The organism is Actinokineospora cianjurensis, assembly GCF_003663795.1.
GTDB lineage: Bacteria > Actinomycetota > Actinomycetes > Mycobacteriales > Pseudonocardiaceae > Actinokineospora > Actinokineospora terrae.
Genome location: NZ_RCDD01000002.1, coordinates 805,152 through 920,494, shown reverse-complemented (window position 1 = coordinate 920,494; position 115,343 = coordinate 805,152). Strand labels below are relative to the sequence as shown.

Annotated in this window: 95 protein-coding genes and 2 riboswitches; of the genes, 52 read left to right on the top strand and 43 right to left on the bottom strand. The window is 72.0% G+C overall.

Going from position 1 to position 115,343, the window contains the following annotated elements; translation table 11 throughout:
* Nucleotides 1–242: 242 nt before the first annotated feature.
* The 3 genes from CLV68_RS18640 to CLV68_RS18630 all read right to left on the bottom strand — a co-directional run bounded on the left by CLV68_RS18640 (nt 243) and on the right by CLV68_RS18630 (nt 2,597).
* On the bottom strand, nt 243–908 hold the full coding sequence (locus tag CLV68_RS18640) for an HD domain-containing protein (RefSeq protein ID WP_121392093.1): 666 nt from the start codon (nt 906–908) through the stop codon (nt 243–245).
* A 76-nt stretch (nt 909–984) separates the two neighbouring features.
* Nucleotides 985–1,638, bottom strand: coding sequence for a hypothetical protein (locus CLV68_RS18635; protein WP_121392092.1), 654 nt, complete (start codon nt 1,636–1,638; stop codon nt 985–987).
* Nucleotides 1,638–2,597 carry a hypothetical protein gene (locus CLV68_RS18630; protein WP_121392395.1) on the bottom strand — a complete coding sequence of 320 codons (960 nt, stop codon included), beginning with the start codon at nt 2,595–2,597 and terminating at the stop codon, nt 1,638–1,640. Before CLV68_RS18630 ends, CLV68_RS18635 begins: the two co-directional genes overlap by 1 nt.
* Nucleotides 2,598–2,836: 239 nt before the next feature.
* On the opposite strand from CLV68_RS18630, the gene CLV68_RS18625 reads away from it, so the two are divergent.
* Nucleotides 2,837–3,433: an FKBP-type peptidyl-prolyl cis-trans isomerase gene (locus tag CLV68_RS18625; protein ID WP_121392091.1), complete on the top strand. Its 597-nt coding sequence runs from the start codon at nt 2,837–2,839 to the stop codon at nt 3,431–3,433.
* A 69-nt stretch (nt 3,434–3,502) separates the two neighbouring features.
* Here CLV68_RS18625 and CLV68_RS18620 read toward each other — a convergent pair whose 3' ends face one another.
* Nucleotides 3,503–5,560, bottom strand: a complete 2,058-nt coding sequence (locus CLV68_RS18620; RefSeq protein WP_121392090.1) for an MMPL family transporter — start codon at nt 5,558–5,560, stop codon at nt 3,503–3,505.
* Nucleotides 5,561–5,642: 82 nt separating this feature from the next.
* Here CLV68_RS18620 and CLV68_RS18615 point away from each other — a divergent pair, with 82 nt between their 5' ends.
* On the top strand, nt 5,643–6,104 hold the full coding sequence (locus CLV68_RS18615) for a MarR family winged helix-turn-helix transcriptional regulator (protein WP_246009958.1): 462 nt from the start codon (nt 5,643–5,645) through the stop codon (nt 6,102–6,104).
* Nucleotides 6,105–6,454: 350 nt separating this feature from the next.
* Here CLV68_RS18615 and CLV68_RS18610 read toward each other — a convergent pair whose 3' ends face one another.
* Nucleotides 6,455–7,432 carry a quinone oxidoreductase family protein gene (locus CLV68_RS18610; RefSeq protein WP_121392089.1) on the bottom strand — a complete coding sequence of 326 codons (978 nt, stop codon included), beginning with the start codon at nt 7,430–7,432 and terminating at the stop codon, nt 6,455–6,457.
* Between the two features lie 145 nt (nt 7,433–7,577).
* Between CLV68_RS18610 and CLV68_RS18605 the strand changes: the two genes are divergently transcribed.
* Nucleotides 7,578–7,895: a hypothetical protein gene (locus CLV68_RS18605; RefSeq protein WP_121392088.1), complete on the top strand. Its 318-nt coding sequence runs from the start codon at nt 7,578–7,580 to the stop codon at nt 7,893–7,895.
* Between the two features lie 74 nt (nt 7,896–7,969).
* Here the strand turns inward: CLV68_RS18605 and CLV68_RS18600 are convergent, their stop codons facing one another.
* The 4 genes from CLV68_RS18600 to mptB form a co-directional block, all read right to left on the bottom strand.
* Nucleotides 7,970–8,920 (bottom strand): COX15/CtaA family protein, encoded by a 951-nt coding sequence (locus tag CLV68_RS18600; protein ID WP_121392087.1) that lies wholly within the window; start codon nt 8,918–8,920, stop codon nt 7,970–7,972.
* 413 nt (nt 8,921–9,333) lie between these two features.
* Entirely contained in the window at nt 9,334–10,128 is a 795-nt protein-coding gene (locus CLV68_RS18595) for an ABC transporter permease (protein WP_211346623.1), read from the bottom strand.
* 58 nt (nt 10,129–10,186) lie between these two features.
* Nucleotides 10,187–11,113, bottom strand: coding sequence for an ABC transporter ATP-binding protein (locus CLV68_RS18590; RefSeq protein WP_121392391.1), 927 nt, complete (start codon nt 11,111–11,113; stop codon nt 10,187–10,189).
* An 11-nt stretch (nt 11,114–11,124) separates the two neighbouring features.
* Nucleotides 11,125–12,750, bottom strand: coding sequence for a polyprenol phosphomannose-dependent alpha 1,6 mannosyltransferase MptB (gene mptB, locus CLV68_RS18585; protein WP_246009957.1), 1,626 nt, complete (start codon nt 12,748–12,750; stop codon nt 11,125–11,127).
* A gap of 144 nt (nt 12,751–12,894) precedes the next feature.
* On the opposite strand from mptB, the gene CLV68_RS34030 reads away from it, so the two are divergent.
* The 13 genes from CLV68_RS34030 to CLV68_RS18520 all read left to right on the top strand — a co-directional run bounded on the left by CLV68_RS34030 (nt 12,895) and on the right by CLV68_RS18520 (nt 27,702).
* Nucleotides 12,895–14,589: a hypothetical protein gene (locus tag CLV68_RS34030; protein WP_170224437.1), complete on the top strand. Its 1,695-nt coding sequence runs from the start codon at nt 12,895–12,897 to the stop codon at nt 14,587–14,589.
* A 101-nt stretch (nt 14,590–14,690) separates the two neighbouring features.
* Nucleotides 14,691–15,398, top strand: coding sequence for a helix-turn-helix transcriptional regulator (locus tag CLV68_RS18575; RefSeq protein WP_121392086.1), 708 nt, complete (start codon nt 14,691–14,693; stop codon nt 15,396–15,398).
* A gap of 78 nt (nt 15,399–15,476) precedes the next feature.
* Nucleotides 15,477–16,925, top strand: coding sequence for a Fe-S cluster assembly protein SufB (gene sufB, locus CLV68_RS18570; RefSeq protein WP_121392085.1), 1,449 nt, complete (start codon nt 15,477–15,479; stop codon nt 16,923–16,925).
* Complete coding sequence (gene sufD, locus CLV68_RS18565; RefSeq protein ID WP_211346621.1) at nt 16,926–18,131, top strand: Fe-S cluster assembly protein SufD; 1,206 nt, start codon at nt 16,926–16,928, stop codon at nt 18,129–18,131.
* Nucleotides 18,128–18,454, top strand: coding sequence for a non-heme iron oxygenase ferredoxin subunit (locus CLV68_RS18560; RefSeq protein WP_121392084.1), 327 nt, complete (start codon nt 18,128–18,130; stop codon nt 18,452–18,454). Before sufD ends, CLV68_RS18560 begins: the two co-directional genes overlap by 4 nt.
* Nucleotides 18,455–18,488: 34 nt before the next feature.
* On the top strand, nt 18,489–19,259 hold the full coding sequence (gene sufC, locus CLV68_RS18555; RefSeq protein WP_092780273.1) for a Fe-S cluster assembly ATPase SufC: 771 nt from the start codon (nt 18,489–18,491) through the stop codon (nt 19,257–19,259).
* 48 nt (nt 19,260–19,307) lie between these two features.
* A complete protein-coding gene (locus CLV68_RS18550; RefSeq protein WP_121392083.1) occupies nt 19,308–20,585 on the top strand; it encodes a cysteine desulfurase in 1,278 nt (425 codons plus the stop codon).
* A complete protein-coding gene (gene sufU / locus CLV68_RS18545) occupies nt 20,585–21,034 on the top strand; it encodes a Fe-S cluster assembly sulfur transfer protein SufU (protein WP_121392082.1) in 450 nt (149 codons plus the stop codon). Before CLV68_RS18550 ends, sufU begins: the two co-directional genes overlap by 1 nt.
* Nucleotides 21,035–21,126: 92 nt before the next feature.
* Nucleotides 21,127–21,468, top strand: a complete 342-nt coding sequence (locus tag CLV68_RS18540; RefSeq protein WP_170224470.1) for a metal-sulfur cluster assembly factor — start codon at nt 21,127–21,129, stop codon at nt 21,466–21,468.
* A gap of 1,239 nt (nt 21,469–22,707) precedes the next feature.
* Nucleotides 22,708–23,250 (top strand): G/U mismatch-specific DNA glycosylase, encoded by a 543-nt coding sequence (gene mug / locus CLV68_RS18535; protein WP_246009956.1) that lies wholly within the window; start codon nt 22,708–22,710, stop codon nt 23,248–23,250.
* Nucleotides 23,251–23,305: 55 nt separating this feature from the next.
* The gene (locus CLV68_RS18530) at nt 23,306–23,572 is read left to right on the top strand and encodes a hypothetical protein (RefSeq protein ID WP_092780267.1); all 267 of its coding nucleotides are present in this window, start codon (nt 23,306–23,308) and stop codon (nt 23,570–23,572) included.
* A gap of 11 nt (nt 23,573–23,583) precedes the next feature.
* On the top strand, nt 23,584–25,398 hold the full coding sequence (gene glmS, locus CLV68_RS18525; RefSeq protein ID WP_121392080.1) for a glutamine--fructose-6-phosphate transaminase (isomerizing): 1,815 nt from the start codon (nt 23,584–23,586) through the stop codon (nt 25,396–25,398).
* Between the two features lie 168 nt (nt 25,399–25,566).
* Nucleotides 25,567–27,702 (top strand): M4 family metallopeptidase, encoded by a 2,136-nt coding sequence (locus tag CLV68_RS18520; protein ID WP_121392079.1) that lies wholly within the window; start codon nt 25,567–25,569, stop codon nt 27,700–27,702.
* A gap of 225 nt (nt 27,703–27,927) precedes the next feature.
* On the opposite strand, the gene CLV68_RS18515 is transcribed toward CLV68_RS18520, so the two are convergent.
* From CLV68_RS18515 to CLV68_RS18505, 4 genes are all read right to left on the bottom strand, one after another.
* The gene (locus CLV68_RS18515) at nt 27,928–30,603 is read right to left on the bottom strand and encodes a helix-turn-helix transcriptional regulator (RefSeq protein ID WP_121392078.1); all 2,676 of its coding nucleotides are present in this window, start codon (nt 30,601–30,603) and stop codon (nt 27,928–27,930) included.
* Nucleotides 30,604–30,779: 176 nt separating this feature from the next.
* On the bottom strand, nt 30,780–30,944 hold the full coding sequence (locus CLV68_RS34025) for a hypothetical protein (RefSeq protein ID WP_170224436.1): 165 nt from the start codon (nt 30,942–30,944) through the stop codon (nt 30,780–30,782).
* Nucleotides 30,945–30,987: 43 nt separating this feature from the next.
* Nucleotides 30,988–32,673, bottom strand: a complete 1,686-nt coding sequence (locus CLV68_RS18510; protein ID WP_121392388.1) for a bifunctional diguanylate cyclase/phosphodiesterase — start codon at nt 32,671–32,673, stop codon at nt 30,988–30,990.
* Between the two features lie 96 nt (nt 32,674–32,769).
* Complete coding sequence (locus CLV68_RS18505) at nt 32,770–33,903, bottom strand: lycopene cyclase family protein (RefSeq protein WP_342772785.1); 1,134 nt, start codon at nt 33,901–33,903, stop codon at nt 32,770–32,772.
* Between the two features lie 185 nt (nt 33,904–34,088).
* On the opposite strand from CLV68_RS18505, the gene CLV68_RS18500 reads away from it, so the two are divergent.
* The 4 genes from CLV68_RS18500 (at nt 34,089) to CLV68_RS33420 (ending at nt 40,048) form a co-directional block, all read left to right on the top strand.
* On the top strand, nt 34,089–35,639 hold the full coding sequence (locus tag CLV68_RS18500) for a deoxyguanosinetriphosphate triphosphohydrolase family protein (RefSeq protein ID WP_121392077.1): 1,551 nt from the start codon (nt 34,089–34,091) through the stop codon (nt 35,637–35,639).
* A 298-nt stretch (nt 35,640–35,937) separates the two neighbouring features.
* On the top strand, nt 35,938–38,706 hold the full coding sequence (locus tag CLV68_RS18495) for a S8 family serine peptidase (RefSeq protein WP_121392076.1): 2,769 nt from the start codon (nt 35,938–35,940) through the stop codon (nt 38,704–38,706).
* Nucleotides 38,707–38,862: 156 nt separating this feature from the next.
* The gene (locus CLV68_RS18490; RefSeq protein WP_121392075.1) at nt 38,863–39,534 is read left to right on the top strand and encodes an acVLRF1 family peptidyl-tRNA hydrolase; all 672 of its coding nucleotides are present in this window, start codon (nt 38,863–38,865) and stop codon (nt 39,532–39,534) included.
* Between the two features lie 91 nt (nt 39,535–39,625).
* Nucleotides 39,626–40,048: a hypothetical protein gene (locus CLV68_RS33420; protein WP_147460060.1), complete on the top strand. Its 423-nt coding sequence runs from the start codon at nt 39,626–39,628 to the stop codon at nt 40,046–40,048.
* On the opposite strand, the gene CLV68_RS18485 is transcribed toward CLV68_RS33420, so the two are convergent.
* Nucleotides 40,045–40,815: an SDR family oxidoreductase gene (locus tag CLV68_RS18485; RefSeq protein ID WP_121392074.1), complete on the bottom strand. Its 771-nt coding sequence runs from the start codon at nt 40,813–40,815 to the stop codon at nt 40,045–40,047. The two genes, CLV68_RS33420 and CLV68_RS18485, sit on opposite strands and share 4 nt — an antisense overlap.
* Nucleotides 40,816–40,999: 184 nt before the next feature.
* Between CLV68_RS18485 and CLV68_RS18480 the strand changes: the two genes are divergently transcribed.
* Both CLV68_RS18480 and CLV68_RS18475 read left to right on the top strand, forming a co-directional pair.
* The gene (locus CLV68_RS18480; protein ID WP_092780247.1) at nt 41,000–42,628 is read left to right on the top strand and encodes an ABC-F family ATP-binding cassette domain-containing protein; all 1,629 of its coding nucleotides are present in this window, start codon (nt 41,000–41,002) and stop codon (nt 42,626–42,628) included.
* 187 nt (nt 42,629–42,815) lie between these two features.
* Nucleotides 42,816–43,025, top strand: coding sequence for a helix-turn-helix domain-containing protein (locus CLV68_RS18475; RefSeq protein ID WP_092780245.1), 210 nt, complete (start codon nt 42,816–42,818; stop codon nt 43,023–43,025).
* A 27-nt stretch (nt 43,026–43,052) separates the two neighbouring features.
* On the opposite strand, the gene CLV68_RS18470 is transcribed toward CLV68_RS18475, so the two are convergent.
* Nucleotides 43,053–44,351: a glycosyltransferase 87 family protein gene (locus CLV68_RS18470; RefSeq protein WP_121392073.1), complete on the bottom strand. Its 1,299-nt coding sequence runs from the start codon at nt 44,349–44,351 to the stop codon at nt 43,053–43,055.
* Nucleotides 44,352–44,539: 188 nt separating this feature from the next.
* Between CLV68_RS18470 and CLV68_RS18465 the strand changes: the two genes are divergently transcribed.
* On the top strand, nt 44,540–46,390 hold the full coding sequence (locus CLV68_RS18465; RefSeq protein WP_425454867.1) for an ABC transporter ATP-binding protein: 1,851 nt from the start codon (nt 44,540–44,542) through the stop codon (nt 46,388–46,390).
* Nucleotides 46,391–46,394: 4 nt separating this feature from the next.
* Here the strand turns inward: CLV68_RS18465 and CLV68_RS18460 are convergent, their stop codons facing one another.
* On the bottom strand, nt 46,395–46,991 hold the full coding sequence (locus CLV68_RS18460; RefSeq protein WP_121392071.1) for a response regulator transcription factor: 597 nt from the start codon (nt 46,989–46,991) through the stop codon (nt 46,395–46,397).
* Complete coding sequence (locus tag CLV68_RS18455; RefSeq protein ID WP_246009955.1) at nt 46,988–48,145, bottom strand: sensor histidine kinase; 1,158 nt, start codon at nt 48,143–48,145, stop codon at nt 46,988–46,990. The genes CLV68_RS18460 and CLV68_RS18455 overlap by 4 nt, the downstream gene beginning before the upstream one ends.
* Before the next feature lie 148 nt (nt 48,146–48,293).
* On the opposite strand from CLV68_RS18455, the gene CLV68_RS18450 reads away from it, so the two are divergent.
* Both CLV68_RS18450 and CLV68_RS18445 read left to right on the top strand, forming a co-directional pair.
* Nucleotides 48,294–49,211, top strand: a complete 918-nt coding sequence (locus tag CLV68_RS18450) for an ABC transporter ATP-binding protein (protein ID WP_121392069.1) — start codon at nt 48,294–48,296, stop codon at nt 49,209–49,211.
* Complete coding sequence (locus CLV68_RS18445) at nt 49,208–49,891, top strand: ABC transporter permease (protein ID WP_121392068.1); 684 nt, start codon at nt 49,208–49,210, stop codon at nt 49,889–49,891. Before CLV68_RS18450 ends, CLV68_RS18445 begins: the two co-directional genes overlap by 4 nt.
* Nucleotides 49,892–49,918: 27 nt before the next feature.
* Here CLV68_RS18445 and CLV68_RS18440 read toward each other — a convergent pair whose 3' ends face one another.
* From CLV68_RS18440 to CLV68_RS35690, 4 genes are read right to left on the bottom strand one after another with little or no spacing between them, the layout of a single operon-like run.
* Entirely contained in the window at nt 49,919–50,644 is a 726-nt protein-coding gene (locus CLV68_RS18440; RefSeq protein ID WP_121392067.1) for a sugar isomerase domain-containing protein, read from the bottom strand.
* A gap of 20 nt (nt 50,645–50,664) precedes the next feature.
* Nucleotides 50,665–51,228, bottom strand: a complete 564-nt coding sequence (locus CLV68_RS18435; RefSeq protein WP_121392066.1) for a nucleotidyltransferase family protein — start codon at nt 51,226–51,228, stop codon at nt 50,665–50,667.
* 19 nt (nt 51,229–51,247) lie between these two features.
* Nucleotides 51,248–52,072: an alpha/beta fold hydrolase gene (locus tag CLV68_RS18430; RefSeq protein WP_121392065.1), complete on the bottom strand. Its 825-nt coding sequence runs from the start codon at nt 52,070–52,072 to the stop codon at nt 51,248–51,250.
* Between the two features lie 9 nt (nt 52,073–52,081).
* Complete coding sequence (locus CLV68_RS35690; RefSeq protein ID WP_281274673.1) at nt 52,082–52,213, bottom strand: hypothetical protein; 132 nt, start codon at nt 52,211–52,213, stop codon at nt 52,082–52,084.
* Between the two features lie 324 nt (nt 52,214–52,537).
* On the opposite strand from CLV68_RS35690, the gene CLV68_RS18425 reads away from it, so the two are divergent.
* From CLV68_RS18425 to CLV68_RS18395, 7 genes are all read left to right on the top strand, one after another.
* Nucleotides 52,538–53,266 carry an alpha/beta hydrolase gene (locus tag CLV68_RS18425; RefSeq protein WP_246009954.1) on the top strand — a complete coding sequence of 243 codons (729 nt, stop codon included), beginning with the start codon at nt 52,538–52,540 and terminating at the stop codon, nt 53,264–53,266.
* A 21-nt stretch (nt 53,267–53,287) separates the two neighbouring features.
* Complete coding sequence (locus tag CLV68_RS18420; protein WP_121392064.1) at nt 53,288–54,565, top strand: NAD(P)/FAD-dependent oxidoreductase; 1,278 nt, start codon at nt 53,288–53,290, stop codon at nt 54,563–54,565.
* On the top strand, nt 54,562–55,284 hold the full coding sequence (locus CLV68_RS18415; RefSeq protein WP_121392063.1) for a DUF1365 domain-containing protein: 723 nt from the start codon (nt 54,562–54,564) through the stop codon (nt 55,282–55,284). The genes CLV68_RS18420 and CLV68_RS18415 overlap by 4 nt, the downstream gene beginning before the upstream one ends.
* Nucleotides 55,281–56,510, top strand: a complete 1,230-nt coding sequence (locus CLV68_RS18410; protein ID WP_121392062.1) for an SAM-dependent methyltransferase — start codon at nt 55,281–55,283, stop codon at nt 56,508–56,510. The genes CLV68_RS18415 and CLV68_RS18410 overlap by 4 nt, the downstream gene beginning before the upstream one ends.
* Nucleotides 56,511–56,728: 218 nt before the next feature.
* Nucleotides 56,729–57,976: an LCP family protein gene (locus tag CLV68_RS18405; RefSeq protein ID WP_121392061.1), complete on the top strand. Its 1,248-nt coding sequence runs from the start codon at nt 56,729–56,731 to the stop codon at nt 57,974–57,976.
* 203 nt (nt 57,977–58,179) lie between these two features.
* The gene (locus CLV68_RS18400) at nt 58,180–58,896 is read left to right on the top strand and encodes a peptidylprolyl isomerase (RefSeq protein ID WP_121392385.1); all 717 of its coding nucleotides are present in this window, start codon (nt 58,180–58,182) and stop codon (nt 58,894–58,896) included.
* A 178-nt stretch (nt 58,897–59,074) separates the two neighbouring features.
* The gene (locus CLV68_RS18395; protein WP_121392060.1) at nt 59,075–60,385 is read left to right on the top strand and encodes a helix-turn-helix transcriptional regulator; all 1,311 of its coding nucleotides are present in this window, start codon (nt 59,075–59,077) and stop codon (nt 60,383–60,385) included.
* On the opposite strand, the gene CLV68_RS18390 is transcribed toward CLV68_RS18395, so the two are convergent.
* The 4 genes from CLV68_RS18390 to CLV68_RS33410 form a co-directional block, all read right to left on the bottom strand.
* Nucleotides 60,382–60,846 (bottom strand): peroxiredoxin, encoded by a 465-nt coding sequence (locus CLV68_RS18390; RefSeq protein WP_121392059.1) that lies wholly within the window; start codon nt 60,844–60,846, stop codon nt 60,382–60,384. The two genes, CLV68_RS18395 and CLV68_RS18390, sit on opposite strands and share 4 nt — an antisense overlap.
* Complete coding sequence (locus tag CLV68_RS18385; RefSeq protein ID WP_121392058.1) at nt 60,843–61,613, bottom strand: DUF1295 domain-containing protein; 771 nt, start codon at nt 61,611–61,613, stop codon at nt 60,843–60,845. Before CLV68_RS18385 ends, CLV68_RS18390 begins: the two co-directional genes overlap by 4 nt.
* Entirely contained in the window at nt 61,610–62,896 is a 1,287-nt protein-coding gene (locus CLV68_RS18380; RefSeq protein WP_246009953.1) for an SAM-dependent methyltransferase, read from the bottom strand. The genes CLV68_RS18385 and CLV68_RS18380 overlap by 4 nt, the downstream gene beginning before the upstream one ends.
* A gap of 482 nt (nt 62,897–63,378) precedes the next feature.
* On the bottom strand, nt 63,379–63,591 hold the full coding sequence (locus tag CLV68_RS33410; protein ID WP_147460058.1) for a hypothetical protein: 213 nt from the start codon (nt 63,589–63,591) through the stop codon (nt 63,379–63,381).
* A gap of 21 nt (nt 63,592–63,612) precedes the next feature.
* Between CLV68_RS33410 and CLV68_RS18375 the strand changes: the two genes are divergently transcribed.
* Both CLV68_RS18375 and CLV68_RS18370 read left to right on the top strand, forming a co-directional pair.
* Nucleotides 63,613–64,230: a hypothetical protein gene (locus tag CLV68_RS18375; RefSeq protein ID WP_246009952.1), complete on the top strand. Its 618-nt coding sequence runs from the start codon at nt 63,613–63,615 to the stop codon at nt 64,228–64,230.
* A 122-nt stretch (nt 64,231–64,352) separates the two neighbouring features.
* The gene (locus tag CLV68_RS18370; protein WP_211346618.1) at nt 64,353–66,419 is read left to right on the top strand and encodes an ATP-binding protein; all 2,067 of its coding nucleotides are present in this window, start codon (nt 64,353–64,355) and stop codon (nt 66,417–66,419) included.
* 679 nt (nt 66,420–67,098) lie between these two features.
* On the opposite strand, the gene CLV68_RS18365 is transcribed toward CLV68_RS18370, so the two are convergent.
* The gene (locus CLV68_RS18365; protein WP_121392055.1) at nt 67,099–67,566 is read right to left on the bottom strand and encodes a nucleoside deaminase; all 468 of its coding nucleotides are present in this window, start codon (nt 67,564–67,566) and stop codon (nt 67,099–67,101) included.
* Nucleotides 67,563–67,928: a hydroxyphenylacetyl-CoA thioesterase PaaI gene (gene paaI / locus CLV68_RS18360; RefSeq protein WP_121392383.1), complete on the bottom strand. Its 366-nt coding sequence runs from the start codon at nt 67,926–67,928 to the stop codon at nt 67,563–67,565. The genes CLV68_RS18365 and paaI overlap by 4 nt, the downstream gene beginning before the upstream one ends.
* Nucleotides 67,929–68,052: 124 nt before the next feature.
* On the opposite strand from paaI, the gene icmF reads away from it, so the two are divergent.
* Nucleotides 68,053–71,280, top strand: coding sequence for a fused isobutyryl-CoA mutase/GTPase IcmF (icmF, locus tag CLV68_RS18355; protein WP_121392054.1), 3,228 nt, complete (start codon nt 68,053–68,055; stop codon nt 71,278–71,280).
* A gap of 75 nt (nt 71,281–71,355) precedes the next feature.
* On the top strand, nt 71,356–72,213 hold the full coding sequence (locus CLV68_RS18350; protein WP_121392053.1) for a 3-hydroxybutyryl-CoA dehydrogenase: 858 nt from the start codon (nt 71,356–71,358) through the stop codon (nt 72,211–72,213).
* Nucleotides 72,214–72,216: 3 nt separating this feature from the next.
* On the opposite strand, the gene CLV68_RS18345 is transcribed toward CLV68_RS18350, so the two are convergent.
* On the bottom strand, nt 72,217–72,774 hold the full coding sequence (locus tag CLV68_RS18345; RefSeq protein ID WP_121392052.1) for a cadmium resistance transporter: 558 nt from the start codon (nt 72,772–72,774) through the stop codon (nt 72,217–72,219).
* A 175-nt stretch (nt 72,775–72,949) separates the two neighbouring features.
* Here CLV68_RS18345 and CLV68_RS18340 point away from each other — a divergent pair, with 175 nt between their 5' ends.
* Together CLV68_RS18340 and CLV68_RS18335 are read left to right on the top strand one after the other, a co-directional pair.
* Nucleotides 72,950–74,335, top strand: a complete 1,386-nt coding sequence (locus CLV68_RS18340) for a CoA transferase (RefSeq protein WP_121392051.1) — start codon at nt 72,950–72,952, stop codon at nt 74,333–74,335.
* Nucleotides 74,336–75,282: 947 nt separating this feature from the next.
* Nucleotides 75,283–76,275 carry a beta-ketoacyl-ACP synthase 3 gene (locus CLV68_RS18335; protein WP_425454862.1) on the top strand — a complete coding sequence of 331 codons (993 nt, stop codon included), beginning with the start codon at nt 75,283–75,285 and terminating at the stop codon, nt 76,273–76,275.
* A 393-nt stretch (nt 76,276–76,668) separates the two neighbouring features.
* On the opposite strand, the gene CLV68_RS18330 is transcribed toward CLV68_RS18335, so the two are convergent.
* The 6 genes from CLV68_RS18330 to CLV68_RS18300 form a co-directional block, all read right to left on the bottom strand.
* On the bottom strand, nt 76,669–78,012 hold the full coding sequence (locus CLV68_RS18330; RefSeq protein WP_121392049.1) for a GH1 family beta-glucosidase: 1,344 nt from the start codon (nt 78,010–78,012) through the stop codon (nt 76,669–76,671).
* Between the two features lie 9 nt (nt 78,013–78,021).
* On the bottom strand, nt 78,022–79,161 hold the full coding sequence (locus CLV68_RS18325) for an MFS transporter (protein WP_246009951.1): 1,140 nt from the start codon (nt 79,159–79,161) through the stop codon (nt 78,022–78,024).
* Between the two features lie 108 nt (nt 79,162–79,269).
* A complete protein-coding gene (locus CLV68_RS18320) occupies nt 79,270–80,475 on the bottom strand; it encodes a UDP-N-acetylglucosamine 2-epimerase (RefSeq protein ID WP_170224434.1) in 1,206 nt (401 codons plus the stop codon).
* A gap of 739 nt (nt 80,476–81,214) precedes the next feature.
* A complete protein-coding gene (locus tag CLV68_RS18310; RefSeq protein WP_092780187.1) occupies nt 81,215–81,874 on the bottom strand; it encodes a response regulator in 660 nt (219 codons plus the stop codon).
* On the bottom strand, nt 81,871–83,850 hold the full coding sequence (locus CLV68_RS18305) for a GAF domain-containing sensor histidine kinase (RefSeq protein ID WP_147460056.1): 1,980 nt from the start codon (nt 83,848–83,850) through the stop codon (nt 81,871–81,873). The genes CLV68_RS18310 and CLV68_RS18305 overlap by 4 nt, the downstream gene beginning before the upstream one ends.
* Nucleotides 83,851–84,283: 433 nt before the next feature.
* Entirely contained in the window at nt 84,284–84,847 is a 564-nt protein-coding gene (locus CLV68_RS18300; RefSeq protein ID WP_121392045.1) for a histidine phosphatase family protein, read from the bottom strand.
* Nucleotides 84,848–85,072: 225 nt separating this feature from the next.
* Between CLV68_RS18300 and CLV68_RS18295 the strand changes: the two genes are divergently transcribed.
* Nucleotides 85,073–85,285 carry a CbtB domain-containing protein gene (locus tag CLV68_RS18295; protein ID WP_121392044.1) on the top strand — a complete coding sequence of 71 codons (213 nt, stop codon included), beginning with the start codon at nt 85,073–85,075 and terminating at the stop codon, nt 85,283–85,285.
* Nucleotides 85,276–86,082, top strand: a complete 807-nt coding sequence (locus tag CLV68_RS18290; protein ID WP_246009950.1) for a CbtA family protein — start codon at nt 85,276–85,278, stop codon at nt 86,080–86,082. Before CLV68_RS18295 ends, CLV68_RS18290 begins: the two co-directional genes overlap by 10 nt.
* A gap of 54 nt (nt 86,083–86,136) precedes the next feature.
* On the opposite strand, the gene lepB is transcribed toward CLV68_RS18290, so the two are convergent.
* The gene (lepB, locus tag CLV68_RS18285; RefSeq protein WP_170224433.1) at nt 86,137–86,730 is read right to left on the bottom strand and encodes a signal peptidase I; all 594 of its coding nucleotides are present in this window, start codon (nt 86,728–86,730) and stop codon (nt 86,137–86,139) included.
* A 507-nt stretch (nt 86,731–87,237) separates the two neighbouring features.
* Between lepB and CLV68_RS18280 the strand changes: the two genes are divergently transcribed.
* The gene (locus CLV68_RS18280; RefSeq protein ID WP_121392042.1) at nt 87,238–87,852 is read left to right on the top strand and encodes a DUF6230 family protein; all 615 of its coding nucleotides are present in this window, start codon (nt 87,238–87,240) and stop codon (nt 87,850–87,852) included.
* 62 nt (nt 87,853–87,914) lie between these two features.
* Complete coding sequence (locus tag CLV68_RS18275; RefSeq protein WP_211346616.1) at nt 87,915–88,307, top strand: DUF6114 domain-containing protein; 393 nt, start codon at nt 87,915–87,917, stop codon at nt 88,305–88,307.
* Between the two features lie 50 nt (nt 88,308–88,357).
* Here the strand turns inward: CLV68_RS18275 and CLV68_RS18270 are convergent, their stop codons facing one another.
* Genes CLV68_RS18270 through CLV68_RS18260 form a run of 3 tightly spaced genes read right to left on the bottom strand, consistent with a single transcriptional unit; the run spans nt 88,358 to nt 92,338 of the window.
* Nucleotides 88,358–89,716 carry a cobyrinic acid a,c-diamide synthase CobB gene (locus CLV68_RS18270; RefSeq protein WP_121392041.1) on the bottom strand — a complete coding sequence of 453 codons (1,359 nt, stop codon included), beginning with the start codon at nt 89,714–89,716 and terminating at the stop codon, nt 88,358–88,360.
* Complete coding sequence (cobO, locus tag CLV68_RS18265) at nt 89,710–90,324, bottom strand: cob(I)yrinic acid a,c-diamide adenosyltransferase (RefSeq protein WP_121392380.1); 615 nt, start codon at nt 90,322–90,324, stop codon at nt 89,710–89,712. Before cobO ends, CLV68_RS18270 begins: the two co-directional genes overlap by 7 nt.
* A gap of 10 nt (nt 90,325–90,334) precedes the next feature.
* The gene (locus tag CLV68_RS18260; protein ID WP_121392040.1) at nt 90,335–92,338 is read right to left on the bottom strand and encodes a putative cobaltochelatase; all 2,004 of its coding nucleotides are present in this window, start codon (nt 92,336–92,338) and stop codon (nt 90,335–90,337) included.
* Between the two features lie 29 nt (nt 92,339–92,367).
* Nucleotides 92,368–92,560: riboswitch (cobalamin riboswitch) on the bottom strand.
* Between the two features lie 96 nt (nt 92,561–92,656).
* On the opposite strand from CLV68_RS18260, the gene cbiE reads away from it, so the two are divergent.
* From cbiE to CLV68_RS18240, 4 genes are read left to right on the top strand one after another with little or no spacing between them, the layout of a single operon-like run.
* Nucleotides 92,657–93,835, top strand: a complete 1,179-nt coding sequence (gene cbiE, locus CLV68_RS18255; RefSeq protein WP_246009949.1) for a precorrin-6y C5,15-methyltransferase (decarboxylating) subunit CbiE — start codon at nt 92,657–92,659, stop codon at nt 93,833–93,835.
* On the top strand, nt 93,832–94,575 hold the full coding sequence (gene cobM, locus CLV68_RS35240) for a precorrin-4 C(11)-methyltransferase (protein WP_121392038.1): 744 nt from the start codon (nt 93,832–93,834) through the stop codon (nt 94,573–94,575). Before cbiE ends, cobM begins: the two co-directional genes overlap by 4 nt.
* The gene (locus CLV68_RS18245) at nt 94,572–95,288 is read left to right on the top strand and encodes a cobalt-precorrin-6A reductase (protein ID WP_246009948.1); all 717 of its coding nucleotides are present in this window, start codon (nt 94,572–94,574) and stop codon (nt 95,286–95,288) included. Before cobM ends, CLV68_RS18245 begins: the two co-directional genes overlap by 4 nt.
* Nucleotides 95,285–97,714 carry a DEAD/DEAH box helicase gene (locus CLV68_RS18240; RefSeq protein ID WP_246009947.1) on the top strand — a complete coding sequence of 810 codons (2,430 nt, stop codon included), beginning with the start codon at nt 95,285–95,287 and terminating at the stop codon, nt 97,712–97,714. Before CLV68_RS18245 ends, CLV68_RS18240 begins: the two co-directional genes overlap by 4 nt.
* Before the next feature lie 383 nt (nt 97,715–98,097).
* Here CLV68_RS18240 and cobJ read toward each other — a convergent pair whose 3' ends face one another.
* Genes cobJ through CLV68_RS18225 form a run of 3 tightly spaced genes read right to left on the bottom strand, consistent with a single transcriptional unit; the run spans nt 98,098 to nt 101,524 of the window.
* A complete protein-coding gene (gene cobJ / locus CLV68_RS18235) occupies nt 98,098–99,615 on the bottom strand; it encodes a precorrin-3B C(17)-methyltransferase (RefSeq protein WP_121392036.1) in 1,518 nt (505 codons plus the stop codon).
* Nucleotides 99,612–100,238, bottom strand: coding sequence for a precorrin-8X methylmutase (locus CLV68_RS18230; RefSeq protein ID WP_121392035.1), 627 nt, complete (start codon nt 100,236–100,238; stop codon nt 99,612–99,614). The genes cobJ and CLV68_RS18230 overlap by 4 nt, the downstream gene beginning before the upstream one ends.
* Nucleotides 100,239–100,240: 2 nt before the next feature.
* On the bottom strand, nt 100,241–101,524 hold the full coding sequence (locus CLV68_RS18225) for a precorrin-3B synthase (protein ID WP_121392034.1): 1,284 nt from the start codon (nt 101,522–101,524) through the stop codon (nt 100,241–100,243).
* A 40-nt stretch (nt 101,525–101,564) separates the two neighbouring features.
* Nucleotides 101,565–101,706, top strand: a riboswitch (cobalamin riboswitch).
* A gap of 48 nt (nt 101,707–101,754) precedes the next feature.
* Here CLV68_RS18225 and cobN point away from each other — a divergent pair.
* The 5 genes from cobN to CLV68_RS18200 all read left to right on the top strand — a co-directional run bounded on the left by cobN (nt 101,755) and on the right by CLV68_RS18200 (nt 112,860).
* The gene (cobN, locus tag CLV68_RS18220; protein ID WP_121392033.1) at nt 101,755–105,342 is read left to right on the top strand and encodes a cobaltochelatase subunit CobN; all 3,588 of its coding nucleotides are present in this window, start codon (nt 101,755–101,757) and stop codon (nt 105,340–105,342) included.
* A gap of 738 nt (nt 105,343–106,080) precedes the next feature.
* The gene (locus tag CLV68_RS18215) at nt 106,081–106,584 is read left to right on the top strand and encodes a hemerythrin domain-containing protein (protein ID WP_121392032.1); all 504 of its coding nucleotides are present in this window, start codon (nt 106,081–106,083) and stop codon (nt 106,582–106,584) included.
* Nucleotides 106,585–106,615: 31 nt separating this feature from the next.
* Entirely contained in the window at nt 106,616–107,155 is a 540-nt protein-coding gene (locus CLV68_RS18210) for a DoxX family protein (RefSeq protein WP_121392031.1), read from the top strand.
* 74 nt (nt 107,156–107,229) lie between these two features.
* Nucleotides 107,230–109,803: a bifunctional FO biosynthesis protein CofGH gene (locus CLV68_RS18205; protein ID WP_425454861.1), complete on the top strand. Its 2,574-nt coding sequence runs from the start codon at nt 107,230–107,232 to the stop codon at nt 109,801–109,803.
* A gap of 120 nt (nt 109,804–109,923) precedes the next feature.
* On the top strand, nt 109,924–112,860 hold the full coding sequence (locus tag CLV68_RS18200; RefSeq protein ID WP_170224432.1) for an NACHT domain-containing protein: 2,937 nt from the start codon (nt 109,924–109,926) through the stop codon (nt 112,858–112,860).
* Between the two features lie 39 nt (nt 112,861–112,899).
* Here CLV68_RS18200 and CLV68_RS18195 read toward each other — a convergent pair whose 3' ends face one another.
* Complete coding sequence (locus tag CLV68_RS18195; RefSeq protein ID WP_121392029.1) at nt 112,900–113,799, bottom strand: ROK family protein; 900 nt, start codon at nt 113,797–113,799, stop codon at nt 112,900–112,902.
* A 184-nt stretch (nt 113,800–113,983) separates the two neighbouring features.
* On the opposite strand from CLV68_RS18195, the gene CLV68_RS18190 reads away from it, so the two are divergent.
* A complete protein-coding gene (locus CLV68_RS18190; protein WP_121392028.1) occupies nt 113,984–114,766 on the top strand; it encodes a DeoR/GlpR family DNA-binding transcription regulator in 783 nt (260 codons plus the stop codon).
* A 130-nt stretch (nt 114,767–114,896) separates the two neighbouring features.
* Here the strand turns inward: CLV68_RS18190 and CLV68_RS18185 are convergent, their stop codons facing one another.
* Nucleotides 114,897–115,337: a MarR family winged helix-turn-helix transcriptional regulator gene (locus tag CLV68_RS18185; protein ID WP_092780145.1), complete on the bottom strand. Its 441-nt coding sequence runs from the start codon at nt 115,335–115,337 to the stop codon at nt 114,897–114,899.
* Nucleotides 115,338–115,343: the final 6 nt, after the last annotated feature.

Here is a 115,343-nt window from a genome sequence, read left to right as displayed (position 1 = left end):
CACGTTGGGCCAACGCATGTGAGGGGCGCGTTTGGGCCAACGTCTGTGAGGGCCGGGTTGGGACCAACGATCGTGAGGGCCGGGCTGGGGCCAACGTCGCACAGTCTCGACCAGTTGGGACCGGTGACTCCGAGGAGCGCGTGGTCGGCCAACGTCTGCGAGGGGCGTGTTGGTGTTGTCGCCGTGCTGTGACCACGGGCAGCTCCCTCGCGGCCGGTCAGGGGGTCTCCTGTTGAGAGGGCTCAGGCCACGGCGGTGAGGAGGCGTTCGACGGTGGGGTCGTTGAGGGATTCTTGGATGCACTGCCAGAGGGTGAGGTTGGCGGTGGCCCAGCGGGAGTACGCGGCCGCTGCGGCGGGGGAGTAGAAGTAGAAGCCCTCGTCGTGGGGGTTTTGTTGTTCGCCGACGATTTTGTTGGCCAGTTCGCGCAGGCTTACGCCGTTTTCGGCCAGGTAGCGGTGGGCGAGGACCACTGGGGTTACCGGTAGGGCCTTGAACAGGGTGTCGGCGTCGCTGAGGGCTTGGGATTCGAGGGTGATGTCGCGGTGGCGGGTGCGCATCTCGGCTTCGTCGACGATGGCGTCGATCCAGTGGGCGACGTCGGGGTCCACGCCCGCGGCGGCGAGGATCGACAGGCGGAGGCCGCTGCCCGCCGCCGCGGTGGAGTTGCGGCGGACGAGGTAGTTGACGTCGTGCACCAGGGCGGCGGTCTCCACCACGGCGACGTCCGAGCCGTTGACCGCGGCGAACTCGGCGGCCTTGTCGCGCACGAAGCTCACGTGGTGCCAGCCGTGGAACTGCAGTCGGGCCGCGTGGCGCTCGCACAGGGCGCGGACCTGGCGCTCGACGGCGGTGATCGTGGGTCGCGCGATGGTGTCGGACACCGAGGTGGTGCTGGATGCGGACATGCCGACCTTCCCCTTCCGTTGGACAAACGGGTGGGGCGATGCTATAGGCCGTCGCCGGTGGGGACGGTCGGCTCCGTCACAGCAGGCCGGTCAGCTCCCCGAGCCGGGCCTCCACCGGGACGTGCCGGTGGCCGGTCCCGGTGGTCGGGTCCCAGGACAGGCTCCACCGCCGCACTGGGCGCGACTTGACCAGGAACGTCATGGTGCCGTCCTGCGCGCACGGGATGCGGTGGAAGTCCTGCGCCACCAGGAAACCGGAGTCCCCGGCCGCGCACTCGGTGCGCGCGGTCAACCGGACCCCGGTGATCAGGCCGGTGTCGGCGTCGGTGGTGGTCGTGTAGCGCTCGTGCCGGTAGCCGCCGCGCAGGATCACGGTGCAGAAGTGGTAGCGGTGGTTGTGCACCGAGTCCGCGTACCCCGGCCGCCACTCGTGCCGGGGTTTGTACTCGTGCAGCCAGAAGGTGAACGGTTCGTCGGCGTGGTCGCGCAGGCACCAGGCGAAGTGCGTCGTGGTCTCCCGGGAGCGCGCCGCCAGCGCCTCGGCGTGCCGGGGGTCGAGCTCGGCGAGGTGGCGGCGCAGCACCGCGCGCAGGACCGCACCGTCCACCCAGGACGACACGCCCCGGTAGACCTCGGACCAGCGCTGGGGTGGGTCGGCTCGGGTGGGTTCGATCTCGCGCATGCGCTGTGCCAGCTGGGACAGCGCGGGCACCGGGGAGGACACGGGCATCAGCTCTCAAGCTCGGCTTTGGTGGAGAACTCGTGGCGGAACTGGTGGAACTTCGCCTCCAGGTCGAGGAACTCGGCCTCGGACAGGGAGGAGCCGGTGATCGTCGCGAAGTGCGCGCAGAACTCCGCGCGGCTGGTGTCGGGGGTGAGCACGAACCGGTGCGCCTCGCGGGCGGCGTGCACCCTGGCGAACTCCGCGCGCTGCATGTCGTAGATGAACGAGCCCTCGGAGAAGCGCAGCGTGCGCGGGTACAGCGACGGCGCGCCCGCGACGGCGCTGTAGAGGGTGATCCACACGCAGTCGTCGAACAGCTCCACCCGGTCCAGCGGCGGGTCGGCGATGACGGTGACGTCGATGCCCGCGCAGCGCGCCCGCGCCAGGTACAGCCCGACCAGGCCGATCCGGATCTCCTCGTGCAGGGTCAGCTGGATCTTCTCGAAGTCCGCGCTGGCGCCCTGGTGCCTGGCCTGGTGCCGGGCCCTGCCGCTGATCGCGCCGCGCTCGCGCGGGTCGGCCAGCACCGCCCGCACCTCCCACTGGGCAGGCGAGAGCAGCATCCGCGCGGCGGCGTAGCGGCCGGAGAAGCCGCGGAACCACAGCTGCCTGGTCTGCCGCAGGTCGGACATGATGAGCGCGTTGAACGCGCGGTCCGGCTCGGTACTCGCCTCGAACACGTGGGTGGGGAAGAACTCCTGGTTGAGCGAGCGGTACTCCGCGGACAGCTCGCGCAGGGCCTTGCGGCTCTCCTCGATCACCGGGGTGAGCATGGCGCGCTGCGCGGCGCTCGCGGTGATCAGCGTCTGGCCGAAGCCCACCACCGCCGACACCAGGGTCCCGGTGCCCAGCGCGGTCAGCAGGTTGCGGCCGAGCCCGGGGGCGAGCTCATCGGACACCCACATCGACAGCCCCGACACGACGAGCAGCACGAACAGCAGCAGGCCGGTGCGGGTCCAGAACATCTCCTGGATCGGGTGGGTGCGGCGGACCGTGCCGTCCGCGGACAAGGTAGGTCACCTCCTTGGCGCACCCGCACGGCAGCGATGGGTGTACGAACGGGGGCTGTGAGTCACTTTACGCCGCCCGGCCGGGGAATTGGTTGCGAACATCGGGTGAGGGCGGTGGATCACCGCCGGTCCGCGGTCCGCTCGGCCGGGGCACCCCGCGCCCGCCGCGATCCGGGGACCTAAGCTCACCAGCCATGCGCAACGTCGGCAAGTTCATGATCGCGGTGGCCGTGGGGATCAGCCTCACCGCCTGCGCCAACTCCGAGCAGGCGTCCTCCCAGGCGCCCGGGGACCCCACGGTGAGCGTCAAGGCGAAGCCCACCGCGAGCAGCGCGGCACCGACCACGGTCGCACCGTCCACCGCCGCCCAGTCCGGTGGCCAGGAGTGCTCGGTCGACGACATCCTGGTCGAGGGTGCCGCGGGCGCCAAGCCCAAGATCACCATCCCGCCCGCGTGCGCCGCGCCCAAGGGGCTGCAGAGCAAGGACCTCGTCGAGGGCACCGGGCCGGTGGTCAAGGCCGGGGTCACCATGGACACCCACTACCTGCTGGTCACCTGGTCCAACCGGCAGGAGAAGGACTCGTCCTGGGACCGCGGCGAGCCCTACCCGCTGGAGAACGTGGGCCAGGCCCAGGTCATCGACGGCTGGAACGAGGGCCTGATCGGGATGAGGCAGGGCGGCCGCAGGCTGCTCGTGGTGCCGCCGGAGAAGGGCTACGGCCAGGGCGGCAACGGCATCGCGCCCAACGAGACGCTGGTGTTCGTCATCGACGCCGTCAAGGTCACCTGATCACCCATCCAACCGCTCACCCCTCCGATCGCCGAAGGGCGCGCCCGCACCGGGCGCGCCCTTCGCCTTTCACCCGACCTTGCCCGGCCACCACACCCTGCGTCCAATGTCGACGGTCAGCGCGGGCACCAGCAGCGAGCGCACCAGCAGGGTGTCGAGCAGCACGCCGAAGGCGACCAGGAACGCGATCTGGGCCAGGAACAGGATCGGCAGCACCGCCAGCGCGGCGAAGGTGGCCGCCAGCACCACCCCGGCCGAGGTGATCACACCGCCGGTGACGGTCAGCCCGCGCAGCACGCCGTCGCGGGTGCCGTGCGCGAGCGCCTCCTCGCGGACCCTGGTCATCAGGAAGATGTTGTAGTCGATGCCCAGCGCCACCAGGAAGACGAAGGCGAACAGCGGCACGCTCGGGTCGGCGCCGGGGAAGCCGAGCACGTGGTTGAACACCAGCGCGCTCACCCCGAGCGTCGCGGCGAACGAGAGCACCACGGTCGCGATCAGCAGCAGCGGCGCCAGCAGCGCGCGCAGCAGCAGTGCCAGGATCAGGAAGATCACCGCGAGCACCACCGGGATGATGATCTTCCGGTCGTGCAGCGAGCTGGTCCGCACGTCGAGCTGGCCCGCGGTCGCGCCGCCGACCAGGGTGCCGCCGACATCCTTTGTGCGTTCCCGTAGCCGTTGCACGGTGTCGAGCGCGTTCGGACTGTCGGCGGCGTCCTTGAGGACCGCGTTGATCTCGACCTTCCCGTCGACGATCTTCGCCCCGCGCACGGCCGCGTCGGCGACGCCCTCGGTCTCCTTGGCCAGCCGCACGACCTCCTGCGCCGAGGACGCCGCGGTCACCAGGATCGCGGGGGAGCCGGTGCCGCCGGGGAAGTGCCGGGTCAGCACCTGCTGGCCGGTGACCGAGTCGACCTCGGTGAGGAACAGCTCGCTCTGCGCCACCCCGTCCGCCCGCAGCTGCGGCAGGAACCCGACGCCGATGGCGAGCACGAGCGTGCTCAGCAGCCACACCGCGCGCGGCCGCCGCCCGACCAGCCCGGCCACCCTCGGCCACACGCCCCGGCGCGACTTCGTCTCCTCGACCGAGTCGACCGACTCGTAGCGGGGGCGGGCGGGCCAGAACGCGGCCCGGCCGAGCAGCACCAGCACCGCGGGCAGGAACGTCAGCGCGGCGGCCAGCGAGGCGGCGATCCCGATCGCGGCGACCGGGCCGAGGCTGGAGTTGGACCGCAGGTCGGAGATCAGCAGGCAGAGCAACCCGGCGATGACCGTGCCCGCCGACGCCGCGATCGGTCCGGCCGCCGCCCGCAGCGCGGCCCGCATCGCCGCGCCCTTGCTCTCGTGCTTGCGCAACTCCTCGCGCAGCCGCGCGATCAGCAGCAGCGCGTAGTCGGTCGCGGCGCCGAAGACGAGGATGAACAGGATGCCCTGGCTCTGCCCGTTGAGCAGCAGCACACCCGCCTTGGCCAGCGCGTAGACCACCGCGACGGCCAGGCAGAGCGCGAGCCCCGCGGTCAGCAGCACCACCAGCGGCAGCACAGGACTGCGGTAGACGACCACCAGGATCAACGCGACCACCGCCGCGGTGACACCCAGCAGCAGGCCGTCGATGCCGCCGAACGCGGCGGTGAAGTCGGCGATCAGGCCGCCCGGGCCGGTCACGTGCGCGGCCAGGCCGTCCGGCAGGCCGTCGAGCCGCTCCCGGATGTCGGCGACGACCGCGCGGGGCTTCGCGCCGCCGGTGGGCAGCAGCGCGACCGCCTGGGCCGCCTCGTCGTCCTGTGTGGACAGCTTGAGCGGGGTCACCGGGCCGACGCCGGGCACCTCGGCCACCTCGGCCAGTGCGGCGGTGATCGCCTGCTGGTCGGCGCCGGTGAGGCCGCCGGGGCGCTCGAACACCAGCACCGCGGGCAGGGCGGTGACCTCGGCGAAGCCCTTCTGCAGCTCGCCGACCCTGGTCGACTCGGCCGACTCGGGCAGGAACGCGGCGTTGTCGTTGGTCTGCACCGTGCTCAACTGGCCCTGCAGCGGTCCGCCGATGCCGCCGACCACGAGCCAGGCGACGATCAGCAGAGCGGGCAGGATCCAGCGCGCGGCGCGGGCGCGGGTACGGTTGTCTGTCATCGCGTCCCTGTGCTGCTCGGTCGGGTGGGGCCGTGGAACATGATTATTCAGCACGCTGAACAACGCAACTCCGGAGGTGCGGGTGGGCGCAGGGGACCCGGTGGCCTCGTGGCCGACCGGACGGCTGCTCTCGGTCGCCGCGCGGCTGGTCGAGCACTCCTGGCAGGAGTTCCTGGCCACCAGGGGGCTCACCCACGCCGGGCTGATCGCGCTGCACCTGCTGCGCGAGGGGCCGCGCACCCAGCGGGCGCTCGCGCACGGCGCCAAGGTGACCGACCAGACCATGAGCCGGACGGTGGAGCGGCTGCACCGCGCGGGGTTCGTCGAGCGCGGCACCGACCCGGTCGACCGGCGCAGGATGGTCGTCTCGCTGACCGACGAGGGCCGCGAGGTGCACGCCGAGGCGTTGCGCGCCGAGCGGGAGGAACCCGAGGTGCTGGGCGCGGTGCGCGACTACGAGGCGTTCCGGCGGCAACTGGTGGAGCTGGTCACCGTGCTCGGGGTGGACCGGACCACTCCGGCGCGGCAGGACCCTCGGGGGTAGCGCGGGTCCCTGGCCACCCGGGACCCCGGTGGACTGCCCGGAGGTGAAGACCGGTCGCGTCCCGCGCTTCCGCACCGGCTAAGCCGTTGCTCTTTTCGCGGGTACGCCGACTCGGATGATCGCTGCGGCCCAGGGTCCATTCACGGCCGATTTCCGGGGCCTGTGTAATGCAGATCACCATGCGTTTTTCGGCCATCGAGCGCGCCCTTGCTGCGAGTGGCGGAATGGCGGATGGGAATTCTGAGACCGCCCGCGGGTGAACCATTTCGCTCGGTCCACTGACGCGGGCGGTACTCGCCCCGACTTCACCGGAAATGCCTCCGCTCGGTGACTCCCTTACCTTTCCGGCGTCACGGGATCAGCAGCAGCTTCCCGGTGGTCCGCCTGCCCTCCAGGTCCTCGTGGGTCCTGCGCGCGTCGACCAGCGGGTAGCGCCCTGTCACGCTGACCCGGAGGTCGCCGCCGATGACGGCGCCGAACAGCTCGTCCACCCGCCACCGGGTCTCCTCGGGGGTGGCGAGGTGGTCGGACAGCGTCGGCCTGGCGAGGAACACCGAGCCCGCCGCGTTGAGCCGCTGCGGGTCCACCGGCGGCACCGGGCCGCTGGCCGCCCCGAACAGCGCCAGCACGCCGCGGCGGCGCAGCACCTGGAGGCTGCCGTCGAAGGTGGCGGCCCCGACCCCGTCGTACACCGCCGCGACGCCCTCGTCGCCGGTCAGCTCCTTGGTCCTGGCCACGAAGTCCTGCTCGTCGTAGCGGATGACCTCGTCGGCCCCGGCGTCCCTGGCCAGCCGCTCCTTGTCCGGTGTGGACACCGTGCCGATCACCCTGGCGCCGCGCGCCTTCGCCAGCTGCACGAGCAGGAGCCCGACCCCGCCCGCCGCGGCGTGCACCAGCACCGTGTCGCCCTCCTGGACCGGGTAGGTCGATGCCGCCAGGTAGTGCGCGGTCAGGCCCTGCAGGAGTATCGCCGCGGCGGTCTCGTCGTCCACCTCGTCCGGGACCCGGACCGCCCACGTCACCGGTATCACGACCTGCTCGGCGTAGCTGCCGATGGAGTGCGTCCACCCCACCCGGTCCCCGACGGCGAAATCGGTGACGCCGTCGCCGACCGCCTCGACCGTTCCCGCCCCTTCCAGGCCGGGGGTGAACGGCAGCGGCACGGGGTAGGCGCCGCTGCGCTGGTAGGTGTCGATGTAGTTCACCCCGGCGGCGGCGACCCGGACGAGCAACTCGCCCGCACCCGGCCCGGCGATGTCCACCTCCGCCGCCACGAGCACCTCGGGTCCGCCGTACTCCGAAACCACTATCGCCTTGGGCACAGTCATTCTCCTTGTGTGGGTGATCCCGCCGTCCCCGTTTGTGGTCGACCGGGGCCGCGCGTTCTGGGGTACCCCTACCACCCGGACCCACCGAGTGCGTCAGCTCACGGTGACCGGGTGTGGTGGCCGCCGACGACCTAGGCTCGAGGTCATGGCGAACTCAGCTGAGGAGAACACGGGAACGCGGGTCCCGGACGCGGCACTTCGCTCCGCCACCGCCTTCGTCGCGGCGCACGGTACGCCGTCCCGGGGTGTCGTCGAGGGTATCGGCCGGACCGGTGCCCGGGTGGTGCTCATCGGCAAGGACGGCGCCATGGGTGACGTGCTGGTACCCGGCGTCGAGGCGGGCGCGGCCCTGGTGGACCGGGTGGACGGCCTGGAGCGGTCCGATTGGGACCGCGACACCGTGGCGGCCACCCGCATTGGCCCGGCCCACCGCGCCAAGATGGCCTCCCGCACCCGCGGGTAGTCGATCTCGGGGCTGGCTCGAATCACCCGTCAGGGCACGAGATTCGCCCGATGATCGGGTGATCCAGCCTGCGGTTACGCGGCGACGGGTTCGGCGGGGGTGGTGGCCGGGGCGGGGGTTCGGGTGGCGCACCAGAGGGCCGAGGTGGCGGCCACGACGGCGGTGGCGCCGAGGACGTGCAGGGAGACGAGCAGCTCGGGGACCCCGGTCCAGAACTGGATGAAGCCGAGAGCGCCCTGGGCGAGGACCACGGCGACCAGGGTCCAGTAGCGGCGCCACAGGGTCTGACTGGCGGCGCCGGTGCGCAGCAGCAGCCCGGCGGCCAGCAGCATTCCCAGGTACACGAACAGGAACGCGGCGTGGACGTGGGCGAGGGTCTCCACCGGGAGGTCCAGGCGGGGGGTCTCCGGGTCGCCTGCGTGGGGGCCCGCGCCGGTGACCATCGTCCCGGCGATCAAGAGGCCCACCAGGACGACCACCGAACCGGTCAGCAGCCCCGGCAGCGCGGACGGCACCCGCACGGGCTCGCGCTCCGCCGGGTCGACCGCGTCGACGAGCAGCACCGACAGCCAGACCATCACCGCGGAGACCATCAGGTGCACCGCGACGGTCCACCACAACAGGTCGAAGCGGACCGTGAGCCCACCCAGGACCGCCTGCACCACGACACCCACCGGCATCGCCAGCGCCAGTCGCACGTAGCGCCCGCGCCGCGGCCTGGCCAGGTACGCCAACGCGAACGCGGCGAACGCGACGATCCCCACCACACCGGTCAGCAGCCGGTTGCCGAACTCGATCCACTGGTTGAGCGCCGCGAACTCCGGGTGCGACACCGGCACCAGGCTGCCGGGCTGGCACTGCGGCCACGTGGAACACCCCAGACCCGAACCCGTCACCCGGACCACCGACCCGGTCACCGCGATCAACGCCTGCGTCACCACCACCGCGACCGCGACCGCGCGCTGGACGCGCGTGCTCGGGGCGGGCAGGGCGTCGATCCGGGCCTTCAGCGTCTCCAGCGGCACCCGCCGATGGTAGGCCCGGGTCACTGGGAGTCGCGGTGCGGGCCTGCCTAGCGTGCCCTGGCTCTCACCACGTGCTGATCGGCGAAAGTGTGGTCATGCTCGCGAAAGGACCCCACGCGGTGATCACGGGGAACTACACTCCGTCGCGGAAGCGCGGATTCCCCCACCCGCCTTCCCGGCTGCCGTCGGTCCGGTTACTCCCCCACGACCCGCCCGGCGGCAGCCTCTGTATCCATTCTCTCCCGCCACCCGCCCCCACATCCCCGCCCGGCATCGTTCCCGGCTTGGCAGGTGGTCTCCCGAGGTGGGACTTGGGTTGGGAGGGCGGGTGTCGGCGTCGTTCCCGGCTTGGCAGGTGGTCTCCCGGTGGGCATGCCTGGGTGGCGCAGTTCTCGAAAGCCAACTGTCGGGGCTTAGGTAAGCCTCGTGGTCTTGGTGGCCAGTAGACCTGCGACGCCGCCCCAGGCGAGTAGGGGGACCACTGTGGACAGGGCGGGGGTTGTGCCGTGGACGAGGGCGTCGGTGAGGCCCTCGGTCAGGGCGGCGGAGGGGAGTAGGCGGACCACGTCGGCCATGCCCGCGGGGAGGGTGTCTGCGGTCAGGACCACGCCGCCTGCCAGCAAGAGCACCAGCCAGATCACGTTGGCGAGGGCCAGGACGACCTCCGCCTTCAGCGCGCCGCCCAGCAACACCCCGATGGCGCCGAAGGACAACGTGCCCAGCACGCCGAGCACCACTGTCCACACCAGACCGATGGCCGACGGCGACCAGCCGAGCAGTGCCGCCGCGATCCCGAGTACGACCAACTGCAGCGCCACCACCGCCAGACAGCCCAGGACCCGGCCCGCGACCAGCAGCCAGCGCGGCAGGGCCGTGGCCGCGAGGCGTTTGACCACCCCGTAGCGGCGGTCGAAGCCGAGGGCGATGGCCTGCCCGGTGAACGCCGTCGACATCACCGCGAGCGCGAACACCCGCGGCACCAGGGAGTCAACGCGAGGCTCCGGCAGGTCGATCACCGTGACGTTGGCCAGGCCCACCAGCAGCGCGAGCGGGATGAGCAGGGTCAGCAGCACCTGCTCGCCGTTGCGCATGGTCAGCACCGCCTCGGTGCGGGCGTGCGTGAACAGCATCCGCAGCGGGGCGCCCGCGCCGGGGGCCGGGGTGAAGGTGCCGGGGGCGAACCGCCCGGTCGAGGGCAGGTCGGTCACAGGCGCGGCTCTCGTCCGGTCGACGGCATCTGGGTGGGCACGGGTGGGCGGGTGGCGGTCACGAGCGCAGTTCCCGCCCGGTCAGGTCCAGGAACACGTCCTCGAGGCTGCGCCTGCCCACCCGCAACTCCTCGGCGAGCACCCCCTGCTGCGCGCACCACGCGGTCACCGTCGAGACGACCTGCGGGTCGACCGTGCCGGTCACCAGGTAGCCGCCGGGGGAGGGTTCCGACACCAGGCAGCCCTCGGGCAGCGCGGCCACCAGCAGCCCGGTGTCCATGCCGGAGCGGGCCCGGAACCGCAGCGCCTGGGCGGCCGGGTGTTCCTCGGTGAGCTGCGCGGGGCTGCCCTCGGCGACCACCCGGCCACCGTCGATGATCACGACGTGGTCGGCGAGCGCCTCGGCCTCCTCCATCAGGTGCGTGGTCAGCAGCACGCTCGCGCCGTCCACGCGCAGCGCCGCCACCAGTTCCCACACCAGCCGCCGCGCCTGCGGGTCCATGCCCGCGGTCGGCTCGTCGAGGAACAGCAGTTCGGGGCGGCCGACCAGGGCGCAGGCCAGCGACAGCCGCTGCTGCTGCCCGCCGGAGAGCCGCTTGTACGGGGTGCGCGCGCAGCCGGAGAGCCCGAGGACGTCGATCAGCCACGCCGGGTCGAGCGGGTTCGCCGCGCACGCCGCCACCAACCGCAGCATCTCGCCTGCGCGCACCCCCGGGTAGGCGCCGCCGCCCTGCGGCATCACACCGATGCGCGGCCGCAGCCGGGATCCGTCGGCGGCCGGGTCGAGCCCGAGCACCCGCACCGCGCCGGAGTCCGGCCGCAGGAAGCCCTCGCAGATCTCCACGGTGGTCGTCTTGCCCGCGCCGTTGGGGCCGAGCAGCGCCAGCACCGAGCCGTGCGCCATCCGGAAGCCGACGCCGTCGACGGCCGTGGTCGACCCGTACGACTTGACCAGGTCGGACACCTCGACGGCGGGCGTGTTCACAGTGGTCAAGCCTAGGACGTGGGCGCCGTCACGGCCCCGGCGGGCGTCCACTCGGCACGCGGGATGTGCTTGCGGACCGCGGTCACCGCCAGCAGGGTCACCGCGATGGCGCCGATGTAGGCGTAGGGCAGCACGAACACCCGTCCGTCGAAGGTCGCCCCGGTCGGGCCGAGCGCGACCGCGAGACCCGCGCTGACCACCATCGCCGCGGTGCGGAACCGGGTGTTGCCCGCGCCCGCGGCCAGCGGCACCGCCGCCCACAGCAGGTACCACGGCTGCACCGTCGCGCCGAAGACCAGGACCGCGCCGAGCCCGACCCCCAGGCCGGTCAGCGGGCGCAGCTTCCAGCGGAAGCTGTCGAGCAGCAGCTTCGCCGCGATCAGCGGGCCGATCACCGCGCCGACGGTGCGGCTGGCGGTGATCGCGGCGTCGATGTGGTTGCCGAGGCCGAGCACGATGCCCAGCCACCCGGCGCCGAAGCCCAGCGCGGTCATCGGCGCCATCCAGCTCTTGATGGTGGCCGCGGTGTTCAGCGTCGCGACCCAGCCGTAGCCGAGCCCGCTGCCCAACGAGGTCGCGGTCAGCACCACGGCGAACACCACGCCGAGCCCGCCCGCCACCGCGAACAGGTTCTTCCACGAGCCGCCCATCCGGCGGGCGATCATCACGCCGAGGAAGCCCAGTGCCAGCGCGGCCGGGATCTTCACCGCCGCGCCCAGGGTGATCACCGCGGCGCCGACGGCGTACCAGAGCAGTTCCCCGCGCTGCCACGGCGGGAACGGCCCGTCCGGGGTGACCCGCGGCATCCGGCGCAGCGCCAACTCGAACCCGACCAGCATCAGCCCGATCGCCAGCGCCTCGTTGTGCACGCCGACCACCAGGTGGAAGAGCACCAGCGGGTTCGCCGCGCCCAGCCACAGCGCGCTGACCGGGCTCACCCCGAACCGGCGGGCCAGCCGGGGCAGCGCCCAGATGACCATCGCCAGACCCAGCAGCGCCAGCGCCCGGTGCGCGGCCACCCCGAGCACCACGTGGTCGCCGGTGAGCCAGTTGACCGCCTTGCCCAGGGTGAGGAACAGCGGCCCGTACGGCGACGGCGTCTCCCGCCACATCGTCGGCACGCCCTGGGTGAGCGGGTGGTTGATGCCCAGCGCCTGCGCCGGGCCAACCGTGTATGGGTCCTGCCCCATCGCCACGATCTCGCTCTGCGCCAGGTAGCTGTAGACGTCGCGGCTGAAGCTGGGCACGGTGAACACCAGCGGCGCGATCCACATGACCAGCGTGCGGGCCATCTGCGGCACCGACACCGCGCGCGCCCGGCCCGGCCGCGACAGCCTGCCCAGCGCCAGCCAGGCCAGCACGATCATGAAGACGCCGGTGAACGCGAAGGCCAGCGACACCGTGGTCATCCGGCTGAACAGGCCGAGCACCGGGAGCCGGAACACCGGGTTGAACACCGGGGCGGCGCCCGCGCCGAGCGAGCCGATGGTCAGCAGCAGCGACCCGACCGTGCCGAACCGGCGCACCACGTCGAGTTGCCTGCGTTCGCGCTCGTCGAGCGGACCGGAGTCCGCCCGCCCCGGCTCGTCCTCCGCGCGCGTGCGCGTCGCGTCCCCCACAGTGTCACCGGCTACCACGTCCGGAAGGGTAGCGGCAGGGTGATCGCGCCGAACCGCACCTGGCGCGGCGGGCAGCGCGCTACCGTCATGATCAACCGTGCCGTCCCGGCCGGTGCAGGCGCTCGCGGCGCCGCGGTGTGGTGGTGGACGAGGGGCGGTCCGATGCCGGATCCGACACTGCTGTCGATCGTGCTCGCTGTCCTCGCAGGGGTGCTCGCCGCGGTCAAGCGGCTCGAACGCGCCGACTGGGTGCTCCCGCTTCCGTGGGTCGACCTGGCGCTCGCTGTCGCGTTCGCGGTCACCGCCGGTGCGTTCGACGACCCCGCGTGGTGGGTCGCCGCCGTCGCGGTCGCGCTCGGCCTGTTCGGGTTCGGGTTCCTGGCCGGTGCCGCCGCGCTGACCCTCGTCCGGCTCCCCGACCCCGAGTTGATGGCGATGACCGTCGTGCCGCTGCTCGTCGGGTTCGCCCTGCACCACTTCCTGCGCGCCGCCAACGGCAAGCAGTTGCCGTTCGAGGCGGCGGAGCGCGACAGCGCCAGGTCGGACCTGCGGTGGTCGCTGGCGGCCAAGATCGCGCCCGTCGTCCCGTTCGCCCTCGTCCTCGGCGTCCCGCTGCCCGGCGGTGATCTCGCCGACGCCGCGGTGCGCTTGCTCGGTGCCGCGGTGATCGCGCTGTACCTGGTCGCCGTGGACCGGATCCGGGTGGCGCTGCTGCGCCCGCGCCGCCGGATCCTGCGCGCGGCCGAGCTGAACAACGCCCTCGTCGCCACCGTGCTCGCCGCGAGCCCGATCGGCGCCGAGGCCGTCGCCTGGTGGGGGCGCACCCTGGAACCGCTGGGCTGGGAGTGGTACCGGCTCGTCGCCGTCGTCTTCTCGGTGTTCGTCGTGCTGGCGGTGCTCATCGGCAACAACATGGTCCGCGGTCCGCTGCTCTTCGTCGTCCTCGCCCTCGGGCACCTCGCCAGGCTCGCCGTCGCCGCCGGGCTGGTGCTCACCGGCGCCATCGCGCTGTTGCACCCGGACCGCGACCTGCTGGTGCCCGCCGTGATCGGGGGACTGCCCGCGCTGGTCATCGGCTGGCTGTCGATCGGGCGCGGCCGGGTCTTCCGGCAGTTGACCGACGCGGCCCTGCTGTCCACCCTGACCGAGTCCAAGAGGGGCGCGGTGATCGACACGTGGGTCACCGAGAAGGTCGTCGTGGCCGCGCCCGACCTCTCCCTGCCCGACGCCGTCGGCGCCCTGGCGCTGCGCTCGCTCGCCGACGAACGGGCGCAGCCGCCGTGGCTGGTGCGCACCGACGAGGCCATCGCCGTCGCCGACGCCCTGCTCGACGCCGTTGACCGGCGCGTGGCGCTGGAGCGGATCACCGACGACCGGATCGACCGCGCTCGATTCGCCGCGCGCGGTGACCTCGCGCTCTGGCAGGCCAAGATCCGGGGCGAGCGGGGTGACGCGGTGGGCGCGCTGGCCGCCGCCAAAGACGCGTTGACCGCGTTCGACGCCGCGGGCGCCCGGTTCGGCACCGCGCTGGCGTGGTCCGCGGTGGCCGACCACGCCGAGGCCGACCCGGACCTCGACGTCGTCGCCGAGATCGACGGTTGGCTGGCCGCGCACGACCTGCCCGCGGCGGCCAGGCGACACGCGACGGGCTCGGCGGCGCGGGCGGCGGCGGACCGGGGCGACCTCGCCACCGCCCGTGACCGCCTGCACGCCGCGCGCCGCACACCGGCCCCGGTGGCGGCCTTCGCCGCCGCGATGCGCGCCGACCGGGTCCACTTCGGGGCCACCCCGCGCGAGCTGTGCGGCATCATGCTGCTGGTCGAGCGGCAGGTCCTGGCCGTTGTCACACCGCGTTGACCAGGGGTCCCCGCGCGTCACCCGAACGGAGCTTGTGACCCGCGACACCCCCGCCGACCCCCACCTTTGCCACCGGTCGGGAAATAAGACACACTTGTGTTGTGAAAAAGACCGCTCCCGCTCCGCGGACCGCTGCGGAGGCCGACGCCCCCGCAGCGGCCGGGCAGCAGGCCGAGGGTCGCACCCGCGAGGGCGTGGCCAGGCTGCTGCTGGAGCAGGGGCCGGTCACGGCGGTCGCGATCGCCGAGGCGTTGGGACTGAGCCCGACCGCCGTCCGCAGGCATCTGGACGCACTGGTCGCCGACGGGGAGGCGTACACCCGTGACGCGCCCCGCCTGGGGACCAGGGGCCGTGGACGACCGGCGAGGCTGTTCCTGCTCACCGAGGCCGGTCGGTCGCGGTTCGGGCACGCCTACGACGACCTCGCGATCTCCGCGCTGCGCTTCCTCGCCGAGACCGGCGGGGAGCAGGCGGTCCGCGCGTTCGCCGCGCGCCGGGTGGCCACCCTGGTCGACCGGCACCGCGACGACGTGACCGCGCCGGAGGACCCGGCTGGTCGCGCCAAGGCCCTGGCCGCGGCGCTGACCAGGGAGGGCTACGCCGCCTCGACGCGCAGCGTCGGGGCCGGGGAGCAGTTGTGCCAGCACCACTGCCCGGTCGCGCACGTCGCGGCCGAGTTCCCCCAGCTGTGCGAGGTCGAGACGGCGGCGTTCGCCGACCTGCTCGGCACCCACGTGCAGCGGTTGGCCACCATCGCCAGGGGCGACGCGGCGTGCACCACGCACGTCCCGCACCAGACGGTCCCGTAGCGCTCCCGGCCGCGGGCACGACAGCACCACAGCACCACAGCACCACAGCTCGACAGATCCCGGATGGAGGGAAGTCCCATGACTGCCGCTGCGCAGCAGCGCACCACCACACCCCAGCCGCTCACCCAGGACGAGACCCTGGCGACGCTCGGGCGGTACGAGTACGGCTGGGCCGACTCCGACAGCGCGGGCGCGGTTGCCCAGCGCGGCTTGTCGGAGGCCGTGGTCCGGGACATCTCGGCCAAGAAGAGCGAGCCGGAGTGGATGCTCGAGTCCCGGCTCAAGGCGCTGCGCCTGTTCGACCGCAAGCCCATGCCCAGCTGGGGCGCCGACCTGTCCGGCATCGACTTCGACAACATCAAGTACTTCGTGCGCTCCACCGAGAAGCAGGCCCAGTCCTGGGAGGACCTGCCGGAGGACATCAAGAACACCTACGACAAGCTGGGCATCCCCGAGGCCGAGAAGGCCCGCCTGGTCTCCGGTGTCGCCGCGCAGTACGAGTCCGAAGTGGTCTACCACAAGATCAACGAGGAGCTCGAGAAGCAGGGTGTCATCTTCCTCGACACCGACACCGCGCTCAAGGAGCACCCGGAGCTGTTCGAGGAGTACTACGGCTCGGTGATCCCGCACGGGGACAACAAGTTCTCCGCGCTCAACGGCGCCGTGTGGTCGGGTGGCTCGTTCATCTACGTCCCCAAGGGCGTGCACGTCGAGATCCCGCTGCAAGCCTACTTCCGGATCAACACCGAGAACATGGGCCAGTTCGAGCGCACCCTGATCATCGTCGACGAAGACGCCTACGTGCACTACGTCGAGGGCTGCACCGCCCCGATCTACTCCTCGGACTCGCTGCACTCGGCGGTCGTGGAGATCGTGGTCAAGAAGGGCGCGCGCTGCCGCTACACCACCATCCAGAACTGGTCGAACAACGTCTACAACCTGGTCACCAAGCGGGCCAAGGCCGAGGCGGGCGCGACCATGGAGTGGGTCGACGGCAACATCGGCTCCAAGGTGACCATGAAGTACCCCGCGGTGTTCCTGATGGGCGAGCACGCCAAGGGCGAGGTGCTCTCCATCGCCTTCGCAGGCGAGGGCCAGCACCAGGACGCGGGCGCCAAGATGGTCCACATGGCACCGCACACCTCCTCGACGATCATCTCCAAGTCGGTGGCGCGCGGCGGCGGTCGCACGTCCTACCGCGGTCTCGTGCAGGTCAACAAGCGCGCGCACCACTCGAAGTCCACGGTGAAGTGCGACGCGCTGCTGGTCGACCAGATCAGCCGGTCCGACACCTACCCCTACGTCGACGTCCGCGAGGACGACGTGGCGATGGGGCACGAGGCGACGGTCTCCAAGGTCAGCGACGACCAGCTGTTCTACCTGATGTCGCGCGGCCTGACCGAGGACGAGGCGATGGCCATGATCGTGCGCGGGTTCGTCGAGCCCATCGCGCGCGAGCTGCCCATGGAGTACGCGCTCGAACTCAACCGTCTCATTGAACTCCAGATGGAAGGGGCGGTCGGCTAAATGTCGTCGGCACAGTCCGCGGCCGTCCTTGAAGACAAGCACGGTAAGAAGTCCCACTCGCACGGGGCTGTGGTGCCCGAGTCGTCCCGTGCGGAGTGGTTCACCTCGTTCGACGTGAACGCGTTCGAGGTGCCGTCGGGGCGCGAGGAGATCTGGCGCTTCACCCCGATGAAGCGGCTCGCCGGTCTGCACACCGGGGTCGAGGCGACCGGCTCGGCGACCGTCGAGGTCGACGCGCCCGCCGAGGTCACGGTGGAGACCGTGGAGCGCGGGGATTCCCGGCTCGGCGCGGCGGGCGTGCCCGCCGACCGGGTCGCGGCCCAGGCGTACAGCTCGTTCACCGCGGCCACGCTGCTCACGGTGGCCAAGGAGACCAAGGCGTCCGCGCCGGTCCTGGTCACCGTGACCGGGCCGGGCGCGGGGCAGGTCGCCTACGGGCACCTGCAGGTGCGCGCCGAGCAGTTCGCCGAGGCCGTCGTCGTGCTCGACCACCGCGGGTCCGGCGTGTACGCCGACAACGTGGAGTTCGTGCTGGCCGACGGCGCGAAGCTGACCGTGGTGTCCATCCAGGACTGGGCGGACGACGCGGTGCACGTCTCGGCGCAGCACGCCAGCATCGGCCGTGACGCGCTGTTGCGGCACACGGTGGTCACCCTCGGCGGCGACCTGGTCCGGGTGTCCCCGACCGCGGCGTTCGCCGACAAGGGCGGTGAGGTCGAGCTCAACGGGCTCTACTTCGCCGACGCGGGGCAGCACTTCGAGCACCGCACCTTCGTCGACCACTCGCAGGCCAACTGCACCTCGAACGTGGTCTACAAGGGCGCGCTGCAAGGCGTTGGGGAAGGCGACAGGGCCGCGCACACCGTGTGGATCGGTGATGTGCTGATCCGCGCGGCGGCCGAGGGCACGCAGACCTACGAGCTGAACCGGAACCTGCTGCTGACCGACGGTGCCCGCGCCGACTCGGTGCCGAACCTGGAGATCGAGACCGGCGAGATCGCCGGTGCCGGTCACGCCAGCGCCACGGGCCGCTTCGACGACGAGCAGCTGTTCTACTTGCAGGCCCGCGGGATCCCCGAGGACCAGGCCCGCCGTCTGGTGGTGCGCGGCTTCTTCCACGAGCTGCTGATGAAGATCCAGGTCCCCGAGGTGCGCGAGCGCCTCGAGGCGGCCATCGAGGCCGAACTGGAAGCCGTAGGCACGTGACACGGGCTTGTGCGCTGTCCGATCTGGACGACGACAAGCCGTTCGCCGTCGAGGTCGACGACGTCGCCGTGGTGCTGGTGCGCCGCGGCGACGAGGTCCACGCGCTGCGCGACGAGTGCTCGCACGCCTCGGTGGCGCTGTCGGAGGGCGAGCTGTCCCGCAAGGGCCTGGAGTGCTGGCTGCACGGGTCGTGCTTCGACCTGCGCACCGGCGCCCCCTCCGCGCCACCGGCCACCGAACCGGTCGACGTGTACGCGGTGACCATCACCGGTGACGACGTGCTCGTCGACGTCACCCGCGCCGTGAACCACCCCCCGAACTGACTGACCCTTTCCGCACAGGAGAAGAAGAACCACCATGGCCACCCTGGAGATCAAGGACCTGCACGTCTCGGTCGCGACCGACGACGGCGCCAAGGAGATCCTCAAGGGCGTCGACCTGACCGTCCGGGCAGGCGAGACGCACGCGATCATGGGCCCCAACGGGTCCGGCAAGTCCACCCTGTCCTACGCCGTGGCCGGGCACCCCAAGTACGAGGTGACCTCCGGTTCGGTGACCCTCGACGGCGACGACGTGCTCGCGATGAGCGTGGACGAGCGGGCCCGCGCCGGACTGTTCCTCGCCATGCAGTACCCGGTCGAGGTTCCCGGTGTGTCGATGTCGAACTTCCTGCGCACCGCGGCCACCGCCGTGCGCGGCGAGGCGCCGAAGCTGCGCACCTGGGTCAAGGAGGTGAAGGCGGCGATGTCCGAGCTGGAGATCGACCCGGCCTTCGCCGAGCGCAGCGTCAACGAGGGCTTCTCCGGCGGCGAGAAGAAGCGGCACGAGATCCTGCAGCTCGCCCTGCTCAGCCCGAAGATCGCCATCCTCGACGAGACCGACTCCGGCCTCGACGTCGACGCGCTGCGCGTGGTGTCCGACGGGGTGAACCGGTTCAAGGCGTCCGGCGAGACCGGCGTCCTGCTGATCACGCACTACACCCGCATCCTGCGCCACATCACCCCCGACTTCGTGCACGTCTTCGCGGGCGGCCGCATCGTCGAGTCCGGCGGGTCGGAGCTGGCGAACGTGCTGGAGGCCGAGGGTTACGTGAAGTACACCGGCAGCCAGGAAGCCGCGGGCGTCTGAGCGCGTTGCACCGGGTACGGGTCTGAGCAAGAAGGGGGTACCGGTCAGGTGACCGCAGTGACCGCACCACTGGACGTCGACGCCCTGCGCGCCGACTTCCCCATCCTCGGCCGCACCGTCCGCGACGGCAAACCGCTGGTGTACCTGGACTCCGGGGCCACCGCGCAGCGGCCGTCGCAGGTGATCGAGGCCGAACGCGCCTTCCTCACCGAGCACAACGCCGCCGTGCACCGCGGCGCGCACCAGCTCGCCGAGGAGGCCACCGACGCCTACGAGTCGGCGCGCGCCCGCATCGCGGCGTTCATCGGCGCGACGCCGGGCGAGGTGGTGTTCACCAAGAACGCCACCGAGGGCATCAACCTGGTCGCGTACGCCATGGGCAACGCGTCCACCGCCGGACCGGAGGCGGCCCGTTTCGCCCTCGGCCCCGGCGACGAGATCGTCACCACCGAGATGGAGCACCACGCGAACCTGGTGCCGTGGCAGCAGCTGGCCCAGCGCACCGGGGCGACCCTGCGCTGGCTGGGTGTGACCGACGACGGCAGGCTCGACCTGTCCACCCTGGACGAGGTGGTGAACGCGCGCACGAAGGTGCTGGCGTTCACCCACCAGTCCAACGTGCTGGGCACCGTCAACCCGGTCGAGCCGCTGGTGGCGCGGGCGCACGAGGTGGGCGCGCTCGTCGTGCTCGACGCGTGCCAGTCGGTGCCGCACTCGGTGGTCGACTTCCACGCGCTCGGCGTGGACTTCGCGGTGTTCTCCGCGCACAAGATGCTCGGCCCGTACGGGCTCGGCGTGCTCTACGGCCGCGGGGAGCTGCTCGCGGCCATGCCGCCGTTCCTCACCGGCGGGTCGATGATCGAGATGGTGGAGATGGCGCGGTCCACCTTCGCCCCGCCGCCGCAGCGGTTCGAGGCGGGCACGCCGATGACCTCGCAGGCGGTGGCGCTCGGCGCGGCCGTGGACTACCTGTCCGCGGTCGGCATGGACCGGGTCGCCGCGCACGAGCACCTGCTGACCGTCGCCGCGCTCGACGGCCTCGCCGAGATCCCGGGCATCCGGGTCATCGGCCCGGTCGACGGGCACGCGCGCGGTGCAGCGGTGTCCTTCGTCGTCGACGGCATCCACCCGCACGACGTCGGCCAGGTTCTCGACGACCAGGGCGTCGCCGTGCGCGTCGGGCACCACTGCGCGTGGCCGCTGCACCGGCGGCTGGGTGTCCCGGCCTCGGTGCGGGCCAGCTTCTACCTCTACAACGACCTGCGGGACGTGGACACGTTCCTGGCCGGGGTGCGGGAGACGCGCCGCTTCTTCGGGGTGGCCTGATGCAGCTGCAGCAGATGTACCAGGAGATCATCCTGGACCACTACAAGAACCCGCACGGCCGCGGCCTGCGCGACCCGTTCGACACCGAGTCCTTCCAGGTCAACCCGACCTGCGGGGACGAGGTGACGCTGCGGGTCAGGCTCGACGACGGGGTCGTGGCCGACGTGTCCTACGACGGGCAGGGCTGCTCCATCAGCCAGGCGTCGACGTCGGTGCTGACGGATCTGGTGGTGGGTCGACCGCTGGCCGAGGCCATGGTCAAGTTCGACGCGTTCCACGAGCTGATGCACGGCCGCGGCAAGGTCGAGCCGGACGAGGACGTGCTGGAGGACGGCATCGCGTTCGCCGGTGTCGCGAAGTACCCCGCCAGGGTGAAGTGCGCCCTGCTCGGCTGGATGGCGTTCAAGGACGCGGTCACCCGCGCCCGCGGTGAAGGAGGACCGGCATGACGGAACCCGGGATCGAACACGGCACCGCCGCCGTGTCGGAGGCGGTGGCTGTACCCGCCGCTGAGCCGGACGTCGAGCGCGGCGCCGCCGGGATGCCCACCCAGGCCCCCCGCGCCGACCTGGCCTCGCTCGACGACCTCGAAGAGGCCATGCGCGACGTCGTGGACCCGGAACTCGGCATCAACGTGGTCGACCTCGGCCTGGTCTACGACATCCGCGTCGAGCCGGACAACACCGCCACCATCGACATGACCCTCACCTCGGCCGCCTGCCCGCTGACCGACGTCATCGAGGACCAGACCCGCACCGCCCTCACCAGCGGCGGCCTGGTCGACGACTTCCGCATCAACTGGGTCTGGATGCCCCCCTGGGGCCCCGAGAAGATCACCGACGACGGCCGCGAACAACTCCGAGCCCTCGGCTTCACCGTCTGACCCGCTCGTCCCGAACGGCCCGCCTTCCGCGATGAAGGCGGGCCGTTTCGCGTGAACCCACGGTAGGTCCTCGTCCACAGGCCCGCGGGCGCGGATCGGAGGTGGCAGGCGAGCACGCCCTGCGCCGCGGAGCGGATCCCGCGGGTCTTGGAGCGGCGCGCGGAGACACGCGCGGATCGCATCGGCGACGGCTTGACGCCGATCCGGGTTCTCCCGCTCCAGGCACTCCGACTCGTGGAGCCCCACGACGCGGGCGTACGCGTGATCAGCGGCTCAGCCGCTCGATCGCCCAGTCGGTCCGTTCCGCCGCTCGGGACGCCCGCGCATGGTCGGGTAGGCACCCGCGCTGGTCAGCATCGGCCTCCCGCCAGGCGCCCCGGCCCACGCCAACCTCGCTGCCGCCACTCCGAGCCCTCGGCTTCACCGTCTGACCCGCTCGTCCCGAACGGCCCGCCTTCCGCGATGAAGGCGGGCCGTTTCGCGTGAACCCACGGCAGGTCCTCGTCCGGCACCGGCCCTCGGGCGCGCGGTCGGGGTGGCGGGCGAAGATGCCTTGCGCTGCGGAGCGGATCCCGCGGGTCCTGGAGCGGCACGCGGACACACGCGCGGATCGCGTCGGCGACGGCTTGACGCTGGTCCGGGTTCTCCCACCAGGCGCTCCAACTCGTGGAGCCCCACGACGCGGGCGTACGCGTGATCAGCGCTCAGCCGCTCGATCGCCCCTTCGTCCGGCAGGCCCGCTCGGCCGCCCGGGACGCCCGCGCATGATCGGGTAGAAGGCCACCGGCGCACCCGCGCCGGTCAGCATCGACCCCCGTCAGGCCCCGGCCCACGCCAACCTCGCTGCCGCCACTCCGAGCCCTCGGCTTCACCGTCTGACCCGCTCGTCCCGAACGGCCCGCCTTCCGCGATGAAGGCGGGCCGTTTCGCGTCGCTGTCCGGACCGACTCACGGGAACCAGGGCATTCTCCGTCAAGTCCGAGCAGCGCGTGGTCGCCACTGAACGAGTAACGGGCGGTTAGCGTCCACATCGGACACGATGGCCGGGTGGTGGGTTATCCACAGGACTGGGCGGGGTTCTTGTGGTGTTGTCACAACCCGTGGTGAGTCCGTGTGCTCGGGCCACAGCCGGGAATCGGCTGGTGGGCAACGGGTCCGGTCGGTGGGAGTGGGGGTGTCGGCGGGGCACATCGACGTTCGTCGGTGGCGGGGGTGATCGACTTCTGCTCCCATGGGTGCGTGCCTCGACCTACTCGTGCCGAGCTCGCGGCGGCCAGGGACCGGACCGTGCCCGATGTGATCGGTGCCGGTCTCGCGGTGCTGTTCTGCGGGATCAACCCCAGCCTGTACTCCGGCGCCACCGGCCGTCACTTCGCCCGGCCGGGCAACCGGTTCTGGCCTGCCCTGCACCTGTCCGGGTTCACCCCGCGGCTGCTCGACCCCGGTGAGCAGGAGCTGCTGACCGACTACGGCCTCGGTGTCACCAACCTCGTCGCCAGGGCCACCGCGCGCGCCGACGAGCTGTCCGACGACGAGCTGACCCGGGGTGGCGACCGGCTGCGCCGCCTCGTGGCCGAGCACGAGCCGCGGGTCGTCGCGGTGGTCGGCATCACCGCCTACCGGGTGGCGTTCGCGGCGCCCAAGGCGGTCATCGGGGCGCAGGCGGAGCTGTTCGAGTCGGTGCGGGTGTGGGTGCTGCCCAACCCGAGCGGCCTCAACGCGCACTACCAGCTGCCCGACCTCGCCGCCGAGTTCCGGCAGCTGCGCGAGTCCCTCGGCTGACCCGATATCGGGCACCGGAGTTGCCTCGGCGGTCGAAACAGTGCCAGGGTCGTGCGTGACCGAACCACCCGCCGACCTCGTCCGGTACGTCACGGGGACCACCGGTCTCCCGCCGGGGATCGCGGCCAGGGTCGTCGCCGACGTCATGGCCTACTTCGGCGAACCGGTCGAGCAGTACGTGCGGCGCAGGCACACCGAGCTGCGGCGCGCGCGGCTGCGCAACGCCGAGATCTGGGCGCGGGTGGCCGGGGAGCTGGCCGCGCGCCCGGTCGCGGCGCCCGCGCTGAGCGAACGGCAGCTGCGGCGGATCATCTACGGCTAGGGAGCGAAGCTATGTGTGGAATCGTCGGCTACCTGGGGGTGCGTCCGGCGACGCCCGTGCTGGTGGAGGGGTTGCACCGGCTGGAGTACCGGGGGTACGACTCGGCCGGGGTCGCGGTGGTGCGCGACGGTGACATCGTCGTCACCAAGACCGCGGGCCGGGTGCGGGACCTGCGGGACAAGCTCGCCGACAACCCCGCCACCGTGGGCATCGCGCACACCCGCTGGGCGACGCACGGTGAGCCGTCGGACCGCAACGCCCACCCGCACCTCGACGCCACCGGACGGGTGGCCGTGGTGCACAACGGGATCATCGAGAACGCCGAGCAGCTGCGCGCCCAGCTCACCGCCGACGGCGTGGTGTTCGTGTCCGAGACCGACACCGAGGTGCTGGCCCACCTGGTCGCCCGCGAGGACGCCGCGACCCTGGAGGACGCCGTCCGCGCCGCGCTGCGCGGCGTCGAGGGCACCTACGGGCTGGTCGTGCTCGACCGCTCCCGGCCGGGGGAGCTGGTGGTCGCCCGCAACGGCAGCCCCATCGTGCTGGGCATCGGCGACGGCGAGATGTTCATCGCCTCCGACGTGGCCGCGCTGGTGCACCACACCCAGCAGGTCGTCTTCCTCGACGACGGCGAGCTGGCCACGGTGACCGCCGAGGGGTTCCGCACGTCCACTGTGGAGGCGCGGCGGACCAGCAAGACGCCCACCACCGTCGAGCACGCCGCCGACGACTACGAGCTGGGCGGGCACACCGACTTCATGCGCAAGGAGATGGCCGAGCAGCCCGAGGCCATCGCCAGGGCGCTGCGCGGCAGGCTCGACGAGCGGTTCGCCACCGCGCACCTCGGCGGCCTCGGCCTGGACCCGATGGCGCTGCGCGCGGTCAAGCGGGTCAAGTTCCTCGGCTGCGGCTCGGCCTACTACGCGGGCCAGATGGGCGCCGCGCTGGTCGAGGAGCTGGCCAGGATCCCCGCCGACGCCGAGCCCGCGTCGGAGTTCCGCTACCGCAACCCGGTGGTCGACCCGGACGCGCTCTACGTCGCGGTGAGCCAGTCCGGCGAGACCATCGACACCCTGGCCGCGGTGCAGGAGCTGCGGCGCAAGGGCGGCCGGGTGATCGGCGCGGTCAACGTCGTGGGCAGCGCCATCGCCCGCGAGTGCGGCAGCGGCGTGTTCCTGCACGCCGGACCGGAGGTGTCGGTCGCCTCCACCAAGGCGCTGACGAACATGACCGTCTCCTTCGCCATGCTCGCCCTGCTGCTCGGCCGGGTCCGGGACCTGAGCGCGGCCGCGGGGGCACGGATCGTGACCGGCCTGCGCGCGCTGCCCGGTCAGGTCGAGCGCGTGCTCGCCGACGACGCCGAGATCGCCAGGATCGCCAAGCGGTACGCCCACGCGCGGCACATGTTCTTCCTCGGCCGGGTCAGCGGCTGGCCGGTGGCCCGCGAGGGCGCGCAGAAGCTCAAGGAGATCTCCTACATCCACGCCGAGGCGTACCAGGCCGCCGAGCTCAAGCACGGCCCGCTGGCGCTGGTCGACGCGGACATGCCCAGCGTGGTCATCGTCCCGGCCGACGACCTGGTGGCCAAGAACATCGGCACCATCGAGCAGGTCAAGGCGCGCGGCGGCCCGGTCATCGTGATCACCAACGCCGACCTGCCCGACGGGCTGGCCGACGAGGTCATCCGGGTGCCGCGCGGCGAGCCGGAGCTGGACCCGATCCTGCTCACCATCCCGCTGCAGCTGCTGGCCTACCACACCGCGTCGGCGCTGGGCCGCGACATCGACAAACCGCGCAACCTGGCCAAAAGCGTCACCGTGGAGTGATCGCGACGCCCCCTTGCGCACCCCTTGCCGACCCCTTGCGGGGCAATCCATGTATTCATTCACGCGGAACTGACACCTAGCTTTCGCCCACCGGTCCGCAAGCCCACCCGTCCACTCCACCGTGGACAGTGGGCTCCTCCGTCCTCACGGGCCGGTGGAGGAGACGACATGTCACGCAAGGGTCGCAAGGCGCTGGTCGCCGCGGCTGTGGCCGCGGCGACCGCGCTGGGTGCGACGGTCATCGCGGTGACCGCTTCCCAGGCCGGTGCCGCGCAGGACCAGTCCGCCCCCGGCGCCAGGGCGCTGAGCCCGCAGCAGCGCGCCACCGAACTCGACCGCGCCGGTGCCGAGGCCACCGCGGCCGCGAAGGACCTCGGGTTGGGCGCCAAGGAGAAGCTGGTCGTCAAGGACGTGGTCGTCGACAACAACGGCGCCCGCCACGTCCGCTACGACCGCACCTACGACAAGCTGCCGGTCGTCGGGGGCGACCTGGTGGTGCACCGCGCGTCCGACGGCCGGATCACCGCCGTCGACCGCGCGAGCAGCGAGACCATCACGGTCCCGTCGGTCACGCCCACCATCGCGTCCACGAAGGCCGCGGCGCTGGCGCCCGCGTTGACCGCCGAGAACAAGGATGGCGCGGCGAAGCCGGAGCTGGTCGTCTACGCCGTCAACCGCAAGCCGATCCTGGCCTACCGGACCACTGTGGAGGGTGGCGGCGCCGAGGTCGTCGTGACCGACGCCGCCAGTGGCGTGCTACTAGACCGCTACGAGAAGCGGCACAAGGCCACCGGCAACGGCTACCACGTCGGCACCGTGGACATCAGCACCAGCAGCGCGTCCGGCGGCTACACGCTCACCGACACGACCCGGGGCAACACCCGCGTCCTCGACGGCAACGGCGGCTCCGAGACCAACCCGGCGGCGCGGGCGACCACGTTCACCGACGCCGACAACGTGTGGGGCACCGGTCAGCTGAGCAACCGGCAGACCATCGCCGTGGACGCCTACTACGGCCTGGCCAAGACCTGGGACTTCTACAAGAACGCCTACGGCCGCAACGGCATCCGCAACAACGGCCAGGGCCACACGATGTACGTCCACATCGGATCGGGCCTGCTCAACGCCTTCTATGACGACAGCTGCTTCTGCATGGTCTTCGGCGACGGCAGCTCCACCAACCAGAACACGCCGCTGACCCAGATCGACGTCGTCGGCCACGAGATGACCCACGGCGTCACCGCGGCCACCGCGAACCTCAACTACTCCGGGGAGTCGGGCGGTCTCAACGAGTCCGCGAGCGACATCTTCGGCACCATGGTCGAGTTCTCGGCCGCCAACCCGAACGACCCGGCCGACTACTACATCGGCGAGAAGCTGCGCATGCCCAGCGGCTACTTCCGGCGCATGGACAACCCGGCCGCGGACGGGAACTCGTTGGGCTGCTGGCGTTCCACCGCCGGTCAGGTCGACGTGCACTACTCGTCCGGCATCGGCAACCGGTGGTTCTACCTGGCCTCCGAGGGCACCGGCAACAAGACCATCGGCGGCCTCGCGCACAGCGGCGGCACCTGCAACAGCACCACCTTCGCGGGCATCGGCCGGGACAAGGCCGCAGCGGTGTTCTACCGGGCGCTGAGCACGTACATGACGTCGACGACCAACTACGCCGGGGCGCGCACCGCGACCCTGCAGGCCGCCGCCGACCTGTACGGCACCAACAGCCAGGAGCGCTACCTGGTCAGCGTCGCCTGGGCCGCGGTCAGCGTCGGCACCGCTCTCCCCGCACCCGGGACGACCACCACCCGCCCCACCACGACCACCACGACCAGCCCCACCGGCCCGACCACGACCACCACGGTTCCCCCCACGGGCAACGCCATCACCAACGGCGGCTTCGAGTCCGGCCAGACGGGCTGGAGCGAGACCGCGGTCGTCACCAACAGCACCCAGCAAACCCCGCGCAGTGGTTCGTACTACGCCTGGCTCCTGGGCAACGGCCGCGCCGCCAGCGAGGCCATCAGCCAACAGGTCAGGGTCCCCAGCACCGGTGCGCCCGCGCTGCGCTTCTGGCTGAAGGTCACCACCCAGGAAACCGGCACCACGGCGTACGACGTTCTGCGGGTCCAGGTCAACGGCACCACTGCCGTCACCTACTCAAACGCCAACGCAGGCACCACCTATGTGCAGCGCGCGGTAGACCTCTCCGCCTACCGCGGCCAAACGGTGACCATCCGGTTCTCTGGAGTGGAGGATGCTTATCTGGCGACCAACTTCTTGCTGGATGACGTGACGCTTGGCTGACCGTTGACCCCCCTCCTCGGTGTGTGTCCCCCCACCGGGGAGGGGCCTTTCCGGCTCTTGTTCTCGCCTGCGGCATTGGCCTGGGCGCGGTTTTCGAGCAAGAGGCGGGTGGTTGGCCAACGTTGCTTGGGGGCGGGGTGGGGCCAACGTTGCCCGGTCTCGATCGGCTCGGCTCAGTTTGATCTTGAATGGGGGCGGCGGCGCGCGTGGGGGGCGGCCACTTCGTTATGTGGAGAGTTCGGCGCGGTTGCGGATGCCCAGTTTGCGGTAGATGCGGGTGAGGTTGGCCTCGACCGCTTTCACCGACAGGTGTAGGGCGGTGGCTATCTGGCGGTTGCTGTGGCCTAGGCGCAGGTGGGTGACGATCTGGGTCTCCAGGTCGGACAGCGGGGTGTCCTGGGTGTCCAGTTTGGACAGCTCGGACTCCACCCGGTCGACCCAGGGGGTGCAGCCAGCGGTGGCGTAGCGGCGGAGGGACTCGGCGAGGGCCTCGCGGGCGGCGGCTTTGCGGCGGGCGCGGCGTTCCAGGGTGCCGAGGGTGTACCAGGCCCTGGCCAGTTCCATCGGGTACGGGTGGGTCGGCGGCAGGGCGGCGCGGAGGGTGTCGGCGGCGCCTCGGGGGTCGCCCGCGGTGGCGGCGATGACGGCGGCGGCGCGGGTCAGGCCGAGGGTCACCACCGGCCTGCCTTGGGCGTCCACTCTGGACCTGGCGTCCCGCAGGGCGGCTTCGGCCTGGTCCGATTGCCCCGCCCACGCAAGGGATTCCACAAGATCGGCGTCCACCAGGAACATCGCCGGATCGGTGTAGCCGACCTCGCGCAGGGTCGCCAGGCAGGTGGCGAACAGCCGGGCGGCGGCGCGGTGTTCCCCGCGCAGCACCGCGACCCTGGCGCGCAACCCGCTGGCGTACGCCGCCCACTCGCCGTCCCTGGCCTGCTCGTCGGCCTCCGCCGCCTGCGCCAGCAGGGTGCCCGCCTCGTCGAGGCTGCCGGTGTTCAGCTCGGCGAGGGCGCGCAGGGTGAGCCCGATCCCGGGGTGCTGGTCGACGTCGACGCGCAAGCGGGCGCCCCACAGCGCGGCGCGGCGGGCGTCGGCGCAGCGGCCCGCGCGTTCGTAGGCCGAGGTCAGCGAGTACAGCACGGCGATGAGGTCGCGGATGCGGCCAGCCGCCTCGGTCTCGTGGCGCAGCCGCTCCAGCATCTCGACCGCCTTGGCCGTCTCGCCGCGGCGCAGGGTGATCACCGCGAGGTAGACGCGGGCGAAGACCACGGGCTCCGACAGCGGCAGACCCGCGGTGTGCCTTGCCAACCGGCGGAACAGGTCGGTCTCGGTGTCCGGACCGGACGCGGCGGCGAACGGGATGCGCATGATCAGCGACCGGATCACCAGCGTCGGGTCGTCGGCGCGGACGGCAAGCGCGTCGGCGTTGTCGAGGTGCGCTAGCGCCTCCGCCGTCCGTCCTATGTGGGCGGCGAGTTCCGCGCGGCGCAACACCAGGGCGCACCGCAGTGCCGGGTCGTCACCCCCGTCGGCGGCGACCTCGTCGAGCAGACCGGAGAACGCCACCATGTCCCGACCGGCCAGGTCGAACAGCAGCAGCCGCGCCCACGCCCTGGTCGGACCGGTCGCGATCCTGGCGACGGCCCGGCACAGCTCGGCGGCGGCAGCGGTCAACCCCGCCTCCGCGGCGGCGCGGGCGGCACCGAGCAGGCGTTCCGCGCGCTGCACCGGGGCGGGGGTGCGGTGCGCGGCGAGTCGCAGCAGGTCGGCCGCGGTCGCCGGGGCACCCCGGGCGGTCGCGAGCCGGGCCGCCTCGACCAGTTCCGCGGCGATCGAGCCGTCCGGTCGCGGGGTGGCCAGCGCGCGGTGGCGGGCGCGTTCGATCGGGTCGGTCACCAGCGCGGCCATCCTGGCGTGCGCGGCGGTCCACTGCGCGGCGGTCGCCTCGGCGGCCACCACCTCGGCCACCAGCGCGTGGCTGAACCGCAGCGCCCCGTCCTCGTCGGCGACCAGCACCCCGGCGGCCATGGCGGCGTCGAGCCCCGGGTCGCCCAGCGGCAGCAGGTCGAGCCCCGGCCGGACCGCGACGGTGACCAACCTGAGCACGTCCCACGCTCCCTCCGGCAGCGGTGCGAGCCGGTCGCCCACCAGTTCGCGCAGCTTGCCCGGCACCGGCAGCGGTTCGTCCGCGCCGACCGAGCCGCCGTGCCTGGCCAGCGCGCGGCCCAGTTCGAGCGCGTAGAACGGGTTCCCGCCGCTGGCCGCGACCACCCGGCTGACCGTCGCCGACGACAGCGGCCGCACCAACCGGGTCCGCAACAACTCGGCGACCGACCCCGCGTCGATCCCGGTCAGCTCCACCTCGACCACCGGCGCAGGCGCCAGGTCGGTCGTGGTCGGCGCCCCGTCGGTCCGCTCGGCGACCAGCACCCGCACCTGGTGCTCGGTGAGCCTGCGCGCCGCGAACGCCAGCACCTCGGCGCTGGCCGGGTCCAGCCACTGCGCGTCGTCGATGACCAGCAGCACCGCCTGCCGCTCGGCGAGGCCCCGCAGCAGGTCGACCACCGCCAACCGCAACGCGAGCGGGTCGACCGGGTGCAGCGGCGCGGCCCGCAGCAGGGCGGTGTCCAGGGCGGCCCGAAGGTGCGCGGGCAACTCGACCGACGCCAGCACCTTCGCGAACAGGTCGTACAGCGCGACGTGCGGCAACTCCCGGTCCACCGCGGCCGGACCGGTCCGCAGCACGACCTCCGCCCCGGCGCCCGCCACCAACACCTCGACCAACAGCGACTTGCCGATCCCCGCTGGCCCGTGCAGCAGCACCCCACCCCCGTCGGCCAACCCACCCCGACAGCGGGCGATCACCGAGGCCCGGCCCAGCACCGGGGGAACAGCCGCCATCCCCCGAACGTACCCAACCCACCCAAATCCGACGAGACCGAACTACGTCAACGGCCGAAAGGGGACACCACCCTGCCGATCCCCACCACGGCACACGCCGAACCAGGCCCCCGGTGATGGCTCCCCAACGCGTTCTTATACCCCGGCGCCTTCCCGTACCCCGGCGCGCGGGCCGGTCACAGCTCGCGCTGGCGCTGGTCCCACAGGTCCTCCAGCTCACGACGCCACGCGGGCAACCTGGCCCTCCTGGCCCGCTCCCGCAGTCCCGAGATGATCGACCACAGGATGACGAGCGCGATCACCGCCAAGACACAGGTGGTGAACACCCATTCGCCACTCATCAGCGGCCTCCCTCCGTGCTTGTCCGCTGTGCCAGGGCGAACGTCAGCTGACGCGGGCGTGGGCCGGGCGGGAGCCGCGCAGGACCTCGACGTGGTCGCTGCCGGGGCGGCCGAGGATCCAGCTGGAGCCGGGGACGGACTTGGCCCGCTTCTTGAGGGGTGCCAGCAGGCGGGATGCCTCGCGGTAGGAGCGGACCGAGCCGACGCCGCACACCAGGGTGGCCAGGGAGACGCTGACCGCCATGCCCTCGGTGACCCACTGGCGGTCGACCAGGCGGGCGGCGAGGGCGCTGATCTCCTCGAGGTCGGTGACCACCAGGAAGTCGTCGCCGCCGACGTGGGCGACTCGGGTGCCGGGCAGGTCGCGCTCGGCGTCGGCGAGGCAGCGGCCGATGTGGCGGATCAGGTCGTCGCCTGCCGCGAAGCCGACCGTGTCGTTGACCTGCTTGAACGAGTCCACGTCCAGCCAGGCCACCACGAACATCTCGGCGGCGTGGATGCGGCGGTCGATGTCGCGGTCGACGGTGTCGCTGCCGGGCAGGCGGGTCAACGGGTTCAGCGCGGCGGCCTGCTCGATCTTGGCCTCCGCCACCCCGCGCACGACCTCCGAGATGCGCGCCACCCCGACGCACACCCGCTCCGCGTCGACCACCACGACCTCGTCGCCGTGCCGGTCCCAGTCGGTGTCGCCGACCAGGTCGAGCAGTTGCAGGCTCCCGGCGTCCGCGCGGATGGTGCGGGGGATGTCGCCGTGGCGCACCGCGGGTTTCTTGGCGTTGAGCGCGTGCCCGTACGGGCCGGTGACGGCGAGCAGGAACCGGCTGCGCGGCAACGTGCTCACCGGCCTGCCCTCCGGGTCGACGAGCACCACGCCGCTGATGGTCGGGTTGGCGGCGAAGGTGTCGCGGACCTCCTCGGCGCTGGCGTCCTGCGCCATCGTGGTCGCGGGCCGCAGGTAGTCCGACACCAGCGGCACCGGGGCGGCGCCGGTGGTGGCGTTGAGCTCGATGATCTCGGCGACCGGCCGGGGCAGCGGCAGCGCGATCCCGCCCTCCTGGCTGGCGCCCGCGAGCAGGTTGCCCTGCGCGAGCCGCACGCCGAGCCGGTTGAGGCACAGCAGCTGTTCCTCGGACTCGACGCCGACCGCGGCCAGCCGGGTGCCGGTGCGGGTGCAGTACTGCGCCAGGCACTCGACCACGGCAAGGCACGCCGGGTCCTCCGGCAGGCCGGAGATCAGGTGCGCGTCCAGTTTGATCAGGTCGGGGCCGACGTCGGCGAGCAGCGACAGCGGGAGGTCGCCGTCGCCGATGGCGTCGAAGGCGATCCCGCACCCCGCCTCGCGCAACACGTCGAGGCCGCGGATCAGCTCGGCGCGGTGCACCCGGCTGAACGGCGGGGTGATCTCCAGCACGATGTCGCGGGGTTTGCGGCCGGTCTGGTTGAGCGCGGGGCGCAGGAACCGCAGCAGTTCCTCCGGCGCGGTCGCGGTGGCGGCCACGACGTTGACGTGCAGTGGCAGCGGTGGGTCCTGGCGCGACGAGGCGAGCACGGCGCGGCTGGCCAGCGAGATGTCGGTCTGCACCAGCCTGCCCGCCTTCCCGGCGGCGCGGAGCAGGTCGTAGATGTCGCCGGTGCGCGGTCGGGCCATGGCCTCCACGGCTATGGCCTCACCGGTACGGGTGCTGAGCAACGGCTGGAACGCGAAGCTGACGTCCGGTGCGACGGTCACCCTGGCATCGTGCCCGGTGCCCGCGCGGAGATGATGGTTAGTCACCATCTGTTCATCCAGCTGTGCCCGGAAGCACCACACCGCGCCGGGCCACGGTCATCCCGGTGGGTAATCGCGCGATAGCAGCAGCTTCCGGCGAATTCCCCACGGGGTCGCCCCGAACACCGCGGCCATCGCGGCGGCGGTCCCCGCCACGTCCTCGCGTCCGCTGAGGTAGGCGCGCTGCAGCCTGGGGGACAGGGCGAAGAAGGCGCCGAAGAACTCCGACAACATGCCCGGTGGGAGTCCCAGCAACGCTCTTAGACCGTGCGACCGCATCGCGTGCACGGCGCGAGCCTGGGGTGACCACACCGCGGCCCGTCCCGCCGCTGCTGCTGCCGCTGGACCCCGCGCCATCGCTGCCGTGATCGCGTCCGCCACCACTGGGGCCAACGCGAGCGCGTCGCCGACGCTGTAACCGGTGGCCGGGTGCACCATCCCCGCCGCCGCGCCAAAGGGCACCGAACCCCGATGCCAGGGCGGCGTCGGCGGTAGATCTACCGGGAACCGCACCCGCTCCACCGCAAGCGCTTCCGGTTCATACCCCAGCCGTTCGGACAATCGGCGCCGCAACACGTCCCAGCTCATGCCGGGCCGGGCGGCCAGGGAGGTCTCCTCAAGCAGTACCCGGTCGGTCGACACCCCGACGGCGTAGAGGAAGGTCGGCGGCCTGCCCCAGTCCATCAGCACCGCGTCACCCGATCGGACAATCTCCTCAGCGGCGGCCGAAGGAACCACGACCCCGTAGGCCGTTTGCTCCACGCGGACTCCCGTGGCGGGCCCGCCCGACACCACCCGCCGGGCGCCGCTCGCGTCGACGACCACCGCGCACGCCACCCGCCGCCCGGACCCGAGGACCACCGTCGCGCCCCGCCGCCCGAACTCCGCGCCGACCACCTCGTCGTCCACCGCGGCGGCGGGCCCGCGCCACAGCTCCGCGCACACCGCCGCGTTGTCCAGCACCAGGTACTCCCGCGCGATCTCGTGCCCGGCCGCCAACACCCGCGTGGCCGGCACACCCCGGTACCGGTCGAGCGGCACCTGGTCGGCCCACACCCCGAACGTCGCCGCCCACACCCGCCGCCCACCCGGCGCGACCACCACCGTCCTTAACCCAGCCCGCCCACAAGCGTCCGCGACCGCCCACCCCGCCGGACCGCCACCGACCACCACCACATCCACCCTGCTCACCCCCTCTCGCTACCACGCCCCACCCCACCACAACAGCGCAGGCCCCCAAGCCCACCCGACAACCACAGGCGCCGAGCGATCCGCGCTGACCGCCCAGTACGTCTCGTACGGGCGGCTACCGTCCGCGCACCCGGATCGCGGAATCCCGCGCGCCGCCCCCACCGGGCTGCACCTAGGCTCGCGGCATGTCGGATCTCCACGAGCGCCGGGTCGACCGCAGGGACGGCAAGGGGGGTGCGGACCTCACCGCCAACCCGTTCCGGGCCGATCGCGACCGGATCGTGTCCTCGCCGTTCTTCGCGCGGCTCGGTGGTGTCACGCAGGTGGTCAGCGCCAGTGGGTCGGGGTTGTTGCACAACCGGTTGACCCACAGCCTCAAGGTCGCCCAGATCGGTCGGGCCATCGCGGAGCGGTTGACCGCCGACCCCGATCACGCCCCGTTGCTGGAGCGGCTCGGTGGCTGTGACCCGGACGTGGTGGAGGCCGCGGCGTTGGCGCACGACCTGGGGCACCCGCCGTTCGGGCACCTCGGTGAGCAGGTGCTCGACCGGCTCGCCCGGCACCGCTTCGGGCTGCCCGACGGGTTCGAGGGCAACGCGCAGAGCTTCCGGATCATCACCACCACCGACACCAGGGGGCCGTCCGCGGCTGGCCTCGACCTCACCGCCGCCGTGCGGGCCGCGACGCTGAAGTACCCGTGGACCCGGCTCTCGCACCCCGACCCGCACCCCCGCGACCTGGCCGACCCGCCGCGCGGTGCCGCCGAGCCGCCGGACGCGCCCGGTACCGGGTCGAGCAAGTTCTCCGCCTACGTCACCGAACTCGAGGACCTGTTCCAGGCGCGCGCGGTGTTCGACGGGCTCGTGCCGCCGTGGCAGCAGACCGTCGAGGCGTCGGTGATGGACAACGCCGACGACATCGCCTACGCCATCCACGACCTGGAGGACTTCCACCGCATCGGGGTGCTGCAACACGCCCCGGTGTCGGCCGAGCTGGGCCAGTGGGAGGCCGACCGGGCCGAGTTCGCCCGGCTCGACGCGAGCGAGTTGGACTCCGGGCGGCGCCCCGGCCAGTCGTTGGAGCGCTTGCGCAGGCGGTTGCACGCCCGCGACTCCTGGGTGGTCGACGACGACGCGTTCGCCGCGGCGGTGTCGCGGGTTCGCGCGGAACTGGTCGACGACCTGCTGTCCATGCCCTTCGACGGTTCGGTCGACGCCGAGCAGGCGTTCGGCCGGTTCTCCTCGGGGTGGACCGCGCGGCTCGTGGCGGGCGTGCACGTGGTGGCCGACCCGCCGACCCGCTCCGGGCACGTGCTGCTCGGCGCCCGGCAGTGGCACGAGGTGCAGGTGCTCAAGTTCGTGCACCGCCGGTTCGTCTTGCTGCGCCCGGACCTCGCGCTGCACCAGCGCGGCCAGGCCAGGTTGCTGACCAGGCTGGTCGAGGCGCTGGAGCAGTGGCTCGGCGACCGCTACGAGGCCGACCGGCTGCCGCGCAGGCTGCACGACCTGGTCGAGCTGGCCCGCGTGGAGTACGACTGGCTGGCCCGCGAACACCCGCAGGCCCTGGTCGGCGCGACGGGGGAGTGGCCGGAGGGGCAGGGCACCGTGCAGGCGCTCGCCCGCGGCCGGGCCGTGATCGACTTCGCCGCCTCGCTCGCCGACGGGCAGGCCGCGACGCTGCTGGAGGCGCTGTCCGGCCGGACCGGACAGTTCTGGTCGGACGCTTTCGTGCTGTGAGGCCCTGTCCCGCCAAGCTGGGGACGATGGCGGGTGGGGAAGAGGGGGTGGGTGGCGGGAGTGAATCGGCACCGAGCGTGACATTTGGACGGTGACTTTCACTCGAACGGTAGATGTCACCTCGTTGGTGTGAACCATACGTTCACCTGGCCGGGAGTACTCCCGGCGTCGGTGGGCGTGGGTCGGGGCACGCACTAGCGGGGGAGGACCCGTGCGTTCGTCCGATCGCTCGAAGTTATCCACACGCGCCACAACCGGTCTGACGGCGGGGGTTTGCGCCCTCGCCCTCGTGGTCGGGATGACCACCCCGGCGTCCGGGCAGGCCCTGCCCGCGAACCAACTCACCGCGGCTCAGGACAACGCGGCCCGCCAGATCTCGGCGCTGCAGAAGGTCAAGCAGACGCAGTCCAAGGCGGAGTCCAAACTGGACAGCAAGCTCGCCGTGGAGAACCGGCTGCGCAAGGACCGCTCGCTCGTCTCGGCCGCGCCCCGGTTGCAGAGCGGGGTCAAGCTGTCGGCGTCCGACACCGTTCTCGTCGACATCAGCGTCGAGCGGGTCAGCGACGAGCTGGTGGCGGCGCTGACCAAGTCCGGCGCCGGGATCCGCGCCGTGTCGACCGGCCTCGGCGAGATCAGGGCCGAGGTCCCCTTCGCCGCGCTGACCGGCATCTCCGGCCGCGCCGACGTCCGCAAGGTCGAGACGGCCAGTGGCGCGATCACGGCGTCGGCCAGGCCGCGCGGGACCGCTCCGGCCAAGACCGAGACCAAGGAGCAGAAGGAATCCCGGCTCGCCGCACAGGTCCAGGCCGCGATCGAGCAGCGCGGCGCGGCGGCGCTGGTGACCAGTGAGGGCGATCGCGCGCACAACGCCGACACCGCCCGCGCCGAGTTCGGCGTGACCGGTGTCGGCGTGAAGATCTGCGCGCTGTCGGACGGCGTCGACTCGCTCGCCGTGTCGCAGGCCGCCGGTGAACTGCCCGCCGTCGACGTGCTGCCCACCCAGGAGGGCGAGGGCGACGAGGGCACCGCGATGCTGGAGATCCTGCACGACCTCGCCCCCGGTGCCGCGCTCGGCTTCGCCTCGGCGTTCAACAGCGAGGCCAGCTTCGCCGACAACATCCGCGCCCTGCGCCAACAACTGCGCTGCGACATCATCGTCGACGACGTCCTGTACTTCGTCGAGTCGCCGTTCCAGGACGGCCTGATCGCGCGGGCGGTCAACGACGTCACCGCCGACGGCGCGCTCTACTTCTCCTCCGCGGGCAACGAGGGCAACACCGCGGACGGCACCGCGGGGCACTGGGAGGGCGACTTCCGCGACTCCGGCCGCATCGTCGGCAAGTTCGCAGGCACCGCGCACGACTGGGACCCCTCGGCGACAACCCAGGTGTTCCAGCCGATCTCCAACGCGTCTTCCGCGCAGGTCCCCGTGACGCTGCACTGGTCCGACCCGCTCGGCGCCTCCGCCAACGACTACGACCTGTACCTGTTCGACCGCACCGGCAACGTCGTGACCTTCAGCCAGGACGTGCAGGACGGCGAGCAGGACCCGTTCGAGATCCTGCAGACGCCCACCTTCGGCGGCAACGGGTTGCGGCTCGCGGTCGTGAAGTTCTACGGCGAGAACAGGTACCTGTCGCTCTCGGCGCTGCGCGGCCGGTTCGCCGACTCCACCGATGGTCTCAAGGCGTTCAACACCCCCGGTGTCACCGTGGGCCACTCGGCGGCCAAGCAGGCGTTCAGCGTCGCCGCCGCGCCAGCGGCCGGTCCACTGCCGTTCGACCTGGAACCGGGTGACCCGGCCAACCCGCGCGGCCCGTTCCCCGGCTCGTTCAGCGCTTCCTCGGCGCTGGAACGGTTCTCCTCCGACGGCCCGCGCCGCGTGTTCTACAAGGCCGACGGCACACCGATCACCCCGGGCAACGTCGGCGCGACCGGCGGCGAGGTGCGCGCCAAGCCCGACATCACCGCCGCGGACGGCGTCCTGACCAGTGTGGACGGTTTCGACCCGTTCTTCGGCACCTCGGCCGCCGCCCCGCACGCGGCCGCGATCGCTGGGCTCGTGTTGTCCGGCAACCCGGGCATCGCCCCGGCGGAGGTGCGCGAGGCGCTGGTCAACACCGCCATCGACCTCGGCCCGGCTGGCTTCGACGGCCGCACCGGTGCCGGGATCATCCTCGCCGACCGCGTGCTCGCCTACACCGGCGCCAGCCCGCAACCCCGTGCCCTGGCGCAGAACCCGACCATCGCCCCGACCGACGGCGGCGACCTGGTCGACCCGGGCGACACCGTGTCGGTGACCCTCCCGGTCCGCAACACCGGTGACGCCGATGCCGTGTCTACGAGCGTAGTGCTGACCTCGCCGACCGCGGGCGTCACCATCGCGCCGCGTTCGCAGAACTACGGCACCGTCCCGAAGGGACAGACGGTGAGCAAGGTCTACACCGTCACCGTCCCGCTGAACCACCCGGTCGGCACGCCGGTCGTGCTCGACGCCAGGGTGACCTTCGCGGCGTCCTCGTCCCCGACCAGGGCGACGTTCAGCTTCCCGGTGGGACGGCCCTCGCCGGTCACCCGGGACTTCGCCTACGGCGGGGCGCCGGTCGCCGTGCCGGACAACAACCCGCTCGGCGCCAGCGTGACCATCCCGGTCGCAGGCGTGGGCCGCGCGTCCAAGGTGACCTTCTCGGTCGACGGTGCCACGTGCAGCACCGCGACCGGGGCGACCACCGTCGGCCTGGACCACACCTTCGTCGGCGACCTCGTCGGCACCCTCACCGCCCCGAACGGCGCCGTGGCCACCCTGCACTCCCGCAGCGGCGGCGGCGGCAACAACCTCTGCCAGGTCGTCTTCGCCGACTCGGCCACCGCGGCGTTCTCCTCGGTGACCTCCGCCAACGCGCCGTTCACCGGCACCTGGCGACCCACGTCCCCGTTGAGCGGCTTCGCGTCGCTCGTCGCGGACGGGGCGTGGACGTACAAGGTGGTCGACGTGGCCGGTGGCGACACCGGCTCGATCCGGGCGGTATCCCTGCACATCAACGGATACGCGACCCCGGGCGCCTGACCCCAGCGGCCGGTCGCCTCTCGCAGGTGGCCTGCCCGCGTGACTGATCGCGAGAGGCGGTCGCCCTGCTGGGGCGACCGCCTCTTGGCGCGCGGGTGACAACGGACTGGTGCTGTTCGGTGTCCTGGGGGCGGTTGGGCCGTAGCGTGGGGCGGTATGAGCAGGACGCGGGTGGTGGCTGGGGGTGGGCGGGCGGTCGAGGTGCCGGTGGAGCGGGTGGCGGGCTGGTTCACTCGGTTCGGCGACCGCCACCACGGTGTCACCCACACGTCCCTCGGGGCCACGACCGTGGTGTGCACGGCGGCCGACGGTGCCACCGCGAGTGCCGAGGTGCCGTTCCCGCCGTTGGTCGCGGTGGGGGAGTGGGCGGGCCTGGCGATCGGCGGCTTCCTCGACCACCTCGCCGTCCCGCGGCGGGTGGGACTGATCCTGGTGCGCCTCGGCGGGCACAGCCTCGGGGTGGCCGAGCCGGGGCGCGTCCTGGTCTCGCGGACCGACCGCCACCTCGTCCAGGGCCGCAGCGCCGCGGGCGGCTGGTCCCAGCAACGCTTCGCCAGACGCCGCGAGGGCCAAGCCAGGCACGCCATCGAGGCCGCCGCCCACGACATCGCCGAGGTCCTGCTCCCCCGCCTCCCCGACCTCACCGCCACAACACTCGGCGGCGACCGCCACGCCCTCGACACCCTCCGCGCCGACCGCACCCTCGCCCCGGTCTTCGCCCTCGCCACCCCCCGCGTCCTCGACATCCCAGAACCCCGCCGCACAGTCCTGGACGACGCCGCCGAGCGAGTCTTCGCAGTGGAGATCATCGTCCGCGATCCCGCCTGACCTCACGACCGCCCAGCGCCGGGCTGTCGGCGGACCGGCAGGACCGGGCGTTCACAGCGGGCACACAGGTTCGGGGAGGACAGTGTGCGGCATGAGCACGACCCCGTCCCCTGGTGAGTCCACTCCTGAGCCCGTTCGCGACCAAGCGCCGCCTGCTGCCGTGCCCGAGCCGGAACCCGCGCGGGTCGAGGGGCCACCGGCCGAGGTGGTCATCGATTCGCGGCGGACGGTAAGTGTGCTTGTCGCCGGGTTGGCCGGTGCGGTGTTGCTGCTCGTCGGTGGCATCGTGGGGTATGCGATCGGGAACTCCGGGGACCACCCGGGGCGGCACGGCGGGCCTGGTCACTCGTGGCAGGTCGGGCCCGGTCGCCACGGTGGGCCCGGTGTCGACCGGCCTGGGCAGCCCGGGTTCCCGCCCGAGCGCGGTAGGCGGCCGAACACCCCGCCCGCGCCGTCGCCGTCCAGTGTCCTCCCGACGCCGAACCCGACGCCCGTCCCCACGCCGAGCAGCTAGCCCAGGGTGCCGGTGGCCAGGAGGCCGCCGTCCACCCGCACCGTCTCCCCGGTGATCCACGACGCCGCCGGGGAGCACAGGAACGCGACCAGTTCGGCGACGTCCTGCGGTGTGCCCAGGCGCTTCATCGGGTAGGCCGCCGCGGCCTCTTCCTCCCGGTCCTCGTACAGCGCCGTCGCGAACCTGGTCTTCACCACGGCGGGCGCGACCGCGTTCACCCGGATCCCCGGGCCGAGTTGCCACGCCAGTTCCTCGGTGAGCCGCACCAGCGCCGCCTTGCTCGCCCCGTACGCCGCGATCACCCCCGACGACCGCAGCCCGGCCACCGAGGCGATGTTGATCACAGCGCCGCCGTGCTCCGCCATCCACGCGTGGTAGGCCAGCTGCACGAACCCCAGCGCCGCGACCACGTTCGTGTCGAAGATCTTGCGCACCCCGTCGAGGTCCGCGTCCACCAGCGGCCCGTGCACCGGGTTGATGCCGGTGTTGTTGACCAGCACGTCCAGCCCGCCCAGCTCGGCGACCACGCGCGCCACCACCGCCTCGCGGTCCTCGTCGCGCCCGGTGTTGCCCGCCACCGCCAGCACCCGCGCGTCCGGCACGGCGGCAACGACCGACGCGGCCGCGGCGTCCAGGTCGGCCTGCTTGCGGGAGCTGATGGCGACCGCGGCGCCCCGGCGGGCCAGCTCGGTGGCGATGGCCAGGCCGATGCCCCGGCTCGCCCCGGTGACCAGCGCCGCCCTGCCCGCGTACTCGGCTGTTCCCATGGTCGGACTCTAGCCGGCGGGAAACCCGTGGCGCGGCGCGGCTAGACTGGGTCCCGTGGTTATCACCGAAGGGGATCGAGCGGGCAGGGCTGTGCTCACCGACTGATGGGCCAGTGGGCTCGCGGGTCACGGCACGCGAGCGGATCACCCCTGCCCACGACCACCGCACCCACGGAGCTCCCCCTTGATCACCGCAACTGACCTCGAACTGCGCGCGGGCTCGCGCATCCTGCTCTCCGACGCCTCCCTGCGGGTGCAGGCCGGGGACCGCATCGGCCTCGTCGGCCGCAACGGCGCGGGCAAGACCACCACCCTGCGCGTGCTCGCGGGCGAGGGCGAGCCCTACGGCGGCGACCTGCGCCGCACCGGCGAACTCGGCTACCTGCCGCAGGACCCCCGCGAGGGCGACCTGTCGGTCACCGCGAAAGACCGGGTGCTCTCCGCGCGCGGCCTCGACGAACTGCTGCGCGAGATGGAGAAGGCGCAGACGGCCATGGCCGAGCACGCCGACGACTCCGTCCGCGACAACGCGGTCCGCAAGTACGGGCGGCTGGAAGAGCGCTTCTCCGCACTCGGTGGGTACGCCGCCGAGAGCGAGGCCGCGCGGATCTGCTCCAACCTCGGCCTGGCCGACCGGGTGCTCGCCCAGCCGCTGCGCACGCTCTCGGGTGGTCAGCGCCGCCGGGTCGAGCTGGCCAGGATCCTGTTCGCCGCGTCCGAGGCGGGCGCTGGCGGCGGTTCCGGCACGATCCTGCTGCTCGACGAGCCGACCAACCACCTCGACGCCGACTCGATCACCTGGCTGCGCGGGTTCCTCAAGGGCCACAGCGGCGGCCTGGTGGTCATCAGCCACGACGTGGAACTGCTCGGCGACGTGGTCAACAAGGTGTGGTTCCTCGACGCCATGCGCGGCGAGGTCGACATCTACAACATGGGCTGGAAGCGCTACCTCGACGCGCGCGCCGCCGACGAGAAGCGCCGCAGGCGCGAGCGGGCCAACGCCGAGAAGAAGGCGGGCGTGCTCATGGAGCAGGCCAACAAGATGCGCGCCAAGGCCACCAAGGCGGTCGCCGCGCAGAACATGATCAAGCGCGCCGAGAAGCTGGTCTCCGGCCTCGACGACGTCCGCCAGTCGGACAAGGTCGCCAAGATCCGCTTCCCCGAGCCTGCGCCCTGCGGCAAGACCCCGCTGCTGGCCGAGGGGCTGAGCAAGTCCTACGGCTCGCTGGAGATCTTCTCCGGCGTCGACCTGGCCATCGACAAGGGCTCCAGGGTCGTCATCCTCGGCCTCAACGGCGCGGGCAAGACCACCCTGCTGCGGCTGCTCGGCGCCATGGAGACCCCCGACTCGGGCGAGGTCATCGCCGGTCACGGCCTGCGGTTGGGCTATTACGCCCAGGAACACGAGACGCTCGACCACTCCGCCAGCGTGTGGGCCAACATCCGGCACGCCGCGCCCGACACCGGCGAGCAGCAACTGCGGTCGCTGCTGGGCACGTTCCTGTTCACCGGTGAGCAGCTCGACCAGCCTGCCGGAACCCTCTCCGGCGGCGAGAAGACCAGGCTCGCGCTGGCCGGGCTGGTCTCCAGCGCCGCCAACGTCCTGCTGCTCGACGAGCCGACCAACAACCTCGACCCGGCCAGCCGCGAGCAGGTGCTCGACGCGCTGCGCCGCTACTCCGGGGCGGTCGTGCTGGTCACCCACGACCCCGGCGCGGTCGAGGCACTGGAACCCGAGCGGGTGATCCTGCTCCCAGACGGCAGCGAGGACCACTGGTCGGCCGAGTACCTCGAACTCGTTCAGCTGGCCTGAAATTGGCCGTTTTGCTGGGATCTTGTATTCACAGATCACGCTGAGTCCCAGTGGTGCCGCCGCCGGTGATCAGCGGCGGCGGCAACCATTTGCGCGTCTCGTCTGGCATTTCGCGCGGCGGTGTTCGATCATTGCGGCGGTAGGGGCCACCCGTGGCCCCGGCCACACGTGACGGAAGGCGGACAACGTGGCTGACCTCAAGAAAGGCGCACGGATCACCGGCGCCCTGCGCGACAAGCTCGCCACCGACTTGAAGAAGAAGTACGAGAAGGGCGCCAGCATCAGGGCGCTCGCGGAAAGCACCGGCCGTTCCTATGGATTCGTGCACAGAGTGCTCTCGGAGTCCGGCGTGACGCTGCGCGGGCGAGGCGGAGCGACGCGGACGAAGAAGAAGTAAACCCCGCCTGGGTGCGGCGGCGTCGGCTCAGGCCGTGCGCGGTCCACCCGGCGGGCTGTCCACACCGGAGCGATCGGCCGGTGCGGGCACCCCGGTTCCCACCCGGGCCGGTCCACCCCGGTCCTGGGCCCGGCCTGCCGCGATGGCGGCGCCTGCCAGCACCACGGGGTACACCAGGTAGCCCCAGCGGGTCGCGGGCGCGAGCACGATCGCCAGGCCGAGGCCGACCGCGGTGCACGCCAGCGCGTCCCCCGCCGTCCTCGGTGGACGGACGAGCACCCAGGTCGCCGTGGCGGCGGCGGCCAGTCCCAACAGGACGAGTGCCACGGCGTGCCCGACCGGCCCGAGCCCGGCGACCAGGTGTCCCGGCAGCGGGCTGGACGCGGGCGAGGACGCCTGCCCGAGGCCGACCGGGAACTTCACCACGTGCTCGACGAACGACGTCGGGTCGGCCAGCAGCACCGGGAGCACCACGGCCGACCCGACCACGACGAGCGCGGCGGTGAACGCGCCCGCGGCCCGCCACCCCCGGGTGGCGGCGACCCCGATGGCGAGCACCGCGACCGCGGGCAACGCGGTCAACTTCATGGTCACCAGCACCGCGCCGAGAGCGCCCGCGCCCCACGCGCTGGCCGGGTCGGCGCGGTAGGCGAGCGCGGCCGCGGCCACGATCAGCGCCACCACGGCGACGTCGTCCCCGGCGGCGGCGAGGGTGAGCGCCGTCAGCGGGCTGGCCACGACCAGGTGCCCGGCGCGCACCGGCAGCAGCGGCTTGCCCAGCGCGTACCAGGCGAGCAGCAGCGCGCCCGCGGTCACCAGCAGGAACGCCACCCTGGCGTCGGTCAGCGGGTGGTCGCCGAACAGCGCGCGCGGGAACCCGAACACCGTCATCGACGGGCCGTACGGGGTGTAGTCGTCGGGGTGCGGTGCCCGGCCGAGGGTCGCCAGGTCGGTGTACGGGGTGCCGTGCGCGAACAGGTCCCGCGCGGACCGCTCGATGACCCAGACCTCCGGCTGCGCCGGGAACGACCACGGCCACGGACCCCAGGTGAACGTCGGCGACCGCCGCAACGCCAGGTACAGCAACGGTGCCACGGTCGCCACCACGGCTGTCACCCACACCGGTAGCCACCGGGACCCCCGTCCGGTGACGGCGATCCACGCGGTGACGAGCAGCGCGGCCAGGTACCCGGCGATCGCGAAGTTGCCCCACACGCGGTAGCCGTAGAACTCCGAGGCGAACGCGGTGATCACGGCGAAGACGAGGGCGCCGCCGTAGAGGGCGAGGTCCAGCCAGAGCGCTCGACGCGCGGGAGCACCCTGCATAGCCTCCGCTGTCCTCCTCGCGCCGTTGTTCCCAGATTACCGAGCACCGATCCGGCACCGGTGTCGGGGCCGAGGGGTGGGCCTGCTGGAGTTGGGGAACGTCCCGGTGTGGCCCGGCGTTGCACAACGGCGTCCGGTCGACACCGGACGGCGAGGAGAGGGGACGCGTGGACAGTCCGCGCAGGCTGATGGCGGGAGCGGTGCGGGCGGCCGACGCGCCGAAGGGGATCCGACCGGGCACGGTGCGGCGGGTGTGGGGGTTCAGCGCCCGGCACCGGCCGCGGCTGGCGCTGTTCCTGGTGCTGACCGTGGTGTCCTCGGCGCTCGGGGTGACCACGCCGCTGCTGGCGGGCCGGGTGGTCGACGAGATCGTGGGTCGGCACGCGGTGTCGGCGGTGGTGTGGCTGGCGGTGGCGATCGCGGGGCTCGCGGTGGTCGGCGCCGGTTTGGGGCTGGCCGAGCGCAAGCAGTCGTCCATGGTGGGGGAGGGGCTGATCCACGACCTGCGCCGCGCGGTGTTCGAGCACGTGCAGCGGATGCCGGTGGCGTTCTTCACCAGGACCAGGACGGGCGCGCTGGTCAGCAGGCTCAACAACGACGTGATCGGGGCGCAGCGCACCTTCACCTCGGTGCTGTCAGGTCTGGTCGGCAACAGCATCCAGTTGGTGCTGTCCCTCGGGGTGATGCTCACGCTGTCCTGGCAGGTGACCGTGCTCGCGCTGGTGATGTTGCCGGTGTTCGTGCTGCCCACCAGGCGCGTGGGGCGGCGGATGGCGGACCTGCAACGCGAGTCGGCCGGGTTGTCGGCGGCGATGACCACGCAGATGACCGAGCGGTTCTCGGCTCCCGGCGCGACTCTCGTCAAACTGTTCGGGCGACCCGCGGACGAGGCGGCGGAGTTCGGGGCGCGGGCCGCGCGGGTGCGCGACATCGGGGTGCGCACGGCGATGGCGAGCCGCTGGTTCCTCACCGGGTTGCAGCTGGTGTCGGCGTTGGCGCAGGCCCTGGTCTACGGGCTCGGCGGGTACCTGGCGCTGACCGGGAGCATCGCGCCGGGCACGGTGGTGGCGCTGGCGCTGCTGCTGACCCGGCTGTACTCGCCGCTCACCGCGCTGGCCAACGTGCGGGTGGACGTGATGACGGCGCTGGTGTCGTTCGAGCGGGTCTTCGAGGTCCTGGACCTGACGCCGATGGTGGCCGAGAAGGAGCGGCCGGTGCCGCTGCCCGCCGGTGGGGTGTCGGTGGAGTTCGACGACGTGCGGTTCGGGTACCCGGCGGCGGAGAAGGTGTCACTGGCGTCGCTGGAGGACGTCGCGGTGCTGGACCAGCGCGGCGGGCACGAGGTGCTGCACGGGGTGTCGTTCCGCGCCTCGCCCGGGCAGCTGGTCGCCCTGGTGGGGCCTTCCGGCGCGGGCAAGTCGACCATCGCCGGGCTGGTGCCGCGGCTCTACGACGTCGACTCCGGCGCGGTCCGGCTGTCCGGTGTGGACGTGCGCGACCTGTCGTTCGCCGACCTGCGCGCCGCGGTCGGGGTGGTCACCCAGGACGGGCACCTGTTCCACGACACGATCATGGCCAACCTGCGCTACGCCAACCCCTCGGCGACCGAGACCGAGGTCCGCGCCGCGGTGGCCGCCGCCCGGCTGTCCACAGTGGTCGACGCGCTGCCCGACGGCCTCGACACCGTCGTCGGTGAACGTGGCTACCGCCTCTCGGGCGGCGAGCGCCAACGGCTGACCATCGCCAGGCTCCTGCTGGCGCGGCCCTCGGTGGTGGTGCTCGACGAGGCCACCGCGCACCTGGACTCGGAATCGGAGGCAGCGGTCCAGGAAGCCCTGGCCGACGCCCTGCGCGACCGCACCGCCCTGGTCATCGCCCACCGGTTGTCGACGATCCGCGCCGCCGACCTGATCCTGGTCGTCGAGAACGGCTCGATCACCGAACGCGGCACCCACCACGACCTGCTCGCCGCCAACGGCCGCTACGCCACCCTCTACCGCACCCAGTTCACCGACGACCCGACCCCCACGGCGAGCTGAGCGGCTAGATCCAGCCTTCTTCCCAGGCGAGGCGGGCGGCGTCGTGGCGGGAGGTGACGTTGAGCTTGGTCATGGCGGAGGACAGGTAGTTGCGGACGGTGCCGTGAGCCAGGTGGACGGCGGCGGCGATGTCCAGGACGGAGCCGCCGGTCCTGGTGTGGCGGAGGACTTCCAGCTCGCGGGCGGTCAGCGGGCAGGCGTCCTCGGTCAGCGCGCTCGCGGCGATCTCGGAGTCGACGTACCTGGCGCCCGCGTGGACATCGCGCAGGATCGCGGCGAGCCGGGCGGCTGGGGTCGTCTTGGGCACGAACCCCCGCACCCCGGCGGCCAACGCCCTGCGCAACACCCCCGGCCGAGCGTGCCGCGTCACGATCACCACAGCCGTCCCCGCCCCGATCTCCGCCGCCGCGGCAATCCCGTCCAACCGCGGCATCTCCAGATCCAGCACAGCGATATCCGGCGAGTGCACCCCCACCGCGGCCACCGCCGCCGCCCCATCACTGGCCTGCGCGACAACGGAGATGTCCGGCTCCAACTCCAACAACGCCGCCAACGCCCCCCGGATGAGGTCCTCGTCATCGGCCAACACCACCCGGATCACGGAACCGCCGCCTCGCTGATCAGGCGGAAGGTGCCCGGTTCCTGTTCGCTCCGCACCGTCCCGCCCACGACGGCGAAGCGCTCCCGCAGACTCTGCAAGCCACTGCCCGGTGTCGATACCCGAGGCTCCACCCCGTCGTTCGACAGCACTACCCGCACCCGGCCACCGTCCACATCAATCGTCAGCGAGCACTCTCCAGCCGCACTGTGGCGCAGGATGTTCGTCGTCCCCTCCCGCACCAGGATCCCGAACAGTGGCTGTAGTGGCGGCGGCACGTCGGTAGCGCTACCTCGCACAGTCGCGTTGATTCCCGCGGCCCGCAGGATGTCCACCGCGTTCCCGATCTCCGTGGACAGGCTCGACCGCCGGTAGCCGTGCACCACCGCGCGGGTTTCCCGCAACGCGGTCCGGGCCAGTTCGCTCACCTCGGTCGCCTGCGCCCGGGCCGCCGCGTCGTCGTGACCCACCAAGCGGGCCGCCAGTTCGCCCTTGAGGGCGATGACCTGGAGGTGGTGGCCCTGGATGTCGTGCAGTTCGGCGGCGAAGCGGAGGCGTTCCTCGGCCACCGCGAGCTCGCCTGCCACCCGCCGGGCCTGGTCGAGTTGGCGGACCATGGACCACAGCCAGACCTGCAGGTAGTTGCAGAAGGTGAAGAACGGCACCGTCAGGGTCACGACCACCACCGACACCGCGGCGCCCTCGGGCGCGGGCTGCCCGGCCACCGCACCGGCGACCAGGCCGGACACCGCGACCGCCAGACCGGCGGCCACCGACAGCGGCCAGCGCCACCAGGTCTCGACCATCGGCAGCCACGCGGCGAGCACCAGCGCGCACGGCAGCGACCAGCCGAACCCCGTCGGCTCCTGCGCCACGGCGACCCACCAGGCAAGAAGGGTGACCGCGATCGTCACCGCCACCTCCCCGCGCCGCGCCGTCGCCGTGCGCAGGCCGGGCATGCTGAACCCGCTGATCCGCACGTACTGGACGAGGCCGAGCGCGGCGGCGGGGGCGAGCAGCGCGGCGGTCGGCGCGTTGTGGCGCAGCCCGACCAGGTCCAGCGCCAGGAGCAGCGCGACGAAGACCACCGCCACCATGAGCGAGACCAGGATGTAGCGCCGCACCCGGTCCATGAGGTTGCGCGACAGTCGGTCCACACGGTGAATGTAGGGGACACCGCGACCCGACCGCCGGGGCCCGGTGGTAGTCCTGACATTTGTCACGCCGGGGACGTGCCGAATCTCCCGGGTACACCTGATCGGTGGCGCTATCCGCCCGCTGCCCGGTTCGAGCAGACTCCGGGGCATGAGGAAACCGGTGATCGAGGTGCGGGGGCTGCACTGCCGCTACGGGCCGTTCGAGGCCGTGCGCGGGGTGGACCTCGACGTGGCGGAGGGGGAGTTGTTCGCGCTGCTCGGCACGAACGGCGCGGGCAAGACCACCACCCTGGAGGTGCTGGAGGGGCTGCGGGCGCCCAGCGAGGGCACGGTGCGGGTGTTCGGCCTGCGGCCCGACGCCGACCGGGCGCGGATCCGCCCGCGCACCGGGGTGCTGCTGCAGGACAGCGGCGCGGGCGGCACGCTGACCGTCGTCGAGACCCTGCGGCTGTGGCGGTCGCTGACCTCCCGACCCTCCGATGTGGACAAGGCGCTGGCCGCGGTCGGGCTCGACCACCGCGCCGACGTGCGGGTGAATGCCCTCTCCGGCGGAGAGCGCAGGCGGCTCGACCTCGCCGTCGCGACCCTCGGCGAACCCGAACTGCTCTTCCTCGACGAGCCGACCACCGGCCTCGACCCCGAGTCGCGCAGGCGGACCTGGGCGCTGGTGCGCGACATGGTCGCCCGCGGCACCAGCGTGCTGCTGACCACCCACTACCTCGAAGAGGCCGAGCACCTCGCGCACCGGCTGGCGATCATGCACGAGGGCCGGGTCGCGGTCAGCGGCACGCTGGTCGACGTGCTGGAGCGGGAGGCGTCCCGGATCGGGTTCGTCGTCCCGCCCGGGGTCACCGCCGCCGACCTGCCCACCGTCGCGGGCACCCTCGACCGCGACGCCTTCGCCGCGGGCCGGGTCGAGATCCGCACCCGCGCCCTGCAGGACGACCTGGCCGTGCTGCTGGCCTGGGCCGCCCACCGCGACCTGCAACTGGCCCGGTTGCGCGCCACGCACGCGTCGCTGACCGAGGTCTTCCACAACGTCCAGGACAAGGGGGCCACGGCATGAACCCGGTCATCGCGCTCGCCCGCGCCGAGGTGCTGCAACTGCTGCGCAACAAGACCACCGCGTCGATGGTGTTGGTGCTGCCGATCGTGTTCGCCGCGATGTTCCTGTTCGGCTCCGGAGAGCAGGACTGGGACCTGGCGATCACCATGCTGCTCGTCGGCGCGCAGGCGCTCAGCGTCTACATCAGCTCGACAGCCGCGATCGCCGCGCGCCGCCAAGATCTCTCGCTCAAGCGGTTCCGGGCGGGGGAGCTGCCGGACCTGGCGATCCTCGCGGGCGTGCTCTCGCCGTTCGCCGTCATCGGCCTGGCCCAGAGCGTGCTGCTGACCGGCGTGGTGTTCGCCGCCGGGGCGCCGGTGCCGGGCAACCCGCTGGGGCTGGTCATCGCGATCGTCGGGGGAGTCGCGGTGAACGCGGCGGTCGGACTGCTCACCGCCGCGTTCACCGCCTCCGCCGAGGCCGCGCAGATCACCACCGCGCCGTTCTTCTTCGCCGCGCTCGGCGGCGCGATCTGGGCCCTCACCACCGGCAGCCCGTGGGCGACCGCGCTACCGGGCGGGGCGATCGCCGCCCTGGTCGGCGGTGAGGACGTCCTGCGCCCACTGGCGTCCCTGGTGGTCTGGACCGTGGTGGCCGCCGCGCTCGGCCTGCGCCACACCAAGTGGGACCCCCGCGACTAGTCCCGGGCGGGTGGGTGGCGGGAGGGATCAGCCCAGTTGCGGGACGCGGTCGCCGTAGCGCTCCAGCAGGCTCGCGTTGGCCGCGTCGCCGCCCTCCACGTTCGAGCTGCGCCACAGCGGCAGGTCGACGCCCGCCGCGGCGGCCTTGTCGAACACCCTGGCCAGCACCTGGTTCCACAGGTAGGCGTTGCTCAACGTGGACAGTGACGCGGTCACCGGGGACTGCTCGGGGTAGCTCACGTCGCCGGGGCCGGTGAGGGTGTCGAGGATGATGGTGGCGTTGAGCGAGAGCTTCGTGCCCGCCCGCGGCGGGGTGTCGGCGGAGGCCACCGGCGAGGTCACCGCCACCACCGGGCACCCGGCCTCCAGCGCGGTCACCGCGAGCTCGACCGGGTAGTGGTTGATCCCGGAGTTGGAGAAGACGAACAGCACCTCGTGCCCGGTGCGGGTCACCAGCCCGAACACCGACCTGGCCAGCCCCGGTCGCCGCTCCGCCGCCGTCGCCCGCCGCGCCCCGCCGAAGACCTGCAGCTCCTCGGTGAACAGCGGCCGCACGCAGGCGAGGCCACCCGCGCGGAAGAACGTCTCGGCGACCGCGGCCAGCGAGTGCCCCGCGCCCGCGGTCAGCACGAGCCCGTCCGCGCGGACGCAGGCGAGCACGAGGTCGGACACGTCGTCGAGCGCGTCCGCGTTGTGCGCGCCGACCTTGGCCAGGTGCGTCAGAACCTGGTCGCCGTAGACGTCTTCCGGCATGGTGCCTCCTCGTATCGTGGTCAGTCGAGATCTTCGGGACGGTCCGCGTCGGCACCGTCGGCCACGTCCCCGCACGGGACGTCGACGACCGGGTGCCCGGCCAGGTAGGGCCGCGCGCCGGTGTCGCCGACGGCCAACTCGGCGACCCCCGCCCAGTGCGCGCGTCCGATGAGGACCGGGTGTCCGGGAACCCCGGCGTAGGTGGCCCGTGCCAGCGCGTCCGGCGCGGCGTGGGCGGCGAGCCTGGCGACCGCGGCGGCGGTCACACCGGGAGTGTCCACGGGGAGCACGACGACCGCGTCGGCCCCGGTGCCGTCGAGCGCGGCGAGACCCAGCCGCAGCGACGACCCCATCCCGGTGGTCCAGACCTCGTTGTGCACGACGGTCGCGGGCAGCGGCGGTACCCGCTCCGCGCCCGCCCCGAGCACGACGATTGTGGGCGCGCAGTCGGCCAACGCCAGGATCGCGTGCTGCACCAGCAGTCCACCGCGGTAGGGGGCCAGCGCCTTGGGCATGCCGAAGCGCCTGCCGCCACCCGCGGCGAGCACCAGCCCCGCCACGCGCGCACCGCCGGAAACCGCCATGGCGGCAGCCTAGAGGCAGCTACCGCAGATGATCGAGTAGCAGGCCCGCCATCAGGTCGGGAGCTTCCTGCGGCACCCAGTGCGACGCCTCGTCCACCAGTTCGAATCGGTATAGACCATTCACCCAAGCGCCGCAGCTCAGCGCCGCCGTGGACCCGACCGCGACGTCCTCGCCGCCCCACACGTACATCGTCGGCACCGCCACCGGGTCGGGGAGCACGTTCCACCGTTCGGCCCGGAACCAGTTCAGCGCCGCGGTCAGCGCGCCCGGCTCGGAAAGCCGCGAGACGTACTCGTCGACCTCGGACCGCGGGACCCGCCACTCGAACAGCTGCCGCAACGCCGCCGCGTTGTCCGCGAGCAACCGGCGCTCGGCCGACCGCTCCTTGAGGACCGGCACGTGCTGCGACCGCATCCGCTGGTCCTCGTCCTCGCGCAGCGCCGCCGCGAGCGCGGCCGGGTGCGGCGCCGACACCGCGGTGAGCGTGCGGACGCGCTCGGGGTGCGCCGCGGCCAGGTGCCAGGCCACCACCGCGCCCAGGTCGTGGCCGACCAGGTCGAACTCGGGCATGTCGACCGCGTCGGCCACCGCGAGCACGTCGCCGACGAGGGCATCCACCTGGTAGTCGGCGACGTCGTCGGGTCGCACCGAGGGGGAGTAGCCGCGCTGGTCGAAGGCGACCGCGCGCAACCCGGCGTGCCCGAGCACATCGACGTGGTGCTCCCACGCGATCGCCGCCTGCGGGAACCCGTGCAGCAACAACACCGGCCGACCAGAGGCAGGCCCCGCCCCCACCGCGTCGAAGGTCCCCACCCCGGTACTGATCTGCCGATGCTCACCCACCGCGGCAGGCTACTGACCGCCACCGACACCCTCGACCCCGCCCGCGCCCGGCACTCCGACCACGACCACCACCCTGGCCGCGACCACCACCCTGGCCGCGACCACCACCCTGGCCGCGACCACCACCCTGGCCGCGACCACCACCCTGGCCGCGACCGGTACTCGAATGCGACCGGCACCTCGGCCGCGCCCGCGCCCCTCGCCGACCGACGCCCTCGACCGACCGACACCCGACCGCGACTGGCGCCTCTGCCGCTACCGGCACCCCAACCGGCGCTGGCACCGTGACCGCGACTGGCGTCCCCTCCGCGCTCCACCGACCGGGCTCCCACCGACCGGCGTCCCCACCGCGATCCACCAATCGCGATCCCACCGACCGCGATTCGGTGGCCACGATCCGTTGACCTCGTTGTCGGTGGCTTTCTCCCACCAAGCCGAATCGCGTGTTTGCGCGAAGATGTTGCTGTGACCCCCGCGAGCCACCCGAGGACCCCAGCGACCGGCCCCGTGCCGAAGATCACCGTGTACGGGGCGGACCCCGGCGCTGTCCGTGCGGTCGTGCTCGTGTTGCACGGCGGCCGTGAGCACGGCCACGGCCGGGTTGCCCGTCACCAGCTCGCCTACCTGCGGATGGTGCCCTTCGCCAAGGCCATCGCCAGGGTCGGCGCCGAGTACGGCATCGCGGCCTGGCTGGTGCGCAACCGCTACCGCGGCTGGAACGCCCCCGACCTGCACCCCGTCCAGGACGCCAGGTGGGCCCTCGACGAGGTCCGCCGCGTGCACGGCGAGGTCCCGGTGCTGCTGGTCGGGCATTCGATGGGTGGCCGGGTCGCGCTGCGGGTCGCCGATGACCCGTCCGTGGTCGGGGTGTGCGCGCTCGCCCCGTGGACGCCCAAGGGTGAGCCGGTCGAGCAGTTGGCCAATCGCGAGGTGCTCATCGCGCACGGCGTCCTCGATCGGATGACCGATCCGCGGCTGTCCTACGACTACGCCCGCCGGGCCAAGACGATCACCGAGCGGGTCGCCCGGTTCGACGTGCGCGGGGAGCGGCACGCGATGCTGCGCCGCGCCGACCAGTGGACCGAGTTGGTCACCGGTTTTGTCCTCGGGGCCTTCGCCACCCAACCGGGGGACCCCCGGATTACGAACGCCATGCGACAGCCCTCACCCGGAGGGCTGCGGGTGCCGCTCTAGCGGCGACCGGGAGGAGGAGCAGTGGCCGGTGGCGACAGACGGCGGGTGGCGGTCATCGGGAGTGGGGTCGCGGGCCTCACCGCCGCCTACCTGCTCCAACGCCGCTACGACGTGACCCTGTTCGAGGCGGACGACCGCGTCGGCGGGCACGCGCACACCCACGACGTGCCCACCCCCGACGGCGGCACCACCCAGGTCGACACCGGGTTCATCGTGCACAACGAGCGCACGTACCCGAACCTGCTGCGACTGTTCGGCGAGCTCGGCGTGGCGACCAGGGACACCGAGATGTCGATGAGCGTCCGCTGCGACGGCTGCGGCCTGGAGTACGCGGGCGCTCGCGGGCTACCGGGCGTGTTCGCCCAACCACGCAACCTGCTGCACCCGCGCTACCTGGCCATGTTGGCCGAGGTGAAGCGGTTCCACCTGCACGCCAAGCGGGTCCTGCGCGCCGACGACCCGGGTGAGCTCACCCTGCGCGGGTTCGTCGTGGTCGGCGGGTACTCCCAGTACTTCGTGGACCACTTCCTCATCCCCGTCGTGTCCGCCGTGTGGTCGTCCGGGCCCGAGCTGAGCATGCGGTACCCGGCGCGGTACCTGTTCCGGTTCCTGGACAACCACGGCCTGCTGTCGGTCACCGGGTCCCCGCTGTGGCGGACCGTGGTCGGCGGCTCGCGCACCTATGTGGACCTCATCGCCAAGCAGGTGACCTCCGTCCTGGTGTCCACCCCGGTGCGCGCGCTGGCCCGGCGCGGCGACCACGTCGAGGTCCGCGACGACGCCGACCACGCGCACCGGTTCGACCGCGCCGTGGTCGCCACCCACCCCGACCAGGCCCTGCGGCTGCTGGCCGAGCCGACCGCCGACGAGCGCGAGGTGCTCGGCGCGATCGAGTACTCCACCAACGAGACGATCCTGCACACCGACCCGTCAGTCCTACCGCGCACGGAGAGGGCCAGGGCGTCCTGGAACTACCTCAAGCCCACGTGTGACTCGCATGGCGGCCCGGTGCAGGTCAGCTACCACATGAACCGGCTGATGGGTCTAGCCGAGCCCGAGGACTACGTGGTCACGCTCAACGCCACCGACCTGGTGGCCGAGAAGTCCGTCCTGCGGCGGATGACCTACCACCACCCGATCTACACCCCGGAGTCCGTGGCGGCGCAACGCAGGCTGCCCGAGCTCAACGACGGCGTCGTCGCCTACGCCGGTGCCTACCACGGGTGGGGCTTCCACGAGGACGGCTGCCTGTCCGGCGTCCGCGCGGCGGCGTCCCTCGGGTCTGGCTGGGACGGATGACCCCCGCGCTCTACGACGCGACCGTCCGGCACGTCCGGATGGAGCGGATCGACAACGCCTTCGAGCACCCGGTGTACCTCTGGTACGTCGACCTCGACGACCTGCCCCGGCTGCCCCGCTGGCTGCGGCCGTTCGCCCGGTTCGAGGCGCGCGACCACCTCGGCGACCCCGACCGGTCCATCAAGGACAACCTGGCAGGCTGGCTGGCCGGGCAGGGCATCACGGTCACCGGTCGGGTCCTGATGCTGGCCAACGCCCGCGTGCTCGGCCACGTGTTCAACCCGCTCACCGTCTACTGGGTGCACGACGCCGATGGCGCGCTGGAGTGCGTCGTCGCCGAGGTCCACAACACCTACGGCGAGCGGCACTGTTACCTGCTGCGCACCGACGAGGCCGGGCGCGCGGACACCGACAAGGAGTTCTACGTCTCACCCTTCCTCGAGATGGGTGGCCACTACCAGATGCGGTTACCCCAGCCGGGGCAGCGGCTTTCCCTCACGGTCACCCTGCGGCAGAACGGAACCGTCCCGTTCACCGCGACCCTCACCGGGAGCCACCGCCCCGCCACCACCAACCAGGTCGCGCGCATGGTGCTGCGCCGACCGCTGATGACGCTGCGGGTCACCACTCTGATCCGCGCGCACGGCATCGCGCTGTGGCTGCGCCGGATCCCCGTGGTCCGCCGCCCCCGGCACGCCAGGCAAGAAGGAGTCCAGTGACCGAGCTGACCACCCGCCCCGCCAACGACGCCCACGACTGGGGCGACCTGTTCACCCCGCCGTGCGACCCCACCAGGGCGCGCATCGCCAGGGCGCTGTTCCAGCACGCCGTGCGCACGCTGCCGGTGCGCGTCGTGTTCCCCGGCGGCCGCAGGCTCGGCGCGGGCGGCCCCGGGTCGCCCGTCATGCGGGTGCACCGGCCCTCGGCGTTCTTCCACCGCCTCGGCGTCGACTCGAAGATCGGTTTCGGCGAGTCGTACATGGTCGGCGACTGGACATCGACGATGCTGCCCGAACTGCTCACCGCCTTCTCGGCGCGGATGGCGCGGCTGATCCCGACGCCGCTGCAGGTGTTCCGCAGGCTGGTGGACCGCCGCCAGCCGGAGGCGGAGGAGAACACGCTCACCGGGTCCCGCAACAACATCCACCGGCACTACGACCTGTCCAACGAGCTGTTCGAGCAGTTCCTCGACGAGACGATGACCTACTCGTCGGCCCTGTTCGAGCCCGGTTCCACCGACCTGGTCGCCGGTCAGCACCGCAAGCTCGACAGCGTCCTGGACTACGCGGGCGTGCGGGCGGGCAGCCACGTGCTGGAGATCGGCACCGGCTGGGGGTCGTTGGCGATCCGCGCCGCCCAGCGCGGCGCCAGGGTGACCTCGCTGACCATCTCCGCCGAGCAGAAGGCCCTCGCCGAGCGGCGGGTCGCCGAGGAGGGTCTGTCCGACCGGGTGCAGGTGCTGTTGCGCGACTACCGCGAGGCGCACGGCAGCTACGACGCCGTGGTCAGCGTGGAGATGATCGAGGCGGTGGGGGAGCGGTACTGGCCCACCTACTTCCAGACCGTGGACCGGCTGCTGCGGCCGGGCGGGCGGTTCGGCCTGCAGTCGATCACCATCCCGGACGACCGGCTGCGCGCCACCCGCGGCGGCTACACCTGGATCCACAAGTACGTGTTCCCCGGCGGCATCCTCCCGTCACCGGAGGCGATCGACCGGTCGCTGGTGGGCACGGGCCTGCGGGTCGGGCAGTACCGGGACTTCGGGCTCGACTACGCCCAGACGCTGCGGCAGTGGCGGGAGCGGTTCCTGGCCAACTGGGCGGGCATCGCCGCGCTCGGCTTCGACGACACCTTCCGGCGGCTGTGGGAGTTCTACCTGGCCTACTGCGAGGCGGGGTTCGCGTCCGGGTACATCGGGGTGCGGCAGATGTCCATCGGGCGTTGAGGGCGGTAGGTGTCCCGTGGGTGGCTGAGCGCGGCAGATGTCGATCGGGCGTTGACCCTCGACCCTGGTGATCTTGGTGGGGGCCCGCCGGCTACGGTGTGCGCGCGGTGCGCCGCCGGTGGGCAACCCATCCCGGTCGTCCCGCGTCCTGACGGGTGAGGTGGGAGAATCCCACGGGTGAGGGGTCGGTCTGTGACGCGCCAGGTGGGTGGGCTCCGATGAGTTCAGGGATGGGTCCTGGGCAGCAGCCGAGGCCGCGCTACAACCCGACCAGGAAGATGGAGCAGCCCGGGTCCGACAACCGGCCGCCGCCCTACCGGCCGGAGCCGGTGCCGAAGTACCAGCCGACGTCCTACCAGCCGCAGCCGAACCAGAACCGGCCCCAGCCGCCGCCCCGGCAGCAGCCCCGCGCCTACCAGCCGGAGCAGCCGCGCACGCCGTCCGGTCCTCCTGGACCGCCTGCCCGCCCCGGCTCGCCCGGGTTCGCCGGTGGGGTGCCGCCGCGTCGGCGCAGGCGCAAGGGCCGGATCGCGCTGATCGCGTTGGCCGTGGTGGTGGCGTTGTTCGGCGGGGTGTGGGTGTACCTGGAGACCTCGATCAACCGCGTGGCCGCGCTGACCGACTACGAGGGCAGGCCCGCGGCGGGGTCGGGCACCAACTGGCTGATCGTCGGGTCCGACAGCCGCGAGGAGCTCTCCGCCGAGGACGAGGCGCGGCTGGCCACCGGTGACGCGAAGGGCAAGCGCACCGACACGATCATGCTGATGCACCTGCCGGACAACGGGACCAAGCCGACGCTGGTGTCGCTGCTGCGCGACTCGCTGGTCGACATCCCCGGCAAGGGGCAGAACAAGCTCAACGCCGCGTTCGCCTTCGGTGGCGCGCCGCTGCTGGCCAAGACCGTCGAGCTGGAGACCGGGCTGCGGCTGGACCACTACATCGAGATCGGCTTCGGTGGGTTCGCCGACGTCGTCGACGCGGTCGGTGGCGTGGAGATGTGCCTGGACGCTCCCATGGAGGACCCGCTCGCGGGCATCAACCTCCCCGCGGGCTGCCAGGAACTCGATGGTGCCAACGCCCTCGGTTATGTCCGCACTCGTAAGGGCCCGCGCGCCGACCTGGACCGCGTGATCCGGCAGCGCGCGTTCATCGGGGCGCTGACCGACAAGGCCACCAGTTTCGGCACGCTCATCAACCCGTTCCGCGTCATCCCGCTGCTCGCGAGCGCGCCGGACGCCATCACCCTCGACGAGGGCGACCACCTGCACAACCTCCCGAGCCTCGCCCTCGCCATGGGCGCGGGTGACGGGTTGTTGACCACGACCGTCCCGTTCAGCGGCTCCAAGAGCGTGAAGGGCGTCGGCTCCGCGATCGTCTGGGACGAGGCCAAGTCCAAGAAGCTCTTCGGCGCACTGCGCACCGACGCCGAGGTTCCCGCCGACGTGATCGTCGCGCCGCCGAAGTAGCGATCCGTGGACCCGGCCGCAGCGGTGCGTGGTCGGGTCGCGGAGGCTGCGGGAATCCGTGGGGGCGCGGGGTGTTTGGGCCATTCGGCCGTGCCGGGGTGCCGTCGCGCGCACCTGTTCTGGTGACGGCGCGACGGCCTACCCTCGCCGTCGGCACCCGATACCCGGGCGCCGACTAGGAGGAACTCGTGACGTCCGTGCTCATCCGCGGTGTTGTCATCGCGGCGTTGGCGTTGTCCGCCGCCGTGGTCGTTCCCGGTGCCGCCTCGGCTGCTGCGGACCAGCCGCCGAAGGTGACCAAGGGTCCGTGCCAGTACACCGAGACCCCGGACGACCCCGCCGCCCGCCCGGTGGGCCTGCCCCGCGACCCGCGGCACACCCCGAGCCGGGGGACGGTCAAGGTCGACCTGCCCACCAGCCAGGGCGCCATCGGCCTGACCCTGGACCGGGCGAAGGCGCCGTGCACGGTGCAGAGCTTCCTGCACCTGGCCGAGCACCGGTACTACGACTTCACCACCTGCCACCGCCTCACCGCCTACCCGACCCTCAAGGTCCTGCAGTGCGGCGACCCCACCGGCACCGGCGAGGGCGGCCCCGGCTACAAGTACAAGGACGAACTCCCCACCGACCTGCCCACCTGGCCGGGTGACACCACCGGCACCCGCAAGGTCTACGCCCGTGGCCTGCTCGCCATGGCCAACGCGGGCCCAGCCACCAACGGCAGCCAATTCTTCCTCGTCTACGGCGACTCCCGCCTCCTCGCCAACTACACCGTCTTCGGCTCAGTCGACGCCCGCGGCCTGGCCACCCTCGACAAGGTAGCCGCGGGCGGCATCCAGCCCACCACTGACAACCCCGCCCCGGTCGACGGCACCCCCATCAAGACCACCAAGATCCTCCGCGCCCACGTCCGCTGCTGATCGCCCTGATCCCATGAAAGCCAACGGGTCGTGCCCCCACAAGGGACACGACCCGTTGGCTTTCAAGCACTCCCGCCGATGCCCTGACCGCAACGGGTGGTACTCCCGGTCGAGACGCGACCTGTTGCCGCAGCCGCTGCTACGGTCGCCTCCCGTCCAGATCCGGAACGGAGTGCCCATGGCCAAGCGAACCCGGTTGGCGCGCCTGCGCAAGGCCACCGGCTACACCCAGGAACGCCTCGCCGAAGAACTCGGCGTCGACCGCACCACGGTCATCACCTGGGAGGCGGGTACCCACTCGCCGTCCCCGCACCTGCGCCCGAAACTGGGCCACCTTCTCGCCGTCTCGCGCCGCGAACTGGCCGACATCCTGGACGAGGCGGCCAATTCGAGCCAGCCGGATGACATTCGGCGTAGTCAACAGGAGTGGCTCACTGTTCGGCGGGCGCCGGGAGTGCGAGGGCGGGAGCTCAGCGAACTCGCCGCCTGGCTCTACCCCGAGTCGGTCCGAGCCCCCGGCGGGCACGTGCTCGCAGGCCCCGGTTGGCTTCTCGATCACCCCGTCGAACTCGACGACGTGCGCCTCACCTGGCGCGAGACACCGTTGCCGCCCGCTCGTCCCGTCGACCAAGTCCTCCCGTTGACCGACCGTGGAACGCTCTACGACGGCTACAGCCGCGCTGTGCGGGACATCGTGCGGCCCCGGCTCATGGAGAACCGTCCCAGCTACCGCCTGACCGGCGTCGACACCTCCGCCGGGCTCACCCTCGACTTCGGGCTCACCACCTTCTTCGCCGTGTTCGACGTCAAACAGGCCGTGGCGCACGAGTTCAAGGAGAAGTGGCTGCGCGGTGGGCGAGCGCTACCGACCTGGGATGATCTGCCGATCCGGACCGCCGTCGGTGATCCGTTCGACCCGGGCACCTGGCTGATGTCGCCGGGCATCTCGACCCTCACCCTGCGCCGGGACCGCGACGGGAACCACGGGTTCGTGCTGCACGAGCGCGATGGCGCCAAGGTCGCCGACGGTGGCGGTCTCGCCCACGTCATGCCCGCGGGTGAGTTCCAACCGGTGTCCGACCCGCGGGCCGACTTCTCGTTGTGGCGCAACATCATGCGGGAGTTCTCCGAGGAGTTCCTCGGCAATCCCGAGCACGACGGCATCGCCGCGGGCCCGGTGGACTACACGTCGGCGTCGCCATACCGCGAGCTCACCGCGTTGCGCGAGAGTGGTGATCTCACGCTCTGGCACTACGGGCTCATCATGGAGCCGCTGGAGTTGGGCGCCAGTCAGCTGACCGTCGCGGTGTTCGACGGCGAGGAGTTCGACGCGTTGGTGGGGCACGGCGGGTTCGTCAATGACGAGGGGACCGCCGTGCTGCACCCGTTCACTGTGGACGGTGTGGCCCGGTTGGAGCCGAGGTTGTCCGGTAGTGCGCTGACCCTGCTCCGGAAAGCGTTGCGGGATCAGGGAGAGCTGCTCGGCTAGGCCGTCTTGGCGAGGCGTTCGCGGAGGACTTCCAGGGCCTTGTCGGCGTGGACGGCCATGCGGAGTTCGCTCTTGATGGCGGCGAGCACCGTGCGGTCGGTGTCGATGACGAAGGTCATGCGCTTGGTGAGCAGCGGCCCGAAGCGGCGGCGGACGCCGAACTGGGTGGCGACGGTGCCGTCGGTGTCGGCGAGCAGGGGGTAGTCGAAGGAGTTGATCTCCGAGAAGCGGGCCTGCTTGGCCACGTCGTCCGGGCTGATGCCGACCCGGTGCGCGCCCACCTCGGCGAACTCCTCGGCCAGGTCGCGGAAGTGGCAGGACTCCGCGGTGCAGCCGCCGGTCATCGCGGCCGGGTAGAAGAACAGGACGACCGGGCCCGTCTCCAGCCACTCGCTCAGCGTGCGCGGGGTGCCGGTGTCGTCGGGGAGGGTGAAGTCCGGTGCGGTGTCGCCCGTCCTCATGCGCGGGTTCCTCTCTTCGGGGGGAGCGGGAAGAACCCGCTCGTGCGCGCCACGTAGTCGGCGTAGCCGGGGCGGCTGGTCGACAGGTGGCGTTCGGTCAGGGGTTTGCCGGTGCCCTTGGCCAGCAGGTACGTCATGAGCACCGGCGACGCCAGGGTGGCGGCGCCGAGCCACGAGTGGCACGCGGTGAGGTACACGCCCCACCACACGCACGCGTCGCCGAAGTAGTTGGGGTGGCGGGTGTAGCGCCAGAGCCCGGTGTCGAGCACGGTCCCCTTGGTCGACGGGTCGGCCTTGAAGCGGGCCAGTTGCCAGTCTCCCACGGTCTCGAACACCAGGCCCACCAGCCACACCGCGACGCCCGCGTAAGTCACCGCGGTGACCCTGCCGTGCTCGGCGGCCAGCACCGGCAGCGACACGAACCACATGATCGCCGCCTGCGGCAGGAACACCCGGCGCAGCATGTGCAGCCGGGGGTCGCCCTGGGCGTTGCCGAGGATCTCGACGTACCTGCGGTCCTCCGGCTGGCCCCGGTTGCGCCGGTGGATGTGCACGGCCAGCCGCACGCCCCACAGCACGACCATCGCCGTCACCGTCAACCGCAGCGCCAAGTCCCCTGTGGACACCAAGCACGCGACCACGGCGACGGCCGCGAAACCCAGCCCCCACACCGTATCGATCAGGTCCCAGCGCCCGCGCCGGACGCTGATGACGAACGTGGCCCCGATAACGGCGGCCACCACACCGAGCGCGACGAGCAGGATCACACCGACTCCGAGGCGAGCAGCTCCGCGCGGGTCCGGGGCAACCCAGCGACCCCCGCCGCGGTCGGACGAACGGCCAGCACCTGGTGCACCCCGATCCGGTTCTCCTCGAACGCCAACGCGCTCCCCGCCATGTAGAGCCGCCAGACCCGCGTGGTCGTCTCCCCGGCCAACGCGACCAGTTCGTCCCACCGCGACTCGATCGTCTCGCCCCACGCCCGGCACGTCCACACGTAGTGCTCCCGCAACGCCTCGACGTCGCGGACCTCCAGACCCGTGTCCTCCAGCATGTCCACGGTCTGCCCCACCGGCCGCATGTTCATGTCCGGCGCGATGTAGGTCTCGATGAACGACCCACCGCCCTGCGCCACGGCCCCGCGCGACATCTGCTGCAACAGCAACCGGCCCTCGGGCTTGAGCATCCGGAACAGCGTCTCGGCGTACCGCGGGTAGTTCTCGGCGCCGACGTGCTCGCCCATCTCCAGCGTGCCGATCGCGTCGAACGGCTCGTCGGTCAGCTCGCGGTAGTCCTGCAACCGCACGTCGACCCGGTCGCCGAGCCCCTCGGCCGCGATCCGCTCCAGCACGAAGTCCCGCTGCTGCTCCGAGAGCGTGATCCCGGTGACGTGCACCCGGTGGTGCTTGGCCGCGTGGATCGCCAGCGACCCCCACCCGCAGCCCACGTCGAGCATCCGCATGCCCGGCCGCAGGCCCAGCTTCACGCAGACCAGCTCCAGCTTGTCCCGCTGCGCGTCCTCGACGCCGTAGTCGGGCGCGTCCGAGGTCCAGTACGCGCAGGAGTACGCCATGTTGGGGTCCAGCACCCGCTCGTAGAAGGCGTTGGACATGTCGTAGTGGTGCGCGATCGCCGCCCGGTCGCGGTGCCGGGTGTGCTTGCGGCCGGAGAGCCGGGCCTCCTCGGCGGGCGGGCGCGGGCGGGGACCGACCAGACCGAGCCGCACACCGGTACCGACCAGCGACAGCTTGTCCTTGACCGTGACCTTCCGGATCCCGCCGCCGCGCGCCATCGCCCAGAACAGGGACAACGCCTCGCCGAGATCACCGTCGACGTCCAGCTCACCGGAGACGTACGCGCGCGCGAGCCCGAGCTCGTTCGGGTCCCACAGCAGCCGCCGCAGCGCCCGCCGGTCCCGCACGACCGCCACCGGCCCGCCCTCCGGCCCCGCCTCACTGCCGTCCCAGGCCCGCACCCGCAGGGGCAGCGGTCCACCGAGCACCCGCTCCGCGACCTCGACGAGCACCGGGGCGACTGGGGATGTGGCCACGCGCGACTCCCAACTTCCGACTTCGAGCTGATCCCGACCACGGGTCATTCGGTCCAGCCACCGCCGGGGATGGGTCGCGCGCGCGGGAACACGATTGGGCGACAACCCGCGGGCAGGGTGGTAACCGACACCGTGCGGGCGTGGTCGACACCGGACGAACGGATCGGGCGCGGTCGTCACCGTGCCTGCTGCGTCGTGACGAGCGAGAACGCCGCACCAACCCCCCACCCGCCGCACCAACCCCAGCCGCCGCACCAACCCCCGCCGCCGCACCAACCCCCAGCCGCCGCGCCCCGGCCAAGATCAACTCCGCTCCGGGGGCCCACCCTCCCGGGGCCCGGGGCCCCATCTCTGAACGTAGCGCTTCGTCGGGTTTGTCAATATCCCTGGCACCGGACCTGTGGACAGGTGGTCGCCTTGGGGATAACTCGGGTCTGGTCCGCGGCGGCGAGTGCCATCGCCGGTGACCACGTGCCCGACGCTCACGCGGAACTGGGCGCCGCGGTCGACGCTGCGGGGTGGTCGGCACTTGGCGGGTCGCGGGCCACGTGCAGGCCGGTCGGCCACGGCTCGGCGGCCAGCAGCGCGGCCACCGCTGGGCCGCGGCGTCCTCGGCGTCCTGCCAGCCAGCCCTGGTCGTGCCCGGCCGGTGGGGTGGTGGTCGGCGTTTGGCGGGTGGGTGGGGAGGTGGACAACTTTGGCGGGTGGGTGGGGAGGTGGACAAGACTGTGTGGGTGAACGAGGTCGTCGTCCGGGGCAGTCGGGTGGCCAGGGTGGTCAGCGAGGTGTGCTCGCCCGCGGTCGTGGTGTTGCTGCTCCCGCTGGTCGTCGCCTGGTCGGCCACCGGTGGCGACATAGCGCGCACGCTGCTGTGGGGCCTGGAGGTCGCGCTGTTCTCCAGCGTGCTGCCGATGGTCTTCATCGTCCGCGGTGCCAGGGCGGGCCGGTGGGACACCCACCACGTCCGCGACCGCGAGCACCGGTTCGTCCCCCTCGCGGTCGGCCTGGGGTCCACCGCGGTGGGCATCGCGATCCTGGTGGTCGCCGATGCTCCGCGCGAGGTGTTGGCGTTGTCGTTGTCGATGTTCGCGACGCTCACCGTGTGCGTCGCGATCACCCGGCGCTGGAAGATCTCGCTGCACGCCGCGGTCGCCGGGGGAGCGGTGGCGATGGTGGCGCTGCTGCACGGACCGTGGTCGTTGCTGCTGGTGCTGCCGGTCGTCCTGGTCTGCTGGTCGCGCGTGGTGCTGGGCGACCACACCGTGGCGCAGGTCGTGGTGGGCGCGCTGGTGGGTCCGCTGGTCGGTGGAGTGGTTTTCCTGGCCCTGGTCTGACGCTGGGTGAGCGGTGGTCACCCGAACGGCCGGTTGTCGGGTGAGGAAGCTTCAGGTCTGCCCGGTGTGGTCGATGGGATACGTGTGGGGGTCTCGGCGGGTCGGCTCGGGAGGCGCACGTGGTGGACGAGGCCGCGCGGCTCGCCGCGCTGCACGAGTACGGGGTGCTCGACGCGCCCGCCGACGACGAGTTGGCCGCGGTGGTCCGGGTCGCCGCGATGCTGGCCACGGTGCCGACCGCGACGCTGAACCTGTTCGACGAGAACCGGCAGTGCCAGCTCACCACGGTCGGGTTCGAGGGCGCCGACTCGCCGCGCTCGGCCGCGATGTGCGAGGTGGTGGTCACCACCGGCGTGCCCGTGCACGTCGCCGACGCCAGCACCGACGAGCGCTTCGCCGCGAACCCGTGGGTCACCGGGGAGCTGGCCAGGGTGCGCGGCTACGCCTCGGTCCCGCTGATCACCCCGGCCGGGCACGTGCTGGGCACGCTGTGCGCGTTCGACAGCGAGGCGCGGGCGTTCACCGACGAGCAGATCAGCGCGCTGGAGGACCTCGCCACCGTCGTGCTGTCGCTGTTCGAGCGGCGCAGGCAGGCCAGGGTCACCGCCGCGCTGGCGGAGGAGGCACAGCAGGCGCGGGCGCTGGCCGAGGACTACGCCAGGCAGCTGGAGGCGCGCGGGCAGCTCACCGACGCCGTGCACGAGTCGATCGACGTGGCCATCGTGGTGTGCGACGAGTTCGGTCGGCTGTCGATGTTCAACCGCGCCGCCCGCGAGTGGCACGGCATCGACCCGGACGCGGGGGTCGACGCCGCCGACTGGGCGGGCCGCTACAACCTGTACGACCGCGACGGCGTCACCCCGCTGCCGGTGCCGCAGATCCCGCTCTACCGGGCGCTGCACGAGGGTGAGGTCACCGGGCAGGAGATGGTGATCGCGCCCGTCGGCCGCCCGCCCGCGCGGGTCGTGTGCACCGGTCGGGCGCTGCGGCGGGCCGACGGGAGCCCGCTGGGCGCGGTCGTGGCGATGAGCGACGTGACCGTGGAACGGGCGCAGCGGCGCGAGCTGGCCGACCGGGAGCGGCTGCTGACGACGGTGCTCGACACGGCGCAGGACGCGTTCGTGGTCACCGATCCCGATGGGGTGGTCACCCGGTGGAACCCGGCGGCCGAGGCGATGTTCGGCTGGTCGTCGATCGAGGCGGGCGGGCGCAGGCTGGAGGAGTTGGTGTTCCCGCAGCGCGCCGACGGTGAGAGCCTGCTGGCCCGTGCCGCGCTGGGCAATACCAGGCTGGTGCGGGTGCCCGCGCGGCGTCGGGACGGGACGGCACTGCTGGTGGAGTTGAGCCTGGCGCCGTTCACCTGGCAGGGGGAGAAGCGCTTCCACGCCTTCCTGCGGGACGTGACCGAGCGTGAGGCGGCCCGGGAGCGGCTCGCGCTGGCCAACAGCGAACTGGCGGCGGCCAACGACGAACTCGACCGGTTCACCGCGATGGTCGCCCACGACCTGAAGAGCCCGCTGACCGCCATCACCGCCTACGCCGAGGTCTTCGCCGAACTCGGCGACCGCTCCCCGAGCGAGGTCAAGGCCGTCGCCGCCATCATCCGCTCCGCCACCCGGATGACCTCGATGATCGACGACCTGCTGGCCCACGCCAAGGCGTGCCACGAACCGCTCAGCCTGCACGCCGTCGACCTCGACACCCTCGTCGACGACCTCACCACCGAACTCCGCACCTCCCGCGGCGCCCACATCACCATCACCCACGACCACCTCCCCGCCGTCCCCGCCCAACCCACCTTCCTGCGCCAGGTGATGGCCAACCTCCTCGGCAACGCCGTCAAGTACGTAGCCCCCGACGTCGCCCCCCGAGTCCACATCACCGCCGAATCCACCGACGGCTGGGTCACGATCCGTACCACCGACAACGGGATCGGTATCGCGGAACAGGCCCGGGAGAAGGTCTTCGCTCTTTTCCACCGGGAGGACTCCGGGCTCGGGTACCAGGGGACCGGGATAGGGCTCAGTACATGCAAGCGCATCATCGAACGGCACGGTGGTCGCATTTGGATCGAGCCTGGGGCGGTGTCCGGGACTACGGTGTGCTTCACGATTCCTGCGCGTAGCAATACCGCGCCGCCTCAGCGTTCTGGGCCTGATCATCGCGCTACTAGCCATCGGCGGATGTGATCGGGTGGGGTGCTGTCCACAGTGGTGGGTGGTTGTCCACAGGGTGGCTGCTTGCTCGGTCCGGTTTGGTCGGCGCCTCCCGGTAGGCTGTATATCGGGGGCTGCTGTGGCGGGTTTGATCTTGAGCTGGGGGGTGTCCGGCTCTCGTGCTCGGCTGCGCCGTCAACGGTGGACGGCTCGCCTTCGGCATTGCGTGGGGGCGCGAGAAAGCGGAGAGCTCGATGGGGCGAACTGGTTTTGCGCGGGGCCCCTACGACACCCGGGCAGAACCACAAAGCAGGGGCCCAAGAGCAGGCCCTGCCACGGTGAGCGACGCTACGGGTGTCGTCCCCCCACGCAAAACAAGTCCGCCCCATCGAGCCGGCCTGGCACCAGCGGATCCGAGGAGCGCGGTTCGGCCAACGTTGTACAGGGGCGTGTTGGGGCCAACGCCTGCGAAGGGCACATTGAGGACCAACGCCTGTGTAGGGCACGTTGAGGGCTAATGCCTGTGTGGGGCGGTTGGGACCAATGCCTGTGTGGGCCGGATGCAGGCCAACGCCCGAGAAGGGTGCGTGGGGGCCAACGTCTGGGAGGGCCGGGTGGGGGCCGACGACTGAGAGGGCGGGTTGGGGGTAACGCCTGGGAGGGGTGGGTTGGGCCAACGTTGTCGTCGGCGGTCGGACGAGGTGTGTGGTGGTCAGTAGTCGGTGCGGTCGAGGCGGGTGGTCCAGGCGGTGAAGGGGGTTGACTCGGTGCCTGGGCGGAGTTGGTCGACCTTCAGCGGCCACGTGTCGCGGGGGCGGGCGAGGACGTCGTAGAACTCGCTGTCGGCGAAGCCTGCTTTGGCGGCGTCGTCGCGGTCGGCGGCGAAGACCACCCGGTCCAGGCGGGACCACAGGGACGCTGACAGGCACAGGGGGCAGGGTTCGCAGGAGGAGACCAGGGTGCAGCCGTGCAGGCGGAAGTCGCCGAGGGTTTGGCAGGCGGTGCGGATGGCCACCACTTCGGCGTGGGCCGTGGGGTCGAGGTCGGCGGTGACGCGGTTGACGCCGCGGGCGATGACCTCGGTGCCGCGGATGACGAGGGCGCCGAAGGGGCCGCCGCCGCGGGTGACGTTGGTGGTGGCCAGGTCGATGGCCTCGGCGAGCCAGTGCTCGACAGTCATCGCAGGGTCCTGCTCCTGCCGCGGAACTCGGCGACGACCTCGTCGGCCCTGGTGACGGTGACGTCGTAGATGCCGCTGCGGCCGTAGACGGTCCGCTCGGTGGCGGTGGCGACCAGGTCGTCACCCAAGTGGACGGCGGCGACGAAGGTGATGTCGGCCCCGGCGGCGACGGTGACCGGGCCGTGACTGTTGCACGCGCAGGCGAACGCGGTGTCGGCCAGCAGGAACACGTACCCGCCGTGGCCGATGCCGTGCCCGTTGACCATGGTCTCGGTGATCCGCATGGTCGCCGCCGCGCGACCGGGCCCGGCGTCGAGCAGCCGGATGCCCAGCGCGCTGGACGCCAGGTCGTCGGCCAGCATCCTGGTGACCGGTTCGGGTATCACCCGGCCATCCTACGGCCGTTAGTTCAGCCACACGGTACTTGCCCGTCCGAAAGTAGGACGTCAAACTAAATGGGTACGTCGCACCCCTCCTGGAGGACCCATGTCCGCCGAGCTGTACCGACCGGCCAACCCGGTCCGGTTCGTCACCGCGGCCAGCCTGTTCGACGGCCACGACGCGGCGATCAACATCATGCGCCGGATCCTGCAGTCCCAGGGCGCCGAGGTGATCCACCTCGGGCACAACCGCTCGGTCCGCGAGGTGGTCACCGCCGCCATCCAGGAGGACGCCCAGGGCGTGGCCATCAGCGCCTACCAGGGCGGGCACGTCGAGTACTTCAGCTACCTGGTGGAGTTGCTCGGCGAGAACGGCGCGGGCCACGTCAAGGTGTTCGGCGGCGGTGGCGGCGTCATCGTGCCCGAGGAGATCAAGCTGCTGCACTCGCGCGGGGTGGCCCGGATCTTCTCCCCGGAGGACGGCCAGCGGCTCGGCCTGGCCAGGATGATCAACTCGATGATCGAGGCGTGCGACTTCACCCCACCGGGTGACGTGACCCGCGACGCGCTGCTCGCCGGTGACCACGCCGCCCTGGCCAGGACGATCTCCCGGATCGAGGCGGGCACCCTGCCCGACGACGTCCGCGCCGCGCTCGACCCCACCGACCGGGCCGTGCCCGTGCTGGGCATCACCGGCACCGGCGGCTCCGGCAAGTCGTCGCTGACCGACGAGATCGTCCGCCGCCTGCGGCTCGACCAGCAGGACAAGCTGCGCGTCGCGGTCATCGCCGTCGACCCGACCCGCCGCCGCGGTGGTGGCGCCCTGCTCGGCGACCGGATCCGGATGAACTCGCTGGAGGGCGACCGGGTCTTCTTCCGCTCCCTGGCCACCCGCGGCGCGGGCTCCGAGGTCCCCGAGGGCCTGGCAGGCGCGATCGCCGCCGCCAAGGCCGCTGGCAACGACCTGGTCATCGTCGAGACCCCCGGCATCGGCCAGGGCGACGCCGCGATCGTGCCCTACGTCGACGTCTCGCTGTACGTGATGACGCCGGAGTTCGGCGCCGCCTCGCAGCTGGAGAAGATCGACATGCTCGACTTCGCCGACGTGGTCGCCATCAACAAGTTCGAGCGCCGCGGCGCCGAGGACGCCCGCCGCGACGTCGCCCGCCAGCTGGTGCGCAACCGGGAGGCGTTCGGCAAGTCCTGGGAGGACATGCCGGTCTACGGCACCAGCGCCGCCACCTTCAACGACGACGGCGTCACCGCGCTCTACCAGGAGCTGCGCAAGCTGTTGGCGGACAAGGGCGTCGCGTTCGCCGAGGGCGCGCTCCCGCTGGTCGAGGGCAAGGTGTCCACTTCGGCCGCGACGGTCGTGCCGCCGCAGCGCGCCCGCTACCTGTCCGACATCGCCGAGGCCGTCCGCGGGTACCACCGCAAGACCGACCAGCAGGTCGACGCCGTGCGCGCCCACTCCGCGCTCTCGTTCACGCGCAAGGCCCTCACCGAGGCGGGTGCGTCCACAGAGGACGTGGAGAAGCTCGCCGCCGACGCCGCCCGCAAGGTCGAGCGCGAGACCGAGGACCTGCTCGCCGACTGGCCGTCCACTGTGGAGCAGTACCGGGCCGAGGAGCTCGTGGTCAAGGTCCGCGACAAGGAGCTGCGCACCCAGCTGTGGCGCGAGACCCTGTCCGGCAACAAGGTCCCCCGGGTCGCGCTGCCCCGGTTCGACGACGACGCCTCGCTGATCCGGTTCCTGCGCCGGGAGAACCTGCCCGGCCGGTTCCCGTTCGCCGCGGGCGTGTTCCCGTTCAAGCGCGAGGGCGAGGACCCGGCCCGCATGTTCGCCGGTGAGGGCGACGCGTTCCGCACCAACCGCCGGTTCAAGCTGCTGTCGGAGGGCAACCCGGCCACCCGGCTGTCGACGGCGTTCGACTCGGTGACCCTCTACGGCCGCGACCCCGACACCCCGCCGGACGTCTACGGCAAGATCGGCACCTCCGGGGTGTCCATCGCCTCGCTGGAGGACATGAAGGTCCTCTACGACGGCTTCGACCTGACCGCGCCCACCACCTCGGTATCGATGACGATCAACGGCCCGGCGCCGACGATCCTGGCGTACTTCCTCAACACCGCCATCGACCAGCGGGTCGCCAAGTTCCTGGCGGACAACGGGAGGCAGCCCGACGACGCCGAGCGGGTCGAGCTGACCGCGTGGGCGCTGGCCAACGTGCGCGGCACGGTGCAGGCCGACATCCTCAAGGAGGACCAGGGCCAGAACACCTGCATCTTCTCCACCGAGTTCAGCCTGCGGATGATGGCCGACATCCAGGAGTGGTTCATCCGCAACAAGGTCCGCAACTTCTACTCGGTGTCCATCTCCGGCTACCACATCGCCGAGGCCGGGGCGAACCCCATCAGCCAACTGGCCTTCACCCTGGCCAACGGGTTCACCTACGTCGAGTCGTACCTCGCGCGCGGCATGGACATCAACGACTTCGCGCCGAACCTGTCGTTCTTCTTCTCCAACGGCATGGACGCCGAGTACTCGGTGATCGGCCGGGTCGCCCGCCGGATCTGGGCGGTGGCCATGCGGGAGCGCTACGGCGCCGCGGAGCGCTCGCAGAAGCTCAAGTACCACGTGCAGACCTCCGGGCGCTCGCTGCACGCCCAGGAGATGAACTTCAACGACATCCGCACCACGCTGCAAGCCCTGTGCGCGCTCTACGACAACGCGAACTCGTTGCACACCAACGCCTTCGACGAGGCGATCACCACGCCGACCGAGTCATCGGTGCGCCGCGCGATGGCGATCCAGCTCATCATCAACAAGGAGTGGGGCCTGTCGATGAACGAGAACCCGCTGCAGGGTTCCTTCGTCATCGACGAGCTGACCGACCTGGTCGAGGAGGCCGTGCTCACCGAGTTCGACCGCATCTCCGATCGCGGCGGCGTCCTGGGCGCCATGGAGACCGGCTACCAGCGCGGCCGCATCCAGGACGAGTCGATGCTCTACGAGCACCGCAAGCACGACGGCACCCTCCCGCTGGTCGGCGTCAACACCTTCTTGCCAGCCAAGGGCGAGGAGGACGAGGTCGTGGAGATCGAACTGGCCCGCGCCACCGAGGACGAGAAGCGCGCCCAGGTCGACCGCACCCGCGACTTCCAGCAGCGCCACCGCGACGAGGCCACCGCGGCGCTGGTGCGGTTGCGCGAGGTCGCCGCGTCCGACGAGAACGTCTTCGACGTGCTGATGGCCGCGGCCAGGGTCTGCACGCTGGGTCAGATCACCGAGGCGTTCTTCGAGGTCGGTGGGCAGTACCGGCGCAATGTGTGATGCTGGCCGGGTTTGGCGGTACTGGGTGCCGGTGTGTCGAGTGGAGATGGCGTGTCGAGTGGAGATGAGGTCGCGGTGAGCGGGATCAGCCGGGTCGGGGTCGTCGGGGCGGGTCTGATGGGCTCGGGCATCGCCGAGGTGTGCGCGCGGGCGGGCCTGGACGTCGTGGTGGCCGAGGTCAGCGCGGGCGCCCTGGAGTCGGGCCGCAAGCGGGTCGAGGCGTCGCTGGCGCGCGGGGTGCGCAACGGCAAGCTGGCCGAGGACGAGCGCGACGCCGCGCTGGGCAGGCTCCGGTTCACCACCGACCTCGGCGAGTTCGCCGACCGCCAGGTGACCATCGAGGCCGTCGCCGAGAACGAGCAGGTCAAGACCGAGGTCTTCACCACCCTCGACAAGGTCGTCGAGGACCCCGACGCCATCCTGGCGTCCAACACCTCGTCCATCCCGATCATGAAGCTGGGCATGGCGACGGCCAGGCCGCACGCGGTCATCGGGGTGCACTTCTTCAACCCGGTCCCGGTGCTCAAGCTGGTCGAACTCGTGCCGTCCCTGCTGACCGCCGACGACACCCGCGACCGCGCCAAGACCTTCGTCGAGGACGCGCTGGGCAAGCAGGTCGTGCTGTCGCAGGACCGGGCCGGGTTCGTGGTCAACGCCCTGCTCATCCCGTACCTGCTCTCCGCCATCCGGATGATGGAATCCGGCTTCGCCTCCGCCGAGGACATCGACAACGGCATGGTCCTGGGCTGCGCCCACCCCATGGGCCCGCTCCGGCTGACCGACCTCATCGGCCTCGACACCACCAAGGCCATCGCCGACTCCCTGTACGCCGAGTTCAAGGAACAGCTCTACTCCGCCCCGCCCCTGCTCCTGCGCATGGTCGACGCGGGCCTGCTCGGCAAGAAGAGCGGCCGAGGCTTTTACCAGTACTGAGGGCTAGATGCCGAGGAGGATGAGCACGCCGATTCCGATGAGGACCACGGGCAGCAGCACGTGGCCCCATCGGGTCAGGGTGCGTGCCACGACCGGCCTACTGGCGACGAACAGTCCTGCGGCGCACCACGCGGCCACCAAGACCAGGAACACGGCGGCGTAGGCCACTGTGTCCGACGGGCCGCTCGCGGCGAACACGGGCGCGTAGACCCCCACGTTGTCCCCGCCGTTGGCCAGTGTCACCCCTGCGACGGCGAGCGCCCCCGGCGACGTCCGCACGGAAGGCTCGTCGTCGTTGTTCTTCCAGGCCGACCACGCCGCCCGCAGTCCCAGGCCGAGCGGGAGCAGTCCGAGCAGCGGGATCAGGTGGTCCGGCAGCAGACCGGCGCCGAGCCCGGCCGCGACCGAGGCCGCCAGGATCGCGGCGAAGCCCAGGTACTGGCCCACGACCACCGCCGACCGGCGACCACCCCGGCCGAAGAACAGCGCCAGCAGCACGATGTCGTCGACGTTGGTGACCGCGAACATCAGCACCGCCCGGCCGACGAGAGCCAGGTCCATGCGCCGCATCCTGTCAGGTCGACCACGGGTGGTGACTATGCAACTCGGATGTCACACGTTCAGGTGGAGAACCGGGTCTCATCTCGCGGGTCCGGTGCGTGGCTGGGGAAGGTGGTTGCCGATCTCGGGGCCGTCTCCCGGGGTTCCCCAGCGCAGGAGTGAGGTGAGGGCGAGGGTGACCTCCGCCTTGTGCGACGGCACGTCCTGGGCCGGTCCGGTCGACCTGCCGCTGGCCGGGGAGATCGACGTGCAGGCCGCGTGCGGGCTGATGCACGTCAACGGTCGGCGCTTCGGTGAGCCGCGGCGGTTGGACCTCAACTACACCTGCCTGCTGGCCACCGAGTTGGGCGAGACCGGTGCCGCCGCGGTCGGGTTGGCCAGGGTGCGCGGGATCGAGGTCCGGGAGGTGAGCACGTCGGCGGCGCAGGCCGCGCTGCTGGCGGTGTCGCAGTACCTCGCCTCGGCGACCGCCGACACCCCGGAGGACATCCCCGGACCTGGCGGCGCGCCGCTGGTGTCGGTCGAGGGCATCGGCTACGAGGTGGCCGCGGTCGACGCGGCGGTGTGGCGGCGGTTCTGGGACGCCATGGGCGCGGGCGGGGACGCGGTCGCCGCCGGGTGGCCCGTGTTCCACCGCCGCGAGCACACGGCCACCTGCCCGCTGCCCGCCGAACTCACCCTGCTCGCCGCCAGGACCGCCATCGACCGCGCCGAGCACTGCGCGCGCAGCACCGGGATGGGCCTGGTCCGGGTCGCGCACCGCCCGATCGACGACCTCGCCCCCTACGCCGCGCACCCGCTCGGCGGCCCGGCCACCGACCTCAGGAAGGTGCCGGGACCGCTGCCGCTGTCCGGGCTGCGCGTGGTCGAGTGCTGCCGCCGCGACCACGGCGCCATGGCCGGGCACCTGCTCGGCTTCCTCGGCGCGACGGTCGTGCGCGTCGAGCCGCCCGCCGAGCACCCACCCGGCGGCGTCCCCCTGGTCGGCGGCGTCCCGGCGCGCGAGCACGCGCTGAACCGCGGCAAGCGGGTCGTGGTCGCCGACGCCACCACCCCGGCAGGCCGCGCCGCGATCGGGCACCTGGTGGCCGACGCCGACGTGTTCACCCACGACTGGCCACCCGGCCGCGCCGAGGCGTGGGCACTCGACGCCGACGCGCTGGCAGGCGTGCGGCCGGGCCTGGTGCACGCGCACGCCACCGACTGGGGCTCCGCGCTCGGCCCGTGGCCACCGCACGGCAGCGACCCGGTGGTGCAGGCACACGCGGGCGTACCGCCGACGCTGATGACCGTGGTGGCCGTGTTCGCCGGGGTGGTGCTCACCCGCGCGATCACCACCGCCCTGGTCCGCCGGGTCGAACACCGCACCGGCCGCCGCGTCGAGTCGTCACTGCTCGCCGCCGCGGCCAGGCTCAACGCCCGCCGGGGCGCCTGCGCCACCCCGCTGTCGGTCCCGGTCTGCACCGACCTGGCCGCCCTGGGCACCGACCCGCGCTTCGCCAAGGCCCTGACCCGCGACGGCTGCGTGGTGCCCACCAGCCCGTGGGCATTCCACCCGTGAGCCTTGTCGACCGGTTCACGGGTGGATTGTGTCGTCGTCGGCCGTGGGTGCTCCGGCGTGGGTGGTCGCCTGTGCCAGGGTGGCGAGATGGGGTGGTGGCTTGTGCCGTGGCGGTGAGTTGGATTGGACTCACAGTTCGCCAAGGTACTGACGTGTGGTGGGTACGGGGTGCCTGCCTGTCCGTGGGTGTGTCGCCGGTGAGCAGGCTCGCGGCTGGATCGTGCCGATGTCAGTCGCGGTCTGGTTCGGGGAAGTCGGGTGGCTGTCTGTGTCGCAGCGGTGAGGCCGGTGTCGCGGGTGGCTGAGGTGCTGACGAGTGGTGGGTGTGTGGTGCGGGCCAGGCTGTGAGCGACCGGCCCGCGGCTGGGCCTTGGCGGCATCGGCTGTGGGCGGTCTGACTTGGGGATGTGAGTGTGGATCTGCCCGTGTCGTGGCAACGAGACGGGCTGGTGTCGCGGAACGCCGAGGCACTGGCGCGTGGTGGGGTGCCGCGCCCGTGAGCCTTGTCGATCGGCTTGCGGCTGGATCGACGTCGCCTGCGGTCTGGCCCGGGATTCGGGTCCGCCTGTGTCGTGGCGGCGGGATGGGCTGGTACCACGGTTCTCCAAGGCACTGACGCGGGGATGGGTTTGTGGTGCCTGCCAGGCCGTGGGGGAGTTGTTCTGGGGCGGCGGCTTCGGCTATCGCCTGCTGGGCGTCGGTGTTGGTGGTCGAGTCGTTGTCGTGGTGGTTGGGTGGGCACTGCGGCGGTGTGTGAGCGGTGTTGTGGCGGGGTCACCCGAATGGCGGTGGCCGGTGTCCACACGCGACACGGTTGCCGGTGTTGGCTACCGGTGAGTGCTACCGGGCGGTTCGGGCGGGTCGGAAGTCGCTGGCACATAACACCTTTGGTGAGAAATCCATCACAGGCCAAGCGCTACCCGGTGGTAGTTGACCACAGTGTGCCGGTGACAGTCATCGGTTTGCGCCAGCGCCAGGGAGCGGTCGGTGCCCGGCTGGTCGGGCTCGGGTCGTACCGGCCGAGCACCGCCGTGGGCAGCGCGGAGATCGCCGCCCGGTTCGGCCGCACCGGCGAGTGGATCCGGGAGCGGACCGGCATCGTGTCCCGGCGCGTGGTCAGGGGCGAGGGCCTGGAGACCATGGCCGTCACCGCGGGGACGAGAGCGCTGACCCAGGCGGGTATGCACGCCGGCGAGGTCGACCTCGTGATCGTCGCGACGTGCAGTGTGGAGAGCCCCGTGCCGGTGCGCGCGGCCACCGTCGCCAAGGCGCTCGGCTCGGCCACCGCGGCCGCCTTCGACCTCAACGCCGCCTGCTCGGGCTTCTGCTACGCGCTCGCCGTGGCCGCCGACGCCGTGCGGGCCGGGTCCGCCAGCCGGGTGCTGGTGGTCGGCACCGAGACCATGTCCACCTGGGTCGACCCGACCGACCTGGGCACCTCGATCATCTTCGCCGACGGCGCGGGGGCCGCCGTGGTCGCCGCCGCCGACGAACCGGGCATCGGCCCGATCGTGTGGGGCAGCGACGGCGCCGAGGCCAACGCCGAACTGATCGAGATCCCGCGCGGCGGCCGGATGCGGATGCAGGGCCAGGCGGTGTTCCGCTGGGCCACCACCGAGATCCACCCGGTCGCCAGGCTCGCCTGCGAACGCGCGGGCATCACCCCGGCCGACCTGGCCGCGATCGTGCCGCACCAGGCCAACCTGCGCATCATCGAGGCCATCGCCCGCAAGCTCGACGCCCCCAACGCGGTCATCGCCAGGGACGTCGTCGACTCCGGCAACACCTCGGCCGCCTCCATCCCGATGGCCATGGAGCGCCTGGTCGCCGAGGGCCAGGTCGCCCCGGGTGGCCTGGCCCTGCTGGTCGGCTTCGGCGCCGGACTGACCTACGCCGCCCAGGTGGTGCGGATGCCCGCCCTGGTACCGGCCCAGGTCTAGAGCCGATACCGGGCGGTCCCGGTCCGACTGGGTGTTGACGGCCCGCGCTCGTGTCAACGCGGCCCAGGTCTAGAGCCGACACTGGGCGGTCCCGGTTCGACTGGGTGTTGACGGCCCGCGCTCGTGTCAACGCGGCCCAGGTCTAGAGCCGACACTGGGCGGTCCCGGTTCGACTGGGTGTTGACGGCCCGCGCTCGTGTCAACGCGGCCCAGGTCTAGAGCCGACACTGGGCGGTCCCGGTTCGACTGGGTGTTGACGGCCCGCGCTCGTGTCAACGCGGCCCAGGTCGGCTAGAGCTGGTGTTGCTGGGCGCAGTTCGGCTGAGTTGACGTGCGCTGCTGGCCGAGGTGACGGGTTGCGCGCTGCTGGTGCGCGGGTGAGCTGCGCCCAGGTCAGCTGACCACCTGCTTGTACCAGTGGTAGGAGTCCTTCGGGGTGCGGCGCTGGGTGGCGTAGTCGACGTGGATGAGGCCGAAGCGTTCCCGGTAGCCCGCTGCCCACTCGAAGTTGTCCGTCGCCGACCACGCGAAGTACCCGCGCACGTCCGCGCCCGCCGCCCGGGCCTGCGCCAGTGACCGCAGGTGCTCGTCGTGGTAGGCGATGCGCTGGGGGTCGGGCACGCGGCCGTCGACCGGGTCGGGGTCGTGGTAGGAGCAGCCGCTCTCGGTGATGTAGATCGGGGGGAGCGCGTCGCCGTAGCGGGCGACGAAGGTGGCGATGGTCTCGCGCAGGCCATCGGGCACCACGGGCCAGCCGAAGTCGGTGACGGGGTAGCCGGTGATCGGGCGGGGCGCGAACGGCAGTCCCGGCGGGAGCATCGCGCCCTCGACCTCGACGGTGTCCGATGTGGACTCACCGACCAGGGTGGGCTGGTAGTAGTTGATGCCGTAGAAGTCGAGCGGCTCGGAGATGACCTTGAGGTCCTCGACAACCGGGCCCGGCATGGCGGCGGCGAGTTCGGGGGCGGGGTAGGCGCCGCGCAGGACCGGGTCGGCGAACAGGTGGTTCACCAGCGTGTCGTAGGTCTGGGCGGCGGTCGTGTCCTGCTCCGCGGTGGACGCGGGCCAGACCGGGCCGTGGTTGTTGGCGATGCCGATGCCCGTGGCGCCCGCCGCCCGCAGTGCCTGGACCGCGCGGCCGTGGCCGAGCAGCAGGTGGTGCACGACGGGGAGCGCGCCGAAGCCGAGGGACCTGCCGGGGGCGTGGTGGCCGAGCGCGTACCCGAACATGGTGACGACCACCGGCTCGTTGAGCGGCATCCACAGCCTGACGCGGTCCTTGAGGCGGTCGGCGACCACGGCGGCGTACTCGGCGAACCGCTCGGTGGTGTCGCGGTTGAGCCAGCCGCCCGCGTCCTCGACGGTCTGCGGGGTGTCCCAGTGGAAGAGGGTGACGGCGGGGGCGATCCCCGCTTGGACGAGCTCGTCGACCAGGCGGTCGTAGAAGTCCAGGCCGCGCGGGTTCGGCCTGCCCTCGGGCAGCACCCTGGACCAGGACACCGAGAACCGGTAGGCGCCGACGCCGAGGTCGCGCAACAGTGCGATGTCCTCGCGATAGCGGTGGTAGTGGTCGGTGGCGATCGCACCGGTGTCACCGTCGCGGATCTTCCCCGGTTCGGCGCAGAACGTGTCCCACACCGACGGCGCCCGCCCTTCCTCGTCGACAGCGCCCTCGACCTGGTAGGCCGCCGACGCGACCCCCCACAGGAAGTCGGCGGGCAACCCTGGGAACGGCATGCGTCCTCCTCAGCGGACAGTCTTGATCCGGAACACCAGCACCGAGCCCGCAACGCCAACCACGGCGGCCACCATGTAGAGCACCGGATACCCGCCTAGCGCAACGAGCGGTGCGGCGACCACCGGCGCGAGCACCTGCGGCAGCGTGTTCGCAACGTTGATCACCCCGAGATCCTTCCCCCGGTCGGCCGCGGTCGGCAACACCTCGGTGACCAACGCGAAGTCGACCGAGGTGTAGGCGCCGAACCCGACCCCGAGCACGACGGCGGCGGTGATCGCCCCGGTCCAGGTCGACCACGCGGCCAGCAGCACGGCGGCCGCGGCCATGATCAGCCCGGCCGCGCAGACGAACACCCGCCGCCTGCCGACCCGGTCGGACAGCGCCCCGCCCGCGACGACGGTGCTGAGCAGGGCGACGGCGTAGACCGCGGTCAGCAGGAAGACGCCCCCGTCGGGGTCGGCGACCCGGACCTCGTCCTTGAGGTAGTGGAGGAGGTAGAGCAGGGCGATCGCGTTGCCGAGGTTGATGAGGAACCGCGTCACCCACGCCCACCGGAAGTCCGGTGTCTTCTCGGCCTTTGTGGACTGTCTACTGGGGACCTCCTCCTTGGCGAGGATCATGAACGGGACCACCCCGATGGCAACCGCGGCCGCACACGTGAGATATCCACTGAGGACTGTCCCGCCGACCAGCGCCAGCCCCGTGCCCGCCATGATCCCGACCGTCTGCGCCAACCCGAACCACCCGCCGACCGTCCCCCGCCGGTTCTCCGGCACCTGGTCCGGGATCACCGCGCTCAACGCCGCGAACGGCGCGTTCAACGCCACCTGGACCCCCACCCACCCCGCGACCACCCCCACCGTGGTCGTCGCCGTTCCCAGCAGCACCAACCCACCCGCCCCCGCCACCGCGCCGCCGAGCACCCACGGCAACCTCCGGCCGGACCGGTCCGACAACGCCCCCCACACCGGGTTGGCCACCATCGACCCCACCGCCCCGACCGCGGCCACCAACGCCAACACCCCCTCCTTCCCAGCCCCGCCAACCCCCTCCGCCTGCCTGGCCAGCAGAACCTGCAACGGCCCGTACCACCCCACGAACACCGCCGCCGTGGCGAACCCGAACGCCACCAACCACCCACGCCCCACCGTCAGCCCCTTCCGCGAAGGACCCGGCATTCCTGCCGCCCGCGTCGAGTCCCGCCCGGCCGTTCGCGGGAACAGGAAGCTAGAGCGAGGGGCGCGCCGGGGCAAGGGCTAGCGCGGGGCGAAGTCGGTGGGGCGGTCGCGCAGGCCCAGGAGCCAGTGGATGGCCTGTTCGGCGCGGATGGCGGCGAAGCCGTCGCCGAAGGGGTTGTCGGTGGGGGAGGCGGCGAGGCGCTCCACGTGGGTGAGGACGAGTTTCTCGGTGATGCGGGCGATGACGGCGCGGTCGCCGCCCGCGGTCCACGGGTGGCCGGGGGCGGCGGGTTCGGTCCAGGCGCCGGGTTCGCCGCCGAGGAGCAGGACGGGGACGCCGAAGCTGGGGGACTGCTCGGCCGGGGTCGAGGTGTCGGTGACGACGACGGCGGCGACCGAGAGCAGGCAGACCAGTTCCGGCTGGGGGAGCGGGTCGGTGATCGTCACCCGGACCAGGCGGCCGAGCATGTCGTAGGCGAGGTGGCGCAGGGGACCGCGCGCGATCGGCAGCACGACCTCCAGGTCCGGGCACGCCAGCACCAGGTCCGCGATCCCGTGCAGCACCGCCGCGGCCGACTCGTCCGGCCACCGCGCGGCGTCGAGCACCACCAGCGCCAGCCGCACCTCTCCGGCCACCACCGCGTTCTCCACCGCCTGCACGCGTGCGTCGAGGTGCCGCACGTACCGGTCCAACGCGTCGAACCCCGCGTCCACCGCGGTGCTTCCGACCGTCACGACCTTAGGACCGCCGTGGCACTCCTGCGCGAGATTGACGGCAGCGTCCGGCGTCGCAGTCAGGTGCAACGACGCCACTTGGGCGATCAGCCGACGGTGCCCCTCTTGCGGGAACGGCGCTGTTAGGTCGAACGACCGCACCCCGGCGTCCAAGTGCACCACCGGGACCTGTCTCCAGAACGCGGCCATCGCGGCGCTGAACGCGGTCGCCGAATCGCCCTGCACCACCACCGCGGCGGGCGGGCGGTCCGCGAACGCGTGGTCGAGCCCGGTCAGCAGCTGCGCCGCGACCCGGGGCGTGCACTGCCCGTCCCGGACCAACTCGACCAGCACGTCGGTCGCCAACCCGAACCCGGACAGCACTTCCGTCGCCGCCCGCGCGCCGTCACCGCACGCCAGCACCACGGGTCGGACCAGCTTGCGGGCCCGCATCGCCGCCGCGACCGGCGCCAACCGCACCGCGGCCGCCGCGTCCCCGGCCACCAGGCACACCTCGGGAACGCGTCCCCCCGGCGTCGGCGCGGGCAGCGGCACGAGCGTGTTCGGCACGGGGCGGCCCCTTCCGGTGTTCGGTGGACACCCCCGGCCGCGTCCCCGTCTCCTGCCTGCGGTATAGCGATCAACCCCGTCGACGTTACCCCCGACCCCCGCCGCACCCCCCAAGACACGCCGCCCCGGACGGGCACACCCCAGCAGCACCCGATCGACCACAGTGGACCCCAGCCGCCGCCCGCCCCGCACCGGGACCGAGCCAAACCCGACCACTCACGCCCCGGTGGCCCGGACCCGGTCGGCCCCCCACCGGTCCGGATTGTGGCGGGTTCGCGCGGCACACGGAGTCTGACGCTGGTCGACGACCCCGGCAGGCGGGGCGTGGCGCACGGGTCGTGAGAGCGCGGCCCTCACAGGGGCTGTGAGCGTCCCCCACTGGTCCGGGAGTTGGCCCCGCGTGGACTGGGAAGCAGCCCCACGGGTCCGAGAGCGAGCGTGGCCCCCGCGGCGTCCGAGAGCACGGCCCCAAGATCCCGCCTCGCGCGCGCACGCCAGTCCGGCCCCAGCCCCCACCCTCTCCGGGGGGCGTCCCAGGTCCCAGCCTACCGGCGCCCACCGACAAATGATCTTCACAAAGGGCGCCGAAGATCCACATGTGGATAACTTCTGTCCCTGAACCGGGTGAATATGGCGGACTCAGAAAGCAAAGATCGCCTGGTCATAGCCACGACCGGCCCGCAAGCACCATGCCGAGGCGGGGAGTCGACCGAAGTGGGGGTTTTGGTGATCTTGGGAGCTAGGGCTGGCGGTCGGAGGTGATGCCTCGTTGGAGGCGGGTGGCGTAGACGGCGGCTTCGGTGCGGCGGTCGAAGCCGAGTTTGTGCAGGAGGGTGGAGACGTAGTTCTTGACGGTCTTCTCGGCCAGGTACAGCGCTCCGGCGATCTGGCGGTTGGTCATGCCCTCGGCGATCAGGTCGAGGATCTTGCGCTCCTGCGGGCTCAACGTTGCGTAGCGGGGGTCCTCGACCCGGCCCGCGCGCAGGCGGTCGAGCACCGTTGCGGTGACGCCCGCGTCGAGCAGGGAGCCGCCGTAGGCGAGGGTGCGGACGGCGGAGACGAGGTCGTCGCCGCTGACCTGTTTGAGCATGTAGCCCGCGGCGCCCGCCATGATCGCGCCGAAGAGGGCCTCGTCGTCGGAGAACGAGGTGAGCATCAGGCAGGCGGGCGGCGGGTCGACCACCGAGCGGACCTCGCGGCAGACCGACACCCCCTCGCCGTCGGGCAGCCGCACGTCGAGGATGGCCACCCTCGGCCGCACGGCCGGGATCCTGGCCAGCGCCTGCGCCGCGGTCGCCGCCTCGCCGACCACCTCGATGTCCGGCTCGACCTCGAGCAGTTGCCGCAGTCCCCGCCGGACCACCTCGTGGTCGTCGAGCACGAACACGGAAATGCTCATCCACGCCCCTCCTGGCTCTCGGCGTGCCTGGCCAGCGGCACGTCCCAGTCGACCCTGGTCCCGCCCACCCCCGGCGAGTCGATCACGCAATCCCCGTCCCACCGGCGCGCGCGTTGCACCATGTTGGCCAACCCGCCGCGGTGGGCGATGTCCTCGGGCAACCCGCCCCCGTCGTCCTGCACCAGCAGCCGCAGCCGCCTGGCGTGCCGGTCGACGGATACCGTGAGCGCGACGCTGCCCGCGCCCGCGTGCCGGACGACATTGGACAGCGCCTCGCGCAACGTTGCCATCAAATCCAGCGCGACGTCCGCGGGCACCACCGAGTCCAGCGGGCCCTCCAGCCGCACGGTCGGCTCGAAGCCCAGCGTCACGGTCGCCTCGGAGATCGCCCGCAGCACCTCGCCGCGCAGGCTGTAGGGACCGCCGGTCGGCTGCTGCAGCGAGAAGATGCTGCGCCGGATCTCCCGGATGGTCTGGTCGATCTCGGCGACGAACCCGGTCAGCCGCTCCGGCGCGTCCGGTGTGGCGGGCGCCCGCTTGAGGCCCTGCAACCCGAGGCCGATCGCGAACAGCCGCTGGATCACCAGGTCGTGCAGGTCGCGGGCGATGCGGTCGCGCTCCTCGTAGAGCGCCAGCCGCTGGCGGTCCTGCTGGGCGTCGGCGAAGTCGATGGCCAGCGCGGCGTGCGTGGCGTAGTCGGTGACCATCCGCAGGTCGTCGTCGTCGAACCGGGCGCCGCCGTGATCGCGCGCGATCATCAGCACCCCGCACGGCCGCGCCCCGGCGCTCAGCGGCACGAACACCGCCGGGCCCAGCTCGCTGATCCCGTCCGGGAGCTGCTGGAAGGTCGACGGTGAGCGGGTCAGCGTCGCCTTGGCGACCTCGGTGAGCACCCTGGCCCGCCCGGTCACGTAGACGTCGCCGGTGATGCTGTCCAATGTGGACACGCACTCGCCGGTCAGCTCGTCGGCGAGCACCCCGTCCACCGCGCTCATCCGCAGGTGCTCCGGCCCGGCTGGCACCGCGACGAAGGCCAGCACCGCGCCCGCGGTCTCCCTGGCCCGCTCGGCGAGCAGGTCCATCCCGGCCGACTCGCACAGGCTGGTCCGCAGCACCGCGGTGACCTCGGTGGTGGCCTGCAGCCAGCGCTCGCGGCGGTGGCTGCGGTCGAAGTGGCGGGCGTTCTCCACCGCCATCCCGGCCGCCGCGGCCAGCGCCACGACCACGTCCTCGTCCTCCTGGGTGAACGCCAGGCCGTCGACCTTCTCGGTGAGGTACAGGTTGCCGAACACCTCGCCGCGCACCCGGATCGGCACCCCGAGGAACGAGGTCATCGGCGGGTGGTTCGCCGGGAACCCGGCCGCGTCCGGGTGCTGCGCCAGGTCGGCGACGCGCAGCGGCTCCGGGTGCTTGATCACCAGCCCGAGCACCCCCTTGCCGACCGGCAGCGTCCCGATCTCCGCCTCGGTCCGCCCGGTCATCCCGGTGTGGGTGAACTCCACCAGGTGACCGTCCTGCCCCAACACCCCGAGCGCGCCGTACCTGGCCCCCGCCAACTCGCACCCCGCGGTCACGATCCGCCGCAGCACGTCCGGCAGCGACAGGTCGCTGGCCACCGACAGCACCGCGTCCAACAGGTGCCGCATCCGCTCCTGCGACACCTCCGCCGCGGCGGCGCGGTCGACCAACCCCCGGAACAGGTTGTCCCGGTGCGCCGCGGTCACCACGGCGGCCGCCTTCGCTCCCGGCGCAGGCGGGATGGACCTGGCGGCACCGTTGCCGGACACCGGACCGCGAGGCGCGCCGTCGCCACGTGATGCGTCGACGGGTGTCGCGCTGATCGGCGTTGCGACGTCGAGTGCCGGATTGCCGGGCGCGGCGCCGTTGTGCGGCGAACCGGGCGCGGCGTCGTTCGACGGTGGTAGTTCGGGCGTGGTCTTGTTCGGGCCGTCTGAGGGGCCCGTGCCAGCCTGCACCACGGCGTCACCGCTCTCTCCGCGCGCCCGTCCCGGTCGTGTGCGCCTGATCACGAGCCCGGTGGCGCCCGCGCGGCGGCGCGCCGGGGAAATCCTCGGGTGTGATCGGTGCGTTGAGCGTCCACGAGATAGCCGCACCGCGCAAGGGCGTCGCGTCGATGCCCCCGAATTGACCAGTGATGTTGCCGCCTCTCGGGTGCTCGACACGGTTGGTGACCTTATGGCCGCGATCACTTTCGGTAGTGCGGTCGCGACCCGGGGTCGGGCCCGCGCGCCCGTGGGGGATGGGGCGGGGTCACCGACGGCGCAGCCGGTGGTGTCGCTGGGTCACCGCCGATACGCGGGACTGATGGCCTGTTCGGCCCAAATGGCGCAGGCGATTCACGCCGATGCCATTTCCCACAATGGCCGGGCGCATTGCGGGAAAGGCGACTCAGCCGGTGCCGGGCACAATCCAGCGCAGCGTCCAGCGACCGGGTCCGCCACGCAGCGTGGTGCGCGACAGCGGCGCGATGTCGACCCGCCAGAACGCGGCGGGACCGGCCCCGAGCGCGTGCCCGATGGCGGCCCGCACGACCGCGGGGTGGGTCACCGCGACGGTGTGCGCGACCTGGGGTGAGCGGTCGTCGAGCCAGCCGCCGACGCGCCTGGCGAGGTCGGCGACCGACTCGCCGCCGTGCGGGGCGGACTCGGGGTCGGTGAGCCAGCGCGCCATGCCCGCCGGGTCGGCCGCGGCGACCTCGCCGAGGGTGAGGCCGCTCCAGTCGCCGTGGTCGAGGTCGCGCAGCCGCTCGTCCGGTTCGGTAACGATGTGCAGCGCGGCCGCGGTCTGCGCGCACCGCAGCGACGGCCCGCGCAGGCCCGCGTCGACCCGCCCGAAACCGGGCCCGGGATCGTCGAGAACGGTGCGCAGCAACGGTTCGTCGAGCGGGAAGCCCGCCCGCCGCGTCGCCTCCGTCGCACCGTGGCTGACCAGCACAACCCGCAGCGATGACATATCCCACCCACCGGAACCCCGAGACGGCCGACGACCGCGTTGACACCGCCTCTTGCGCTAACCTACGTTGCCGAATCGACCATGATGGTAGAAGGAAGCCGGTGCGACTCCGGCACGGCCGCGCCACTGTGACCGGGACCGGCACCCCAGCCGGACCCGCAGTCAGACCCTTCGCCGTCGACCGTTCCACCCACCGGGCCGCGTGAAGCCCCGAGGAGGTTCGCCATGGCGGTAGCCGCTGCCATCCCCACCGCTCTGCCCGTCCCCGCCATCCCGGTGCGGCAGATCCTGCCGTACGCCGTGTTCGCCGGGATCATCTCGCTGATCGCCCTCTACTTCGTCGGCGCCGAGCAGGGCGCCCTCGCGGTCTTCGAGGGGACCACGGTCCACGAGCTGGTCCACGACGCGCGGCACCTGCTGGGCTTCCCGTGCCACTGACCGAGACCGACGCACCACCGGCGTCCGCGACGCTGAACGTCCGCTCCCTGCTCGTCTGGGGCCTGCTCGCCGGCCTGGTCGGCGGGCTGCTCGCCTTCGGGTTCGCCTCCGCGTTCGGCGAGCCCTCGGTGGACGCCGCCATCGCCATCGAGGAAGCCGGGGCGGGCCACTCGCACGGTGACGACCACGCGACCCAGGGCGAGCACAGCCACGGCGAGGAACCGGCGGAGGAAGAGGTCGTCTCGCGCGCCTTCCAGTCCACCGGTGGCCTCGGCATCGGCGCCGTCGCCTACGGCCTCGGCCTGGGAGGGCTGTTCAGCCTCGCCTTCGCGTTCTCCTACGGCAGGGTCGGCTCGCTGAGCCCGCGGGCCACCTCGCTCGCGGTGGCCGGTCTCGGCTACCTGGCGGTCGTGCTGGTGCCGTTCCTGACCTACCCGGCCAACCCGCCCGCCGTCGGCAACCCGGACACCATCGGCGACCGCACCGGGCTGTACTTCGGGATGATCGCCATCTCGCTGGCGCTGCTGGTGGCCGCGGTGGCCACCGCGCGGGCGCTGGCGCCGAGGCTGGGCGGCTGGTGGTCCACTGTGGTCGGTGGCGTCGGCTACGCGGTCGTGGTGACCGCGATCGCCAAGCTGCTGCCGTCCTTCCAGGAGGTGCCGGACGGGTTCCCCGGCGCCCTGCTGTGGGAGTTCCGGATCGCCTCCCTCGGCACCTCCGCGGTGCTGTGGGCGGGCATTGGCATCACCTTCGCCGCACTGTTGCACCGCGGGCTCACCCGAACCCGCGTGGCGTAAGCCAGAACCGGTCCGGCCCCGCTCTCCACTGTGGAGGGTGGGGCCGGACTCGTTTCACACCGGGCGCAATCGCGGCTCGGTGTCCACCGGGGCCGGTGGCCAGAGGTGCAGCCACAGCCGGGCCCTGATCCGGTCGGCGGGCACCCAGCCGTACTCCCGGGAGTCCTCGGACACCGCCGGGTTGTCCCCGACGACCCAGTACTGTCCGGTTGGGACGGTCACCTCGGCGTCGACCCCGCCGCGTCCGCTCGTCTCGCAGCACTCCCGTGGCGGGCGGCCCCACGGGTCATTCGCGCCGGTCACGACTTCCAGCCACGGGCCACTACCGCCCGGCTGCACGAGAACCCGTCCGTCGGTCATCCGTACGTGATCACCCGGCACCCCGATGACCCGCTTCACCACCGGCGCGTCGCGGCCTGGCGGGGACAGCACCACGACGTCGAGGCGTTCGGGGGTGTAGTCGCCGCCGAAGGGGTTCGTCAGGACCTGCTCGCCGTCGGCCAGCGTCGGCGCCATGCTGCGGCCGTCCACCCGCATCGACAGGGCGTACCCCAGCCCGGCCACCGCGGCGGCCAAGACGACCACGACGCAGAGCGTGACCGCCACCGCCCTCGGCCAGCGCGGCCGGACCTTCGCGTCCTCGGGCACGCGCCCCTCCCGTCCCTCGGCACGACCGCTGGTTCGGCCGGTCGGCGGTAACGAAACCCCGCCGGGTGGCCCAGGTGAACACCCGGATACTGCGATGTTGCGTAACTGTTACCTGTGGTCAAAGGTAACTCTGGGTAGACGCTAAAGGCGAAAGCGACTCACCTCCGTGCGGTGTCGACCACGCTCGGTGCCGATTTCGAGTCAGATTGCGGGTGGTCGCTAACGTGCGTCACGTTACCTGTTACCCGCCGTTACACAACGCGCCCGGGGGCGTTCCGGAGCGGCTCGGACGGGTGCTTGTGGGCTGGCGCACACCCGGGCACCATCTGCCCACCCACGCAACACGGCGTGCCCGATCCCCGCCCGCGGCATGGCGCGCGGCAGCCCCCACCTGGGCGTTCGCTCACGACGAACGCGGGTGGCGGCTGCCAGGCCGCGGTCGGTCGGCGCCGGGGGCGGTCGGCGCACACGGCGCTCGGCCGGACGACCTAGGGAGGCTCGCGTCCTATGACAGAGGAAGACACGACCGCCGAGCGGGGCCGGACCCGGTGGGGCCGCACGGCCCTGGTCGGCGTCCCCGCTCTCGGTGCCATCGCCGCGATCACCGCCGCGATGGCCCAGGGGCTGCTCGCCGCCTCGTTCGCGGTGTCCGGGGTGCCGATCACGCTGACGTCGCAGAGCGTGGCGGGCGACGGGTTCGCTGGCACCGTCTACAACGCGGGCAACCAGGGTGTGGCCTACGCCGGGTTCAGCTCGGCGCAGCTGAGCGGCCTGTGCGCGGGCGCGATCCCGACCGTGCCGATCGTCGGCCAGGTGACCTTCAAGATCACCGCGGGTGACGCCGACCCGGCCACCAAGGAGTTGCAGGCGTCCAACCTGCTGCTCGACGCCAAGAACCTCAGCGGCAACGGCGTGTTCACCGGGCTCGACCTCGGTGTGGCCAGCAACGCGCTGAGCAAGGGCCCGGCGGAGGTCCGCAAGGGCGCGGGCGACTTCGGCCTCCAGGCGGACACCGCGAACATCGGCAACCTGCGCGCCGACGCCCTCTCGGCGCAGATCGCGGGCAGCTTCAAGCTCGACAACCTCACCCTCAGCATCGTTCCCGGCGCCGCGGGCTGCTGATCCCCCTCCGGCCCGGCGGCGTGTCCCGCCGCCGGGCCACCACTTCTCCCCAGGAGGCCATCGTGGTCGGCAGGCTCTGGCGCTCGTTCACCGGCTGGCGGCGCACCCGCCCGTTCTGGGGCGGCTTGTTCGTCTTGCTCGGCGCGGTCCCGATCTTCGTGCTGCCGCTCGCGCCGATCAAGGTGCTGGTGGCCAGCGGCATCGCGGGCGTGTCCGGGCTGCTGCTCGGCTCGATCATGGCGGTGCTGGCGCTCAGCCTGTGGTTCAGCCCGCCGACCAGGGTCATCGCCGGGCTGATCGCGGTACTGGTCTCGGTCGCCGCCTTCCCCCTGACCAACCTGGGCGGCTTCTTCCTCGGTTCCCTCCTCGGCATCCTCGGCGGCGCCATGGCCGCGTCCTGGGCGCCCCGCAAGCCCAAGAAGACACCCGAGCCCGTGGAGGCCGTCGCCGCCTGAGCCGTGTCCGCGAACGGGTGTGGCGCGGATCGCGGCGGGCCGAACACGACCTAGGTGGCCGCTTGGACGAATCCGGCGATCGAGTCCGGGGTGCCCGCGGGGTGGGTGTGCAGGTACGAGGCGTGCAGGGCGCCGGTGCTGAAGCCATCGCCGTGGGGGGTGCCGTCGTGGTCGCGCCAGGTCCAGGCGGGGCTGGCGGGGTGGGCGGGGGTGAGGCGGGTGCGGTGGAACTCGTGGCCGGTGACCCGGGCGCCTTCCCGGTGCAGCACGGAGGGTGCGGTGGCGACGGCGTCGCGGTAGCCGAGCAGCAGGCGCGGTGTCATGGTGGCGTCGGCGTCGAGTACGCCGCACATGGTGTGGCCGTCGAGGTGCTTGGCCAGGTACAGCAGGCCGCCGCACTCGGCGTGGACCGGTTTGCCGGAGCGGGCGAACGCGGCGACGTCGTGGCGGAGGAGTTCGTTGGCGGACAAGGCTTCCGCGTGCGCCTCGGGGAAGCCGCCGGGGAGCACCAGGGCGGCGGTGCGCTCGGGGAGGCGCTCGTCGCGCAGCGGATCGACCACGACGACCTCGGCTCCGGCGGCGCGGAGCAGCTCGGTGTGTTCGGCGTACCCGAAGGTGAACGCGGGCCCGCCCGCCACGGCCACCACCGGTCGGGTCGACACGGCCGCGACCTCCTCGGCCGGTGACCACAGAGGACCGTCCAGCGGGCTTGCCGTCCGCGCGAGCCGGACCACCGCCTCGATGTCCACAGAGGACTCGATGAGCGCGGCCATCGCCTCGACCGCCCGAACCGCGTGCGACCCGTGCTCCGCGGCGGGAACCAGGCCCAGGTGCCGCGATGGAACGTCGACCTCGCCCGCGCGCCGGACCGAGCCGACGACCGGCAGCCCGACCTCGCCGCACGCCTCGCGCAGCACCTGGTCGTGCCGGTCCGACCCGACCTGGTTGAGCACCACCCCGGCGATGCGCACGCCCGGCCGGAACGAGCGGAACCCGTGCAGCAGCGCGGCCAGGCTCGTGCTCTGCCCGCGCGCGTCGACGACCAGCAGCACCGGAGCCGCGAGCAGCCCGGCGACATGCGCGGTCGACCCGAGCCCGCCCTCCTCGACGTGGTGCCCCACCCGGCCGTCGAACAGACCCATGACGCCCTCGATGACCGCGATGTCCGCGCCCGACGAGCCGTGCCGGAACAGGGGGCCGATCCGGTGGGTGCCGACCAGCACCGGGTCGAGGTTGCGACCGGGACGACCTGCGGCGAGCGTGTGGTACCCGGGGTCGATGTAGTCGGGGCCGACCTTGAAGGGCGCCACGGTGTGCCCACGCCCGCGCAGCGCCGCCATGAGCCCGGTCGCCACCGTGGTCTTGCCGCTCCCGGACCCGGGCGCGGCGATGACGACGCGGGCTACCACTCGATGCCCTTCTGGCCCTTGTGGCCCGCGTCCATCGGGTGCTTGACCTTCGTCATGTGCGTGACCAGGTCCGCGGCGTCCACAAGGGACTGCGGTGCGTCCCGACCGGTGATGATCACGTGCTGATGGCCCGGTCGCTGAGCCAGCGTCGCCACGACCTCGTCGGTGTCGATCCAGCCCCACTTGAGCGGGTAGGTGAACTCGTCGAGCACGTACAGGCCGTGCTGCTCCGCCGCCAACCTCCGGCTGATCTCCGCCCACCCCTCGCGCGCAGCCTCGGCGTGGTCCTCCTCGGATCCCGCCTTCCGCGACCACGACCACCCAGCGCCCATCTTGTGCCACTCGACCGGACCACCCTCACCGGTCTGCTCGTGCACCTTTCCCAACGCCAGGAACGCGGACTCCTCGCCGACCCGCCACTTGGCCGACTTCACGAACTGGAACACCCCGATCGACCAGCCCTGGTTCCAGCCCCGCAACGCGAGCCCGAACGCGGCCGTCGACTTCCCCTTCATCTCTCCGGTGTGGACGACGACAAGGGGACGGTTGCGGCGCTGACGGGTGGTGAGCCCGTCCTGGGGAACAACGGACGGCTTTCCCTGTGGCATGGCGTCTCCCTCAGGCCGCGCGGGCGGCGCGGACGACACCCGCGACGGCGTCAGCGGACAGTTCGTCCAAGCGGAGGCCAGTGGCGCCGAGGGCGGTGGCGAGCTTGGTGGCGAGCCCCAGCCGTACTGGTCCGGTCTCGCAGTCGACCACCACGCTGGCCACACCGTCAGCGGCGATCGCGGAAGCGGCCCGCAGAGCGTCGGCGACGGCGTCGTGGGACGAGCGGCCATTGCGGGTCACCGCCACCGTCGCGCGACCATCGGTGACAACCACCAGGAGCGCCCGCCTGCGCGGGTCCCGCATCCGCTCGACCTCAAGTGTCTTGCGAGCGCGCAAAAGGCCGTCCGCCAAGGGAGTGCGCCCACCGGTGCGCAGGTCGCGCAGTCGAGCGACCGCCGCCTCGACCGAAGAAGTGGGCGGCAGGGCCAACTCGGCGTCGCCACCGCGGAAGGTGATCAGCCCGACCTTGTCGCGGCGCTGGTAGGCGTCGCGCAGCAGCGAGATCACCGCGCCGGTCACCGCGGACATCCGCTTGCGAGCGGCCATCGACCCCGAGGCGTCCACAGCGAACAGAACGAGGTTGGACTCACGCCCTTCCCGCACTGCCCGGCGCACATCACCAGACCGCACAACCAATCCCGGACCACTACGCCCCCGGGACTGCTGGAACGGCGCCGCGGCGGTGAGTGTGCCGACCAAGTGGATGCCTGTGCCCTGGTTCTGCGCCGCCCGCAACGCCCGGCCACCGCCTGCCCGCGACCTGGACCGCCTGCCCGGCGCTCCCTCACCCACACCGTCGATCTGCAGCACCCTCGCCCGGAATGCCTCGTCCGGACTGGGGGCAGCCTGCGAACGGTCACCACCCTGCGGCGCCTCGGTGTCCTGCTTGCCCGGCGACTCGCCACTGCCCTGATCGGACTCAGGCTCAGACTCGGGCGAACCGCCGCCGGGGCCACCATCCGGTGTGTCGTCAGGGTTGCGGTCAGCCTCCTCGGCCGCGTCCCGCAATGCCTGCGACAACTGCTCCTGGTCCAGGCCAGGCTCGTCGAACGGATCGCGGCGACGGCGGTGCGGCAGCGCGAGCCGGGCGGCCACCTCGACGTCGATCTCCTCGACCTCGAGAACACCCCGCCACGCCGCGTGCGCCACCGAAGCGCGGGCCACCACGAGGTCCGCCCGCATCCCGTCCACATCGAACGCGGCGCACACGGCGGCGATCCGGCGCAGCTCGGAGTCCGGCAGCACGACCTCCGGCAACGCCTTGCGGGCGGCCACGATCCGGGTCGCCAGCTCGGCGTCCGAAGTGGACCAGGTCGCGGCGAACCCGGCCGGGTCCGCCTCGTAGGCCAGCCTGCGCCGGATGACCTCGGTGCGCGTGTCCACGTCCCGGGCCGCCCGCACCTCGACGGTCAGCCCGAACCGGTCCAGCAGCTGCGGCCGCAGCTCGCCCTCCTCCGGGTTCATCGTCCCGACCAGCAGGAACGCCGACGCGTGCGACACCGACACGCCCTCGCGCTCCACGTGCGCCCGGCCCATCGCGGCGGCGTCGAGCAGCAGGTCGACCAGGTGGTCGTGCAGCAGGTTGACCTCGTCGACGTAGAGCACGCCCCGGTGCGCCGCCGCCAGCAACCCCGGCTGGTACGCCCGGACGCCCTCGGTGAGCGCGCGCTCCAGGTCGAGCGAGCCGATCACCCGGTCCTCGGTCGCGCCGACCGGGAGTTCCACCAGCCGCGCGGGCCGGGTGTCGGACTCGGGGTCGGTGTGCGGGCCGTCCGGGCAGCCCGGGTCGGGTGCGGCGGGGGAGCAGGAGAACCGGCAGCCCGCGACCACCTCGGCGTCGGGCAGCAGAGCCGCGAGCGCGCGCACCACGGTCGACTTCGCGGTGCCCTTCTCGCCGCGCACCAGCACCCCGCCGATCCCGGGGTGCACCGCGTTGAGCAGCAGGGACAACCGCAGGTCGGCGTGGCCGACGACCGCGGCGAACGGGTAGCCGGGCAGGGCTGGACGGGACACGTCGTTCCTCACTCCGGGTCCGCGCCCGGATCGATGGGGCAGCGGGGCCGAGTGTCCTGGCTCCCGGATCGCGGCACCGCCCCGGCCTTCCCGGGCAGCCCGGTGGCACGCGAGGGGACGGCACTCCCCGGTCACAGTGGCGGGACCGCACCGGATTCGCACCGGCTTCCTCGCTCACCCTGCTGGTTCTTCTCTTCAGTTGGCTCCATCGCATCGTCGCAGACCGCGTGGCCGGTGGCCAAGGCACGTGGTGGGGATCTCGGGTCGGTTAGGGTCTTGGCCGGTGTCCGACAGGCAGGGGTGAGTGGGATCAATCCGGTGACCGTGATCGGGATCGGGGCGGACGGCGTGGCCGGGCTGTCCCCGGCCGCGCGCGCCGAACTGGACCGCGCCGAGGTCGTGCTGGGCTCGGCGCGCCAACTCGACCTGCTGCCCGACGAGGTCACCGCCGAACGGGTCACCTGGCCGTCGCCCCTGGTGCCCGCCATCCCCGGGCTGCTCGACCGCTACCGCGACCGCGCGCTGTGCGTGCTGGCCAGCGGCGACCCGATGTTCCACGGCATCGGCACCACGCTGGGCCGGTTCACCGAGGTCCGCGTCGTGCCGCACCCGTCGTCGCTGTCGCTGGCGTGCGCCAGGCTGGGTTGGGCGGTGGAAGAGGTGGCGGTGGTCAGCGCGGTCGCCCGGCCGCTGGCGCGGTTGCACGCCGTGCTGCACCCGGGACGGCGCGTGCTCGTGCTCAGCTCGGACGGCTCGACCCCGGCCGCCGTGGTGGCGTTGCTGCGGGACCGGGGGTTCGGGGCGAGCAAGGTCACCGTGCTGGCGGAACTGGGCGGACCGGGGGAGCGGATCGGCGCGGACGTCGACGGGGTGTCGCCGTTGAACGTGGTCGCGATCGAGTGCGTGGCCGACCCCGGCGCGCGTCGGCTGCCGCGGGTGCCGGGGTTGCCCGATGACGTGTACGAGCACGACGGGCAGATCACCAAGCGCGAGGTCCGGGCGGTGACGGTGTCGTCGCTGGCGCCGGAGCCGGGGCAGCTGCTGTGGGACGTGGGCGCCGGGTCGGGCAGCGTGGGCATCGAGTGGGCGCGGACCCACCCCGCCTGCCGGGTGATCGCGGTGGAACCGAGGGAGGACCGGGCCGACCGGGTGGTCCGCAACGCCGCCGCGCTCGGCGTGCCAGGTCTGGTGCTGGTCCGGGGTGCTGCGCCGGAGGCGTTGGCGGGCCTGGAGGCACCGGACGCGGTGTTCGTCGGCGGCGGGGTGACGGCCGAGGGTGTGCTGCCCGCGTGCTGGGCGGCGTTGCGGCCGGGTGGGCGGATGGTGGTGAACGCGGTGACGCTGGAGTCCGAGGTGCTGGTCGCCCGGTGGCACGCGGAGGTCGGGGGAACACTGACCCGGCTGTCGGTGGGTCGCGCGGGGCCGGTGGGCGGGTTCACCGGGTGGCGGCAGGCGATGCCGGTGACGCAGCTGGTGGCGACCAAGGAGCGTGCATGACCGTCCACTTCATCGGCGCGGGCCCCGGTGCCGCCGACCTGATCACCGTGCGCGGGCGGGACATCATCGCCGCCTCGCCGGTCTGCCTGTACGCCGGTGCGCTGGTGCCCGCCGAGTTGCTGGCCGTGTGCCCGCCGGGGGCGCGGAAGGTCGACACGGCCGAGCTGACCTTGGACGAGATCATCGCGGAACTGGTGGCCGCGCACGCCGCTGGTCACGACGTCGCGCGGCTGCATTCCGGCGATCCGTCGGTGTTCAGTGCGATGGCCGAGCAGATGCGACGCCTTGACACGGCTGGTGTTCCGTATGACGTGACGCCTGGGGTGCCTGCCTTCGCGGCGGCGGCCGCGTCGTTGCGGCAAGAGTTGACGGTCCCCGCACTGGGGCAAACCGTTGTGCTGACTCGAACTTCCGCTCGGGCGACGCCGATGCCCGTCGGGGAGGACCTGGGGACGTTGGGGCAATCGGGTGCCACGATGGTGCTGCACCTGGCCGTCCAGCGGATCGACGAGGTCGTCGCCGAGCTGCTGCCCAACTACGGCGCGGAATGTCCGGTCGCGGTGGTGGCGTACGCCTCTCGGGCGGACGAGGTGGTGCTTCGGGGGACGTTGGCCGACATCGCGGGCAAGGTGCACGACGCGGGCATCAAGCGCACCGCGGTGATCATCGTCGGCCGAGTGCTCGCCCCGGGCGGGTTCTGCGAGAGCCACCTGTACTCGGCGGAGCGGGACCGCTCGTGAAGGTCCTGGTCCTGGGCGGCACGGGTGAGGCTCGGGCGCTGGCGGCCGCGTTGGACGAGAGTCCGGACCACTCGGTTGTGTCCTCTTTGGCCGGACGGGTACGGGATCCGCGGTTGCCGGTGGGGGAGGTGCGGGTCGGCGGGTTCGGTGGGCCGGACAAGTTGGCTGACTGGCTTGTCGCGCACAAGGTCGACGCGGTCGTGGACGCCACGCACCCGTTTGCCGAGCGCATCAGTGCTTCCGCTGCCCGCGCCGCTGAGCTGACCGGGGTTCCGTTGCTCATGTTGCGTCGGCCGGGGTGGCCGTCGCGTCCTGGGTGGCACTGGGTGGAATCGCTGGAGGGGGCTTGCGCTGTCGCGGAAGGGTTGGGGGAGCGGGTTTTCCTGACCACGGGTCGACAAGGGCTTGCGGCCTTCGCCGGGTCGTCCGCGTGGTTCCTGGTGCGGTGCGTGGATCCGCCTGAGCCGCCGGTCCCCGCGCGGTCGGAGGTGGTGCTCGACCGCGGTCCGTACACAGTGGAGGGTGAGCTCGCGGTGTTTCGAGAGCACCGGATCGACGTGCTGGTCACCAAGGACAGTGGCGGCCCGCTGACCGTGGCCAAACTGGACGCCGCCGAGGAGCTGGGTGTTCCGGTGGTGGTCGTGCGGAGACCGGCACCGCCCGCGGTCCCGGTGGTGTCGGACGTCGAGCAGGTCATGGCCTGGCTGCGGTGATCCAGGGCCTCGACCGCTGCGCGGCCACCGTCGAGTCGGCCGAGGTGGTCGCCTTCCACGGTGACGCGCTGCCGGACGGGGACGAACTGGGCGAGCTGGTGGTGGCGGGTCGCCGGGTCGCCGCGGTGCGGATGCCGATCGCTGACGCGGTGCCGGTTCTGGCCAAGGCCAGGCGGGATCCGCGGTGTCATCGCACGGCGGCGTTCTGGGGCGCGGTCGTGGTGGTCGCGTTGCGGCAGGTCGCGCGCGGCTCGTTGAGCCAGGAGGACCGCGACCGCCTCGCCGAGTTGGCCGAGCGGATGCCGGACGGCGCGCATGTCACGGCCGCGGAACCCCTTGCCGTGGTGCGGATGTTCGTCGAGGCCATCGCCGGTCCGCCGCCGGAGGACGTGCTTCGCCTGCCCGGCGGTGTGCGGCTGTCGCTGCGGCTCGACCCCGACGGCGCCTGCGTTGCGCAGGTCCACTCCGGGGGTGTGGTGGTGGACGCCGCCGAGGTCGCCGAACGTGGGGACGATGCGGCCAGGGCGGCGCTTTCCGATGCGCTGCACCGGGTCGCGCGCCGATGGCCGCCGCTGGGCCGGTTGCTGGCGCGGGACGTGCCGGATCGGCTCGCGTTGACCGAGGCGGAGGTCGGGGACCTGCTGGTGAACGCGACTCGGCTCGGGGTGGACGTGCACTGGCCGCGGCACATGGTCGCCACCCTGACCCGACGCGTGGTCATCGGGCGGGTCGAGTCCGCGCACGGGGTGGTCACCGCCGACTGGGAACTGCTCCTCGACGGGACCGCGCTGAGCAGGTCCGAAGTGGAGCGGCTAGCGGCGACGCACGCCCAAGCCGTGCGACTGCGTGACCGGTGGGTGCTGCTCGACGCTGCTGTCACCCCGCGCGCCATCAGGCCGTTCACCGTCGCGGAGGCGCTGGCGGCGTCGATGACCGGGACGGCCGATGTCGACGGTCGCGCGGTGCCGGTGGTCGCGACGGGGTGGCTTGAGGCGTTGCGGGCCAGGATCGAGGAACCTGTCGAGGACGTGGTGGAGCCGCCGGACGGGCTCACCGGGGTGTTGCGCGACTACCAGCTGCGGGGGTTGCGGTGGCTGGCGCGGATGACCCGGCTCGGGCTGGGTGCCTGCCTGGCCGACGACATGGGGCTCGGCAAGACCATCACCCTGATCGCGCTGCACCTGCACCGGTCCACAGTGGAACCCACGCTGGTGGTGTGCCCCGCGTCGTTGCTGGGGAACTGGGCGCGTGAGGTGGCCCGGTTCGCGCCGGGGGTGCCGGTCACGCGGTACCACGGGGCGAACCGGACCCTGGCGGACAAAGGGATCGTGCTGACCACCTACGCAGTGCTCCGCCGGGACACGGCGCGGTTGGCGGGGCAGCCCTGGGGGTTGGTGGTCGCCGACGAGGCGCAGCACGTGAAGAACCCGGACTCCGCCACCGCCAAGGCTTTGCGCACGATCCCCGGGGCGGCTCGGGTCGCGTTGACGGGTACGCCGGTGGAGAACAGCTTGACGGACCTGTGGGCGCTGCTCGACTGGACGACACCCGGGCTGCTGGGGACCCGGGCGTCGTTCCGGACCAAGTGGGCCGATCCGGTGGGGGTCGATCCGCGGGTGGCCGAGACGTTCGCCCGCCTCATCCGGCCGTTCCTGTTGCGGCGCCGCAAGTCCGACCCGGGGATCGTGCCGGAGCTGCCGCCGAAGACCGAGACCGACCATCCTGTGCCGTTGACCCGCGAGCAGGCAGGTCTTTATACCGCTGCCGTTCGGGAGGCGATGGTGGAGATCCGTGGCGCGGAGGGGATGGCGCGGCGCGGGCACGTGCTGCGGCTGCTGACGTCGCTGAAGCAGATCTGCAACCACCCGGCGCAGTACCTGCGCGACCGCGAGGGCCGGTTGGCGGGGCGGTCGGGGAAGCTCGCCCTGCTCGACGAGTTGGTGGACACGATCCTGGCCGAGGACTCGGCGGTGCTGGTGTTCACCCAGTACGTGACGATGGCCCGGCTGCTGGAGCGGCACCTGCGGGAGCGGAAAATCCTTTGTGGACTATTGCACGGCGGGACCCCGGTGCCGCAACGGGAACAGCTCGTCGAGGAGTTCACCGCAGGCAAGTTCGGCGTGTTCCTGCTCTCCCTGAAAGCCGCCGGAACCGGCCTCAACCTCACCCGCGCCGACCACGTCCTGCACTACGACCGCTGGTGGAACCCCGCCGTCGAGGACCAGGCCACCGACCGCGCCTACCGAATAGGCCAAACCCGCCCCGTCCAAGTCCACCGCCTCATCGCCGAGGGCACCGTCGAGGACCGCATCGCCGACCTCCTCCGCACCAAACGCCACCTGGCCGACTCAGTCCTCACCGGCACCCCCACCTTCACCGAACTCGACGACGACGAACTCGCCGCCCTGGTCGAACTCACCCGGTAACGGCGGGGTAGTGGCGCGGTGTAGACCACGTGGGTGCCGTCGGGCTTGTGGGGGTTGGGGAGGAGTCGATCAGCAGGCGCTGGGCATCCACTGTCGAGGGAGTGAGGCCAGTCGGTGGCAGCACTCGCTCCCCGCTCGTGCGCGGACCAGGTGACTGGAGCATCGGCCTCTGCCCATCGCCTTCGCGGCGGCCCGATCGTCGGTGCGGTCTGCGGATCCAGCCGTGTTGGTCGCTATGCCGGTGGCGTCGAGTTGTGGTGCGGGTGAAGACCTACTCGCCACTTGCGTGTGCGGACTAGGTGGCCGCAGTGTCGCCTTTGCCCATTGCCTTCGTGGTGGTCTGATTGTCGATGTGGTCGGCGAATCCACAGTCGGCGTGGTCGCTATGCCGGTGGGGTGGGGTAGTGGCGCGGGGTGAAGACGACATGCGTGCCGTCGGGCTTCTCGATGTGGCGGGTTTGGGAGGAGCCGATCAGGAGTAGGCAGCGCATGTCCACTGTGGTCGGATCCAGGTCGGCGAGGCGGACGACGCGGATCGACTCCTCTGGGCCGCCGACGTCGCGGCCGATGACGACCGGGGTGTTGGGGGAGCGGTGGGTGAGGAGGAGGTCGCGGGCCTCGGCGAGTTGCCAGGTGCGGGTCTTGGAGGCCGGGTTGTAGATGGCGATGACCAGGTCCGCCTGGGCCACGGCGGTGAGGCGGGTGGTGATGACCTGCCACGGTTTGAGGCGGTCGGACAGGGAGATCACGCAGAAGTCGTGGCCCAGGGGCGCGCCCACGCGGCTGGCGACGGCCTGGGCGGCGGTCAGGCCGGGGAGGACGCGGACCGGGACGCCCTCCCACTGGGGGTCGGTGGCGACCTCCAGCACGGCGGTGGCCATGGCGAAGACCCCCGGGTCGCCGGACGACACGACCACGACTCGGCGGCCGCGTTTGGCCAGGTCCAGCGCGAACGCCGCGCGCTCGGCCTCCACCTGGTTGTCCGAGGCGTGCCGTTGTTGGCGCGGGTTGACCGGGACGCGGTCGAGATAGGTCTTGTAGCCGACGAGATCATCGGCCAGGGACAAAGCTTCCTGCGCTTCCGGTGTCAACCACGGCCGACCAGCGGGGCCGGTGCCCACCACGACGACCTCGCCCGGGACTGGAGCCGCCTCGACCGCGGGCCGCGCCGAGCTCACACCGTCGTTGACCGGGCTCGGCAGCAGCGCCAACGAGAAGTACGGCACGCTCGACGGATCCACTTCGGACAGTGGAAGGCTGCGCCCCGTCGACCACGTCGCCCGTTCCACGTACAGCGCCCGGTCCAGCTTCCCGGCCTGCTCGAACGCGTCCCGCACCTTGCCGAACGTGCGCCCCAGCTTCAGCACCGCCGCCGAATCGGTCCGCGCCAGGTGCTCCGCCAACGCCTCTCCAGGCAACGTGCCCGGTAGGACCGTCAGCACCTCTTCGCCCTCCACGAGCGGACGACCCAAGACCGCCGCGGCAGCACTAACGGACGTGATGCCCGGAACCACCTCGGTCGGATATCGGTCACTCAGCCGCTTGTGCATGTGCATGTAAGAGCCATAGAACAGCGGATCGCCCTCGGCTAGGACAACCACGTCCCGACCGGCGTCCAAGTGCGCGGCCAACCTCGCAGCCGCGTGCTCGTAGAACTCGGTCATCGCGCCCGCGTAACCGCCAGGGTGGTCCGTTGTCTCTACCGTCAGCGGGTAGACCAACTGCTCCTCGATCTGCCCCTCACGCAAGTACGGCTCAGCCACCCCGCGCGCGATAGACCTACCGTGCTGGGCACTGTGGTACGCGATCACATCAGCCGCGCCAATCAGTCGAGCCGCCTTGACGGTGACTAGATCGGGGTCGCCGGGACCGAGCCCGACGCCATAGAGGGTGCCGGTCACTCTGCCTCACTCGCGATCGCGTTGACAGCGGCAACAGCCATGGCGCTACCGCCGCGCCGACCACGAACCACCAGGTACGGGATACCGCCGCCGTGCGCGGCAAGAGCGTCTTTCGACTCCGCGGCGCCGATGAACCCAACGGGCAGCCCCAGGATCGCGGCCGGACGACCCGCGCCCGCGTCGATCATGTCGAGCAGGTGGAACAACGCGGTCGGCGCGTTGCCGATGGCCACCACCGACCCCGCCAGCCGGTCCCGCCACAGCTCCAACGCCGCCGCGCTGCGCGTGTTCCCCAGTTCCGCGGCCCGCTCAGGCACTCCGGGCTCGGTCAGCGTGCAGACGATCTCGTTGTCGGCGGGCAGGCGCTTGCGGGTGATCCCGGAGGCCACCATGTGCGCGTCACACAGCACCGGCGCGCCCGCCAGCAGCGCGGCGCGAGCGGAGGCGACCACATCGGGGGAGTAGGCGACGTCGTCGACCAGGTCGACCATGCCGCAGGCGTGGATCATGCGCACCACGACGCGCGCCACATCCTCGGGCAGCCCGGCCAGGTTGGCCTCACTGCGGATGGTCGCGAACGAGCGGCGGTAGATCTCCGCGCCGTCCCTGATGTAGTCCGTCACCGTTAGTCCTGCCTTCCCTGGGCGACCGCCTCAGTCACCCGCTCGCCGGGGATCGCCCGGCCGTCAACGAGGTAGCCGTCCGTTGTGGCCACCACGTCGAGCACGTCTCCCGCCGGTCGCCCGCACCGACGCGCGCACCCCGCCCAGTGCACAGCCCGCCCCGGCACCGACACAGCCAGCGCCGCGGCCCGCACGTCGGCCAGCGCCTTGTGGCAGTGCGGCCGACCCGCGCACGCCGTCACCCCGATCCCGGCGGCCGTCGGGTCGGTGATCAACCCGATCTCGGGCAGTTCACCGCGCACCACGACCCCACGCCACGGGGTGATGACCACATCGCCGAGCGCCCGCGCCTGGTCCGCGGTCAACCGCCCCAACGGCACGGCCGCACCGACACCAAGACCGCCGTCAGCGAACACGACCGGCCCGATCGGCCCACCGGTGGGTGGTGTGCCCGGCATCACCCGCTCCGCCGTGACCGCGATGCCCGGCCCCCGAAGTCCGGACAGCGGACCGGCCTGCCCCAGGCTGTTGGCAGACGTGGCCGCAGAATCACTGAGCGTGGCCGCGGTGTCAACGAGCCTGGCCGCTGTGTCACTGAGCGTGGCCGCAGTGTCAACGAGCGTGGCCGCAGTGTCCGCGAGCGTGGCCACATAGTCACTGAGCGTGGCCGCGATGACCCCCGGGTCCGGCAGTTCGACGATCCGCCACTGCTCGCCCCTGACCTGCAAGAACGCCTTCGCGCAGGCGACCATAGCCGGGACGACCTGGTCGGGTGCCACTCGCACGCCGTGGTCGATGCCGCCGATCAGCAGGGCTACCCGGTCGCCGACCGGGAGGGCCGCCAGGTCCGCGCCCGACCACGCCACGTCACCGGCGCCGCTGTCCAGGGCGAACAGGAACCGGCCCGGCAGGGCGGCCAGGTCACTCTCCGCGCACACCGCCGCGTCCAGCTCGGCCACCAGGTCACCGGGTCCCAGCGGGGACGCCATGATGTTGCGCACTTTCTCGTGGGTCCGCGACGGCAGCAGCCCGATCGCCGCCAGTTCCGCGCCCAGTTCCACCTCGGCGCCCTCAGCCAGCCCGCGCAGCTGCAGGTTCGCCCGCGACGTCAACTCCAGGGCGCCGTCACCCAGGTCGACGGCCAGATCAGCCAGCCGGTGCAGCTGGTCGGCGCGCAGCCACCCACCCGGGACCCGGACCCGCGCCAGTCCGCCGTCGGCCGCGCGGTGCACGTCGAGCGCACCTGGGCAGGCGTCGGCGCCCGTTCGGCGCTGGGAGGAAGGCACCTGCCGAATATAGGGTGAGCGCGAAGCAGCGATGGCAATGGAGGAAGCCGGTGGGAGTCCGGCGCGGTCCCGCCAGAGGGTGGTGGGCGGGAATGTTCCTGTCACCGGGGAGCGGACCCTGAACACGCCACGGCACCAGCCGGAAGGCCAGGGCGAGCGCTGATCCGGGAGCCAGGACACTCCGGCCGTCGCCACCCACGACCCGGGGCGAGGACCCCAGGAAGGGCCTCATGATCCTGCTCTTGTCGACCTCGGACACCGATCTGCTCTCCGCGCGCGCCAGCGGCGCCGAGTACCGGCTGGCCAACCCGGCCCGGCTGCACCTCGACGACCTGCCCGGCCTGCTCGACGGCGCCGACATCGTCGTCGTCCGGCTGCTGGGGGGTCGCCGGGCGTGGGAGGAGGGCCTGGACTCGCTGCTCGCCGGGCCGCGGCCGGTGGTCGTCCTGGGTGGTGAGCAGGCGCCGGACGCGGAGCTGATGGAGCTGTCCACGGTGCCCGGCGGGGTCGTCGCCGAGGCCCACCGCTACCTCGCCTTCGGCGGCCCGGACAACCTCCGTGAGCTTGTTCACTTCCTGTCCGACACGATCCTGCTCACCGGCACCGGGTTCGCCGCGCCGGTCGACCTGGCGCCGTGGGGTCACCTGGAGCGAGAGGCCCGCCGGACCGAGGGGCCCCGCGTTGGCGTCCTCTACTACCGCGCGCACCACCTGGCCGGGAACACCGCGTTCATCGCCGCCCTAGCTGACGCTGTCGAGGACGCCGGAGCGGTAGCGGTACCGGTCTACTGCGCGTCGTTGCGTACCGCGCCGCAGGAGTTGCTGTCCGTTCTAGGCACGCTCGACGCTCTTATCGTCACCGTGCTCGCTGCCGGTGGGACGCTGCCCGCCGCCGCTAGCGCTGGTGGGGACGACGGCGCTTGGGACGTGGGCGCCCTCGCTGACCTGGACATCCCGATCCTGCAGGGTCTAGCGCTGACCTCTGACCGGGCAACCTGGGAGGAGAGTGACGACGGCCTGTCGCCGTTGGACACTGCGACGCAGGTAGCGGTACCGGAGTTCGACGGCCGTCTGATCACTGTGCCGTTCTCGTTCAAGGAGCAGGACCGCGACGGGCTCTCGGTATACGTACCGGACCCCGAGAGGGCTGCCCGGGTCGCGGGTATCGCGGTCAAGCACGCCGTGCTGCGTCACACCCCGCCCGCCGAGCGCAAGATCGCGCTGATGCTCTCCGCGTACCCGACGAAGCACTCTCGCATCGGTAACGCTGTCGGCCTCGACTCGCCGGTTAGCGCTATCCGCCTGCTGGAGGCACTCCGCGCTGCGGGCTACGACCTCGGCCCCGAGGACGCCCTGCCGGGTGTGGCCAACGGTGACGGCGACGCACTCATCCACGCGCTGATCGAGGCGGGCGGCCAGGACCCGAACTGGCTGACCGAGAAGCAGTTGACCGGCAACCCGGTGCGCATCTCCGCCGCCGAGTACCGCGCCTACTTCGACACCCTGCCCGAGGACCTGCGCGCCTCGATGGAGCAGCACTGGGGTCCCGCGCCGGGCGAGCTGTTCGTCGACCGCTCCGCCGACCCCGGTGGCGAGATCGTCCTGGCCGCGCTGCGGGCCGGGAACCTGGTGCTGATGGTCCAGCCGCCGCGGGGCTTCGGCGAGAACCCGGTCGCGATCTACCACGACCCCGACCTGCCGCCGAGCCACCACTACCTCGCCGCGTACCGCTGGGTCGCTAGCACCTTCGGCGCGCACGCGATGGTCCACTTGGGAAAGCACGGCAACCTGGAGTGGTTGCCCGGCAAGAACCTCGGGCTCTCGGCGTCGTGCGGACCGGACGCCGCGCTGGGTGATCTGCCGCTGGTGTACCCGTTCCTGGTCAACGACCCGGGCGAGGGCACGCAGGCCAAGCGGCGCGCGCACGCCACCCTGGTCGACCACCTGGTCCCGCCGATGGCCCGCGCCGAGAGCTACGGCGACATCGCCCGGCTGGAGCAGCTGCTCGACGAGCACTCCAACATCGCCGCGATGGACCCGGCGAAGCTGCCCGCCATCCGCGCGCAGATCTGGACGCTGATCCAGGCCGCCAAGCTCGACCACGACCTCGGCCTGGACGACCGCCCGCACGACGTCGAGTTCGACGACTTCCTGCTGCACGTCGACGGCTGGCTGTGCGAGATCAAGGACGTGCAGATCCGCGACGGCCTGCACACCCTCGGCGACGCCCCGGTCGGCGCCGCGCGGGTGAACCTGGTCAACTCGATGCTGCGCGCCCGCCAGATGTGGGGTGGGCAGGCCGCCGCGCTGCCGGGCCTGCGCGAGGCGCTCGGGCTGGCGGAGGACGGGTCGGAGAGCCGCACCCGGGTCGACGAGATCGACGCGATCGGGCTGTCCTTGGTGCAGGCCATGGAGGACGCGGGGTGGTCCGACGCGCGACAGGTCTGTGTGGACGTTCTCGGGGAGCCGAACCCCGCTGTCGAGGCGGTTCTGGGCTTCGCGGCCGAGGAGATCGTGCCGCGCCTGGCCCGCACGACCGACGAGCTGGACAACATCCTGCACGCCCTGGACGGCGGGTACGTGCCCGCCGGGCCGAGCGGGTCCCCGTTGCGCGGCTTGGTGAACGTGCTGCCGACGGGGCGCAACTTCTACTCCGTCGACCCGAAGGCGATCCCCTCCCGGCTGGCGTGGGAGACGGGTTCGGCGATGGCGGAGTCGCTGCTCGCCCGGTACCGCAAGGACACGGGGGAGTGGCCGCGCTCGGTCGGGCTGTCGGTGTGGGGGACCTCGGCGATGCGCACCTCCGGCGACGACATCGCCGAGGTGTTGGCACTGTTGGGAGTTCGGCCGGTCTGGGACGAGGCGTCGCGCCGGGTCAGCTCGCTGGAGGCCATCCCGCTGGCCGAGCTGGGTCGACCGCGCGTCGACGTGACGGTCCGCATCTCCGGCTTCTTCCGCGACGCCTTCCCGCACGTGGTCTACATGCTCGACGACGCAGTACGCCTGGTCGCCGACCTCGACGAGTCCGATGAGGACAATTACGTCCGAGCCCACGTTCAGGCCGATTCCGACGCCGATGCCCGGACCGCGACCACCCGCATCTTCGGCTCCAAGCCGGGCGCGTACGGCGCCGGCCTGCTCCCGTTGATCGACAGCCACAACTGGCGCGACGACTCCGACCTAGCCGAGGTCTACGCCGTCTGGGGCGGCTTCGCCTACGGCCGCGACCTCGACGGCATCGCCGCCCGCCCGGCCATGGAAGCCGCCTACCGCCGCATCAACGTGGCCGCCAAGAACGTCGACACCCGAGAACACGACATCGCCGACTCCGACGACTACTTCCAGTACCACGGCGGCATGATCGCCACGGTCCGCGCCCTCACTGGCCGCGCTCCGGCGGCCTACATCGGGGACAGCACTCGGCCGGAGTCTGTGCGAACGCGGACCTTGGCCGAGGAGACGAACCGGGTCTTCCGGTCGCGTGTGGTCAATCCGCGCTGGATCGAGGCGATGCGGCGGCACGGGTACAAGGGCGCCTTCGAGTTGGCGGCCACTGTGGACTATCTGTTCGGGTACGACGCGACGACTGGTGTTGTGGCTGACTGGATGTACGACAAGTTGGCGCAAACGTATGCGCTGGATCCGGAGAACCGGAAGTTCCTGAGCGAGTCGAATCCTTGGGCGCTGCACGGGATCGCGGAGCGGTTGCTGGAGGCGGCTGAGCGGAAGATGTGGGCTGAGCCGGATCCGGAGACGTTGCGGGAGTTGCGGGAGCTGTATCTGCAGGTGGAGGGGGATATCGAGGCTGGGTCGGAGTAGGTGGGCTGGGGGGTGGGGCGGGTTGTCCACAGGGTGGCTGCTCGCTCTGCCCGTTTTGTCGGTGCCTCCCGGTAGGCTGTGTATCGGGGGGTGCTTTGACGGGTTTGATCTTGAGCTGAGGGTGGTCTGGCTCTCGGTCTTGCCTGCGGCGTCGACGATCAACGGCTCGCCTTCGGCATTGCGGTGGGGCGCGAGTTTCGAGCTTTGCTCGATGCGGCGAACTCGTTTTGCGCGGGGCCCCGACAGCACCCGTGGCAGAACCACAAAGCAGGGGCCGAAAAGCAGGCCCTGCCACGGTGAGCGACGCTACGGGCACTGCTCCCCCACACAAAACAAGTCCACCCCATCGAGCCGGGTTGGCACCAGCGACTGCGAGGAGCGTTGCTTGGCCAACGTTGTTTGGGGGCGCGTGGTGGCCAACGTCTGAGAGGGATACCTGCGGACCGGTGTCTGAGAGGGGCGCGTGGGGCTGGCCGACGTCGGAGGGGGCTACGCCTGGGAGGGCGTGCGGGGCGTGTTGGGTGCGGTGGCCCGTGTGGTGTTTGGGGCGCGCGTGGGTCGAGGTCGGGTGGGGATCAGTGGGTGTGGGGGCGTGTACTGGCGGGTCTGGGCTGTCGTCGCCTGATGGGGTGGTGTGGGGGGACGGGGGGGGGGGAACGGGCCTAGCGTGGCTGGGAGGTTGAGCGGCTGCTGGTGGGGGTACTGACCGGGTGGGAAGACCAGGTTGGGAGGCGGGCAGTGTCCGGAGACGTCATCGAGTTGATCCTGGCTGATCATCGGCGGTTCGAGGACTTGTTCCGGCGGTTGCGGGACAACTCCGAGGACAGGGTGGGGGCGCTCAGGGATCTCGCCGAGTTGCTGGTGGCGCACGCGGAGGCCGAGGAGGGGGAGGTCTACCCGGCGTTGCGGCGGTTCCAGGACATCGACGCGCACGAGGTCGAGCACGGGGCCGAGGAGCACGCCGAGGGGCACCAGGCGCTGTTGGCGTTGATGGAGGTCGGGGATCCCGAGGCGCCGGACTGGGACGCGAAGCTGGAGGACCTGGTCAAGGCCATCAACCACCACCTCGACGAGGAGGAGCGGACCATCCTCAACTCCGCCCGCGACACCGTGCCGGAGCAGCGGCGCGTCGAGCTCGGCGAGAGGTTCGTCGAGGCCAGGGCCGCGCGCGTGTCGGCGGGGTGCGGGGACATCTCGCACGTGCGTGACCTGGTCGAGCAGACCAAGCACCGGGTCGACTGAACCAGGCACGAGACCAGAGAGGGACTAGATCATGATCCTGCGCAGGCTGGCCCGTCCGATGCTCGCCGCCATCTTCATCAGCGGGGGGATCAACGCGTTGCGGTCGCCCGAGGCGCACGCCGAGGCCGCGAAACCGCTACTCGCCAAGGTCGGCGGCAAGCTCCCCGAGCAGGTGCCGACCGATCCGGTCACCCTCGTGCGCATCGACGGCGCCGTCAAGGTCGCCGCCGGGGTCGCGCTGGCGCTGGGGAAGGTGCCGCGGCTGGCCGCGCTGCTGCTCTCGGCCAGTGTGGTCCCGACCACTGTCGCCGCGCACCCGTTCTGGGAGGAGAAGGACCCGGCCGAGCGCAAGCAGCAGCTGGTCCACTTCCTCAAGAACGTCGGCCTGCTCGGCGGGCTGCTGCTCGCCTCCGCCGACACGCACGGCAAACCGTCTGTCGCGTGGCGTGCCAGGCGGGCCACCCACGACCTCGGTGACTGGATCTCCGACACGAGCGACCACGTCGGATCCGCCGTCGTGAGCGCGCCCCGCAAGGCGAGGAAGGCCGTCGTCGGGGTGCTGCCCGGCTGAGTCCGGAATCACCAGGGCCGCGATTTCGTCCATACCGGTGGATAGGTTGGACGAAGCCACTCCCTGGAGGTGCCGTGACCCTGCCCGTGCCCACCGACTCCGCGCTCCGACGTGCCCTGCGCCGGGCCCGCGACGGCGTCGCGGTGGACCAGACCGAGGCCGAGATCCTGCTGCACGCGCGGGGTGAGCAGCTGGCCGACCTGTTCGCCACCGCCTCCCGCGTGCGCGACGCCGGGCTGGCCGAGGTGGGCAGGGCCGGGGTGATCACCTACTCGCGCAAGGTGTTCATCCCGCTCACCCGGCTCTGCCGTGACCGGTGTCACTACTGCACCTTCGCGACGGTGCCCGGTCGGCTGCCCGCGCCGTTCCTCAGCCCCGACGAGGTGCTGGAGATCGCCAGGCAGGGCGGGGCGATGGGCTGCAAGGAAGCCCTGTTCACCCTCGGTGACCGCCCGGAGGACCGGTGGACCGCGGCCGCGGAGTGGCTGGAGGCCGCGGGCTACCCCGACACCCTGTCGTACGTGCGGGCGATGGCGATCCGGGTGCTGGAGGAGACCGGCCTGCTGCCGCACCTCAACCCCGGCGTGCTCGGGTGGACCGACTTCCAGCGCCTCAAGCCGGTCGCGCCGTCGATGGGGATGATGCTGGAGACCACGGCGGAGAAGCTGTGGTCGGAGCAGGGCGGGCCGCACTACGGGTCGCCGGACAAGGAACCCGCGGTGCGGCTGCGGGTGCTGGAGGAGGCGGGCCGCTCGGCGGTGCCGTTCACCACCGGCGTGCTGATCGGCATCGGCGAGACCCTGGCCGACCGGGTCGAGTCGCTGTTCGCGATCCGCCGGATCTCCCGGCAGTACGGTGGGATCCAGGAGACGATCATCCAGAACTTCCGGGCCAAACCGGACACCGCGATGCGCGGCATGCCCGACGCCGAGGCCGAGGAACTCGCCGCGACCGTCGCCGTCGCGCGGGTCGTGCTCGGCCCCAAGGCCCGGATCCAGGCGCCGCCCAACCTCATCGGCGGCGAGTTCGAACTGCTGCTGCGCGCCGGGATCGACGACTGGGGCGGCGTGTCACCGCTGACGCCCGACCACGTCAACCCCGAGCGCCCCTGGCCGCAGATCGACACCCTCGCCGAGCGCACCGCCGCGGCCGGGTTCCGGCTCGCCGAGCGGTTGACCATCTACCCCGAGTACCTCAAGCGGGGCGAGCCCTGGCTCGATCCCCGGCTCGCCGCGCACGTCGCCGCACTGGCCGATCCGGACACCGGGCTCGCCGTCGAGGACGCGCCCGTGGTCGGGAGGCCCTGGCAGGAACCGGAAGTCGCGCTGGTCGATTCCGGACGGACAGACCTGCACAGCACGATCGACACCACCGGCCGCACCTCGGACCGCCGCGACGACTTCGACTCCGTGTACGGCGACTGGGAGTCCTTGCGGGAGCAGGTTGTCCACGCCGATCGGATCGTGGGCGGTGGGGGAGCGGTCCGGCCGGAGTTCGTGACGGCGTTGCGGCACGCGGAGAAGAACCCTTCCGGTCTGTCCGATTCGGACGCGTTGATGCTGCTGTCGGCCGGGCCGGGGGCGGAGATCGAGGCGTTGGCGGCCTTCGCGGACGCGTTGCGGCGCGAGGCGGTGGGCGATGACGTGACCTACGTGGTCACTCGGAACATCAACTTCACCAACGTGTGCTACACCGGTTGCCGGTTCTGCGCTTTCGCCCAGCGCCGCACGGATGCCGACGCGTACACGCTGTCGCTGGAGCAGGTCGGCACGCGGGCGGAACAGGCGTGGGCCGTCGGTGCGACCGAGGTGTGCATGCAGGGCGGTATCCACCCTGACCTGCCTGGCACGGCGTACTTCGACATCGCGGCCGAGGTCCGCAAGCGGGCGCCCGGGCTGCACGTGCACGCGTTCTCGCCGATGGAGGTCGTCAACGGTGCCACCAGGTCCAATCTGTCCATTGCGGACTGGTTGACGGCCGCCCGCGAGTCCGGTGTGGACTCACTGCCCGGCACGGCGGCCGAGATCCTCGACGACGACGTGCGCTGGGTGCTCACCAAGGGGAAGCTGCCCACCGCCGAGTGGATCGAGGTCGTCACGACCGCGCACCGGCTCGGCATCCCGACCACGTCCACGATGATGTACGGCCACGTCGACACCCCCGCGCACTGGGTGGCGCACCTCAAGCTGATCGGCGCCCTGCAGGACGACACGGGCGGGTTCAGCGAGTTCGTCCTGCTGCCGTTCGTCCACACCAACGCCCCGCTCTACCTCGCGGGCATCGCCCGCCCCGGCCCCACCCACCTGGAGAACCGCGCCGTCCACGCCCTGGCCAGGATCCTGCTGCACGGCCGCATCCCCAACATCCAGACCAGCTGGGTCAAACTCGGCGACCCGGGTGTGGTGGACGTCCTGCGCGGCGGCGTGAATGACCTTGGGGGGACGCTCATGGAGGAGACCATCAGCCGGATGGCGGGCAGCGCCAACGGCAGCTACAAGACGATCGCTGATCTGGAGGCGTTGGCTGCTCTTGCGGGTCGGCCTGCCCGGCAACGCACCACCACGTATGGCGAGGTGCCGGTCGAACGGCGCGCGGCTGCGTTGGCGGCGGATGGGGTGTGGAAACCCAGCTTGCTGCCACTGGTCTGAGTCGCCGGTCCCGCGCCTGTATCCGGGCCTGGGACCGGCATGGATCGCGCAGGTCTGATCCCCAGGTCTGCACGGTTCGGCCGCCGTAACGGAGCCCGGCTTGGCGGCGATCATGCGGAGGTGACTGGCGCCGTCGTAGCCGCTGCGATCGCCGCCGCCGGGCTCGTCGCCCTGTTCGTGGCCAAGCAATTCCTCGGTGAGTACCTCAAGCGGTCCGGCGCCAGCGCGTTCGACCGGTCGGCCCGCTGGTACTCCCGCCGGGCCAAGTTCGGCCGCCGCCTGGTCCGCCGGTACGCGGAGGTCGTCGAGCAGGACTTCACCAAGCACGCCATGGGCTTCGTCACCGACGGGGTCATCGACATCGACCAGGTGTACGTGCCGTTGCAGTACGAGCGTGGCGGCACCCGGCAGGACATCTACGAGAACATCCGCGAGCAGTCCTGTTCGGTGGTGATCGGCCCGGCAGGCGCGGGCAAGTCCATGCTGCTGAAGAACTCGATGCTGTTGTGGGCACGTCAAGCCCGTACCACCCGCGTGCCCGTGCTCGTCGAGCTGCACCGTTGCAACGGTTCGCAGGACACCCTGGTCGATCTCATCGTCGCGGAACTGGCCCGCTCCCGAGTGCGTGGCGGCGACCGCATCCGCGATGTTGTGCTGCGCGGTCTCCAAGACGGTGCTTTCGCGTTGTTGCTCGACGGCTTGGACGAGGTCGGGCGGGACGACCTGCAACGGGTCCACGCCGCACTGCGTGATCTCGCGCGGGAGTACCCGGACTGCCAGTACATCGTGACCTGCCGCGACGTGGTCTACCAGGGCCAGCCGCTGGGGCCGACGTTCGCCCACGTCGTGCGGGTGGCGGAGTTCGACGACGCCGCCGTGATCCGCTTCCTCGGCAACTGGCGCGGCCTGTCCGACCCCGTCGAGTTGTTCACCAGCCTGCGGGACAACCCGGCCCTGATGAGACTGGCCCGCAGCCCGCTGCTGCTGACGATGATCGCCTACCTGCACACCGAGGTGCTCACCAAGTCCGGCAAGCGCCTGCCGACCTCACGGCCCGCCTTCTACCAGGACGCGATCACCCACCTGCTCAACCGCGATCCCGATCTCGGCCGCTCCAGGTCGGTCTACCACGCGGGGGAGAAGCTGGCGGTGCTGCAGCAGGTCGCCCTGCGCTCCATGGAGTCCACCGGCGAGGACCGGCTCACCCTGTCCCGCCGCGCCCTGGAGTCGACCACCAAGAAGCTGCTCCCCGACCTCAACCTCGACGACAGCCACGTCAAGGATCTGCTCGACGAGATCATCGACCGCAGCCAACTCCTGGTGGCCACCGACAGGGTGCGCACGAACTACACCTTCCGCCACCTCACCCTCCAGGAGTACCTCACGGCGGTTGAACTGGCCGACGACCCCGATGGCCTCCTGCGCCGCTACTCGGCCGACCCGGCCGCCTGGCGGGAGACGGTGAAGCTCTGGTGCGGGGCCACCACCCGCGACTCCACCAAGGTCATCGCCGAGATCTTCGGCTCCGCCGAGTCCCACCACCGCGTCCTCGCCCTCGAATGCCTCGCCGAGGCCACCCGCGTCGACAGCGACTTCGCCGACCTCGTCATCCGGCACTTCCTCGACCGCCTCGGCACCGATGACCCTGCCCGCCACGCCATCAACACCGCGCTCGGCGCCGTCGCGTCGGACAGCCGTCCTCGCGGCAACCGCGTGCGTGCCGACCTGGCCGCCCTCGCCCGGGCAGAGGTCCTGGCCCGCGACGATGCCATGTCCGCGCTCTCCGCCTCGGGACGCCCAGACGCGGCCGTGGTCCTCGCGGAGGAAGCGGAACTCCATGACTTCGCTCGGCAAGCACTGCGCGGCATGGGCGAGTTGGCCATCCCCGCCCTCGTGTCCCGCAGCAGGGTGGACGCTGTGTGGGCGGTGGACGACCTGGCCGCGATCGGCACTCCCGCCGCCGCTGAGGCATTGGTCGGTGTTCTTTGGGACGACACGGGGCAGGTGTCCACCAGGGCCGCTTGGCGGCTGGCGGACCTGCTGGCGCGGCCGGGGATCGAGGACCAGGTGCGCCGGGCGGACCTGCCGCGTGGCGCTCACGCCGAGATGCAGTGGGTGTGGCAACCGTTCGCGTCCGGAAAGGACGATCCACTGCTGGTCGTCTGCGGTCGGATCGCGGACATCATGAACAATTCCCGGATCGCGGACCATTCCCCGGGCTGGCCCGCTGACCTCAGGGCCGTCGACCCGAGACTGGCCATCCCGATCGCCGTATACGGGTTCCGGCGCACACGACCACTGCCGTTCACCGCGGTCGAGGTCATCGACCACATCATCGGCCAGCCGGGGCTGGGCGCCGGGCCGAAGCAGCGGATCAGGCGCTTCTTGCTGGAACAGGGAAGCGGGCATGGTCCCCTGGTGAGCCGGGTGTGCCGCACGATTGCCATGAGCATCGACGTGCCCCGCAGCCAGATGCGGCTCTTGGCCCTGCTCAGTTGGCCGGTGCAACGGGTGCTCTACCTGATGCTGCTCGAAGACGCGGGCTCGGTCTCCCGCGAGGTGCGCACCGCCGACTGGGCCACCATCCGGGCCGCGCAACGACCCACCAAACTCTTGCGGTGGGCGAGCCGGTGGGTGCTGTTCCCGCTCGTGGGGGCGATGCTCGCCACCGGGGTCCTCCGGAGTGTCCTGACGATCTTCGAGGTCTGGCCCGTGGGATCGGTGTGGGCCGCCGCCATCTCGTCGGTCGTGCTCGTCGCCGGAGTGCTGTCGCTGTGGGTGCTCGGGCGCGCCGACGCCCGCACCGGTCGGCAGACCGGGCTGAGTATTGTGTCGGCGCTGGCGGCCATCGCGGTCGCCTGCGTGCTCAGTGCCATCACCCTCGGTGAGTTGACCGGCCCACTGGGTGTCCTGGCGCTTGGGGTGGTGAGTGCCGCGAGTGTCGCGTGTTGGCTGGTCGCGGACCGGTGGGACCGGATTCGGGACAACCCGTTCCGGCGGTGCTTCGAGGCGGAGGGCGCCCGTATCGATGATCGGGCGTCGGTGGTCGCGGGGTGACCGCGCCGCTGGACGAGGGCGGCGCGGTCGGGGGTGGGGTTAGGACTTGGCGGCTTGCCAGCCTAGGAGGGCGGCGCCTACGCGGCCTGCGTCTTGGCCTAGGGCGGCGCGGACCACTTCTGGTTTGCGTTGGAACTGGAGGCGGTTGAGGAGTTCCTCGCGGAGCGGGGCGATGAGGGCTTCGCCCGCCTCTGCCACGCCGCCGCCGATGACGATGATGGAGGGGCCGAATAGGGTTACCGCGGCTTGGAGGGCGGTGGCCAGGGCGTCGATGGCGTCCCGCCAGACGGCGCGGGCGTCGGGGTCGGTGGTGAGCAGGCCCGCTACTCCGGCGGCGTCGGTGATGGTGCGGCCGGTGCGTTCGGCGTAGCGGCGGGCGAAGGCGGGGGCGGCGGCGAGGGTTTCCAGGCAGCCGCGGGCGCCGCAGCCGCAGGTGGCGCCGCCGGGGTCGACGATGAGGTGGCCGATCTCACCGGCGTAGCCCGAGGCGCCGAGCACGGAGCCGTCCACCTGGACCGCGGCGGCGATACCGGTGCCGACCGGCATGAACATGGCGTCCGGCGCGCCCTTGCCCGCGCCGACGGTGAACTCGGCCAGGCCGCCCGTGCGCACGTCGTGGCGGACCAGCAGCGGCACCGACGTCGCCGCCTCCAACTCCGCGCGCAGCGGCACGTCGTGCCACCCCAGGTTGACCGCCGTGCGGACCAGGCCGAGGTCGTCGTCGACCACCCCCGGCACCGCCACCCCCGCGCCCACCACGTCGTGGCCTGCGCCGAGCCGGTTGACCAGCTCGGCGATCTGGCCGACGTCGGCCACCTCGCCGATCCGCCTGGTCGGCTCGCGCAGGGTCTCGACGGCGCGCAGGTCCCGGTCGACCAGTGCGGCCTTGATCGAGGTACCTCCGACGTCCACCGCGACCACGTGCTGGTCCGCTGCCATGCGCTTCCTTCCCCTTGGGCGTCCATCTCCGGCGCTCGAGCGCTCGAACCTGCTCGCGCGCGCACCGAATACTGCGTGATCAGTCAGCCGATGCCAAGCGTTTCGGTCGTTGAATGTGCGTTCACTTGGCGATACCTTGCAACGCCGCGAGTGTGCGCGGGAGGGCAGGGAGGGTGGTGCACGGGTGGACCGGTACGAGCGGCTCAGCACGCTGCTGGACATGCTCGGGCAGCGTGGCAAGGTCGACGTCGACGACCTCGCCGACGAACTCGGGGTGAGCGCGGCCACCATCCGCCGCGACCTCGACCACCTCGCCGAGCAGCAGCTGCTCACCCGCACCCGCGGCGGCGCCGTCGCCAACAACGTCGCCTACGACCTGCCGCTGCGCTACAAGACCGCCCGGCACGCCTCCGAGAAGGAGCGCATCGGCAAGGCCGCGGCCGCGATGGTCGCCCGCGGCACCGTGGTCGGCCTCAACGGCGGCACCACCACCACCGAGATCGCCCGCGCGCTGGCCATCCGCCCCGACTTCAACCAGACCGACGAACCGGCGCTGACCGTGGTCACCAACGCGCTCAACATCGCCAACGAGCTGGCCGTCCGCCCGCACGTCAAGATCGTCGTCACCGGCGGCGTCGCCCGCCCGCAGTCCTTCGAGCTCAGCGGCCCGCTGGCCACCAGGATCCTCGACGAGATCACCCTGGACGTGGTGTTCCTCGGCGTCGACGCGGTCGACCCGGTGCACGGCGCCTACGCCCACCACGAGGGCGAGGCCAGCATCAACCGGCTGATGGCCGAGCGGGCCCGCCGGGTCATCGTCATCGCCGACAGCTCCAAGCTCGGCCGCCACGCCTTCGCCCAGATCTGCCCGGTGTCGGCCATGCGCCTGCTCATCACCGACTCCGCCGCCCCCGTCGAGGCCGTCGCCGCCTTCGAGGACGCCGGCGTGGAAGTGGTCCGAGTCTGATCCAGGGCGATCGTCAGGGGCTGGAGCGGCGCCGCGGTCGTCCGGATGGCGCGCCAGGTCGGGGACGGTGCCGGGTGGGGACGAGGGGGCGGGTGGCGGGAGGGATCAGGCAGAGTCCTGAGCAGCCGCTCTAGTCCTGGGCGGCGGCGCGGACCTTGGCCAGTGCCGAGCCGACGGCGGCGAGTTCGTCGGTGTCGAGCACGTCCACCACCAGCCGCCGCACCTCCAGCACGTGGTCGCGCGCGGCCGCCTCCAGCCGGGCCCGACCCGGGTCCGTCAGCGCCGCGTGCACCCCCCTGCGGTCCTGCGGGCACGGCGAGCGCGTCACCAGGCCGGCGCGGACCAGCCGGTCGACGGTCTGGGTGACCCGGGCCCGCGAGTGGCTGACCTGCGCGGCGAGCTCGGACATGTGCAGGTGCCCCTCGGACAGGTGCACCAGGATCTCGTACTCGGCCAGCGTCAGGCCGTGGCTGTCGCGCAGGTGCTTGTCGACGCGGGCCAGCAGCAGGCCCGCGCCCTCCACGAGCGCGCGCCAGGAGCGTTGCTGGGCGGCGTCCAACCAGGGCGTCACCGGTCC

Coding starts and splice junctions, on each gene's coding strand:
- CLV68_RS18640 (WP_121392093.1), bottom strand. CDS start 908: ATGTCCGCATCCAGCACCACCTCGGTGTCCGACACCATCGCGCGACCC.
- CLV68_RS18635 (WP_121392092.1), bottom strand. CDS start 1,638: ATGCCCGTGTCCTCCCCGGTGCCCGCGCTGTCCCAGCTGGCACAGCGC.
- CLV68_RS18630 (WP_121392395.1), bottom strand. CDS start 2,597: ATGTTCTGGACCCGCACCGGCCTGCTGCTGTTCGTGCTGCTCGTCGTG.
- CLV68_RS18625 (WP_121392091.1), top strand. CDS start 2,837: ATGCGCAACGTCGGCAAGTTCATGATCGCGGTGGCCGTGGGGATCAGC.
- CLV68_RS18620 (WP_121392090.1), bottom strand. CDS start 5,560: ATGACAGACAACCGTACCCGCGCCCGCGCCGCGCGCTGGATCCTGCCC.
- CLV68_RS18610 (WP_121392089.1), bottom strand. CDS start 7,432: ATGACTGTGCCCAAGGCGATAGTGGTTTCGGAGTACGGCGGACCCGAG.
- CLV68_RS18605 (WP_121392088.1), top strand. CDS start 7,578: ATGGCGAACTCAGCTGAGGAGAACACGGGAACGCGGGTCCCGGACGCG.
- CLV68_RS34030 (WP_170224437.1), top strand. CDS start 12,895: ATGCCGGATCCGACACTGCTGTCGATCGTGCTCGCTGTCCTCGCAGGG.
- sufB (WP_121392085.1), top strand. CDS start 15,477: ATGACTGCCGCTGCGCAGCAGCGCACCACCACACCCCAGCCGCTCACC.
- sufD (WP_211346621.1), top strand. CDS start 16,926: ATGTCGTCGGCACAGTCCGCGGCCGTCCTTGAAGACAAGCACGGTAAG.
- sufC (WP_092780273.1), top strand. CDS start 18,489: ATGGCCACCCTGGAGATCAAGGACCTGCACGTCTCGGTCGCGACCGAC.
- sufU (WP_121392082.1), top strand. CDS start 20,585: ATGCAGCTGCAGCAGATGTACCAGGAGATCATCCTGGACCACTACAAG.
- CLV68_RS18540 (WP_170224470.1), top strand. CDS start 21,127: ATGCCCACCCAGGCCCCCCGCGCCGACCTGGCCTCGCTCGACGACCTC.
- glmS (WP_121392080.1), top strand. CDS start 23,584: ATGTGTGGAATCGTCGGCTACCTGGGGGTGCGTCCGGCGACGCCCGTG.
- CLV68_RS18520 (WP_121392079.1), top strand. CDS start 25,567: ATGTCACGCAAGGGTCGCAAGGCGCTGGTCGCCGCGGCTGTGGCCGCG.
- CLV68_RS18515 (WP_121392078.1), bottom strand. CDS start 30,603: ATGGCGGCTGTTCCCCCGGTGCTGGGCCGGGCCTCGGTGATCGCCCGC.
- CLV68_RS34025 (WP_170224436.1), bottom strand. CDS start 30,944: ATGAGTGGCGAATGGGTGTTCACCACCTGTGTCTTGGCGGTGATCGCG.
- CLV68_RS18500 (WP_121392077.1), top strand. CDS start 34,089: ATGTCGGATCTCCACGAGCGCCGGGTCGACCGCAGGGACGGCAAGGGG.
- CLV68_RS18495 (WP_121392076.1), top strand. CDS start 35,938: ATGACCACCCCGGCGTCCGGGCAGGCCCTGCCCGCGAACCAACTCACC.
- CLV68_RS18490 (WP_121392075.1), top strand. CDS start 38,863: ATGAGCAGGACGCGGGTGGTGGCTGGGGGTGGGCGGGCGGTCGAGGTG.
- CLV68_RS33420 (WP_147460060.1), top strand. CDS start 39,626: ATGAGCACGACCCCGTCCCCTGGTGAGTCCACTCCTGAGCCCGTTCGC.
- CLV68_RS18485 (WP_121392074.1), bottom strand. CDS start 40,815: ATGGGAACAGCCGAGTACGCGGGCAGGGCGGCGCTGGTCACCGGGGCG.
- CLV68_RS18470 (WP_121392073.1), bottom strand. CDS start 44,351: ATGCAGGGTGCTCCCGCGCGTCGAGCGCTCTGGCTGGACCTCGCCCTC.
- CLV68_RS18465 (WP_425454867.1), top strand. CDS start 44,540: ATGGCGGGAGCGGTGCGGGCGGCCGACGCGCCGAAGGGGATCCGACCG.
- CLV68_RS18450 (WP_121392069.1), top strand. CDS start 48,294: ATGAGGAAACCGGTGATCGAGGTGCGGGGGCTGCACTGCCGCTACGGG.
- CLV68_RS18445 (WP_121392068.1), top strand. CDS start 49,208: ATGAACCCGGTCATCGCGCTCGCCCGCGCCGAGGTGCTGCAACTGCTG.
- CLV68_RS18440 (WP_121392067.1), bottom strand. CDS start 50,644: ATGCCGGAAGACGTCTACGGCGACCAGGTTCTGACGCACCTGGCCAAG.
- CLV68_RS18435 (WP_121392066.1), bottom strand. CDS start 51,228: ATGGCGGTTTCCGGCGGTGCGCGCGTGGCGGGGCTGGTGCTCGCCGCG.
- CLV68_RS18415 (WP_121392063.1), top strand. CDS start 54,562: ATGACCCCCGCGCTCTACGACGCGACCGTCCGGCACGTCCGGATGGAG.
- CLV68_RS18405 (WP_121392061.1), top strand. CDS start 56,729: ATGAGTTCAGGGATGGGTCCTGGGCAGCAGCCGAGGCCGCGCTACAAC.
- CLV68_RS18395 (WP_121392060.1), top strand. CDS start 59,075: ATGGCCAAGCGAACCCGGTTGGCGCGCCTGCGCAAGGCCACCGGCTAC.
- CLV68_RS18390 (WP_121392059.1), bottom strand. CDS start 60,846: ATGAGGACGGGCGACACCGCACCGGACTTCACCCTCCCCGACGACACC.
- CLV68_RS18365 (WP_121392055.1), bottom strand. CDS start 67,566: ATGACTGTCGAGCACTGGCTCGCCGAGGCCATCGACCTGGCCACCACC.
- paaI (WP_121392383.1), bottom strand. CDS start 67,928: ATGCTGGCCGACGACCTGGCGTCCAGCGCGCTGGGCATCCGGCTGCTC.
- icmF (WP_121392054.1), top strand. CDS start 68,053: ATGTCCGCCGAGCTGTACCGACCGGCCAACCCGGTCCGGTTCGTCACC.
- CLV68_RS18345 (WP_121392052.1), bottom strand. CDS start 72,774: ATGGACCTGGCTCTCGTCGGCCGGGCGGTGCTGATGTTCGCGGTCACC.
- CLV68_RS18330 (WP_121392049.1), bottom strand. CDS start 78,012: ATGCCGTTCCCAGGGTTGCCCGCCGACTTCCTGTGGGGGGTCGCGTCG.
- CLV68_RS18310 (WP_092780187.1), bottom strand. CDS start 81,874: ATGAGCATTTCCGTGTTCGTGCTCGACGACCACGAGGTGGTCCGGCGG.
- CLV68_RS18300 (WP_121392045.1), bottom strand. CDS start 84,847: ATGTCATCGCTGCGGGTTGTGCTGGTCAGCCACGGTGCGACGGAGGCG.
- CLV68_RS18295 (WP_121392044.1), top strand. CDS start 85,073: ATGGCGGTAGCCGCTGCCATCCCCACCGCTCTGCCCGTCCCCGCCATC.
- CLV68_RS18280 (WP_121392042.1), top strand. CDS start 87,238: ATGACAGAGGAAGACACGACCGCCGAGCGGGGCCGGACCCGGTGGGGC.
- cobO (WP_121392380.1), bottom strand. CDS start 90,324: ATGCCACAGGGAAAGCCGTCCGTTGTTCCCCAGGACGGGCTCACCACC.
- cobM (WP_121392038.1), top strand. CDS start 93,832: ATGACCGTCCACTTCATCGGCGCGGGCCCCGGTGCCGCCGACCTGATC.
- cobN (WP_121392033.1), top strand. CDS start 101,755: ATGATCCTGCTCTTGTCGACCTCGGACACCGATCTGCTCTCCGCGCGC.
- CLV68_RS18210 (WP_121392031.1), top strand. CDS start 106,616: ATGATCCTGCGCAGGCTGGCCCGTCCGATGCTCGCCGCCATCTTCATC.
- CLV68_RS18195 (WP_121392029.1), bottom strand. CDS start 113,799: ATGGCAGCGGACCAGCACGTGGTCGCGGTGGACGTCGGAGGTACCTCG.